The sequence below is a fragment of the Bradyrhizobium sp. Mp27 genome, from assembly GCF_029953005.1.
Classification (GTDB): domain Bacteria; phylum Pseudomonadota; class Alphaproteobacteria; order Rhizobiales; family Xanthobacteraceae; genus Bradyrhizobium; species Bradyrhizobium barranii.
In genome coordinates, this window is the sequence record NZ_JASAUS010000001.1 from 1 (window position 1) to 115,343 (window position 115,343).

The following is a 115,343-nucleotide window of genomic DNA, read 5'->3' on the forward strand; positions in this document are numbered from 1 at the left end:
CGCCTCTTCGTGGAGCTGCGCCCAGACTTGTTGGCTGGACTTCCAGACTACCCGCCGGAAGCTGCGCCGCGAGTAGCGTAGCGTCATCACGAACAGGCGGGGACGACGGTACCGCCCGCTCTTCGGATCAACCGTCGGCGCGCCCTCGCCATAGTCGACCTGAGCTTCCTCGCCGGGGAGGAACTCAAGACGATCAAACTGCTCAGGATCAGCGTGCCGCAACCGGCGCACAAACCGCTTGACACTCTGGTAGCTGGACGGAAAGCCAAATTGATCAACCAGGTCCTGGTAAATCGCCTGCGCGTTCCGCTTCAGCCGGACCTGTTCTTCGATCCACGTCCGATGCGCTTCGCAAGCCGAACGGGCCAGGCTGCTGGTGACCGTCGCTTCCGATGTCCCAAAAGCCGGTGGTCGGGGTGGAGGAATTTGGCCGTCCGCGCTCACCGAGCCGGTGGTCACTTCCCCGGGGGAATTTGCCTCCGCACCGGCCCGCAGCGCCTGATAACGCCGGATCGTCTTGCGATCGACACCCGTCAGCCGGTGAATCTCGCGCTGGCTGGTGTTGCGATCAAGTAATGTAAGTACGGTGCTTTGCAGATGTCGCTTCAAGACGTTCAACTCCCCGGCCCCTTGCTGGCTAAAGGGGTCGAACATAAACGTCCTGCCTGACCGGCTACTGCTGTTCAGCGGCGCTGACGGCGATCATCAGGTGGGGGAGTTTCAAGTGACCATACCCGGGGGATTTTGACCGACCCACGGGGAATGGGAATTGCTTACTCGTCTGTTGTGGCCGCAGGAAACGGAGTGCACCCTTGCAACACCTGATCAGAAGTGCACTGAACAATTTGGTACCGCCGGACCGCCGATACCGCTTTCGCAAAGCGCTTGGCCTGACCGAGACCTGGTCCCGAGTAGTAATGAATCAGGAGGTCAAGAAGTTCATCGAGTCGCTCGATTGCGCTCGGTTGGATGTGCTCGAAATCAGTGGCAAGCGCGAGGATGACTTCAACTTCCACTCTTATCGCGTGGTCGAGTATCCCGAATACGATATTTGCGCGGGCCCGCTCGCCGCGGAGAGCTTCGACCTGGTGATTGCCGAGCAGGTGTTCGAGCACATCAAGCATCCGGACCGAGCTGCAACTCACGTGTTTCAGATGTTGAGACCGGGGGGAACATTTGTAATTACCACGCCGTTTCTGGTGAAAATTCACCCAGCTCCGCTGGATTGCTTTCGTTGGTCTCAAGAAGGGATCCAGATCCTCCTGGAATCTGCGGGATTTTCGGTCTTGACGACGGGCTCCTGGGGCAATCGACAGTGTCTGATGACAGATCTCAAGCACGACATGCGATGGGCCTACTATATCCCGGCCATCCACAGCCTGAAGAATGATCCTCAGTTGCCGATTTCGGTTTGGGCCTTCGCAAGGAAGCCCTCATTGGCCTGATTTTCGCGATCAACCGGTTCGACTGAGGCTGCCAGTTGGCAGGGGGCGACGTCGCCATTTATCCCATTTGTTCAATGCTATCGCGCACTAACGATGGACCATCGCGGTTACCGATTTCGATTTCCGACGGTCGAGCAGCTTCCGCAGCATGCTCCCAGGTGCGCCAGCAAGTATGAAGACATCCCAACTCCTGCTGAGGAGCGCGCTCCGAATGAAATCGGGAGATGTCGAGACGCTCATCTCACGGCTACGTGCGCGCCTGTAATCTCTCGCATTTGCACGTCATCCAGGCCCGCGCTGATCCACAAGTCTCGCAACGCTTCCATTCGAGACGCGGGTTCCGGCTCCAATCACGATCGGGCTCCGAGCGTCGTCTATTCCGCAAGCACGAGCTGTTCATGCAAACCCTCCTTCGATTCCGCGACACTTCAGTCAGCGTCATGCGAATGAATGATGGCGTGTGCGCCGCTCCATCCTACGATCAAGCCGAAGTACAGTGCTCAGCCGCTACGATGTTGCATTTTTGAAATGAATGGACCGAGGAAATTTTTCATGGCCGCAAAGCCGGCTACCGGTCCGACGCGGACAGGGGCCCTTGTTCGTGCAGCGGCGGGTGTCTCCGCCCTTGCACTCACCGGCCAGCTCATGCTCGTAGCGGCCATTCCCATCCTCACCCGGCTCTATTCGCCAGAGGATTTTGGAATCTTCACGATCTATCTCTCAATCGTAAACATCCTCGGCGCGATAGCCGGGCTTCGCTTCAGCACGTCGCTGTATGTGGTTGAAGACAGAGCTCACGCGCTGGTCGCGCTCAAGCTCACACTCGTGGCGGTCTGCTTTACGACCTCTGTTGTGCTTGCCGCGGGATATCTGCTGTCGGACATGGTGCCAGAACGGCTGCAACATCTTACCTACCTCGTACCCATCGGGATGGCTGCGGTCGGCGTGGCCGACGCAATGAACTGCTGGTGCTTGCGTTTCAATCATATGCGTGACTTCGGCATGGGCCGCCTCATCCTGCCGGCGTCGATGGCACTGCTCCAGGTGAGCTTCGGCCTCGCTCGCCTCGGGGACGATGCAATGATCCGAGCCTACATCCTGAGCCAGGCTGTGCTGATCACATTCCTCTGCACCCGGCTCCTGAAATGGGAGGACATCCGCCGCATCGCGCAAGCCTCGTGGGGTTCGGTCGCGGCGACGGCGCGGCGAGAGTACAAATTTCCCCTGTTCGAGCTGCCCTCGGCCCTTGCGGGATTCGCGATCATCAATCTCCCCGCAATCTTCATAGGCTCGCTATTCGGTACCGCATTTGCCGGGCATTTTGGCGTCGCCGCCCGTCTCGTGACCGGTCCGGTCACCCTGATCGCCTTGCCGCTCAGCAATGTCTTCGTCGCCGAGGCCAGCAAAGACTTCAATCGTCATCATCTGCTCGGCACCGCATGCGGCCTGTTGGTCGTTGCGGCCGGCCTGATCGTTCTGCCGGTGCTCGGCCTTGGATTTATCTCTCCCTACGTCGTCGTTCCGCTGCTCGGAGAATCCTGGATACCTACGGGTCAGATCATGGGCGCCCTGGCGCTCATGTGCGCCGCACAGGCCCTGTCGACGCCCATTCAGGAAGTTCCGACTCTTTTTCGCCGTCAGGAACTGCGTCTGCTGGTTGATCTGGTGCGGGCCGTGTTTGTATTTGGCCCGCTTCTCATCGGTGCTCACCTCGGCCTCGACCCGTTGCAGGTGATCTACATGATGGCCGCCGGAGGAGCTACCGGCTACGCCCTCGGAATTATCGTGGCGCTGTTTCTCTTGAATGGGCCTGGCGGCGCGCGGACGTCGGGCGCACCGATCAATGGGCCTGTGTGACCCAGAGGGTCGAAAGAGCACGCCCCGAACTTCGCGTCCGCTCGAGGAGGCGGCACATGGACGACAGACGCGCTGGAGCGAAAATAACCAATTTCCCGGGCGCGACCATGTGCTTCATGCAAATGAATGATGAGAGGATTTTCAACGTCTTCATACTCCAGTTTCGGAGCTCGATCGGTCGGTTGCATGCCAATGAAGCTACGGCCATTGATTGATACAGGCGAGGATTTGGCTTCTCCGCCCTCGAGCATTGTGGCGGCGGCGCCGCCCGTGCTTTTCCTACTGCCCGGCTCACTTGGTTATGGAGCCAGCCTCGCCGCCCTGACAGCCTCAATCCGCGAAATTGCACATGTCGTTCCGATCCGCTACCCGGATCTCGGCAAGATATTGCAGGGTCAGGACAGCGTTTGCGATATGGCTGCTGCTGCCGTGGAGCAGATCAATCGCATCCAGCCGCACGGCCACATCAGACTTCTCGGTCATTCCCTCGGTGGGGCGGTCGCCTTCGAGGTCGCGACGCGAATGTTTGCCGCTGGCCGCTCGGTGAAGTTCTTCGGAATTCTCGATACCAGCCTCATGGGCGAGCGCAGTTCTGCATGGGAGACGGTGACCCGCACGATCCGTCGAATCCGCAATAACCGGGTCACCGCGCCCCGAATGGCCTGCCGGGCCCTCGCCAAGGCAACCGTTGCGATCGGCCATGAAGCTAACCTGGCCCGGATGCTCGATCGCCGCGCGAAGGGGCAGTTCGATCTCACCTCTTTCAGGCTCAAGCAGGAATTGCAGGAAGTCTTGCGCGCGAAAGCCTACTTCCGCTGGTTGGCGGAGCCGAAATCGATGCTGCCGTTCTCCGCCGTTCTGTTCCGATGCCAGCGAAAGAAGATGCCGCAAACTCTGGGATGGGATCGTGCGTTCGCCCAGATCGATGTCGTCCCAAGCGCAGGCACTCACACCGATCTGGTCATGCCGCCTTACCTCGCGATGAACTTGCACCTCGTCCAGAAGGCGCTGTCGCAAACCTACTCACCGGCCGAGTTTCCCCAGAGAGAGGCGGATTGTTCACGTGACCCTGCAAGCAGCCCACAGCCAAACCGAACCCGCGTTCAGTAAAGACGCCCTGGTCCTGGATGCGCCATCAGAGGTCGCGCGCATCGTCGCGTTCTTGCGCGACCGTGTCCTTGGCGTGCTTGGCCGACGCGGAGCCATCGTCGGACTGTCCGGCGGCATCGACAGCTCCGTAGTCGCAGCGCTCTGTGCGCGCGCATTTGGAAACACGAAGGTCCTCGGTCTGCTGATGCCCGAGCGCGATTCGTCGTCCGATTCGCTGAGGCTCGGCCGGGTCGTTGCCACGCAACTGCGCCTCACGACGGTCGTCGAAGACATCGCACCGGCGCTCGAAGCATTGGGCGCGTACCGCCGGCAGCGAGAGGCGATCCAAGCCGTCGTACCCGAGTATGGAATCGACTGGAAGTGCAAGCTGGTGCTCGGCTCGGGCTCGGAGAGCGCCGGCATCAACATCACCCGTCTGACCGTACAGGACCCGGACGGCGAAACCTCCACCGTGCGTCTTCCGCCCGAGGTCTACCTGCAGATCGTTGCCGCGACCAACTACAAGCAACGGGTCCGCAAGATGACCGAGTACTATCACGCGGACCGTCTGAAATATGCCGTCATAGGTACGCCAAACCGGCTCGAGCACGATCAGGGCTTCTTCGTGAAGCAGGGTGACGGGGATGCGGACGTCATGCCGATTGCGCATCTCTACAAGAGCCAGGTCTACCAACTGGCCGAATACCTTGGCATCGACGACGAGATCAGGCGACGGCCGCCGACATCCGACACATTCTCGCTGCCGCAGAGCCAGGAGGAGTTCTATTTCGCTGCCCCTTATCGATTGACAGATGTTTGCATGTACGCGGTCAACCACGGCATTTCCGCCGACAACGTGGCCGAGGCAGTAGGTCTGGCCACAGCGCAGGTGCAGAAGGTCTTCAAGGACATCACTTCCAAGCGTCGGGCGACGCGCTATCTCCACAGCCCGCCTCTACTCGTTGATGCGGTAATCGAGGACTAGACGGCATGTGCGGCATCGCCGGCATCGTGGCGCTGAGTGCGAACGCTCCGAGTCCTTCGCGGAGAGCGCTCTTGCGGATGGTCGGGGCGCTCGCACATCGCGGGCCAGACGAGCGGGGCCTCTACCGGGACCAACGCGCGGGCCTGGCGCACGCCCGGCTCTCGATCATCGACATAGCGGGCGGACAACAGCCGCTCGCCGATCCCGGCGGACCCGCCTGGATCGTGTTCAACGGCGAGATCTTCAACTATGTCGAGCTGCGCGAGCAGCTGATCTCGCTCGGCCATCGCTTCCGCACCCGCAGCGACACGGAGGTCGCGATTCAGGCCTATCGCGTCTGGGGCGAGGCAGCATTCGAACGGATGAACGGGCAATGGGCCCTTGCCATCTGGGACGCCTCCGCCAGCCGCCTCGTCTTGTCCCGTGACCGGACCGGAATCTGTCCGCTCTATATCTGCAACCATCAAGGCCAGCTCTACTTCGCCAGTGAGATCAAGGCCATCTTCGCGGCAAATCCGGCAATCCCTCGAGCATTCGATCCAGCAGGCATCGACCAGACTTTTACCTTCTGGAGCAGCGTGCCGCCGCAAAGCGTGTTTCAGGGGATCACGGAGATTGAACCGGGACACGTCCGCAGTTACGTGCGCGGCGCGGTCCGGGACCGCCCATTCTGGACTCCGTGCTATGCGCCCCGGTCCGACGAGCATCGCATTTCGTCCGCCGGCTGCAGTGACGATGTGATCGATGCCGTGCGTAGCGCACTGGAGGCGGCTACGGCGCTCCGAATGGTCCGGTCCGACGTCCCCGTGGGAAGCTATCTCTCCGGTGGTCTCGACAGTTCGCTTGTTGCGGCATTGGGAAGCCGCTTTGCGGGCAGACGTTTCCAGACGTTTTCCGTGCGATTTTCCGACGCCGAGTATGACGAGACCTCCTATCAGCGCCTAATGGCACGCACGATTGCGAGCGAGCACCACGAGCTCATGGTCTCGCGGCAGGATATCGCCGAGGTATTTCCCAAGGTCATCTATCACACTGAGCGGCCAATTCTGAGGACCGCCCCTGCACCGTTGTTCCTGCTCTCAAAGCTCGTGCGCGAGCGCGGCATCAAGGTCGTTCTGACCGGCGAAGGCGCAGATGAAATGTTCGCCGGCTACGATGTGTTTCGCGAAGGCAAGATCCGCCGTTTCTGGGGCCGCCAGCCGGCTTCGACGCGGCGCGCCGCCCTCCTGAGCCGGCTCTATCCCTACATCTCGCGATCGCCGGTCCACATGCAGGCCATCGCGCTAAAGTTCTTCGGACACGGCATTTCTGCCCCAGATGCGCCCGGCTTCGCTCACTCTCCGCGTTGGCGCAGCACCAGCGCGATCAAGCGCCTGTTCTCCGCAGACATGCGCGCGGCGACTTCGCGAGCCGACCCGGTGACCGAATTGCTCGATCGTCTGCCACCGGATTTTTCCCGCTGGACGCCGCTTGCACAAGATCAGTACCTCGAGACCAAGACGCTCCTGGCCGGATACCTGCTCTCCTCCCAGGGAGACCGGATGCTGATGGCGCACTCGGTCGAGGGACGCTTTCCATTCCTTGACGACGACGTCGTCGAGCTCGCGAACTCCCTTCCGGACGCCTGCAAACTTCGCATCCTCGACGAGAAGCACGTCCTTAAGCGTGTCACGCAGTCGCAGGTTCCACCAGAGATCGTCACACGCAAGAAGCAGCCCTACCGGACCCCCAATGCGCTCTGCTTCGTGGACAGGGATGCCCCCCCTTATGTTGACGAAGCGCTTTCAAGCGCAAGCGTCCGCGCCGCAAACATCTTCGACCCGGTGGCGGTCGAGCGGCTGCGCACCAAGTGCCAAGCTCATGCGCACGCCGGCGATGGCGACCTGTCGAACTTCGACAACATGGCGCTCGTCGGCGTCCTGTCCACTCAGCTCCTGTTCCAGCAGTTCGTCGCGGACCGGCCGGAAGCACCGCACCGCCTCGAGCTCAGCGTGGACGTCGACCGCCAGGACGTACCGGGAGTTTACGCATGATCAACAATCCTGTGCCGCTCCTGCACGATTACCTGATCAACTCGGCCCATCAAAACGGCGCGAAGGTCGCGCTCGTATGCGACGGTCATCGGGTCACCTACGACCAGCTCGAGGCGTGGTCGAATGCGGTCGCGCACCACCTGGTCGAGGCCGGTGTCGAGCGCGGCGACCGTGTGATGATCTTTTCCGACAACACCGTCGATGCAGCCGTCAGTTTCTGGGCCGTCCTCAAGGCCAACGCGATCGTATGCCTTATCAATCCTCTCACGAAGCCCGACAAGCTCGGCTATCTCCTCAATGACTGCCAGCCGACTGCGCTCATTGCGCAAACGCGCCTTTACGCCACGTTCCGCGAACCTGCACGACATTGCCCGTCCTTGCGCCGCGTGATCGTGTCCGGCCCAATCGGCGACGCGGATTTGAACGCACTGCCGCATGCCGTACGATGGAGCACTGTAACGGCCACCGAGCGCGACGTCGCTCCCGCGCGCCGCTGCATCGATATCGATCTCGCCGCCATTGTCTACACCTCGGGCTCGACCGGCGAGCCCAAAGGGGTGATGCTGACGCACCGGAACATGATGACGGCGTGTACGTCGGTGTCGTCGTATCTGGACGTCCGTGACGATGAGGTCATCCTCAACGCTCTGCCACTCGCCTTCGACTACGGCCTGTATCAGATGATTATGGCCGTACGCGCCGGCGCACGCCTTGTTCTCGAGCGCTCGTTTGCTTTCCCCGCCGAGACGCTCCGACGTGTTGCGGAAGAGAGAGTGACGGGTTTTCCCGGCGTTCCGACGATGTTCTCGACTCTGCTGCAGCTTGAATCGTTGAAGAGTTACGATCTATCCAGCATTCGCTACGTGACGAGCACCGGTGCCGCACTGCCGGTCCGGCACCTGGCGCAACTGAGACACACGTTCCCCGGCGCCCGCATCTACTCCATGTACGGTCTTACCGAATGCAAACGCTGCACCTACCTGCCGCCGGAGGATCTCGATCGGAAGCCGTCGAGCGTAGGAATTGCCATCCCAAATACCGAAATGTGGATCGTCGACGAGCGTGATCAACGGGTCGGCGCCGGCATCGCCGGACAGCTGGTGATCCGCGGTGCGACCGTCATGAAGGGCTATTGGCGAAAGCCCGAAGCTACCGCGAAGAAGCTCAAGCCCGGACCGCTTCCCGGCGAGCAGGTGCTTTACACCGGCGACTACTGTCAGATGGACGCCGACGGATATCTGTACTTCGTCAGCCGGAGCGACGAGGTCATCAAATCACGCGGCGAGAAGGTCGCGCCCAAGGAGGTGGAGAGCGCTCTGCTGGACATTCCCGGCATAAGGGAAGCGGCAGTCATCGGCGTTCCCGACGATCTGCTCGGCCACGCGATCAAGGCCTTCGTGGTCATCGACCAAGGCCGGCCGATCGACGCCAAGCAGATCCAGCGAGAGTGTCATAAGCGCCTCGAGAGTTTCATGGTCCCCAAGTACGTCGTTATCATGCCGGAACTTGCGCGCACGGATACGGGCAAGATCAACAAGAGAGAGCTCATCACGGGATAGCTTGTGGACGACCGATCGACGCACCCGCTTTCATATGGAGCACCAACGCAATGACACTGGTCTTGGCACCCGACCGCTGCAAGGAGCAGATCCGCGCCTTTCTGACATCGAATTTCTACATCAGCGACATCGCGGCGCTGAACGACGACGCTTCCCTGCTCGACCAGGGGATCATCGATTCGACCGGAGTGCTCGAGGTGGTCGGGTTCATCGAGACGACCTTCGGCATCGCCGTCGACGACAATGAGATCCTGCCCGAGAATCTCGATTCCATTCGGGGCATGGCACGTTACATCGCCAGCAAGGTTAATTTGGCCGCCGATACCTGACCGACCGGCGCGTTCGGCAAGCAGAGGAAACGAGCTGTCCTGTGACTCGATCGCGGCTTGGCACTCCGGGGCTTCACCCGGCTGCCGAGTGCGGCGTTTTTTCGCCCTCGCGACCCCTTCCGCATGAGCCCCTTCGTCAAGGCGAATCCCGTGCCTTCCGGAGAGGTACACCTCGACTGCACGACTGCGTGGACAACCCACCGGCATTCCTCTGCCGTCCGATTCCAACGCTCTCATGCAAACGAACGAAGACGCAGGCATGGTTTGCTCCTACCTTTTTTCCTGAGAAGCATATCTCGTTTTTTTGAAGCGTATTTTTTTGAGTACATGGAGGTTCAGATGAAAGCGGTAGTTCAGTGCGGCGGCAGAGGAACTCGACTTCGTCCACATACGTCCATTTTGCCAAAACCTCTCATGCCAATCGGCGCCCGTCCCGTCCTCGAGCTCGTTCTCAAATGGTTGAGACGGAACGGGATCGGAGAGGTCTTCGTCACCACCGGTTATCTGGGTCATCTGATCCGCAGCGTCTGCGGTGACGGCAGCCAGTGGAACATGCAGATCACGTATACGCAGGAGCTCGAGCCGCTCGGCACGATCGGTCCGCTGTCATTGCTGCGAGAACAGCTCAACGAGCCCTTCCTGGTCCTCAACGGTGACGTCCTGACAGACCTGAACCTGAACCAGCTGATCCACAATCACCGAAAATCCGACGCCAACATCACCATCGGGACCTCCGTTCGGAGCACGAAGATGGACTTCGGTGTGATTGATGAAATCGATGGACGCGTGACCGGATTTCGCGAGAAGCCGGAGCTGACGAACCTCGTCAGCATGGGAATCTACTGCATGAATCCGGTCGTCCTCGAGCGCATTCCGTCGGGCGTCCCCTTCGGATTCGACGACCTGATGTTCCAGATGCTCGAGGAAGAAGCCCGCGTTAACGTCTTCAAGCACACTGGCCTGTGGCTCGACATTGGCCGGGTCGAGGACTTCCTGAAAGCCCAGGACATTGCGTGGGACGAGCAATCGTCTGCATTCGCAACAGCGGCTGCGTGACGCAGCGTCACCCTTCGCATGGGGAATGAACGGGAAGAGGAACACATGCTGTTGGTATCAGAACCGGCCCTTGGAATTGACGAAAAGGAAGCTCTTGTTGCCGCGATCGATAGCGGCTGGATCACCATGGGGGATCGCGTACGGGAGTTCGAGCAAACGTTTGCACGCATGCACGGCGCCGAGGACTCGATTGCAGTCGGATCATGCACGGCCGCACTTCACCTCATCCTGCATGCGCTCGGCGTCGGCCCCGGCGATGAAGTCCTCGTTCCATCTCTCACGTTCGTTGCCACGGCCAATGCCGTGCTCTACGTCGGAGCGCGGCCCGTGTTCGTCGATGTCCAATCCGGGGCAATTCCCCTGATGTCCGCGGCCGACGCGCTCCGCAAATGCACCTCGCGGACGAAAGCGGTGATCCTCATGCATTTTGGGGGCTACCTCGCTGATCGAGAGGAGTGGCAGGCCTTCGCTCGCAGCAAGGGTCTGCTCCTGATCGAGGACGCCGCGCATGCGCCCGGCGTCAAGGGGGTCGGCACGTTTGGCGATGCAGCCGCATTTTCCTTCTACGGCAACAAGAACATGACGACTGCTGAAGGCGGCGCGATCATAACGCGTCACCGAATCTTAAACGACATGATCAAGCGCGCCAGGTCGCATGGCATGACCACCAACACGCGCCAGCGCCTCGTCAGCCGCAGCCCCGAATACGACGTGACGCTTCTTGGATTCAACTACCGCATGGACGAGTTGCGCGCCGCGGTCGGCCTGGTGCAGCTGCGTAAGTTGGCAGGTTGGAACGACGCCAGGCGGCATCTGTCGCTGCACTATCGGCGGCGGCTCGCCGAGCGTTGCCCTTCGGTCGTGGTGCCATTCAACGCGTCGTGGGTCTCGGCCCACCATCTCATGCCGGTCGTTCTCCCCGCGGCAAGCGCGCGGCAGCCCCTGATCGAACAGCTCAGCAAGCGCGGCGTTCAGACGACCATTCACTATCCCCCGGTGCATCGGTTGACGTTCTACCAGGATCAGTATCCGGGCATCAGCCTACCCAACACTGAGGATTTTTGCGGACGTGAGCTCACCTTGCCGCTCCATCCCGCGATGACTCCCGCCGACGTCGATCACGTGGCAGACAGCCTCGCGGATGGACTTCGGGTAACCTGTCCCGCGGAGGTCGAACAGGCATGAGCGAAACGGTCAATGCGGGATGCGCTGGGCCGGCAGCTCCGGCCGTGCGTTTGCGGCGCGTCATCGATGTCCTCGGTGCCGGGACGGCCATAATCGTCTCGCTGCCGATCCTGTTGGTCATTGCGCTTGCAGTCTGGATCGAAGGCGGGCGACCGATACTGTATTCGCAACTTCGTCTCGGGCTGAACGGGGCGCCGTTCCGCATGTACAAGTTCCGGAAGTTCAGAGCGGATTGCGACGATCGCGGAAGTCCGCTCACGATGGTGAACGACAACCGCATGACGACGATCGGCGGGCTGCTGGCTGCATTCAAGCTGGATGAGCTACCGCAGCTCTGGAACATCCTGCGGGGCGACATGTCTTTCGTCGGCCCGCGACCCGAGACCCTCGTATTTGCCGACTGTTTCAGGAACGGATTCGAAAAGATCCTGGAACACCGGCCAGGCCTCGTCGGGCCGTGCCAGGTTCTCTTCCGGCATGAAAATGAGCTGTTCCCGCCGGACGGCAATGTGGCGGATTTCTATCGGGAGGTTCTGTTTCCCGCGAAGGCGAAGATCGACCTGGCATATTATTCCAATCGAACCGTCACGTCCGATCTCCGGTGGATCGTTCAGGCCGGCTGGATCGCCGTGGGGGAGCCGCTTCTCAACCGCATACGAAGACCCCGACCGAAGAGCCAGAGCGGCATAGCGCCAACTGGCGGATCTGTCGGTGCGAATCTATTTCAAAAGTAGACGGGTGATCAAATGGTGACTGAAAAGCGAACTGTGCTTCTGGTAGGTGGTGCTGGTTACGTGGGCTCAGTGATCACGGGCCATCTCCTGAGAAAGGGTTGGCACGTCCGCTGCCTGGATCAGCTCATCTACAAGAACGAGAGCTGTGCCTGGCCTTATCTGAGCGTTCCGCAATACGAATTCATGCAAGGCGACATTCGCGATCCCCGTTTCGCCAATCAAGCACTGAAGGGTGTGGATGACGTCGTCATCCTCGCCGGGCTCGTTGGCGACCCGATCACGAGCAAGTACCCCGACGAAAGTCACGCCATCAATCGGAATGGCGTCGCGTCCTTCATCGACGCGATGCAACACCATCCGGTCGATCGGCTCATCTTCGTGTCCACCTGCTCGAACTATGGGTTAGTGGAAGAAGACAAGGCCGTCGACGAGAATTACCCGCTCGCGCCACTCTCCCTTTACGCCAAGCACAAGGTGGAGATGGAGCAGAAGATCCTGGGTCTCAAAGGAAAGGCTGGATTCCATCCAACGGTTCTCCGCTTTGCGACGGCCTTTGGTCTTTCCTCGCGAATGCGCTTCGATCTCACGGTGAACGAATTTGTGCGTGAACTGCACCTGGGAAAGGAACTGCTGGTATTCGATCCCAATACCTGGCGTCCCTACTGCCATGTTCGTGATTTTGCCCGCGCGATCGAGGAAGTGCTCCGCGCGCCCACCAGCAAGGTCGCCTTCGAAGTCTTCAATGTGGGCTGCGAGGAAAACAACTTCACCAAGCTGATGGTCGTTGAGGAGATCATGCGGCACATTCCGCGATCGAAAGTGACCTATCAGGAGCGCGGCGCCGATCCCCGGAATTACCGCGTGAATTTCGACAAAATCCGTCGGGTATTGAATTTCACGCCTGAGATCAGCGTTCAGCAAGGGATCAGTGAAATCCTCGCTGCCTTGAGCCAGGGCCTGTTCGACCACGTCGAGGAGCAGAGGCACTTCTTCGGAAACTACGAGATCTTTCTTCCGACCGCTCGCATCCCGGATTTGAAGAGAGCCGGCTGAGGGATTCGATATCGGTGTCCATAATTCGCGAGCGGCGAAGGCTCGGTTGCATCGGGAGTTCGTCCATGAAGTGCAAGAAGCAAGGCAGGCCCTCTTCCACCCTCCTGCTGGGTTCATGCGCAGCGGTTCTGTTTTTCGCGACAAGCGGGCTATCCCTTGCCGCGCCATACAAGCTCGGACCGGGTGATACCATCGAGATTTCGATCGGTGGCCTCCCCGATCAACGCAACCGCACGCAGATCCAGATCGACGGCACCATCCCGCTTCCGGGAGGGGGGACGGTTGAAGTTGCCGGCCTGACCCCGGCGCAGATGCAGAACCGCATCGAGACGCTGCTGCAGGCACGGATACTGCGTCAACGCCTGACCGACGGACGCGACCAGGCATTCGTGGTCAAGCCCGGCGACGTCATGGCGAGCGTCGTGGAATATCGGCCGGTCTATGTTTCCGGCGATGTGCTCACGCCCGGACAGCAGACGTATCGGGCTTCAATGACCGTGCGCCAGGCCGTGGCAGTGGCCGGCGGTTTCAGCCTGTTGCGGTCGCGTGGCATGCAGCCCGGCGCCACAGACCCTGCGGATCTCGTACGGGACTACCAGTCGCTCGCCACCGAATACACCAAGGAATATTTCCATATCGTCCGAACCGGCGCGGAGCTTGATGGCCGCGACACGTTCGACGCCACGCCTCCAAGCGACATTTCGCTGCCCGCGAGCGTGATCGGTTCGGTCGTGCAGGCCGAGAAGGACTCTCTGAAGACCTCGCAAAACGACTACCGCACAGAACAACGCTTTCTGGACGACGCCGTCAAGCAGACGGACGCGCAGTTCGCTACGCTCAAGAAGCAACAGGAAGGTGAAGAGAAGGGCGTGCAGGCGGACGAAGAGGAGCTCGAACGGGTCATGAAGGCGTTCGGCTCCGGCCTGCTGGCAAGTCCTCGTGTCAGCGAAAGCCGGCGCGCCCTGTTGCTGTCCTCGACCCGACGCCTGCAGACGAGCGTCGAACTCATGCGGCTCCAGCGTCAGCGTGAGGACTTCCTGCGGCAGGCGGGACGTGTGACCAGCCAGCGCACGATCAATCTGCTCAGGGAGCAGAAGGACTCGAACGTTCGATTGGCGGACTTGCGCGTGAGAATGCAGGCGCTCAGTCAAAAACTGCAGCCTATCGGCGGCTCGGGTGCGATCCCCGTCAATTCAGGCGAGCTCAATCCCGACGTAGTCGTCGTGCGGCGGCTCGGTCAACAGTGGGACAGGATACCCGCGTCCGTCGACTTCGACGTGGAGCCCGGCGATGTGATCGAAGTCACATTGCGCCCTGCGCCGGCCTTCTCGAACTGAGCACGAACAGAGGTACTCCCTTAAGAGTAAGCAGGGCGCTCCTTCCGGGGTAGCTTCCGCATACCTCCATGGCTGCTCCCGCGAGGCTTAAACCCGCCTTGCTACCCCTTCAACCCGTGTTGCTACCTCTTCGTTGATCACAACCGGGTCGATGCCCGGAAGAGCGGCAACTTTCACCCCCTCCGACGGCTGCGGGGTTACCCCCCATTCAACGTTGCCAGGCTTGGCAGAAGTTGGGATTCTTTGTGGCACGTTCACTCCATCGGGTCAGCGCGGCCGGGGGAATAAAATGTTGAACTTAAGCCAAGCATTGCCAAGGTCTACCATTGCTCTACAGCGTCATTCTTCTGAATCGATATTCAATATTTCCAGTCCCGTTTCATCTGCTCACTCTGACGCCCAGAACCCCAAGCAGGACGGCTTGCGCGGGGTGCTCGCGCGGATCGGCTGCGGACAGGTCTTGCTCAGACGCGGCAAGGTCATCGAACTCAGTCCGGCCGGCCGCGCAATATTGGAACGCGAAGGGCGTGTGGATGCGAGCCACGAAACGCTCTATGGCGCCGTCAAGCAACTGGTCCACCGCGCCGGCGCACAGTTTCCGGCAGGCTCGACTTCCTGGTTGGCAACATCCACCAAGGAAGGATTTACCGCGCTGATCAACCAGGTCGCGAATGCGTGGTCCGACGAGACCATCGCATTGATCCTGCTGGATCTCGACGCGCATCCGGAGCCTTCGCCGCGGACGCTGCAGCGGTTGTTTGGATTCACCGCTGCCGAAACCCAGCTTGCTCTCGAGTTGGCCCGAGGCAACAACCTGATCGACATTGCTCGTTCGCGACGATTGAGTCGAACGACAGTACGCTCCCAGTTGGCTTCCCTGTTTGTCAAAACACAGACACGCCGGCAAGCAGACCTGATCGCGTTGCTGGGCCGCCTCGCCGTCCTGCCCTAGCGTGGACGCGGAATACGGTGTCGCGTTGTCTCGACTGGTCGGACATCGACGTGCTTCGCGGCGCGTTCGGCAAACATGCACTCGCGCCGCGTCGTCTTTTCAGCCCTGTTCGAGCACGTCCGCCAACCGCTCACTTCCGCTGTCATGCGAATGAATGAAGACAGGCCGCGGCCACGTCCTAACCTGATCTTGTCAAACTTTCGCCGGGAAAACCGGGGGCCTCCGCAAAGATTAACATCTTGGCGGAATTGCTCAAAGGGCTGGAAGGAACCAACATGGCGCTGCACTTGCTTTGCGTAGGAGGCGAGGATCACGCTCTGCGTATCCCGTTCCTGGCGGCTCTGCAGAACCGCGGCCTCCGCGTGAGCGCGGCCGGCACTGGTGCAGCATCTGCATTCGCGAAGACCGGAATCCCGTATCATCAATATCAGTTCGACAGATTTGGCGTCGGCTTTGCCGATCGCGCGGCCATGGGTCAACTGGCGCGGCTCGTGAAGAGCGCTCGGCCCGACGTGATCCAGACGTTTGATACCAAGCCCAACCTGTTTGCGCCGCTGGCGCTTCGCGGCTCCGTACCGGTTGTGCGCACAATCAACGGAATGGGATGGGTATTCTCATCGACAGAACTGAGAGCCTTGGCCTTCCGCCCCGTCTATCTGGCGATGCAACGCCTGGCTGCTTGCTGGACCGCGGCGACGGTTTTCCAGAACAAGGCCGACAGCAGCTTCTTTCAACGACACCGCCTGCTCGGAAAGAGCTCATCTGTCATTATCGGAAGCTCGGGGATCGATGTCGGCGCTTTCGAAGCGGCGCAAGCGCGAACGGCCTCGCCTGCCGCGCTACGCGCCGAACTCGGGCTGGGCGACGCCGAGATTGTCCTGACAGTAAGCCGATTAACCGTACAAAAAGGAATCACAACGCTCCTCGAAGCGGCGAGGCTCGTGCATGACGTACGCCCGAACGTCCGCTTTCTGCTCGTCGGTCCGCGCGAAAGCGAGGGCCCATTCGCCGTAGGTCAGGAGCTGATCGAGGCGCACGCACCATATGTGATTGCGACCGGCGCCAGATCGGATATTCCCGCGCTTCTGGGTATCGCCGACCTCTTTGCCTTTCCGACTGAATATCGTGAAGGCATTCCCCGTGTTCTTTTGGAAGCCGGATTGGCTGGCGTGCCAATCGTCGCCTCCCGCATGCCGGGGTGCGATGACGTGGTCCGCGAGGACTGGAACGGCAAACTTGTAGCGCCGCGCGACCCGCGCGCGCTCGCGGCCTCAATTCTCGACCTTCTTCAGGATTCCGCGCGTGCAAAGACGATGGGTCAACGCTCGATCAACGTGGTGCGCAAGGAGTTCGACCTAAACGTCGTCGCCGATCGCTATGCAGAGCTTTACACGCAGCTGCTTTCTCGCAGCCATTCCAATGGCTGGCGGGCTGCGGCGCACAGCATCAGTGAAGTACAATGATCGGAAGTGCCCTTCTTGCGCTTGGCCTCGTGCTTGGCACAGCCTCGCAGCTGCGTCTTCCCGGCGTCCCCCTGGGCATCGGGGAAGCCTGCCTCGTCCTCTGGCTCGGTCTCGCATCCCTGCATCTCTTGGTCGGTTCAAGAATCTGCAACCCCCAAGCCTTGCTCTGGCTCGTTGCATTCTGGGGCTGCTTTGTCTTGATTCAGAGTTTCGGGGGCTTCCTTGCATTGCTGCGCCCGGAGATCGTCGACCCAGAGCTCGTCGTGCACGACATCTTCGCATATCTCCTCGTGGCGGCCCTCACTTGCCTGGTGGCTGCAACGTTGAAACCCGAGGGTACCCTGCGCCAATCGCTGTGGTTCCTGATCGGCTTCTGGATCGTCGCCGTGGCGGTGCAACTTGCATTGGGCTGGGGCTACCTCAGCATCTCGTCGGTCGATCCATGGTATTGGGACCGGTTCCGCGGATGGTCGGAGAATCCAAACCAGCTTGCAATCTATTGTGCGGTTTTGACACCACTCTCGCTTCACATGACTCTGACGGCCAAGCGGTTTGGCCGGATCGTCGCAGTGTTTAGCTGCATCATAACATTCGTCGTCGGTCGGCTGACGAAGAGCGATACCTTTCTTATCTCGATGTCGCTGTCGATACCGCTGCTCATTGCGCTACGCTTGCGAAGCTGGCTGACATCCCCCGAACATCGATGGAGCCTGCGTTTCGCAGCTGCAGCGATCGTCGTTGTGGCCGTAATTCCCCTTTCGCTCTCACTGCTTCCCTACGGGGTGGCAACGGCGAATGATGTCGAGGGGCTGGCCGCCGGCATGATGAAGGATCGTGGCGGTGAGGCAACGAAGGCCACCGCCAATCTGCGGCTAAGTCTTTGGCAAGACGCCCTGCATGCCGGACTGGAGTCCGGCTCGGTTGGCCTTGGGCCCGGGCCGCATCTGGAGAAGCCAACCGGAATCACGGACAAGGGCGTAGCGCTCCCGGTGGAAGCTCACAGCACTCTTCTGGACGTGTTCACCCAAGGCGGACTGCCCGGCGTGATCACCATTGTCAGCCTGCTTGCCGGCACGTTTGCGCTCCTGCTTCGCGCACGGCTCGACGCCTTGGCTGTCCTGATCTTTGCACTCGCCGTCTTCAGCATCAGCCATTTCATTCTGCGGCACCCGACCGTGTGGTTTGCCGTCACGCTGGGCCTCATCCTGGGCTCGGATCGGCGCTCATTGGCGCATGCGCGAGTTGGAAGTTAAGCAATGTGTGGAATTACAGGAATACTTCAGACGCCGCGTGCTTCTCGATCCGCCGACCTGGCTGCGATCGGGCCGATGACGGCTCGCCTGCGCCACCGCGGTCCTGATGCGGACGGGTTCTGGAGCGATCGTGACGCCGGCGTTGCGTTCGGGCATCGCAGGCTGTCGATCATCGATCTCTCCGATGCGGGCCGGCAGCCAATGCTTTCGAGCGACGGCCGCTTCGTCATTACGTTCAACGGCGAGATCTACAACTACAAGCCATTACGACAAGAGCTCGAGTGCGCAGGCAAGCGTTTCATCGGCAATAGCGATACGGAGGTCTTGCTGGGCCTGATCGAGAAATGGGGCCTGGAGAAGGCCCTCCAGCGCTGCAATGGCATGTTCGCAATCGGCTTGTGGGATCGCAGGAACCGCACGCTGCACCTGGCCCGCGATCGAATGGGGAAAAAGCCGCTCTACGTCGCGCGGACGTCGAATGCGGTGGTCTTCGCGTCGGAGTTGAAGGCCATCGCGGCATTCCCCGACTTTCACCAGGAGATCGACCCGGGCGCGGTTGCGGAGTTTCTAACCCGCGGATGGTTGCCGGAAGACCAGTGCATATGGCGAGGCGTCTTCAAGATTCCCCCCGGGGGCGCCCTATCGATCCGTGCCGAGGACCTCTCGGTCTGCCGGGATGCCGCAGCACTACAAGAACGCGCGCGCTCCTGGTGGTCCTTGGCCGATGTCGCGCACACGGGTCGCGCAGCGCTCGCCACTGCAGATGACCAGCAGCTCGTCTCCCAGGCTTGCGACCTGCTCAAGGCCTCGGTCGCCGACCGAATGGTCGCCGACGTTCCGGTCGGGCTGTTCCTGTCGGGCGGAATAGACAGTTCGACCGTCGTGGCCCTGATGCAGGCTCAATCGGCGCGCCCGGTACGGACCTTTACGATCGGATTCGGTGAGCGCGCCTTTGATGAAACGGCTAACGCTGCGGCCGTGGCGCGGCACCTCGGCACCAGCCATACCGAGCTACGTCTCACCTCCGCGGACGCCAGAGCGGTCATCCCCGAACTTCCAACCATCTGGGACGAGCCGTTTGCCGATGAATCGCAGATCCCGACACTGCTTCTATCTCGACTTGCACGGCAGGACGTCACCGTTGCGCTTTCGGGCGACGGGGGTGACGAGTGCTTCGGAGGGTATTCCAGGCACGTACTTTCCGCCCGTTTAGCGCCTCTGCTGAACTCCAATCGATCGATCCGGACCATGGCCGCGGGCGGTGTGGCGCTGCTCGGGCGCGGCATGCGCGAAAGCGTCGTCGAAACACTTCGTCTTCCAGGTTGGTTGCAGCGGATGACACAGGGCGACCGAATCAACCGCCTGGCAGACCTTATTGGCAGCAACGACGTCGGCGAGATGTACCGTCGGTCGACGCGGCTCTCCGAACTGCAGTTGACGCGAACCCAGGCAGGCTCGGAGCCGGACTCGATCCCGCCGCTCAACGATCTGCTGTCTGATTTTATCGTTCGGGATATGCTTGGATATCTCCCGAGCGATATTCTCGTGAAACTCGATCGCGCGAGCATGGCCACGAGCCTGGAGGCTCGCTGCCCGCTTCTGGATCATCGCGTTGTCGAGTTCAGCTGGGCGCTGCCGAACTCGGCGAAGGTGCGTCATGGTCAGGGAAAATGGCTCCTGCGCCAGGTCCTTGGCCGCTACCTGCCGCGCCACCTCTTCGAGCGACCGAAACAGGGCTTTGACGTGCCGATCGGCTCCTGGCTGAAGGGACCTCTTCGTTCGTGGGCGTCGGACCTCCTTTCGGAGTCGCGTCTTCGCAACCAGCATCTCCTGGACGTTTCCCGCGTGCAGGAGTGCTGGCTTCAACATCTTAGCGGTCGCCGCGATTTCTCACGACCGCTGTGGGCTGTCTTGATGCTGCAGTCCTGGCTCGACTCAGCAGTTACCTCCGGGCCTTCGCGAACAGCAGGCGTGATGGAACCGGCGCAATAAAGGAGCAGGCGATGGAAGCGTTCACAAATAAACGGATTCTGCCGGTGACTGTCCTGTCCCAGGGCCGGTCAAACGGCGACGAGTCACCTCCCGATGACGCCATCGCAGCATTCAAGCATGTCTTCGAGAGCATCAGGCGATACAAGCTCTTCATCGTCAAAATGATCGGCGCGGGCGCGCTGCTCGCGGTGCTCGGTAGTATTTTTATGTCGCCCACCTACCTCGCAACGGCACAGCTTGTCGTGAGCGCTCGAAGTGGCGGAGCGGCCGACAATGCCGGTGCACCCGGCAATTCCTCGCCGACTGGCGGTTCGGACGACCCCACGATCGATACGCACGTAACCGTCATGTCATCCGATGCGTATCTGCGGCGGCTCCTGCCGGCACTGAGGATGCTCGACAACCCGGCCAACGAGAACGGTTCGGTGCTCCGCACTGCCTTGTCAAAGATAAAGGGGTTCCTCTCCTTCCGGAAAGACCAACCAAGCGACGGCGCGGCGGTGGCGGCATTGAAAGGGCGCCTGAAGGTCAGCCAAGAGCGCCGATCCAGAGTTATCAGCGTAATTGCCAGCGACCGCAATCCACAACGGGCCGCAGACGTCGCAAACCTGGTCGCCCGATCCTACGCTGACGAGCTTGTCCGGCAAAAGCGGGCTGTGGAGCAGCAGGCTCTGGACGCCATCGCAGCACAATCGGCGAATGTTCAGCGCGAATTGTCAACGGCGAAGGCGGAATGGGACGCCAGTCACTCAGGTCAGACCTCGTCATCACCGGCAGCCGCACAGGCCGCCGCCGCGTTGGAGTGGAAAATCACCACCCTGGCGCAGCAATATGAAACACTGATACGAAAGCGGCAGGATCTCACCACGAAGGGCGTGGTCGCCGAGCCAGACGTGACCGTCATTGCGGACGCCTCGCCACCCGACTTTCCGAGTTCGTTGAACCCGTTCCTCCTTGTTCCACCGATCACGATTATCTTCGCGCTCCTCGCATGTCTCGTCGCGATCATCCTGAAGCACTTCGATCGAAGTCTGCACACCGAGGCGGAAGCTGCAGAGGCATTGGACATCCCGTGCGTCGGGTTGATCCCCTCGATCCCGCCGGAGCTGAGCATCTCGCCGCAGCGCTTCGTAGAGCAATCGGCTGTCTCGCATAACAGGGCCGTTCGCTCAACCGTCGTATCCCTCATGGCCGCCGATCCGGTCTCGCCACAGACGCCGCATGTCATCCTGGTGACATCCAGCTTACACGGTGAAGGCAAGAGCGCGATCGCCTGGAGTTTTGGCTTTTGTGCGGCGCAACTCGGACAGCGCGTTCTGTTCCTGGATTTCTCTCAATTGCCCCGGCGCGTCGGCGGTGAGGCTGCAGATCTGTTCAAGCTGTTGGCGCACGACGGAGCGGCCGCCAAGGCCGTCCAGCACATCCCGGAGCTCGGACTCGACTACATATCGTCAAGATTGTCCGAGGGCAGTCGCCTGGGGCCGTTGGCGGGCCCGAAAGTCGCCTCGCTATTCGAGCACTTCAGGAACACCTACGATCTCGTCGTCATCAACGCACCATCGCTGGATGATGCGCCGGAAGTGCGCCTCCTCGCCTCCTGGGCGGATCATGTTCTACTTGCCGTCCGCGCCGGAAGCACGAGCCGCGACGTCGTGCGAAGCACTTTGACTCGGTTTGCCGGGACGTCGGATCTCGATTCTCGTGTCAAGCTCTGGTGTGTCCTGACGCACGGAGTACCGTCCGAGCTCGCGCCCTCGGATCTGGAGCCGTCATCAACATCGACTTTGATGCATTACTATCGCCGCTTCAAATCAACGGCGGTACGTTGGACAAGCATCGAACCTGCAATCAATGTTTCCGACCACGCTGCATCTGGCCTGAGACCACGGCAGTGATCCCCAGGCGGCTTGGGTTAATCACCCGGGTCTTTCGATATGGCAGCCAGCCGATCGACCAGACGGTGGCTGCGAAACCGGCATCCTTCGTTTGAAGTATGCGTGCCCAGGCCTGATTAAGTACGTTGGGACAGCAAAATGACGGGTACGGTGATGCGGCTTCAGATATCTGGCGATCCGTCGGGTGATCCATGCGACGCCCTTGACGCGCACCTGCCCTCGACCGTTCAGCAAGCTCCAGCGACGCTGAGCTGGCTGAGCCCCGTGGAAGTCCCTCTCGATCTGAACGGTCCGGTCGATCGATCATTCGATCCCCTGGAAGCCGGCTTTGCCTGCGTCCCCGCCATCGAACACCTGATTGCGGTGACGGCGAAGTTCGGCGACAGGGTCGCAATCAGCGACGGCAATCACAGCTTCACGTACGCGCAGCTGTTGTCCCGCGTCTTGACCCTGGCCCAGGCGATCAGCGCGTTGATCCCGGAGCAGGAAGCCGTCGGATGGGTATTGCGCAGCTCGGCCTGGCAGCCGATCGCTATGCTGGCATGCATGGCGGCCGGACGAGTCCTCGTTCCACTCAATCCCCGCGATCCAGTTCAGCGGCTCACGGCTATCGCCGCGGCCGCCCGGATTTCCGTGCTGATCGGGCAAGACGGCGACAACTCCGCCGGGTGGATCCAACAGCACGGCCTGCGCTGGCTCGACGCCGCCGGCGCCAACCCTTCCGCAGCAACTTCAACGCTCCCCCAGGTTTCGGTCGATGCGCCTGCCGTAGTGCTCTATACCTCCGGCAGCACCGGAGCTCCGAAAGGGGTCGTGAACAGCCAACGCAACCTGCTCCAGCGCGTCCAGCAATATGTGGACGCCTGCCACATAGGTGCGGCAGACGTCTTCATGCCTCTGAGCGGCCCCACCACGATCGCCGGTTGCCGGGAGATGCTGTCGGCCTTGTTGACGGGGGCAAAACTGCACATCGTCGACGTCGAGGCGCTCGGATTGCGCGGCGTTCTTCGCCAGATCACCACGCAACAGGTGACGATTACATACATTGTACCCGCCCTGGTGCGTGCACTGATCAACGCAAGCCGGCCGGGCGATCTCGACTCGCTTCGCATGATCCGCATCGGCGGGGAGAAGGTCCTGTGGACCGATATCGCGCTCGTCCGGCGAGCGATACCACCAGGTTGCTTCATCCAGGTCAGCTATCTGTCGACCGAAACCACCGGAACCCAGTGGTTTCTTCCCAAGCAGTGGCGAGAGGACGGCGTCAGCGTTCCTGTTGGCTACCTGCTTCCCGGCATATCGTACGCCGTGGTCGACGAAAGCGGGAAGCCCGTCCCGCACGGTGAAGTCGGCGAACTGGTGATCAAGAGCAGGTACGTCATGCTCGGATACTGGGAAGACGGACGGCTTTCTCCGGCATCGCCCTCCCCGGATAACCCAAAGTCTCGCATCTATCAGACCGGCGACCTCGTCACCGTGGATACGCACGGACTGATGCGGATCGTTGGACGGAAGGGACGCCAGCTCAAGATCAATGGCCAGCGTGTCGAGCCGGCCGAGCTCGAGAGTGCGTTGCGCAAGCTCACCTATGTGAAGGACGCTGTCGCCGTCGTGACGGACGCGAACGAGTTGGTCCTGTTTGCATCGCCGGCCGATCCACAAAATGCGCGCTTCCGGACCGACGTTCGCAACAGCGTCCGGCAGGCTGTTCCTGCGGCTTTGCATCCGACCAGGCTGCACGAGATACCGGAGATGCCGCGCCTTCCAGGAGGTAAGATCGATCACGCCAAGCTGAAACTGCTCGATCTCGAGAGCAAAACGACCTCGCCCGCGCCTGTGCCGACGATGCAAGGAATGGCCGAGGCCAACAGGATCGTGCAGCAGGTGTGGAGCAGCATCCTCGGCGTGCCGGAAGCTGCCGGACGCTGGGATGAGGCCGGCGGCGATTCCCTGAAGCTCCTGCGCTGCGTGATGGATATCGAAGACCTCATCGGCCGGGAAGTCAGCATGGAAGCGTTCACGGTCGATATGAGCGCTGAAGACATGATCCGGGCTATCGCGACGGTGGAACCACCGGTGCGGCAGCGTCTAAACGACCAGATTCTCCCAGGTCTTGTCATACTGCCCGGCTCCATGGGGTATGGCCCGAGCATGGCCGCATTTGGCGCTCAGCTCGGCAAGGTGGCGCGGGTGATTCCGATTCGTTATCCAGATCTGAGCTGGAGCCTCGCGGGACGCGATTCCGTGCAGGAGATGGCCGCGATGGCCGTCGAACAGATCAATGCAGCTCAACCACGCGGCGACGTCCGAATGATCGGCTATTCCCTGGGCGGCGGCGTCGCCTTCGAAGTCGCAAGCCGGCTGATCGAACAAGGTCGTGCAGTCAAATTCCTGGGCATCCTCGACACCAATGTCGGCCCTCGCAGAGCAAATCACCGAGAAGCCTTATCTCGCACGCTACAGCGGATTCGATCCCATCGAGTGACGATCTACCGCATGTTCTGCCGCTCCGTGGCGAAGTTCGCCGCCCGCTTGGGCCAGGAGGTTCGATTCTGCAGGCTCATCGACGCCATTACATGGCCTCGCCTGGCAAACACGCGCTTCATGCTCAGGCTCGAGCTCGAGGAGATTCTCCGGATGCGCGCGTTCGGACGCTGGGTCGAGGATGCCAAGCCTCGTCTAGCCATCAAAGGGACTGTCTTTGCCTGTCATCGGCCTGGCGTGACGCCGCGCCTCGGATGGGACTCCCTGTTTGAAGAACTAGACGTGATTCCGATCGCCGGTGGACATCTTGATCTGGTGGTCGAGCCCCACCTCTCGATCAATCGACCCGTCATCGAGCGCGCGATCGGGGCGTCCTGCTCCTGATCCACAACACAATGCTTTTTGAGGGGGTCGGTCCTGCCCACCACAGGACAGCACGGGGAGATCAGGCGGGTTCGGCTCAAACCTGGCTCGAACCCGCGATCTCGCGCTTGGGAGTGCAGCGTACGATCATCAGGGCCGCAGGTAGCTCCAGCCTTGCTCCTGAAGCTCCATCAGGCGAACGACCCCGGATTTGGTGACCTTCGCTTGCGCGATAAGAGGCACTTCCTTGCCCTCATTCTTGGTCATGTTCTCTCGTGTATTTCCGCAGGCCGAGAACGTAAGCTCGGGCGTTGTTTCGCTCATCATTTTGATGCGCCCCTTCACAGGCGAGGTGTCGTCTCGCAGCATGTGCAGTCCTGGCCCGTATGCGACGACTTCGACTTCGACCTTTTGACTGAGGTCGCCGTAGTGCTGAACGACGTTGCTGACGTTGTTGAGAGCGAGATTCATGACGGCCGGATCGTTGACGTCGACATGGACGACAAGTCGATGCGGCGGCTGCTTCCGAGGTGTCGCAACACCCATCTTGGCATTTGCGTTCCTGGCGGCAGTGCCGGGATTCTTGGTGGAGAGGCTGGATTGCGCAGAACCGCGAGTTTCGATGCCGCTAATGAGGACCAGTCCGACAGCCGCCACGCCGGCAAAAATGGCAAATGATCTGCTCATGACTGTGCTTCCTGCGTGTGTGACGAAGCGTGCACGTCGCAAGCTATTTAAGCGCATCCGTGGGGGCAAGCAGCTTTGGCCAAAGCCCCGCCCGATCTACTTAATTCCCATTGTCGGCGCACTACTCCGTTTTGGCTACCGCAACTGCGACATCGACATCGCGTCGATGAAAGCGCCGTCATAAACGACATGCCATGATCGCTACCAAGCATCATGATCCTACCAAGCAGTTGGGCGTCTCTATGGGGGTACACGGTTTCGATCCGTCGAAAGGAACAGCCGTCGGGCTGCCCACAGCTGCGCGCCGACCCAGGCACCGGCAATTTGCGTTCCGTGGACGCAGATTGTTCGACGTCGCTGACGGCTCGCGCGCGTGCGATAGAGCCGGCCGGCTCATGGCGGTTCTGATCACCTGCCTTCTGCCGGTTCTGACTGGAGCTGCCGATGCCAAATCCCAGGACGATGGCGACCGGGATGCCTCCTACATCACACCGGCGATGCTCGATCCGTGCAGATGCACGCGCGGACCAGAGCAGATCGACGGGATCAAACAAAGGCTGAAGCTCGTCCAACGCGCGGACGAGGCGCGACCCGCCGCGACACAGCCCGCTGGAAGCAGGCCCGCCGCGACCGGATCGCGCGGAGCGAGGACCGCGACCGAGCAGCCCCGCGCGGCTGCCGATGCCCCTACGCAGGACATGACGTCTACGCCGCCCTCGGTGTCAAATGCGGCTCAAGCAGCTTCCGAGACGGAGCGGCTCAACCAGAACCTGTTGCTGGATCAGGAGCGGCAACGAGCGAACAAGCTTGCGCGCGAATTGGCTGCGGCTCGAGTGGAGCTCGACGCGGCGCGGCAGACCCAGACGCACACTGTCCGCGCCATGGAGATTGGTATTCAGCAAACGCAGGCGCTCGAGCAGGAGCGGGAAAAGACCGATAATCTGTCACGTGAGATCTCCTCCCTGAAGACGGAGCTCGACGTCGCAAGGGTTGCGGCTTCAAAGGCCATGCAGGCGCCCGAACCCGAGCCGAAGCAGGAGCGTCCGGTCGACCGACGGAATGGGGCCAAACGCTTTGCCCTCCAGCTTGCCTCGCTTCGCTCGGAGCTCGAGGCTTCGCGCAGCGCAGCATCCGAAGCCACGAAGTCTGCCGCGGCGGAGGCCGCACAAAGGCAGGCTCTCGAGCGCGAACTAAAGCAGGAGCAGGACAAGACAGAAGCCCTGATCAGCGAACTCGGCCCCCTTCGGATCGCGGCTTCCGAGACCGCGAAGGTCGGCGCTGCAGATGTCGATCAAAAGTTGACGCTGACGCGCGAGCTCGAGAAGCAGCGGGGCAGAGCTGAGAGCGCGGACCGCCAGCTGCAGTCCCTTCAGGCTGAACTGCGTGCAGCGCAAACCGCGAGCTCTGAGTTGGCTGCGGCCCGAGCTGCAGACGCCGAGCAAAAACTGGCGCTGAAACGAGAGGTCGAGAAGCAGCGGGACAGAGCTGAGAACGCGGACCGCCAGCTGCAGCCCCTTCAGGCTGAACTCCGTGCAGCGAAAACCGCGAGCTCTGAGTTCGCCGCCGCCCGAGCTGCAGACGCCGAGCAAAAACTGGCACTGAAACGAGAGGTCGAGAAGCAGCGGGACCGAGCTGAAAGCGCGGACCGCCAGCTGCAGCCCCTTCAGGCTGAGCTCCGTACAGCGCAGACCGCGAGCTCTGAGTTGGCTGCGGCCCGAGCTGCAGACGCCGAGCAAAAACTGGCGCTGAACCGGGAGGTCGAGAAGCAGCGGGACAGAGCTGAGAGCGCGGATCGCAAGCTGCAGTCCCTTCAGACTGAACTCCGTGCAGCGCAAACCGCGAGCTCCGAGTTGGCTGCGGCCCGAGCTGCAGACGCCGAGCAAAAACTGGGACTGAAACGAGAGGTGGAACAGCAGCGCGGCCGCGCGGACGCTCTCGCGCGCGAGGCGGCGTCGCTGAAGGATCAACGCGACCCGGCGCGGGCTGAAACGTCGGCGGCTGCACGAGCCGCCGAGGTCGCCGCAAAGGCCGCACCCAAGCGCGAAAAGGAGCAACCGGGCGGCGGCGCGGCAATGCTCCCAACGGTCGCATCCGTCCGGGATCATCTGGCCGCATGGAATGCTTCCACAGTCGTGGCGGCACCCTCGCGTGAGCCCACCGGCCGCGCACCGAGCCAGAGCAGCCTCCAGCCCGCTGCTTCGCCTCCGCGCGCACCGTCAGCCACCGCCCCGATGCCACCGAGCGCGCAGATCGCAAAGGGGGCTGCCCTGCCCGGCGCCGACTCCAAGGCCATGGCTTCGGTGGAGCGACAGGTCGCCGCGAGCGGAACACCACGCCCGCTTGCGAACGAGGAGCGACTGCTCGCGCGCGCCAGCGCATTGTTGCGGCAGTCCGACATCAACGGTGCCCGCGGCTTGCTGGAATACGTCCTTGGACATGGCAGCGCGCAAGCAGCCTTTATGCTGGCCGAAACTTACGATCCTCACATGCTGCAATCTTGGGACGCTCGCGGCGTCGCCGGCGATTCCGCGAAGGCGCGCGAGCTGTATGAACGCGCCCAGGCCGGCGGCATTCGCGATGCAGAAGGACGGATCAAGGGGCTCAAATAGCGGCTGAAGTGAGCCCCGGAAGCCAGACCAGAGAATGGAGAGGCCCCATGTCATTGAGTAAGCTCGCGTTCACGGTCGCATTGGCACTGGTCGGCCTGCAGCTTGCTGCCAACGCCCAATCTCGCTCGCCGCGCGACCCGCCGGCGCCGACCGCGCCACGGAATGTCGATACGGCCGCAAAGGAACGTATCAATGCATGGACGGTGGGGCTCGCCGGAGGACTTATCGAGGGCGCACCGCTTCGGCTCGCCGCAGAGATCGCACGCGTCGCCAACGAGGAGGACAAGCTTCACGTTATTCCGATCGTGACGACCGGTGCGACCGAGAACGTCAATTCGCTGCTCTATCTCAAGGGCGTTGATGCCGCGATCATCAACATGGATGCCCTTGACGAGTACAAGGCGCAGGTTCCGTCGATCGAAAAGCGCATCGTCTATGTTCTCAACCTCTTCCCGGCCGAACTGCACGTCTTCGTGCGTCCCGAGATCAAGTCGCTCGACGACCTCAAGGGAAAGAAGGTCAACTTCAACACCCAGGGTACGGCAGCCGCATATTCTGGTCCGCTGATCTTCAGCCGGCTGGGACTGAATGTCGAAAAGATGTTCATTCCCCACCAGGTCGCATTACAGCAGATGAAGAGCGGCGAAATCGCAGCGGTCGTCTTCATCACATCAAAGCCGGTCGACGCCTTCCTGAAAGGACGTTGGGATGATGGCTTCAAGTTCCTGCCGATCGAATACGACCCCAGATTTGAAGACTATTATCTTCCGTCGTCCCTCGATTCAAAGGACTATCCAAATCTCGTCCCAGCGGGCAAGCGGGTCGCGACCATTGCCGTCCCGACGATTCTTGCCGCCTACAACTGGCAGCCGCAGACCGATCGCTATCGGCGCATGGTGCGCTTTGTTGACCACCTGTTCGGACGGCTCGACCGGCTGCAATCCGCTGGCTTCGATACAAAATGGAAGGACGTGAATCTCCGCGCCAGCGTCCCCACTCTGGCCCGGTTCGGTCCGGCGCAGGAATGGCTCGATCGCTCGCCCAGCGCGACTGTCGGATTATCGCGATGAAGCGAACCGGTACCCTTGCGGCCGTCTTGCTCGCGGGTATCGGTCATCCAAGCTGCGCGCAAGCCGGCGACACGCCGGATCGTTCCAGGGCATGTGCGCAGTTTCAGGGAATGGAGCACATGACATGCGTCGACGAGCAGATTGGGGAAGCACCTGAGCAGTCCTTCCAAGCTCCGCCGCCAAGTCCGAACTGGATCCTGAGTGAGACGACATCACCGGTGGACCACAAGCCGCAGATCTCCGCCCGGACCACCGCGCGAGCCGGCGCGAAGGATGGGCCCTCGTCGCTCGCCATTCATTGTCGCGCCAATCGGACCGAGGTGTTGCTCTCCGCCGCGAATTCCTGGACCAAAACTCCAGGCACCGACATGAGGGTCGTATTCCAGATCAATGATCAACCGCCTGTCGATCAGCGCTGGAGGGTTGCTGATGGCGGACGAAGTCTCGCCTTTCCGGGCGACGCCGTTCGCTTCATCAACTCCATGCCAGGGGTGGGCCGGCTTCTGACGAAAGTGTATGCTGGAACGGCTGCGCCCTACGAGGAAACATTTGAACTGACAGGTCTGGACGCCGTTCGCCGACGATTTGCAAAGGTCTGCACCTGGCCGCCCAGCTGAATGGCCTCAAGTCGGGCTGAACGGCTGACAGGGAAGACGTCACGCGTGAGGTGTGAATGCGATGAGCGAGACGATCAATGTAGCCGAGGCTTACGAGCGAGGACGTACCCAGTTCATGGGAATCGAACTGCAGGTTGCTCCCGGCGCGCTGGTGCCCCGGCCGGAGACGGAGTTGCTTGGCAGGACCGCGGTTGAAGCACTGCGCCGAACACACCTCCCCTCGCCGCGGATCGTCGACATGTGCTGCGGCGCCGGCAATCTTGCATGCGCGATCGCGCTCAATATTCCCGACGCTCGCGTCTGGGCGAGCGATCTGACTGACGGATGTGTCGAGCTTGCGCGACGCAATGCCGCGAGCCAGGGCGCCGCGTCCCGCATCACCGTGCTCCAGGGTGATCTGTTCGAAGCTCTCGCAGGCCTGCAACTCGAGCAAACCATCGATATGATCGTGTGCAACCCACCCTACATCTCGGAAGCCCGGCTCAAAGGCGATCGCGCTTCTCTGCTCACAGACGAGCCGCGCGAGGCGTTCGCCGCCGGGCCCTACGGACTGAGCATCCACATGCGCGTTACCAAAGACGCACCTCGTTACTTGCGGCCGGGAGGACTTTTGTTGTTCGAGGTGGGCCGCGGTCAGGATCGGCAGGTGGCAACCCTGCTCGAACGCAACGACGCTTACGAGAATGTCAGCGTGGTCTTGGACGACGCGGGCGCCGGTCGCGTCGTCATGGCGTACGCGAAGGGATAGCCGGGTTCGAGCACTTGCTCCACAATGATCGTCGGCATTGCAGCGTAGCACCCTGAACCCAGCGGCCCTTGCACGGGGCGGCCAGCGAATCAGCTCTCCCGCATCCCGCGCCGGATCGCGTCCGTGATCGGCTGGGTCAGATAAGCAAGAATTGTACGTTCTCCGGTTGCGATCAGGACGTCGGCCATCATGCCCGGCTTGAGCTTCTCACGGACTTTCTCGGGGAATTGCGTCACCTGCACCGAGACTTTCACCTCGTAATAGGGCTGATGGGTGACATCGTCGCGAGTGGCGTCGGCCGAAATCGAAAGAACCTCGCCGACAGCGATCGGGGTGGAGCGCGCCTTGAACGAAGGAAGCCGCACCTCGGTCGGAAGGCCGAGCTGGACGTGGTTGATATCAAGCGCCGACACCCTTGCGGCCACCACGAGAACATCGTTGTCCGGCACGATCTCCATCAGCACGTCGCCCGCCTTGATCACGGCACCGATCGTGTGAACCTTGAGGTTCACGAGCCGCCCCGATCGCGGTGCGCGCACTTCCATCCGGGCCAGGACATCGACCGCGACGCGCAGCTTCTCACGCGCATCGGCAAGCTGGGCGCGCGTATCGGCGAGCTTGCCGGTCGCTTCCTCCAGCACCTTCTGCCCGACCTGATCGATCTGGAGCCGCGACTCGTCGATGATGCGGCCATAGCGAGCGATATCCGCTTCAAACGCGCCGATCTTGCCCTCGAGTTCGGCTCTAGAGCGCTCCAGCGTGGCGACGCGTGCGAACGCAACGATGCCCTGATCAACGAGCGGCTTGAGCTTGGTGTATTCCTGACTGACACTGTCGAACTGCGCGCGCGCGCCCTTGTTTTGCGCGGTATTCCCCTGGATCTGCCGCTGCGCCTGCGCGATACGTTCCTCGAGGATCGAGATCTCGATCTTTCGCGCAGCGCGACGTTCATCGAAGCGCCGCTTCTGGTCACCCATTGCGCGCATCGCGTTCGGATCGGAAGCCTTCTGGAGCAGCTCGGTCGGAAACGTGATGCTGTCCTTGCCTTCGGCTTCCGCCTGCAGGCGCGCCTCCTCGGCAACCGCCGAGTACACCGCCGAGCGAGCGATCTCTTCCTTGGCCCGCTCCTGGGTCGGATCGAGCCGCAACAGGACCTGACCTTCCGCGACATGAGAATCGCCTGTGACCAACAGGTTCTGGACGATGCCACCCTCGAGATGCTGCACCACCTTACGGTCGCTCTCGACAACGACGGAGCCGGGGGCCACCACGGCACCGTCGATCGATGCGAGGGCGGTCCAGCCGCCAAATACGCCGAAGGTCAGGAAGACGACTAGGAAGCCTCGCCGCGCGGGGGTCTGCCAATCGCCCGACGGATCCTCATCGTTGCCCACCGGCCCTCGGGGCCACAAGATCGGCAGTTTCGTCTTGGCAAGATCGACCAGCGACTTTGCCATGGTCTCCGCCTGCGCAAGAAGTTTGCGCGGAGGTCGCGGCTCCTGCACCGCTTTATCGGTTCTGTTGAACTGCTTCAGAAGCTCAGCCAGTTCGTTGTGAAGAGCGTCCGTTCCCCGCTCCAACATCTTGTCCATTATTGCCTCGTCGCGTGCGCCTGACGCACTTGATTTGAAAGCTGCGCCTGGCGGTGAGCGCCATCGGCACGATGGTTGCCGTCAGCGTGGTGTTGACGATCGGCGCGATGATGTTCAGCGGGTTCGCGCACGTCACGCCGCATCGGCGCAACCGTTTTGCCGAGCAGCGCAGGCAACATCTCCTCGCGCGTGCCGATTTGCCCGAGCCGTCCCTCGTGCATGAACACGATCTTGTCGACCGCGGCGAGCAGGTTCGGGCGGTGATTGATGATCACGATCGTCACCTTGCTCTGCCTCAGCCGCTGGATCGCATCGGCGAGCGCGCGATCGCCGTCGCCGTCGAGATTTGCATTCGGCTCGTCGAGCACAACCAGCACCGGCTTGCCGAACAGCGCGCGGGCGAGCCCGATGCGCTGCCGCTGACCGCCAGAAAGACCTGCGCCATTATCCCCGATCACGGTGTCATAGCCCTTGGGAAGACGCTGGATCATCATGTGCGCCGACGCCAACTGCGCTGCCTCGACGACCGCCTCGTCGGAGGCGTCGTCGCGGAAACGTGCAATGTTGTCACGCACGGTACCGGCGAACAGCTCGACGTCCTGCGGAAGGTAGCCGAGGTTCTGTCCAAGGAAATTGGGATCGAAATGCCTGACGTCGTTGCCGTCGATGCGGACGCAGCCGTGCACCAGCGGCCAGGCGCCGACCAGGGCCCGCGCCAACGACGATTTTCCGGAGCCGGACTGGCCGACCACGGCGACGACTTCGCCAGGGGCCAGCCGGAACGAGACGTCGGCGATGGCCGGCAATTGCGATCCGGGGACGAGCACCGTCGCGGCCTCGACGGAGATTTCGCCGACCAGGGCCGGCAGCCGTGTCGGCTGTCGCTCAGTCGCGCGGTTCGCAAGCGCGCGATCCAGCCGGGCATATGATGTGCGCGCGGCAACCAGCGCCTTCCATTGCGACACTGCAGCCTCGACGGGCGCGAGCGCGCGTCCCATGATCAGCGAAGCCGCGAACAGGACGCCCCCAGAAATCTCTTGCTGGATCGCGAGATAAGCGCCCACTCCCATGATGGCCACCTGAATCGCCATGCGCAGGAATTTGGAGATGGCGAGCAAGGTCCCGCCCCGTTCTCCGGCCGTCGCGCTTTCCAGCAGCGCCTGACCATGAGTTTCCGCCCAGGCACCGCGGACCGCGGGTCCCATTCCAAGCGCGCGGATCGCTTCGGCGTTGCGCAGCGAGGACGTCAACCGGTCCAGCGCATGAAGATTCTTCGACGCGGCTGCATTCAGCGGCGCCTTCGTGACACGCTCGTTGAGGAAGGCGAGCGTTAGAATGATCATCGCGCCGATCAGAGCGACCAGGCCGATCAGCGGATGGAGCAGGAAACACATCGCGAGGAAGATCGGCGTCCACGGCACGTCCATCAGCGACGTGATGACGCCTCCCGACAGCACCTCACGCAAGGTGTCGACATCGCGCAGCAGCTGGACGTGATGCGAGCTGCTCGTGCTCAGTGCCTGTCCGAGCGCGGTCTCGAACGTCTCGCCCGAGACGAACCGGTCGAAGCGCAATCCGGTCTGCACGAGAACCCGGCTGCGAAAATGCTCGAGCGTCGCGTAGCTGATGAAGAGAACGAGCGCGATGAGCGAGAGCAGCAGCAGCGTCATCCCGTTTCGGCTCGTTAGCACCCGATCGTAGATCTGCATGGTGTAGATCGGCGACACGAACACCAGCAGATTGATGAAGATGGATAGTCCGCCGGCCGCGAGCAGGCCGGGACGTATCCGACGGAAGGCATCCGCGAGCGCAGACTGTTTTGCCGAAGCGTGCATGTGCATATCCGGGCCGCCCTTGGCCGGGCGGCGGTAAACGGTTGAAAAATTGCATGCGATCGAGCGTCAAGACGCCCGCATTTCAACATTCCGCCGCGCGCGGAATGGCACCCCGCCTCTCGACCGCCCCAATGGTCGCGAGGAACTCCCCAGAGTGGACATGCGCGCAGCGCACCGCGCGCAAGTCCTTGTTGATGTAGACGACCTACGAGCTTACGAGTGCCACCCGTGATGATCGTTGTTGTGGTGAGACATCCAATCAGCCAGATGCGCTACGAACGAGCCTGTGTCCTGCGTATCCGTCTGCCCAGAATCGGCATCCGAAGTCGTGTTCGACGTCGCATTGTGACCCCGCCACCAGGAATGATCTCCGAATGCGGGTGACGACGTGGCGGCATTGATCCACTGCGAGAAATCGAGCCCACCACCGTGGTGGTTGTGCCCGCCACCGCTGTTGCCGGCCTGCCAGGACGAACCGCCCCACCAGCCGCCGCCGCCGCCGTGGTGATGACCACCCCAGCCGCCAGTATCCGTCGAACCACCGTCTGACGGATCGGTCGTTCCGTCCGAGCCCGACACGGGAGGGGTGCCTCCGGTGCTACCGCCAGCATCGGCAACCGGCGGCGTGGAGCCGTCCGTGCCGGTGCTACCGCCACCGTCCGCAACCGGCGGCGTGTTGCCGCCCGTGCCGGTGCTACCGCCAGCGTCCCCAACCGGCGGCGTGTTGCCGTCCGTGCCGGTGCTACCGCCAGCGTCCACCGGCGGCGGCGTGTCGGTCACCGGATCGGTAACGGGATCGGTAACAGGATCGGTAACAGGCGGAGCGGTCGCGCCCCCCGTGCCATGGCTCGTATTGTGCGCAAGGAACACCTGCTGCAGCTCCGGCGAACTCTCGAGCGCAGTATCGCCTTCCTGCGAACCCCAAGCGTAGGCATAGTCAAAGGCCGGATTGGGAACGAGTTCCGCCCAACGATCGAGCATTGCCTGCTCTTGCTGGGCGGTCGGCATCACGAGTTGGGTGCCGTTTTCGCTGACCCAGTCGCCGCCACCGAATGTCTGGTAGACCGGAACGATGGAGTCGAGCGGAATCCCGGCCTGCTCCGCAGCGGCGACGTACTTGTTGATTGTGTTGACGTCGACGTTCGGACGGTCCTCCCACACCGGATACCAATCGAGACCGAAGTAGTCGATGTGGGTGTTCGCCTGGTTGTAGCTGTTCATGTAGTTCGGATCGTCCGATGATCCCGTGTTCATCAGGACGGTGAACGTCTTGGCCCCCGGATCGTGCTGATGAATCCAGTCGGATTCAGCCTTCAGATCCGCAGGGTCGACTTGCGGTCCCCACTGTCCGGTCAGATCGGGCTCATCCACCAGGTAGAAGCCGAACACTTTCGGATTGTTGAGGAAAGGCGTCACCTGGTCGATGAAGTCCTGAGTCACGCCGTGGTACTGATCGAGCCAGACCAGAGCCTGCACGCCATCGGGCAGTGCATTCACCTGGTCGACATACGAGACGTCGGCAAGATTGAAGCCAGCTTCAGCTGGTGCGAAGTTACCTTGCGAGTCCAGGCCCCCGCCCGCAGCGTAGTGTAATGTTGCCAATGATATTCCCCTGTCTGTGTTGAAAGCCCCCAGTGACCTGTAGGTCTGAGCGCCCGACAACCGATCGTGCGTCCCACCGAGGTGAACGTATGTTTACGTTTGAGGCAGGAATCTCCGTTCCATTGGGCGTAACCAAGGGATTATTGTGCTGAAAGTTTGCACAACAACGCGCCAGCGCTGACCGCCGGATCCGCGGGAAAACTTGTTTTGAAAGACGATTCAACGATATGCGGCCAATCGAGGCCGAGAAGATCAATGTTAGATCTGGCACAACGCCGACGAAATTCTTCAATGCCGGTAGCAGGCAGCAAGCCGGATTGATGTCCGTGGATTACCTCCGATGATGGATGTTCTCACCGAAGCGTTTCCGTTGTTCAGTAAAGGGCGTGGCGCAAATAGAGAGAAAATCCAAGCGGATCAGCGCTCCTGTGAACCGGTATTTTAGCACCAAAGGCGAACTCGTTTGCGGGGGCACTTGCGAATTGCGGAAGTATTAGGCGCTGGGTTGTCTTGCCGCTCTTTAGCACCGTGGCTGGAGAGCACTTTTTGATAGCGCGCGCGAACCGAATTTGTCCCACCTGTTCGCTGTGCCGCGCGCTAGCGACTTTTCGAGTAAAATCAGCTCATTTGCTGCCGAGGACGTCATGTCAGGGTCGGCCCAAACGAACCTCAAGTTTCCGCCGGGTTCACGAATTCAGGTAAAGCCGGCAGCCGGTCCTCGCTTAGCTGGAAAGACCGGGACCGTGGTGGGGGCCGGATACTATCCGAAGAGCCTCCGCGTCATTCTGGACGGATCAAAGGGACCAATTACTCTTCACGTGGACTACGTGGTCATGACCGACACGTGAAGCGGGCGCAGCGTTCACGGCTCACTTGCGGCGAAAAGCGGCTCTTCAACGACGCGTTTCGAGTTACTCCAGAAGTATAGCCGGCCTCGGATCCAGCATTGGGCCGCTCTTTTGACCCATTTCAGCCAATCTTTGTTAGTTGCTCGTTGCTCGTTGCTCGGGGCAGGATCCATCATTCCCGGAGCCTGCAATGTTCAAGCAAGTAATTTTTGCGTGCTGCCTCGTTGTGATCACCTCGCTCAATTCAGATGCACGTCCCTATCGCATACAGCGCGCCTCCGAATGCAACGTCACCATGCCATGCGACTTTTCGAACTACGCGCAAATCTCGAACCAGCAAAGAGAGGTGCGAGACTTATTGCGGATACACCGAACCAAGCAACTCGCCGTCGTCGCCAATACAAATATTGCGGCGTCTGATAGTCCCGTCAGCACTCGGATCGTAGGCGGCCGCCCCGCGGGCTGCCCCTCCTCATTCTGCGGTTGTGCCGCAGCCCTGCGCCTGTTTGGTCGCATCGTTCCGGAATTGAATCTCGCGGCAAACTGGCTGAGATTTCCGCGTACGTCGCCAGCACCAGGAATGGTCGCGGCAAGACGCGGGCACGTTTTCGTCCTCGAGCAGCACATCGGGGGCGACGTTTGGATGGCGTACGACGGCAACTCAGGTGGACACACAACGAGAATACACGCGCGTTCTTTGAGGGGGTACACGGTTGTGAATCCGCGCGCGACGCTGACTTGAATTTAGCCCTTTATCGAATCGGCAACACGGTTGCCATGCACCGGCATGCTTTCACCGGGACAGCGGCAATCTCTCGTCGCTGAGGCGCCGTTTTTCTCTCCGGTCGAAACACGATCTAATGGCTCAACGCAATCATATTGGTTGGTCGGGGAGCTGGTGGCAAATGTGCTGGCGGCGCCGATCGGCGGCCGTCAGCCCGACACCGTCAGGCGACGACAGATCTCGCGCTCTCCCGCTCTCGCATCGCTCCCTCGATAGCCTTCTCAAGGGCAGCCTGATCGAACGGCTTCGACAGGCGGCGCAGATTGGAACGCGCGTCGATGGGAAGCTCCGCATACCCGGTGCTCAGGAGGATGACCGTACCGGGACGCTCCACGACCACGGCTTCAGCCAGCTGCAGGCCGGTCATGACCGGCATCGCATAGTCGGTGACGACGAGTTCGATGGCCTGCGTGCGGCGGAGGAGATCCAGTGCCTCTTCGCCCGAGCGTGCCTCGACCACCGCATGCCCGAGATCCTCCAGCATTGCCGCCGTATTCTCCAGCACGAGAGGGTCGTCGTCGACCAGAAGCACGGAAAGCCGGCGGTCGGCCCGAAGCATGGGTGCCGGAGCCTCCGCGCGCGGTGCTGGCAACGCGGCCTCCTCCTCGGCTACCGGCAGCCAGATCTCGGCCGTCGTGCCCACCCCAAGGCGGCTCTTCAGGACGAGCCTACCGCCGGACTGCTCGGCGAGGCCGTGAACCATCGATAGTCCGAGCCCGGTGCCTTTGCCGATGCCCTTCGTCGTAAAGAACGGCTCCTGAGCGTGCTTGAGCGTTTCCTCGTCCATGCCGCAGCCGGTGTCGCTCACCGAGAGCGCGACGTAGCGGGGAGCTCCAGCTTCGTGCTGCTCGTCCCTGGCGGAGATGGTTATCAAGCCGCCGGCCGGCATCGCATCACGCGCGTTTACGGCGAGATTGAGGATGGCCAGTTCGAGCTGGTTGGCGTCAATCTTTACGTTGGGCAGATCCAGCGGAAAGAGTGTGTCGATACGGACGCCCGCCTCGAATTTCAACAGTGACGCCATGCCCCGCACCAGTGCGGCGATATCGACGACAGCCGGCTTGAGATCCTGTTTGCGAGCGAAGGCGAGCAAGCGCTGGGTTAGCAGCGCGCCCCGCTGCGCGCCTTGCATCGCGTTGTCCACGAGACGCTGTATCTTCGGATCGTCTGTTTGCAGGCGTTTTTTCAGAAGCTCGAGGCTGCCCAGAACGGCGGCGAGCAGGTTGTTAAAATCGTGGGCCACGCCGCCGGTAAGTTGACCGATGGTCTCCATTTTCTGCGACAGCGTCAGCGCTTCGCGTGCCCGATCCAGCGCTTCCTGTGCCCGTCTCCTCTCGCTGATGTCGCGCACGATCTTGGCAAACCCAGTGATCAAGCCGCTTTCGTTCCGTACCGCGACCAGGGTTGCCTCTGCCCAGAAACGGCTGCCATCCCGGCGCACGCGCCAGGCTTCCACCGCTGACTTGCCGTACCGCTCCGCCTCCAGAAGAGCACGTGCTGGCGCCCCGGACGCGCGGTCTTCGTCGGTATGAAGGATCGCGTAGCTGGTCCCTACGATGTCGTCGCCATACCCCATCAGCCGGCGCGCCCCGAGATTCCAGTTTCCCACGGCCCCATTCGGCTCGATCATGAACATGGCGTGATCGGCGATGCCCTCCACCAGGAGCCGAAAGCGTTCTTCACTTCGCCTCAGCGCGCTGGCCTCGCGCTGAGCGCGCTCCGCCGACGCCCGATCGTAGACGGCAGCGGCAATCCCAATGCTCAGGATCAGGATGGTGGCGCCGGCCAGCAGAAATGCCAGCGGCGCCCGCCCCACGAAATGTCCAGCGTGTCCCGCCATGGTGTTCGCAGGCACGAACGAGGCACCTTCCATAGCCGCGTAATGCATGCCGGAGATCGCGAGACCCATGACAAGTCCTGCGAACAGTCGCTGCGTCGCACTTGTCTTGCGAAAGGCGAGCGAGAGCGCCACGACCGAAGCGCACATCGCGATCACGACCGAGAGCACGACCCACCGAGGATCGTACGCGACGGATGCCGCCATTCTCATCGCGCCCATGCCCGTATAGTGCATGCCGGATATGCCAAGCCCCATCGCAAGGCCGGACACCAGGAGCGCCTGCGGGCGTCTTCCGACCACGGCAAAGGCCGCGGCCGCGACAACAATGGGGACGACAAGCGATAGAAAGGTGAGGAATGGATCGTAGGAGATCTCGACCCCCGGCAGCCTGAAAGCCAGCATGCCGACGAAATGCATGGACCAAATGCCGCCGCCCATGGCGGTGGCCGCGGCTGCAAGCCAAGCCGGGCGAGCCCGCCCGGACGCGGCACGCATCCGGGTCGCGAGGTCGAGCGCTGTGTAGGAGGCAAGCGCGGCGATCAGGATCGACAGCGCCACAAGAACGGGATCGTGAGAGGCCGCATGGTGATTCATTTCCACCAGATGGTAATGGAAATCCGGGGCAAATTCACCCTAGGTTGAATAGCGGCGGCGGGATCAGGGCCCGGTTGGCCGCGATCCGTGGCACCCTGTCGGCAAATTCAAGCTGGATCCAGCCGCCGGGGGCTGTTTCCGCCCAGCTTCCCTTGGGGATTGAACCGACCAGGCCTGTGCTGGGTCTGGCTCCATGCACGGACCAAGCAGAGGATCGCGCCCCTCACGCACCGCCCTTCAAACTGGGCAAGCCGGCCGCCTATTGCACCGCGAAGCCAATTGCGCCGCAACATTCAAAATGAGACTGCCCGTCAAGCCGCACGATGCGCCCATACGTGCACTGCATCCGACTTCGGTTAGCCTTCGTTCAACAGCCGGGCACCTTTCGGGAGCCACGGCGCCGCGCCAATTCAGCGAAAAATTTGGCCATAGAGGGAGGAATGCAATGTTGAAATGCAGTGTGGGACTGATCGCGCTAAGCAGCCTTTTCCTTTCAGGCGCGGCAATCGCCCAGGAAAAGATCAAGGTCGGCGTCACGGCAACGCTGGAAGGCACCTACACCGTGCTCGGCGAGGACGGCATGCGCGGTCACCAGACGGCGCTCAATGTGCTCGGTAAGAAGGTCGGCGACAAAGAGCTTGAATTCATCGTCGCTTCGACCGACGCGACACCGGATTCCGCGGTGCGCGCCGTGCGCAAGCTGATCGAGCAGGACAAGGTGCAGATCCTGTTGTCGCCGCTCTCCGGCGACGAGGGCATTGCGGTCAAGAACTTCGCCAAGACGCATCCGGAGCTGACTTTCATCAACGCCGCCTCCGGCGCGCAGGAGACGACCTATGTCGATCCCGCTCCGAACTTCTTCCGCTACAACATGGACGGCGCGCAGTGGCAGGTGGGCCTCGGCAAATACGCCTACGAAACCAAGAAATATCGCAAGATCGCGACCGTCGGCGAGGACTATTCCTTCATCTACACCCAGGTGTTCGGCCTCGTGCTCGAATTCTGCGGCGCCGGCGGCCAGGTCACCAACCGGCAATGGGTGCCGCTCGGCACCAAGGATTTTGCCTCCGTCATCGCGGCGCTGCCCGACGATGTCGATGCGATCTATCTCGGCCTCGGCGGTGCGGATGCCGTCAACTTCCTGAACCAATACCAGCAGGCGGGCGGCAAGGCGCATCTGATGGGCGGCTCCATCATGATCGACCAGACCATCCTGTCCTCGAAAGGCAACGCCAAGAATGCGCTGGTCGGCACCATCGCGGCGAGCGGCCAGGCCGACACCTGGGAGGATCCGGGCTGGCAGAAGTTCGTGAAGGCGTATCAGGACGCGTTTCCACCTAACAAGCGCTTCCCGAGCCCGTCGCTTCTTGCGACCAACTATTACGGCTCGACCATGGCGCTGATCCTCGCACTGCGTGAGGTCAATGGCGATCTTTCCAACAACCAGGCCAAGTACAAGGAGGCGCTGGCCAAGATCGAGATCGATGCACCGAACGGCAAGATCAAGCTTGACGCCAACCGCCAGGCGATCGGCACCAACTTCGTCACCGAGGTCGTCGATGACGGCAAGGGCGCGCTGTTCAGCAAGGTCGTGAAGGTGATCCCGAACGTGAACCAGACGCTCGGTTACGATCCGGCGGTGTTCGCCAAGATCGGACTGCCGAGCCGTACGGTCCCGGAATGTAAGAAGTACTGACGCATTCACCGGCGCTCGTTTCGCATGCTCTCCGGCAACCGGGAGCGATTTGCAGGCGCGATATCTTGCGCTCTTGCAATCTCGCCCCGGTTGTTGAACGCTGATTGAAAAGACAAGAACATTCGGGAGGGAAGGCATGAGCCGGGCGCTTGCCGTCTTTCACGGCCGGTTCGGTCGGGCGACGGTCTATCAGTTGAACCGCCCTTTCAACGTGCACGCACATCGCGAAGGTCATCTGATCTTCCATGTCGGCGGCCTGTCCGCATGCATCGACGTCTGTAACGGGCACTACGACCTTACTGAAAGCTCCATCGTTGCGGTCAATCCCTGGGAGCCTCACAATTTCCTGCCGTCCGATCTCGCCGGTGGCGCGATCTTCTTCGTGCTCTACGTCAATCCGGAGTGGTTCGCGCCCGACGCGCCCGGCGCCGACCGCCTGCGTTTCGGCCGCACCCAGTTCAAGCGCACGGTCGCACTCGACAAGCACATCAGACGAACCGCCGCGCTTGTGTGCGGCGCACCGTCACTCTCCAGCCTCGATGCCGAGCTGCGGCGGCTGATCGACATCTGCTACGACGAAAGTTGGCAGCAGGCCGAGATCGCGCGTGACGCACGCACGGCCGGCGCCGTCACCGACTTCCGCGTGCGCAAGTGCATCAAGCTGATGTCGGCAAGTCCGGGCGCCGAAATGGAGCTCGACACGATCGCGCGCGAATCCGGCCTGTCGCGACCGCATTTCTACCGGTTATTCCGCACCCAGACCGGCGTCACGCCGCATCTCTACCTCAACACCCTGATCATGGAACAGGCGCTGGAAGCCCTTGTCGCCGGCGAAGCACCGATCGCCGACATCGGCTTCGACCTCGGCTTCTCCTCGCAAAGCGGCTTCACACGCTTCTTCACCGCCAATGTCGGGATGGCGCCGACCGATTACCGCCGCGCCGCCAAGGTTTTGCGGGCCTGACCGCGCGCGAAAAGATACTGACGATCAAACGCTCCCCTTGTCCCCTCGCTAAGATGGTCGGAACGCGATCCCGAAAAGAGGATCGCATGTCCGGGAGGACGCACGTCCATGGCGAGGTACGCAGCCTGCGCAGGGCTGTTCGACCAGCGTTCAAAGCATGAGGCAGGGCGAGGTCGAGGCGGCCTGATCGCACCCTCTTTCCGCTTGCGGGGGCGCGAGGCGGGGATGAGGCAGTTGACATGACGCGCTTCGTCGAACGTCATCCGGCCTGGGCCCTGATCGTGATCATCGCGATCGCACTTGCATTGTGGCTGACCTTAGCGGTGTGGCCGCCCGGACTTGAAGAGGCGATCGGCCGCAAGCGGGTCTTCCTGAACGCCGTGTTCAACGGCATCACGCTCGGCGGCCTCTACTTCCTGGTCGCCAGCGGATTCACCCTGATCTTCGGCCTGATGCGCAACGTCAACCTCGCGCACGGCTCGCTGTATTTGTTCGGCGGCTATGTCGGCTACGCCATCAGCGCCTCGACCGGCTCCTGGGTCCTCAGCTTCATCGTCGCCTTCATCCTGACGGCGCTGGTCGGCGTCCTTCTTCAGCTCATCGTCTTCCGCCGCATGGAAGGCCAGGACTTGCGGCAGACTATGGTGACGATCGGGCTCTCGATCGTCTTCGCCGACCTGATGCTTTGGGCTTGCGGCGGTGACTTCTATCAGATCCAGACGCCGAACTGGCTGATCGGCCCGATCGAGCTGCCGCTGATCACTGCGGTGAAATCCTCGGGCGAGCCGGTCTACCTCCGCTATCCGCTGGTCCGGCTGGTGATCTTCGCCGCGTCCGTCGTGATCGGCCTGGCGATGTGGCTCGCGCTCAACCGCACACGCATCGGCATGATCATCCGCGCCGGCGTCGACGATCGCGACATCCTGGCCGCAACCGGAGTGCGGATCCAGCTCGTCTTCGTGCTGGTCTTTGCGCTCGGCGCCGGGCTTGCCGGCATCGCCGGTGTCGTCGGCGGCACCTTCCAGTCACTCTCGCCCGGCGAAGACATCCGCTTCCTGCTTGCCTCGCTCGTCGTCGTCATCGTCGGCGGCATGGGCTCGATCCCCGGTGCCGCGCTCGGCGCGCTGATCATCGGCCTCGCCGAACAGCTCGGTTCGGTCTACATCCCGACCTACGCCATCGTCGTGACCTTCCTGATCATGGTGCTGGTACTGGCAGTCCGGCCGCAAGGCCTGTTGGCGAGGCGCTGAGATGTCGCTCGCCCACGACGCCCGCGTCACCGTTCGTCCCGCCGCAGCGGCGCAACGCCCCACCTTGCGCGGATGGCCGGAGATCAACGATCCTGCAGCCTGGATCGTCGCGGCCATTCTCCTGATCATGCCGCTGATCGCCAACGGCTTCTTCCTGATCGAGATCTTTGCGACCACGCTGATCCTCGGCATCATGGCGCTGAGCCTGATGTTCCTCGCCGGCTACGGCGGCATGGTCAGCCTGATGCAGCTCACCATCGCAGGCTTCTCCGCCTATATGGTCGCGGTGTTCGGCGTCAGCGGCAACGCCAATATCAGCCTGGGTTGGCCGTGGTGGCTCGCGGTCCCGATGGCGCTCGCGCTCGCGACCCTGTTCGGCACGCTTGGCGGCGCGCTGGCGGTGCGCACCGAGGGCATCTACACCATCATGATCACCCTCGCGATCGGCGCGGCTTTCTATTATTTCACCAACCAGAACTGGGCGATCTTCAACGGCCATACCGGCATCAACACTGTTGCAACGCCGCATTTCTGGGGCGTCAACTGGCGCGCCGACATTCCCTTCTACTATATCGTGCTCGCGGTTGCCGCGCTGTGCTACTTCGCCGTCGAATACATCTCCCGCGCACCATTCGGCCTGGCGCTGCAAGGTGTTCGCGACAATCCCCGCCGCATGGCGGCGCTCGGCTTCAACGTCAATGCGCACCGCGTCGCCGCCTACGCCTTCGCGTCCCTTGTCGCGGCGCTGGCCGGCGTGCTTCAGGTCTGGAACTACCGGCAGATCTCGCCGGGATCCGTGAGCGTCGGCGCCTGCATCGATATCCTCATCATCGCCGTCGTCGGCGGCATCACGCGCCCCATCGGTCCGTTCATCGGCGCGCTGATCTTCGTGCTGCTACGTACCTTCGCGCTCGACTTCCTGGTCAAGCTCGGGCTCGACGGCAACCGCTTCCGGCTGCTGATCGGCCTCGGTTTCCTCGCCATCGTCTTCTGGTCCTCGGACGGCGTGATCGGGCTCTGGCAGAGCTGGCGACAGCGCCAGCGATCTGGCGCGGCCCGTTCAAGCGAACGTCACGGCCGAGGATCTGGTCAAGGATCCGGTCATGGATAGCGTCGCGCAACGCCTCTCAGCCGTCGGCGCCGGCGCGGCGCTGGAGCTTCGCGGCGTGACGCGCCTGTTCGGCGCGCTGGCCGCGCTCACCGACGTCACCATTACTGTGCGTCCCGGCGAGCGGCGCGCCGTGCTCGGCTCGAACGGTGCCGGAAAAACCACCCTGTTCAACTGCATCACCGGCGATTTCCCGCCCTCCTCCGGCACCATCCGGTTCTTCGGCGAGGACGTCACCCACTTCCCGCCCTACGAGCGCATCCGCCGCGGCCTGCGCCGGACCTACCAGATCTCCGCGCTCTTTCCCGGTCTCACCGTCCAGGACAACGTCTACCTCGCCTGCCGCGGCGTCTCGCGCGGGCGCTTCTCGTTCCTCCGCCCCGGACAGAACGACGCGCTGATGAGCGCGGCCGATAATCTCGTGCAGGCCGTCCATCTCACAGGCGTGAAGGACCAGCGCGTCGCCGAGCTTGCGCATGGCCAGCAGCGCCAGCTCGAGATCGCACTGGCGCTCGCTGGCGCGCCGCGCTTCGTGTTGTTCGACGAGCCGGCCGCGGGGCTGTCTCCGACCGAGCGTGCCGAGCTGGTAGAGATCCTGACCTCGCTGCCGGCGCATATCGGCTACATCATCATCGAGCACGACATGGACGTGGCGCTACGCGTCGTCGAGAGCGTCACGATGATGCACAACGGGCGCATCTTCAAGGAAGGCCTGCCGCAGGAGATCGAGTCCGATCCCGAGGTGCAGGAGCTTTACCTCGGAGGCGGCCATGAATGAGGTCCGCCGCTCGGCCGCCGCCGCCCTCGAAGTCCGCGGCCTCGACGTCTACTACGGACATTCGCATGCGCTGCAGGGCGTGGACCTGACGCTCGAAGCCGGCGTATTCTCGGTGGTCGGTCGCAACGGCATGGGCAAGACCACGCTGTGCAAGGCGATCATGGGGCTGGTGCCAGTCAGCGGCGGCTCGATCCGCGTCCGCGGCGACGACATCACCCGGCGGCCGCCCGCCCACATAGCCCGGCTTGGCGTCGGCTACGTGCCGCAGGGCCGGCGGCTGTGGCGCTCGCTCAGCGTCGACGAGCATCTGCAGCTTGCCGCGGGCCTGCGGCGCGGGGCGTGGACGGTCGAGCGCATCTACGAGACCTTTCCGCGATTGGCCGAGCGCAAAGATCATGGTGGCGGCCAGCTCTCCGGCGGCGAGCAGCAGATGCTGGCGATCTCCCGCGCGCTGCTCACCAATCCGCAGCTCCTGATCATGGACGAGCCGACCGAGGGGCTTGCGCCCGTCATCGTCGCCCAGGTCGAGGAGATGCTGGTACGGCTTGGCGAGGACGGCGACATGTCCGTGCTCGTGATCGAGCAGAACATCGGTGTGGCCACGGCCGTCTCGCGCAACGTCGCGATCATGGTCAACGGCCGCATCAACCGCATCATCGATTCCGTGCGCCTTGCCGCGGACCGGGAGTTGCAGCAGCGCCTGCTCGGCGTTGGGCTCCACGCCGAGCTCGAGCCCGCCATCGACGTACCGGCTGCAAGCACCGGGGCGAAGGCCGCGCCGCAGCCGTCCCGTCCCGGCGGCCCGATCCGCGTCTACATCTCCAACCCGACGCCGCCCACCCGCTGGTCACAGCCGGTCCCGATCGCCCGCATCGAGGCCGCCGCCCGCACGCTCTCGACACAGGTGGCGCGTCTCGACGAGACCGCCCGGCGCCGGCGCGAGCCGGTCGCGGCGCAAACGCAGGGACCCCCGGTCGTGCTCGTTGTCGGCACGCTCGACACCAAGGGCACGGAGCTTCGCTTCATCCGCGACATCATCGCCGGAAGCGGCCTGCGCACGCGACTGGTCGATGTCTCCACCAGCGGCCGGCACGCAACCAGCGACGTCTCCGCCCAGGAGATCGCCTTGAACCATGGGCGCGGCGGATCGGCGGTGTTCGGACCCGACCGCGGCGCTGCCGTCGCCGCGATGGCCGATGCCTTCGCCAGCTGGCTGCGACGCCAGAGCAATATTGCCGGCGTGATTTCGGCGGGCGGCTCGGGCGCAGCGTCGCTGGTCGCGCCGGGGATGCGGACCCTCCCTGTCGGGGTGCCCAAGCTGATCATCTCCTCCGTCGCCTCCGGCGACGTCGGGCCCTATGTCGGCCCCGCCGACATCACCATGATGCATTCGGTCACCGACGTGCAGGGCCTCAACTCGATCTCGCGTGCCGTGCTCGCCAATGGCGCCAATGCGCTGGCCGGCATGGTCAGGGCGCGCCTCGATCAGCACGCGCGGAACGATCGCGGCGACGGTGGATTGCCGTCGGTCGGCATCACCATGTTCGGCGTCACCACGCCCGCGGTCCAGAAGATCGCGGCCGACCTGCGCGAGGATTTCGAGTGCCTCGTCTTCCACGCCACCGGCGTTGGCGGCCGCTCAATGGAGAAACTCGTCGATTCCGGACAGATCGCCGGCGTCATTGATCTCACCACCACGGAAATCTGCGATCTCCTGATGGGTGGCGTGTTCCCGGCAACCGACGACCGCTTTGGTGCGATCATCCGCAGCCGCCTACCCTATGTCGGCTCGGTGGGCGCGCTCGACATGGTGAATTTCGGCGCCCCGGACACCATTCCGGAGCGCTACCGCGGCCGCAAATTCCACGTCCACAACCCGCAGGTCACCTTGATGCGGACCACGGCGGAGGAAAACGAACGCATGGGCCGCTGGATCGCCGATCGGCTCAACCAAATGGACGGCCCGGTGCGCATCTTCCTGCCCGAGGGCGGCGTCTCCGCGCTCGACGCGCGAGGACAGCCATTCTGGGATCCCGATGCCGATTCGGCGCTGTTCCGTGCGCTGGAGCGGAACGTGCGACAGACCGCCAACCGTCAGCTCATCCGCGTTCCCAAGAACATCAACGATCCCGAGTTCGCCTCCACCATTGTCAGCGCGTTCCGGACCTTGTTCGGCCGCACCGGGGCGCGCCGGAGACTAGCGAGGTGACCGATGGCCCGGTTTGAACGCGTAGAACTGTTGAAACGCTTCCGAGACATGGCAAAGCGCGGCGAGCCCATCATCGGCGGCGGCGCCGGCACCGGCCTGTCGGCCAAGTGCGAGGAAGCCGGTGGCGTCGATCTCATCGTCATCTACAATTCCGGCCGCTATCGCATGGCCGGCCGCGGCTCGCTCGCAGGATTGATGGCTTATGGCGACGCCAACGCCATCGTGCTGGAGATGGCCGGCGAAGTACTGCCCGTCGTGACCAAAACGCCAGTGCTCGCTGGCGTCAATGGCACGGATCCGTTCCGCGACATGGACGTCTTCCTGGACCAGTTGAAGGCGCTCGGTTTCGCAGGCGTGCAGAACTTTCCGACCGTCGGCCTGATCGACGGAGTGTTCCGTGCCAATCTCGAAGAGACCGGCATGTCCTATGCGCTCGAGATCGACATGATCGCCAAGGCGCGCGAGAAGGACCTGCTGACGACGCCCTACGTCTTCACCGAGAAGGAAGCCGCCGCGATGGCGATCGCGGGCGCGGATATCATCGTCTGTCACCTCGGCCTCACGACCGGGGGTACCATCGGCGCGCAGACCGCGCCCAAGCTCAAGGATTGCCCGGCGCGCATCGACACCTGGGCCTCCGCCGCGCTCAGCGTCAATCCGGACATTCTGGTGCTCGCCCATGGCGGACCGATCGCCGATCCGGACGACGCCGATTTCATCATGAAGAACACCCGCTACTGCCACGGCTTTTACGGCGCCTCCTCGATGGAGCGGCTGCCGGTCGAGCGGGCGCTGACGGATCAGGTACGCAAATTCAAGGCGATCGGCGCGCGATAACGCCGGAAGGTCGAGGGAGGGAAATATGTCAGGGACTCTGGTCGGTGAATTGATCCTCTGGCTGATCGTCGCCATCGTGGTGATCGTGGTCGGCGTCTACATCGTGAACTGGCTCTACCATCGCTCGTCCAAGGAGACCTCATTCGTCCGGACCGGCCTGCTTGGCGAGCGTGTCGTGATCAACGGCGGCGCGTTCGTGCTGCCCTTCATCCACGACTACACGCCGGTCAACATGAACGTGCAGCCGATGGGGATCGTGCGCTCCCGGCAGGACGCCGTGATCACCCGGGACCGCATGCGCGTCGACATCGAGGCCGACTTCTATGTCCGCGTTCAGGCGACCCGCGAAGCCGTGTCCATCGCCGCCGCCACGCTCGGCCGCCGCACCATGGAGCCCGAGAAGCTCCACGCCCTCCTCGCCGGCAAATTCATCTCCGCGATCCGTTCGATCGCCTCGGAGATGACCCTGGAGCAGATGCACGAGCAACGCGGCGAGTATGTGGCCCGCGTCAAGGCGAACGCGGCTGAAGCCCTTGCTCAGAACGGACTCGAGCTGGAATCCGTCGCGATCACCGATCTCGACCAGACCGATCTCGAATTCTTCAACCCTTCGAACCGCTTCGACGCCGAAGGTCTGACACGCCTGATGGAGGACATCGAGGCCAAGCGCAAGCTGCGCAACGACATCGAGCAGGATTCGATGATCAAGATCCGCTCCCGCAATCTGGAGGCCGAGCGACAGGCCCTCGAGATCGAGCGCGAAAGCGAGACGGCCCGCCTCGAGCAGGAGCGTGACATCGAGATGCGCCGCGCCCTGCAACGCACCGAGGTCGCGCGTGAGCGGGCCCTGCGCGAGACCGAGGCCGAGCAGGCGCAGATTTCCGCACGGGAGACCATCGAGAAGGCACGCATCGCAAACGACCAGGCGATCGCGGAAGCCCGTATCGCCTCGGAGCGCGAGACACGCCAGCGGGAGATCGAACGCACCCGCACCATCGAGGAGAAGGAACTGCTCGCCCGCGAGGAGGTCGAGAAGACCCGGATCGCCAACCAGCGCTCGATCGACACCAGCCGCATCGCCTCTGAGCGCGAGGTGCGCCAGCGCGAAATCGAGCGGATGCGCACTATCGAGGAAGCCGAGATCGCCGCCCGCGAGGCGATCGAGAAGGCGCGTATCCAGCAGGACCGGGTGGTGACCGACGCCCGTATTGCCAATGAAGAAGAGACACGGCGCCGCGAGATCGAGCGGACCCGCGCCGTCGACGAAGCCGAGATCGCCGCACGCGAAGCTACCGAAAAGGCCCGCATCGCCCAGACCATGATTGTCAATGTCGAGCGCATCGCGTCAGACGAGCGCACCCGCGCGCTTGAGATCCAGCAGGTGCGCACGATCCAGGAAGCCGAGATCGAGGCCCAGCGCGCGGTCGAGGCCGCGCGCATCGCCCGTGAGCGAACGCTTGCCGCCGAGCGCATCGCCGCCGAACAGAACACGCGGCAATTGGAGATCGAGCGGAACCAGGCACTCGACGTCGCGGGAATCACGGCACGCGAGGCGACGGAAGCCACCCGTATCGCCCAGGAGGAACGAGTTCGTTCACTCGAGATCGCCCGCAACCGCGCCGTCGAGGAAGCCGATATCGCCTCCCGCGAAGCGATCGAGGCCGCGCGCATCGCGCAGGAGAAGGCGATCGCGGCCGAGCGGATCCAGGCCGACAGGGAGACCAAGGCGCTGGAGATCGAGCGGACCGCCGCAGTCGAGGCGGCTGACCTCAAGCGGCGCGACGTGATCGAGCGCCAGCGCATCGGCGTCGATCTCGCGCTGGAGTCCGAGCGGATCAATTCGTCCAAGAAGCGCGAAGTGCTCAATATCGAGCAGAAGAAGGCCATCGAGATCGCGGACGAGGACCGCGTCATCGCGCTCTCCACCAAGCGCTCGGAACGCATCGACGCCGACCGCCAGGTCAAGCAGGCCGAGATCGTCGCACGCAAGGATGTCGAGACCACCGACGTCTCACGCGAGCAGGCGCTGGAGGCGGCGCGGATCGAACGGCGCCGCTCGATCGAGCAGCTCGAGGTCGCCCGCGTCCAGTCGCTGCAGGAAGCCGAGATTGCCGCGCGCGAGGAGGTCGAGCGCGCCCGCATTGCCTCCGATCGCGGCCTGGATGAAGCCCGCATCGGCCGTGAACGCGATCTGCGGAAGCTCGAAGTCAATCGCGAGAAGGAGGTCGAGACCGTTCTGATGGAGAAGGCGATCGCGATCCACCTGAAGTCGCTGGAAGAATCCGCCGCCAGGGCCTCGGCCGAGGAAGCGCGGATACATGCGACGGAGGCCACCGAGCGCGTCATCACCGCGCGCGAAAACGAGATCGCCAGGCGTCGCAAGAGCGTGGAAATCGTGATCGCCGAGAAGCAGGCCGAGGAGACCCGAATTGCCGCCGAAGCCGAGCGCGTGCGCGCGGCCGTCGAGGCCGAGGCACAGCGGCTGCTCAACGAGGCCGAGAACGTGCTGACCGACCAGGCTCGCTACTCGCTGTTCCGCAGGAAGCTGCTCGACCGCATCGAAGGCATCGTGCGCGAGAGCGTCAAGCCGATGGAGAAGATCGAGGGCATCCGCATCCTCCAGGTCGACGGCCTCAACGGCAACGGCCATGGCGGCAATGGCGGCCGCAGCGCCACCGACGAGGTGATCGACTCGGCGCTGCGCTACCGCGTCCAGGCGCCGCTCATCGATTCGCTTCTGGCGGATATCGGCGTCGAGGGCGGCAGCCTTGCCAAGATGCCGGGCCTGATCCGCGAGGCCCGCGACATGCAAGGCATCAAGGAGTCCGCCCGCAAGAGCGGCGGTGGAGGCGGAGGCGGCGAGAAGCCGGCCGCGGCTCCCTCGCCCTCCACCGAGGGCGAGCCGTCTGCGGAGCGCAGCCCCCGGAAGAAGAGCTGAGGTCACATCATGGCCCGCGTCTATGTCTCAACCGTCGTCAATGCGCGCAACGATCGCGTCTGGGCGCGGGTGCGCGACTTCAACGGCATGCCGAACTGGCATCCCGCGATCGCGGAAAGCCGCATCGAGGGCGGCGAGCCCTCGGACAAGATCGGCTGTGTCAGGGATTTCCGCCTGCGCAACGGTGACCGCATCCGCGAAAAGCTGCTCGGCCTTTCCGACTACGACATGTTCTGCACCTATTCGATCCTGGAATCCCCCATGGGCGTCGAGAACTACGTCGCGACGTTGCGGCTGACGCCGGTCACCGACGGCGACCAGACCTTCATGGAGTGGACCGCCGAGTTCGACTGCGCACCCGAACGGGAAGCTGAGCTCGTCGGCAATATCGGCGGCGGCGTGTTCCAGGGCGGCTTCGACGCCCTCAAGCGCCAGTTCGGAGGGTGAGCTCCGTGCCGCATATCGTGAAAAGCACGATCCTGGATGCGCCGACCAATGCGGTGTGGGACGTGCTGCGCGATTTCAACGGACACGATCGCTGGCATCCGGCGGTCGCGACCTCCACGATCGAGCGCGCGCACTCCCCTGATAAAATTGGCTGTGTCAGGCGCTTCAAGCTGCAGGACGGATCGGAGCTGCGCGAGCAATTGCTGGCGCTCTCCGATCTCGAGCAGACCTTCAGCTACTGCCTGCTCGATACGCCGGTGCCGATGTTCAACTATGTGGCGCACGTCCGTCTGCTGCCGGTGACCGACGGCGACCGCACCTTCTGGCACTGGGAGTCGCGCTTCAGCACCAGGCCGGAGGACCGCGATCGCATCGTCCACATGGTCGCGGAAGACATCTACCAAGCCGGCTTCGAGGCGATCCGCCGGCACCTGAAGGAGGCGGCATAGCCATGGCCGTGACAGTGAAGACTTTTGCCAGCACCAGCGAGGCGGCCGGCGCGCTGTCGGCAGATCGCGGCGCACGCTATCTCGGCGGCGGCACGCTGGTGATGCGGGCGCTGAACGAGGGTGACGTTTCTGTCTCGACCGTCATCCGCGCCAGCGACCAGGCCCTGACCCGGATCGATGCGTCGGGCCCGCGCGTGACGCTCGGGGCCGGCATCACCTTCGCGAAAATACTCGCCGAGCGCGACCTCGGCTTCCTGCACGCCCCTGCCCGCTCGATCGGCGGACCTGCGGTGCGCAACATGGGCACGGTCGGGGGTAACCTGTTCGCGCCAAGTCCTTATGGCGACTTCGCGGTGGCGCTGCTTGCGCTCGATGCCACTGTCGCCGTGCAGGGCGGCTTTGGCACGCGCGACATTGCCATCGAAGAGTTCTTTCAGTCGCGCGAGCGGCAAGCCGGCATGCTGGTGCTCTCGGTGTCCTGCGCACGGCCGGCGAGCGCGGACGCCTTCCGCTACCACAAGGTCGCCCGTATCAAGCCAAAGGGCGGCTCCGTCATTACGCTCGCAGCCCATCTGCCGATCAGCGGCGGACGGATCGCCGGGGCACGGATCGCGCTGGGCTCGATGGCGCCGACCCAGATTCGGGCACGCGCCGCCGAGCGTGTGCTCGAGGGACGCTCGCTGGATGCCGCGACCATCGCTGCCGCGGCGTCCGCCGTCACCGAGGGCACCTCCCCCTTCGATAATGCGCTCGGCAGCGCCTGGTATCGCCGCGAGATCGCCGGCGTCCATCTGCGCCGTCTCCTCTCGGGTCAGGAATAGCTCGTCATGGCCAAGACCGCCCTGCAATTTCGTCATAACGGCCGCGACGTCGCGATCTTCGTCGATGGCGGCACCAATCTGCTGGTTGCTCTGCGCGAACTGATCGGCGATATGACGCCGAAATTCGGCTGCGGCCAGGGCGGCTGTGGCACCTGCAGTGTGCTGATCGACGGCGAGTTGCACCTGTCATGCCTGACGCTGGCGGAAACCGTCGCCGGCCGATCGGTCGAGACGCTCGACGGCCTCAAGCAGGGCCCGAACCTGCATCCGCTCCAGCGTGCCTTCGCCGACAATTTTGCCGCCCAATGCGGCTATTGCACGCCGGGCATGCTGATGGCCGCAAAGGCGCTGCTCGACCGCAATCCGCAGCCTAGCCGCGCCGAAGTCGTCGAGGCGATCTCCGGCAACATCTGCCGCTGCACCGGCTACGAACCCATCATCGATGCCATCCTCGCCGCTTCGGGCGGCCGGGCCAGCGCCTAAAGGATCTTGTCATGCTGGAACTGCGCAAGGACATTTTCGCCGACGAGCGCGACGACAATCTCAATGAGATCGGCAAGGGCACGCAGCGCCAGGACATGCTCGGCCATGTCACGGGCACGTCGAGCTATTTCAACGACCACAAGCTTCAGGGCATGCTGCATCTAAAGGTGGTCCGCTCGACGCAGGCCCACGCGCGGTTGCGCCATATCGACACCACGGAAGCCGAACGCTCGCCCGGCGTACGTCGGATCATCCGCGGCGCCGACGTGCCGCGCAATCTCAACACGCTTCTCAGCCTCATCAACTTCGGCAAGGACGACGAGCCTACGCTGGCGGCGGACAAGGTCCGCTACAAGGGCGAGCCGGTCGTCGCCATCGTCGCGGACAGCGAGCGCGAGGCGTTCGAGGCAATCGCAAAAGTGCGGATCGACTACGAGCCGCTGCCGGTCGTGCTCGACGTCGAGGACGCGCTCAAGTCCGGGGCGCCCGTCGTCAACGAGACCTATCCGAAGAACGCCTTCATCTATCACGACGTCCATGATCACCAGAAGCTGCGCTTCGGAGATGCCGACGCCGCACTCGCGACCGCAGACCACGTGCTCGAACAGCGCTACCAGATGTCTCCGATCGAACACGCGCCGACCGAAACCAACGGTGCGATCGCGGCCCCTGATACCAACGGCCGCTATGTCGTCTACACCTCGACGCAGGCGCTGTTCTTCTCGGTCGACACCTGCGCCAAGATTTTGGACCTGCCTTCCAACACCTTTCATTTCATCGGCGGCACCGTCGGCGGCGGCTTTGGCGGCAAGGTGGATACGCTGACCGAGCCACTCGCGATCCTGGGCGCGATGCTGACCGGGCGTCCCGTCCGCTATGTGTTCGGGCGTGAGGAGGAGATGCAGTACGGCCCGCCCCGCGGCGCCGAGCGCATCTACATCAAGGACGGCGTGATGCGCGATGGCCGCATCGTCGCGCGCAAGATCCGCGCCTATTTCGACAGCGGCGCCTATACGCGGCTGTCCAGCTACGCCGCCGTGAAATGCGCCGCGCATCTGCCCGGGCCCTACACGATCCCCAATGTCTATGGCGACGTCTATTGTGTCTTCACCAACCGGACGCCTGCGACGGCGATGCGCGGCTTCGGCGTCACCGCGATGGATTTCGCGATCGAGTGCCAGATGGACAAGCTGGCGAACCTCGTCGGCATGGACCCGATGGAATTCCGCATCCTCAACGCCTATCGCGACGGCGACATGAAGGCGCATCGGCGCGAAGCCAAGAACACCGCGCTGATCGAATGCGTCCAGGTCGCCGCCGAGAAGGCGAAATGGCCGATCCGCGAGGAGTTCAAGCGCGCGTCGTCACGCAAGGACGGCGGCGGCAGCCGGGCTGTCATTCCATCGACACCGAGCGATGCGCGCGCACGCCCCGCCGCGCCGGCACAACAGCGCACGACCTATGACCGGCTCCCACCGGCGGTTACCCGCGAACCTCCGCGCGAGCCGCCGCCACCTGCACCGCCGCCACCTCCTCCGCGGCCCGCGGCCCCCTCGCATGGCGCGACCCGCTTCTCCTCCGTTTTCGGCACCAGGAGGCGCTGATGACCCGGCATCGCGGACGCGGCATGGCGTCGATCAACTATCCCATCGGCATGAATCTCGGCGGCGATCCCAGCCAGGCGCTGGTTCATTCCAACCCGAGCGGCAAGTTCACGGTGGCGCTGTCGTCGATCGACCTCGGCCAGGGCATGAAGTCGGTGACGCGGCAGATCTGCGCTGAGACACTGGGCGTTCCCGTCGAGGACGTCTATGTCGACACCGCGGATTCCGACACCGGTCCGCATTGCATGGGCTCCTTCGCCTCGCGCGGCACGCATCGCGTCGGCAATGCCGTAATGGCCGCGGCGCGCGAGGCACGCGGCGTGATGATGGAGGCGGCCGCCGAGGAGCTCGAGGTCAACGCCGCCGATCTCGAAACCGACGGACGCGGCAACATCCACGTCAAGGGTGCGCCGCATCGCTCGATCTCGACCAAGGACGTCGCCATCGCCGCCCAGTTCAAGCAAGGCAAGACCATTTCCGGCCGCGGCATCTTCCTGGTTCCTCTGTCCAACGTCGACCCCGAAACCGGCGAGATGTCGCCGGCGACCTGCTACGCCCATGCCTGTCTCGTCGCCGAGGTCGAGGTCGACGACGAGACCGGTGAAGTCGCGATGGTCCGCATGGACTCCGCCTATGAGCTCGGCCGAGCGCTCAATCCGCGCCTGGTCGAGCAGCAGCTCGTGGGCGGCGCCTGGATGGGCATCAGCCACGCGCTGTACGAGACGACGGAGCCTCACTATCCCGACCCTGTTCACGGCCCCCGTGACTTCGTCGAATACCTGATGCCCGGCCCGGGCGACATTTGCCCGCACGATATCGCCGTGCTGGAGCGCCCCGCGCCAGATGGCCCGTTCGGCGCCAAGGGACCGGGCGAAATGTGCGCCAATCCCGTGCTGCCGGCTGTCGCGAATGCGATCTTCAACGCCGTCGGTGTGCGCATCGACGATCTGCCGATTACGCCGGAAAAGGTGCTGCGAGCGATCAAGACCCAGGGCGGCGCCCGGCCACAGGCGCGACGCTGAGACTGGCCATGGCAGTCCGCAGCAACATCGTTGGCATCGACAACCCCGAAGCGCTGGAGAAGGCGCTTCGGGCAGCCTATTACCTCGCCGATGAAGGGCTCGCGACCGCGGCCTATCTCGGCCTTGCCCTCGGCAAACCGCTCCTGCTCGAAGGCGCCCCCGGCGTCGGCAAGACCGAGGCCGCGAAAGCCATCGCCGCCGTCCTCGGCCGCCGCCTCATCCGCCTGCAATGCTACGAGGGCATCGACGCCTCGGCCGCGCTCTACGAATGGAACTATCCACGCCAGATGCTCGCGATCCGCCAGGCTGGCGACGAGAGCATCGACATCTATGGCGAGACGTTTCTGATCGAGCGGCCGATGCTGGCGACGCTCCGCGCGCCCGACTCCACCGTGCTGCTGATCGATGAAATCGACCGCGCCGACCAGGAGTTCGAGGCGTTCCTGCTCGAATTTCTCTCGGACTTCCAGATTTCGATCCCCGAACGCGGCACGGTGCGGGCGGCCGAACGTCCTGTGGTCGTGCTGACGTCGAACCGGACGCGCGACCTGCACGAAGCCCTGCGCCGCCGCTGTGTCTATCACTGGATCGACTATCCCACCGAAGAGCGGGAGGCGCGGATCGTGATGCTGCGGGCCTCCAGCGTCGCCGAGGCGACAGCGCGGGCCGTCGTCGCGGCCGTCGGAAAACTGCGCCGCGAGCCGCTCAGCAAGGCACCGGGCATCGCGGAGGCCGTCGACTGGGCTGAAGCGGCGACGCTCCTTCACAAGGGCGGTGCGCGCTGGCCCGACGCCTTCAAACGCTCGATCGGCGTGGCGCTGAAGGACGAGGAAGACCTGCACTTCATCTCGCCCCGGCTCGACGTCATGCTCGCGGAGGCAACCGCATGAGCACCGAGCCCGAGCTTCCGCGCGCTGCCCGCATCTTCGTCTCCTTCGTCGCGCTGCTGCGCGCCAACGGCTTTGCCGTCGCGCCCGAGCAGACCACCTCCTATCTCGCCGCGATCGCGCTGCTCGGGCCACGCGACCTCAACGACATCAGGCAATCGGCGCTGGCCACGCTCGCCCCGCCGCCCGAGCGCCGTACGACCTTCGATCGGCTGTTCGACCTGCACTTCCGCGGCAGCGAAGCCATCGAACATGTCGATGACGGCGAGGACGACGAGACTGTCCGGCTCCAGGAAGAGGGCCGCGGCGAACAGGAGCCCCTGTCCTCCGACGAAGCCAACGAATCCGGCCTCGCCGCGACGCGCACCGAGGCGCTGGTGGAGCGCCGCTTCGCCCAGCTCTCCGCCACCGACGCGCTCCGCCGCCTGGCGCGCGACGCCCCCCGGCGCCTGCCGCAGCGGCGCGGCCACCGGCGCATGCGCGCCCGCCGCGGGCCGTTTGCCGACCTACGCCGGACCCTGCGCGACAGCGTGCGGAGCGACGGCGAGATCCTGCGGCTCGGGCACCTGAAGCGGCGCCAGCGCCGACGAAAACTCCTGCTGCTGATCGACGTCTCCGGCTCGATGAAGACTCGCACCGAAGAGAACATGAAGCTAGCGCATACGCTGGTACAGGCCGCGCCCAACGTCGAGGTCTTCACCTTCGGCACGCGGCTGACCCGCGTCACGCGGCCATTACGTCTCAAGCGTCGCGAGCAGGCGCTGAACGCGGCGGCGCACCTCGTCAGCGACTGGGACGGCGGCACCCGCATCGGCGACGCGCTGCAAGCCTTCCTCGCGGTGCCGCGGTTCGGCGGTTACGCGCGAGGCGCGGCCGTCGTCGTCGTGTCGGACGGGCTGGAGCGTGGCGAACCCGACGCGTTGCGCGACGCGGTCGCAAAGCTGTCGCGGCGCGCCTGGCGCGTGAGCTGGCTGACGCCGCTCGCGACGGGCCCGGACTTCCGCCCGCAGACCGAGGCGCTGGTTGCCATCGAGCGCTTTGTCGATGATCTCGTGGATGGCGGTTCAAGCGCGTCGATTGTCGCGCACATTCTGACGTTCGGACGGAGGAGAGCGGCGTGAGCGACATTGTCGACGGCCATCATCACATCTGGCGACAGGCCGACCTGCCCTGGCTGACCGGTCCGATGCAGCCGCGCATCTTTGGACCCTACGAGCCGATCCGTCGCGATTATCCGATCCGGGAATATCTCGACGACCTCAAGGGCACCGGCGTCGCCCGTTCGGTCTATGTTCAGACCAACTGGGCCAACGACCGTTTCGAGGACGAGACCGCCTGGGTGCAGCACACTGCCGACGAGCAAGGCTGGCCGCATGCCATCGTCGCCTACGCCGATTTCGCCGTCGACGACGTGCGCCCGCAGCTCGATCGCCTGAAGCGCTATCCGCTCGTGCGCGGCGTGCGCATGCAGCTGCACTGGCACGACAATCCGCTCTATCGTTTCGCGGCCAAGCCCGACCTCTGCGTCGATCCCACGGTCCGCCGCAACATTGCGCGCCTGGCCGACTACGGCTGGAGCTTTGACCTCCAGGTCTTCACGCCGCAGATGCCGGACGCGGCGCAGCTCGCCGAGTCCTGCCCCAGGGTGACCTTCATCCTCCAGCATGCCGGCATGCTGGAGGACCTCTCGCCGGCGGGCCGGGCCGCCTGGCGCGCCGGGATGGCCCGGCTCGCGACCTGTCCGAACGTGGTCTCAAAACTCTCCGGGCTCGGCACCTTCATCCATCGCAACGATCCCGCGCATATCGCGGCCGTCCTTACCGATACCGTCGCGATTTTCGGCGCGGAGCGCTGCCTGTTCGGCTCCAATTTTCCGATCGAGAAATTATGGACCAGCTATCGGGAGCTCGTCGACGCCTTTCGTGCCGCGGCCGCGAACCTGACGACCCAGCAGCAGGACGCAATTTTCAGGACGACGGCAACGCGCGTCTATCGGCTTTGACAGACAAGAACAGAACAGGGAGGGAAACGAATGGCGCTGGAGATCAAGATCCTGGACTATGGCGATATCGAGCTGGAATCGAGCTTTCTGGTCCTCGGCCGTGACTGCGGCCGCACCCGCCGCGTCCTCACCCTCGGCTTTCTGATCCTCGGCGGCAAATATCCGGTCGTGGTCGATACCGGTTACCGCTCCAACCAGATCATGGAAACGCTGGGGATGCGCGGCCTGCAATACCACGAGCACATGATCGAGAACCAGCTCGCTCGCCACGGCGTGCGCATGGGTGACGTCCGCTTCGTCTGCCATACCCATCTGCACATCGACCACGCCGGCAAGGACGATCTGTTTCCGATGAACACGACCGTCGTCCTCAATCGGAAAGAACTCGAATACTCCGTCTCCGGCTTGATGCATCCGCAGTATCCGGCGCCCGACATCAAGCATCTCATCGACCGGCTGCACACCAAGAGTGCGCTGCGCTTCCTCGACCTCGAGATCACAGGTCCTATCGAGCTGATGCCCGGCGTCTATTGCGATGCGGCCAATGCACATACCGAGGGATCGATGAACGTCATCGTCGAGACTGCCGACGGAATCGCGACGATCTGCGGCGACGTGATCTACGACTTCAACGACCAGATCGTCACGCCATTCAACGAGATCCACGACTGGGAGCCGCGGACGACGGGAAACCACGGCACCAGCAAGCGGGCCGAGAAGGCGTCGATCAAGAAGCTGCTCAGCAATTCGCGCTATCTGCTGCCGGTGCACGACAGGCCGGCCAAGATCGAGGGCGGCATGGTCGTCGGACGCCTGCACGACCAGGTCCCCGGCCCGATCGTGCAGTCGCTGCCCGCGCGGAATTGGTTCCCTGCCTGACGTGAGCTGAGGATATCGACCGATGACGCACGTCACCTTGCGCTCCGAATTCGAGAGCCTGATCGACCCCTATGCGCCGGTCGCGCAGGTCGGAACAGGTTTTGACTTCACGGAAGGGCCGATCTGGCATCCGGTCGATCATTATCTCCTGTTCTCGGACATGCCCGGAGACGTGCGGCGGCGCTGGGATGCGCGGCGCGGCGTCGCGGAGATCAAGCGCCCGTCGAACAAATGCAATGGCATGACCTATGATGCCGAGCTCAATCTGATCGTCTGCGAGCACGCGACCTCGTCGCTGATCCGTGAGCGGCCGGACGGGCGGCGCGAGGTGCTGGCCTCGCACTTCCAGGGACAGGAGCTCAACAGCCCCAACGACGTCTGCGTGCACTCTTCCGGTGCCATCTATTTCTCCGATCCATGGTATGGCCGCATGCCGGTCTATGGCGTCGAGCGGCCGCGCCAGCTCGGCTTCCAGGGCGTCTATCGCGTCATGCCGGGCGGCGAGCCGACGCTCGTGGTGGACCGCAATTTGTTCGACCAGCCGAACGGGCTGTGCTTCTCGCCCGACGAGAAACTGCTCTATGTCAACGACACCGTGCAGGCGCTGATCCGCGTATTCGACGTCAACGGCGACGGCTCGCTGTCGAACGCGCGCGTGTTCGCGAGCGGCATCCGCTCCGAGCTGGAGCCGGGCCTGCCCGACGGCATGAAGTGCGACCAGCATGGCAATGTCTGGGTCACCGCGCCCGGCGGCGTCTGGGTCTATTCACCGCGCGGCGAACTGCTCGGGAAAGTCCGCGTGCCCGAGCTCGTCGCCAATCTTGCCTGGGGTGGCCCGGATTTCCGCACGCTCTATTTGACGTCGACGCATTCGGTCTATGCGATCCCGACCAAGGCCGGGCCGCGCCACGAGCCCTATATGAGCGGCAAACGCGGCAGCGGCGGCCCCGCCTCTGCAGCGCCGATCCTCGCCGACGGCGAGATGCGGCTCGATCCAAGCCGCTGCGCCATGATCATCCAGGATCTTCAGAACGACGTCATCATGGACGGCGGCGCGTTCGCCGAGTCAGGCGCACCGGGTCATGCGAAGCAACAGCATGTGGTCGAGAACGTCCGGCGCCTGGCGGAGACAGCTCGCGCGCGCGGCGTCGCTATCATCCATGTCTGGTTCGTGGTCGAGCCCGGCGCCCCCGGCGTGACGCTGAACGCACCGCTGTTCGAGGGTCTCGTCGACAGCAAGGCGATGGTGCGCGGCAGCTGGGGCGCCGCCCCGGTCTCCGGCCTCGAGCCGCGGCCCGGCGATTTCGTCGTCGAGAAGATGCGGATGAGCGCCTGGGAAGGCACCCGGCTGGAGACGATCCTGAAAGCCACCGGCCGCGACATGATCATCAACACCGGCGCATGGACCAACATGTCGGTCGAGCACACCGCGCGCACCGGCGCCGACAAGGGCTATTTCATGATCGTGCCGGAAGACTGCTGCTCGACCATGAATGCCGACTGGCACTCCGCCTCGATCAACTTTGCCATGCAGAACGTCGCCGTCGTCACCCGGGCGGATGCCGTCATCAGAGCGCTGGGATGAGTGGTGGCAAAGCTTTTGCACCTCTCCTGCTCGCCCCGCGCCGACTCCGAGTCGAGCGCCGGCGCGCGCGTGTTTCTTGACAGGTTTCGGCAGGCCCGTCCGGACTGGGATATCGACGTCGTGGATCTCTGGCGCGAGCGGCTGCCGGAATTCGCAGGTCCCATCGTCGAGGCCAAATATGCGCGCATGAAGGCGCAGCCCTTCAACGACGCGCAACGGGACAGCTTTGCGGAGGCCGAGCGTATGGCGCTCCGCTTTTCACTCGCCGATCGGGTGCTGATCTCGACGCCGATGTGGAACTTCAGCATTCCCTACAAGCTCAAGCAATGGTTCGATGTCATCGTCCAGCCCGGGCTCACCTTTCGGTTCGATCCCTCCCTGGGATATCTCCCGCTGCTGAAGGACCGGCCGACCACAGTGATTCTCGCCAGTGGCAGCGATTTCGCCTCCGGAATGAACCGCGGGCGCATCGACATGGCAACGCCTTACCTGCGGGAGATTTTGCGCTTTATCGGTATCAGCAATGTCCGTTTCGTGCCGATCGGGCCAACCACCGGACCGCAACAACCCATCGAGGCTGCCCGCGAAAGAGCCCATCAGCACCTCGCCGCAATGGCAGCGAACTTCTGAGCACCGTTGAGGCCGCTGCGGCGCTTGGCGACACCTATCGAGGCATGCTGCGCATCACCTGCGAACGCGAATCACGGCAGGTTGTCTCGCAGAAAAATATCGATGCGGATGCGCTCCTGGTCGGGGCTAATCGGCTCACCCGAACAATGCGCGAGCAGAACTCGCGCCGCAGACCGCGCCTCATGACCGGGATCCTGGTTGATGATCGCATCGAGCGTGCCGCGAACCAGGAAACGCCGCGTGTACTGGGTCAGCTCGTGCGTGATCCAGACCACTTCACGCGCGCGACCCGAGGTCTCCAGCGCATTGGCGATGCCGCGGTTCCCGGCGCCGCAGCAGTAGATGCCGCGGAGATCGGCGTGGCGCGCCAGCAGTGCGACCGTAAGCTCCCGGGTGCGCTCGCTGTCGTCGCGGCCTTCGATCACCGGCAGCGCGAGCAGGTTCGGATACTCGCTGGACAGGATCTGGTGGAACCCGAACTGCCGCTCGGTATGATCGCGCAGCGACAACGATCCCGCGATCACGGCAACCTTCCCCTCGCGGCCGGCGAGGAAACGTCCCATCAGCGTTGCCGCAGTTCGCCCCGCGGCCGGGTTGTCGATACCGACATAATGCAGCCGCCGCGAGCTCGGCGCGTCCGACACAAGGGTCACCACGACGACCCCGCGCGCGGCAAGCTCGTCAATCGCGGCGCGCACCCTGGGATGGTCCAGTGCGATGACGGCGACGCCCTGATAGGCCGGCGACAGGTTTTCCAGCGCACCGGCGAGCACATCCGGATCGAACACGTCGACATGAAGGATATCGATGAAGCCGCGGTGGCCGGCGAGCCAGTCCGCCGTGCGTTGGACCTGCTCGGCCAGGTTGGTCATGAAGCTGTTGCTGCCGCTCGGCAGCACGAAGGCGAAGCGGAACGTCTGCCCACGGGCGAGCCGCGCGGCCGCGACGTCGCCCCGATAGCCGAGTTTTGCCACCGCGGCCTCGACACGTGCGACGGTCTTGGCGCGCACGCCCTCGCGCCGGTTGACGACGCGGTCGACGGTTGCGAGCGAAACGCCCGCCGCACGCGCGACGTCCTCCAGCGTGGCGCGAACCGCCGGCTGCGTCGCACCGGCTGTCATTCCCGCGCGGCCCACAGCATGCCGCGGGTCATCAACGTTCGGATCTCCGGTACGTCGAGCTCGTAAGCGCGGTGGCCAAGCGAGGAGTAGAACACCCTGCCCGCGCCGTATCGCTTCTTCCAGACCACAGGCATCACCACGCCGTCGATCCAGGGCGCGTGCTCGCCGGTAAAGGTCGTCGTCGCCAGCACCTCGTTGGCGGGGTCGACATGCATGTAGTACTGCTCGGAACGATGCTCGAAACTCTTCAGCCCCTTCATGATGGGGTCATCCGGCTTCGTCAAGTCGACCTTGTAGTCGATGATGTTGCCGGGATGCGCGACCCACTGCCCGCCGCACAGGAACTGGTAGTCGACGGACTCGCGGAACGCATCGCACATGCCGCCATGATGCCCGGCCAGCCCGACGCCATCGCGCACCGCCGCGCAGAGATTGAGCGCTTCCGCTTTCTCGATCTTCGACATGGTATAGATCGGGATGATCAGCGACAGATCGTGGATCGCGGGATCGGCGAACGCCGCCGTCGTGGTCTCGACCCGGACCTCGAAGCCTTCGGCCTTCAGCCAGCCGCGGATCATCGAGGCGCAGAGATCGGGATCGTGTCCCGGCCAGCCGCCCCATACAATCATTGCCTTGCGCATGGTCATTCCCTCAGTCGATCTGTCCGGTTTCACGTCCGGCCGGCAGCATTGCCGGCCGCCCGACGCAGCTGCCGATCTTGACGCGGCGTCCTTCGTCGGCGGAGGTCTGGAACGCCTCCATCACCTCGAGCACATGGAAAGCGAGCGCGCCGCTGGCGCGATGCGGGCGGTTGTTCAGGATTGCGGAGGCCATGTCGGCGACACCGATGGAACGAAACTCGCCATCGACATGACCGTGGGTCAGCGGCACCGGCTCCCATTCACCGCCAGTCTTCGCGACCTGCACCTCGCCGCCGAACCGGTTCGGGTCCGGCACCAACATGCTGCCCTTGTCGCCATAGATCTCGATCGGCGCGTGCCGGTGCTTCGGTACGTCGAAGCTCATCGCGATCGAGACGACCGCCCCGCTCTCGAATTCGAGCGTGCCGGCGACATGGGTCGAAACCTCGACCGGGATCAGGGTGCCGTTCATCGGCTGGCTGGTGACCAGCCGCTCGGATTTCGGGCGCGCGGTCGAGCCCATCACGCTCGCGACCGGGCCAAGCAGCTGCACGAGATCCGTGATGTAGTACGGCCCCATGTCGAGCATCGGCCCTCCGCCGCGAAGGTAATAGAAGCCCGGCGACGGGTGCCAGCGCTCATGGCCGGGACAGCCGAAGAAGACGCTGCCCGCGACCGGCGTGCCTATCGCGCCGTCGTCGATCAGCTTGCGCGCGGTCTGGTGGCCACCGCCAAGGAACGTATCGGGCGCGCAACCGACGCGAAGGCCTTTCTGCGCGGCGAGATCCATCACCTTGCGGGCTTCCGCGACGTCGATGCCGAGCGGCTTCTCGGAATGAACGTGCTTGCCGGCGTTCAGCACGGCAAGGCTGACGTCGGTGTGGGCGAGCGGCACCGTAAGATTGATGACGATCTCGACATCCTCTCGCTTGAGCAGTTGATCGACCCGCATCGCCGGCAGCCCGAAGGCGGCGCCCTGCCGCTCTGCCGCATCGCTGCGCATATCCGCAAGCGCCTTGATTTCCATGACCGGAAAGCGCTGGGCCGCCTTCAGGTAGGCGGTGCTGATATTGCCGCAGCCGATGATTCCGATGCCGACTTTTCTCATTGTGATCTCCGTAAGGTATCGTTCATCCCTTGACCGCGCCTGCGGTGAGACCGGCGACGATATGCTTCTGCGCCAGAAGAAAAAGAATGATGGTGGGCAGGATGGTCAGCGTGATGAAGGCCAGGATCAGGTGCCATTCGGACGAATACTCGCCCTGATAAACCATGATGCCGAGCGGCCAGGGATAGAGCGCATCGGTGTTGAGCATCACCAGCGGCAACAGATAGGCGTTCCAGCTGTTGACGAAAGTGATGGTCCCGACGGTCGCCAGGATCGGTCGCGACAACGGCAGCGTCACATAGCGGAAGAATTTGATGTAGCTGCAGCCGTCGACCAGCGCGGCCTCGAGCAGTTCATAGGGAATGTCCTTGAAGAAACGCCGCAGCAGCAGCACGCTCATCGCGAGGCTGAAGGCCACCTGCGGCAGTGCCACGCCAAAATAGGTGTCGAGCAGCCCGAGATCGCGCACCTTGATGAACAGCGGCAGCACCGCGGTCGCGGCCGGAAACAGCAGGCCGAGCGTCAGGTAGCTCAGCAGCATCGATGAGCCGTAGAACCTGACATGGGCGAAGGTGAACGCCGCCATCGAGGCGACGATCAGGGTCAGGGTCACCGTGAGCGTCGAGATGATCAGCGAGTTGCGCAAGAGCTGCCAGTAGCGCGCGGAGAGCAGGATGTCGGCATAGTTCTGCCACTCCCAGTGACGTGGCAGGCCGAACGGATTGACGCGCAGTTCGCCGAGCGATTTGAAGCCGCCGAGCAAGGTCGCGAGCAGCGGCACCAGCACGAAGACGGCAACGACGGCGAGGAACACCACCTTGAACAGCACGGTGGGATCGAACGGCGTACGATTGGTCTCGGTGCTACTCATCCCGCATGAACCATCGCTTGTACGTGAAGGCAAAGGTCACGCAGATCGTGAACAGGATGACACCGATCGCGCTGCCATAGCCGACCCGCATGCGGGAGATGCCGTTGTTGTAGAGGAAGCTCACCAGCGTGTTCGAGGAATCCGCAGGCCCCCCGCGCGTCAGCGGCATGACGAGGTCGAACAGCTGCAGCGATCCGACGATGGCGAAGAACACCGAGAGCCGAATCGTCGGATAGAGCAAGGGGATGACCACGTGTCGCAGGGCTTGCGATCGCGTCGCGCCGTCGATGCGCGCGGCTTCGATCAGGCTCTTGTCGAGCCCCTGGAGCGCCGCGATGAACAGCATCATGTGGAAACCGAAGTACTTCCAGACGACGACGATCAGCACGGCCAGCATTGCCGTGTCGGTCGAGGCCAGCAGATGCGGGGGCTCGGCGCCGAAGGTGCGCCAGATCGAGGCGACAAGGCCGTAATCGCCGTCGTAGACGAAGCTGAAGATCAGCCCGGTCGCGATCTCGGCCAGGATATAAGGCATGAAGAACAGCATGCGCAGCGCCACCGCCCCGCGAAAGCGTTCGGCGAGCATCAAGGCCAGCGTGAGCGCAAGCGGCAGCTGGATGGCCAGCGAAACGGCGATGATCAGCCCGTTGTTGCGCAGCGCGAGCCAGAAGGCACGTGTCTCCAGCACGAAACGGTAATTGTCGAAGCCGATCCAGTTGGTCGGCCTGCCGAACCCGTTCCAGTTGAAGGCCGAGTACCAGGCCGCCTCGCCAATCGGCAGCACCACGAACAGCGTGAACAACAGCAGCGCCGGCGGCAGGAACAGGATCAGGACCGTATACCTGCCGTCCCAGCTCGGGCCGCGCTCGGCGACCCGCGGGACCATCTCACCGGCCACGTCCATCGCCGACACGCTCGCGGCCCGCCGTGCCACCGTCAGTTACCCTGCTTCCACGCCGCCTCGATCGCCTTGGCCGCGTCTTGCGGGCTCATGCTGCCGCCGGCGATCTCCGCGGTGACGTCGTTGACGACGCGGCCAACCGAGGGGCCGAGGCTCTGGTCATAGAAGTTCTGGTGGTAGTTCGACTTCGCCAGATTGGCCGCGATCAGCTTCATGAAGGCGTTGTTGAGACCGGCATCCGCGCCCTGCACCACCGGGATGATGAAGTTGCCCGCAGCAAGCCGCGTCTGTACGTCCCTGGAGACGAAGTATTTCAGGAAATCGACCGCCTCTTTCGGCGAGCCCTTCGTGATCAGCCAGCCGGTGATGCCGCCGAGCGTATCGGTTGGCGCGCCCTTGCCGCCGGCCACGATCGGGAAGTCGAACCAGCAGATCTTGTCTTCGCTCAATCCGACCTTGTCGGCGGCAAGCGCGCGCTGCAAATGATAGACCGTGCTGATCGCGAGCGTCATCGCCGCCTTGCCATCGCCGAAATAACCGACCGCCTGCGGATTCTTGAAGCCGAGGAAACCGTTCTGGAACGGCTGCAGATCGACGAGTTGCTTGAACAGCTCGCCGGATCTCCGGAAGGTCTCCCCGGCGAAGCCGCCGTCCTCGCCGCGCAGCGCCGCATCGAACGCCGGCTTGCCGCCGATGCGCACTGCAAGATGCGTCCAATAGAAGTGCAAGGGCCATTTGTCGGCCCCGCCGACCACGATCGGGGTCACGCCGGCGGCTTTCAACGTTTTCACCGCGGCAAGCAGGTCGTCCCAGCTCTTGATCCCTGCAGGATCGACCTTTGCCCTGGCCATCAGCTCCTTGTTGCAGAGGAAGCCAACCTGCGACAGCGCGGTTGGAAGACCGTAAACGCGGCCGTTGGCCGTGAAGGCGGCGAGCGCTGCCGGCGTGAGGCTGTCGCTGTACCCCTTCACCTGATCGGTGATGTCGTCGAGGACACCAGCCTCGATCTGCGTCTTCAGGACGCCGCCGGCCCAGCTGTAGATGATGTTCGGCCGGTCCTTGGATTGCAGGATGGTCGGCAGCTTGGCCTTGTAGGCCTCGTTCTCGAGGAACTGCATCTCGACCTTGATGCCGGGATGCGACGCCTCATAGGCGCGCGCAACCTCCTCCCAGATCTTCACCTGGGCCGGATTGGCTTCGATGTGCAACCACTTGACGGTCGTATCGGCCGCGGCGGAGTTGGCCCAAAGCAGGCATGCGGCGGCGGCGAGTCCCAGCTTCCCGAGCAGTCTCATCACATTCCTCCCAACCGGCTCTTATTCTTTGGCTGCAATCCTGCCTTCGATTTTTGAGGTACGCAACTAAAATTCTGATCTATGCACCTCACGCGGGGAATGGCTAAGGTTGGCGGGACAACTGGGCGGCGCCTCGCACCGCCCGCAATGCAACTTGAGAGGTGCCCATGGCCGCCGTTTATTCCGACCTCGCCGGCAAGGTCGTTCTCGTCACCGGTGGCGCATCGGGGATTGGGGCTGCGATCGTGCGGCGCTTCGCGCAGCAGAAATCCAATGTGGTATTCTTCGACATCAAGGCCGACGAGGGCCAACGCCTCGCACGCGAGCTGTCGGATCAGGGTCTGGCTGCGCATTTCCAGCGCGTCGACCTGACTGACATCGCCGCGTTGCGCGCCGGCGTCGCCGAGGCGCGCAAAGCACACGGCGCGATCAATATCCTCGTCAACAATGCCGCGCATGACGAACGGCACAACACCGAGGAGATGACGCCGGAATACTGGGACGACCGCATCGCGGTGAACCTGAAGCACCAGTTCTTCGCCGCGCAAGCCGTGCTACCGGACATGAAGGCGGCGAACGCCGGCGCCATCATCAATTTCGGCTCGGTGTCGTGGATGGCCGGACAAGGCGGCATGGCCGCGTACACGGCCAGCAAGTCGGGCGTGGTCGGTCTGACGCGCTCCCTCGCGCGCGATTACGGTCCCTACAACATCCGCGTGAACGCGATCGCGCCGGGCTGGATCATGACCGAGCGCCAGCTCGAGAAATGGATGACGCCGGCGGGCGAGATCGAACTGCAGCAGCGACAGTGCCTGAAGCGCCGGCTGGTACCGGACGAGATCGCGAAATTCACCCTGTTCCTCGCGTCCGACGAGGCCTCCGCCTGCACCGCTCAGCACTACGTCGTGGATGGCGGCTGGGTGTGAGATGCTTTGAGGGTCGTGGGCGGGACCAGAGCTCGAACCTGGGCCCCGCTGACTAAGAGTCAGCGGGTGGCTCCGTCCAGCACGCTATATCGCACCGATCGCGACAGTTTCAGCCGTGTTGCTGCGTGGCGTTCGGACGTGCGTTGGTGACGGCCTCGCGTATCATTCCGGCAACCAGCTTCGGCGCGGTGATCGGCGATGCATGATCGACTTTCTCGGAGCGAACCTGCGCACCCATCCGTCGAGCCAGGAATAGCTGTGTCGCCGGATTGATCATTCGATCCTCCTCGGCGACCAGGTACCACGACGGCTTTGCCTTCCATGCCGCTTTCGGAGCCTTTTCCTGGATTGCCGCGACGGCAATGGGACGCTGGATCGCAGCCAGGAGCGCAGCCTGCTCAGGTCGGGCATGCTGGCACCAGGCCGCGCCAAACCGGTCGTTCGGCATCCAGAGGAAACCATGACTGTCGGGGATGAGTTTCGGCGCCTCCGGCGACGGCTTGTCACGATAGAATACTTCCGCGACTGTTTCGCCTTCGTCGGGAGAGAGAGCCGAAATGAAGACCAGCGACCGCACTCTGTCCTGCGCGACCGCACCAATGACGGCGCCGGCATAGGCATGCGCGACAAGGACAACCGGCCCGTCTGTCCGCTCCAGCGCGCGTTCAAGCGCCGCAACATCATCTGATAACGATGTGAGCGGAATCGGCGCGGCCATCGTCTTCAGTCCCTCGGACTGCAGCAGCGTAATGACGTGCGCCCAGCTTGAACCGTCGGCCCAGGCGCCGTGGACGAGCATGACGGTGGCATCCGTCCCCGCTGCTTCCGATCTTCTGGTGACGTCGCGGGCGACCTTCTTGCTCGCTCGAGCATCTGCAACCGCTGGCGCGATCACGCTAAATTGTGCTGCCGCAACTGTCGTTGCCGCAGCACCAACGAGACGCCGGCGATCGTGGTTGATTTCGTCGGACATGGCTCCTCCATTGCTCTGGCGGCTTGCGTTGACGCACCTCCGCTTACCCTGACCTCCCGCTATTCGGCGACGCGACCACATTGGTTACAGGCGGAGGATCATTCCAGCGATCACTCCCCGACTGCCCCATCGCGCCAGCCGGATGACAGAAATCATCAGCACGAACGGTTCAGTGACGCTAATCCTGCGAAAGCGTGCTTCCACGGAGGTGCTAACATGTCTCACCGCGTCGTCATTGAGGGGGCGTTTGCCAGGAGCGTCGCGCGAACCTCGAAGGACCTCAGGGATGACAGAAAAGACAAAGATCGAGCGCCGCACTTTCGTCCAGGTGACGACCGCTGCATCGAGCGCCGCTCTATCACTGGCGCTTCTACCGCGACGCGCGGCCGGCCAATCCCCAGACAACTCCACCTCGAACGCTTCCGATCTCTTCGAGACAAAAGAGATCAAGACCGACGACAACACCATTTTCATCAGGCGCTACGGGAGCGGATCGCCACTGCTCATGGTCCATGGATTTCCGCGAACCAGCCTGATGTGGCGTCATGTGGCGCCACATCTCGCCGGCGATCGCACGGTCATCTGCGTCGATCTTCGTGGATATGGCCGCAGCGGCGTTCCCGCATCCACGGAGGATCACTATCCCTATACAAAGCGGACGATGGCGAATGAGCTTGTCGCCGTGATGGATAAGCTCGGCTTTTCCAAATTCGATCTGGTTGGACACGATCGCGGCGGTCGCGTTTCCTACCGCCTTGCGCTTGATCACCCGGAGAAAGTGCAGCGTCTCGCAGTGTTTGACGTGCTGCCGATCTCGGAAGCCTGGGGCCACGCCGACGCAAAGTTCGCCATGACCTACTGGCCATGGAGTCTACTCTCGCAGAAGGCACCGCTTCCTGAAAAATACCTGATCGGTGCGCCGGACGCGGTATTCGACAATCCCTTCGGCCAAGGCTCATTCGGCCCCGAAGTGAAGGCGGAATACATCGAAACCTACCGCGATCCGGCTCGGGTGCATGCGATCTGCGAAGAGTACCGCGCGGCCGCAACCCTGGATATCGAGCATGACAAGGCGGACCAGAAGGAAGGCCGGCGCATTAAGTGCCCGATGCTGCACCTGTGGGCTTCCGGCGGCCCGCTCGATACATTCTACGAGCAGAATGGCGGCGCATTGGGAATTTGGAAGAAGTGGGCCGACAACGTACAAGGTCGGGCCGTCAAGGGCGGTCACTTCTTTCCTGAGGAAAACCCGACCGACACAACGGAGCTTCTAACCAAATTCCTGTCGGCTTGAACGGCGGCTTCACCCCCGCGGCGATGTCGCCCTCGCCAATGAGGACGAATGTTCATCGCGGTGAAACTGGTCTTTGAGCCGACGCCCGCGCAGATTTCGACGAGGCTGGCCATAGCCAGGCGATGGCCGGCGAACGAACCATGCTCGCCGGCCCAGCCTTGTTCAGCCGATCTCCCGCCGGACCTTGGCCGCCGCATCGCACATCGCCTTCAGTTTTCCGAACGCGGTTGCGCGCGGCATGTACTTCATGCCGCAATCGGGCGCCGGGACCAGACGGTCCGGCGAGACGTATTTCAGGCCGTCGCGGATACGGGCGGCCACGGTGTCGACGCTCTCGATCGCGGGATCAGCGAGGTCGAGCACGCCGAGCATGATCTTCTTCGACGACAGGTCTCTGAGCACGCCGAGGTCGAGCTTCGGTTGCGCGGCCTCGATCGAGATCTGGTCGGCAATGGTGTCGTCGAGCTCGGCGAGGAAAGAATAGCCGGCCGGCTTGTTCGAGCCCGGCACGACCGCGGCATAGCCGAAGCAGAGATGCACGACGGTCGGCACCGTGATGCCCTTCAGCGCCCGGTTGATTGCCTTGACGGCGTAGCGCTTGGCAAGCTCCGGATTGTTGCGCACCCAGGGCTCGTCGAGCTGGATCACGTCCGCGCCTGCCTTCTGCAGATCCAGCGCCTCGGCATTGACGGCCTCCGCAAGGGCCATCGCGAGCTCCTCCTCATCCTTGTAGAACTCGTTCTTGGCCTGCTGGCTCATGGTGAACGGGCCCGGCAACGTGATCTTGGCGGCGCGATCGGTGTTCTTGCGCAGGAACTGCATGTCATGCAGCTCGACCGGTCCCTTGCGCTTCACGGGACCCACGACGCGCGGCACCGGGGTCTGGGTGTTGCCGGTGCGCGCCACGATCATCGCGGGATTGTCCCCGTCGATGCCGTCGAGCGCAGTGGCGAAGCGGTTGGAGTAGCTCTCGCGGCGGATTTCGCCATCGGTCACGATGTCGATGCCGGCGCGCTCCATGTCGCGGATCGCGACGATGGTCGCATCGTCCTGCGCCTCCTCCAGATGCTCGGCCGGCAACCGCCACATGTCGTGCAGGCGCGTGCGCGGCACCACCTTCGACAGCATGGCGCGATTCACCAGCCATTCCGGCTGCGGATAGCTGCCGACCACCGTGGTCGGCAGGAGATGCGTTGGCATGGGCATGGGATTCTCCTTCTTATTGTTATAGAGCGCGGCTCTCAGGCCGCGCGCGTTGCCGTGGCCGATCCCTCGTCCTTGACGGGATTGCGCAGGATGCCGATGCCGGAGATTTCGATCTCCACGACGTCGCCACCCTTCATCCACAGCGGCGGCGTGCGATAGGCGCCGACGCCGCCGGTCGTTCCGGTGACGATGACATCGCCGGGCGCAAGCTCGGTGAACGTCGAGCAGTAAGCAATCAAGGCCTGCACGTCGAAAACGAGATCTGAGATCGGGGCCTTCTGCACCTCGACACCGTTGAGCCGGGTGATCAGCGTCTGCTTGGTCACGTCGGTCAATTCGTCGGTCGTCACCATCCAGGGCCCGAAGCCGCCGGTGCCGGCAAAGTTCTTGCCCGGCGCGAATTGCGAGGTGTGGCGCTGCCAGTCGCGGATGCTGCCGTCATTGTAGCAGGCATAGCCGGCGACATGGCTGAGCGCAGCCTCGCGCGAGATGCGGCGACCGGCCTTGCCGATGATAACGGCCATCTCGCCCTCATAGTCGAAACGCTCCGATTCCAGCGGCCGGATCATCGGCTGGCCATGGCCGACCTGGCTGTTGGCGAAGCGGGTGAAGATCATCGGATGCGCCGGCGTCGGATGGCCGCTCTCAGCCAGATGCGTGGCGTAGTTGACGCCGATGCAGAAGATCTTGTCGGGATCGGGTACTGTCGGCAGCAGGGCGACATCCTGCAGCGCGTAGTCGGGCTTCTCGCCGGCGAGTTTCTTGAGCTCGTCGAGCGATCCCTTCGCAAGCAGCGCCTTCAGCGTCGGATAGGCCTTCAGGCGCTTGCCGGCATCGATGACGCCCTTGTCGGTGACGACGCCATAGCTCGCGGTGCCGGCGATCGTGAAGCTTGCAACTTTCATCAGTCAAACACTCTCTTCGATGGAGGAAACATAGTCGTTGATCGGAAGCGCGATCTCGCCGTTGCGGATCGGAACGCATTGCGGCGGGAAATCCTGGCGGAAGCGGGCGCCGGCCGCCTCGGCAGCGCCAAGGAAACGTTCGAGATGGTCCATGGCGCCGGTCGGGAGATCGTGCAGCACCATCAGCGTCCAAGGCTGCCGGTTGCACTGGTCGAGTGCGCGCTCGGCCCAGCCGTCGGGGTCGTCCCAGTCGCGCGGAATCGCATTCCAGAGCACGCAGCTGTGCCTGTTTCGGGCGAGATAGTCCACGACAGAGGGTTTCAACAACCGCGCATCCAGATTGCCGCCGCCACCGAACGGCCGGAACCAGCGCTGCGGATGCGTGAGATCGGAGATCGCTTTTTGAGTTCGGCCGATTTCACTCTCTGCCGTCCCGCGATCCGCCTGCTCGCCGAGCGGAATGGTGTGCGTAAACGTGTGATTGCCGATCCAGTGCCCCTCCCCGTGCGCACGCACCGCAAGGCCGCGCCGCACGGGGTCAGCGAGCTTCTCGCCGATGACGAAGAAGGTGGTCTTGATGCCGCGCTCGGCGAGAATGTCGAGCACACGCGGCGTCACCTCCGTATCGGGGCCGTTGTCGAATGTCAGGGTCAAATCGTACACGCTGGTACCTCAGGTCGCCGGCTGCATCGCGCCCGACGCGATGTCGTCGTTGGCCTGGCCGGCCCGCGTGCCGGTCTGCCAGATCGCCGCCTTGCGCTCGATCCAGCGGATCGCGGCGTTGAAGGCAATGGCGAGGAACAGCACGAGCAGCACGCCCGCGAACACGTGCGGACTATCGAGAATCGTGCGGTAGCGCGAGATCAGATAGCCGATGCCGGCCGACGAGATCAGCATCTCTGAGACGACGACGCCGACAATGACCAGCGCGCCGCCGACACGCAGGCCCGACAGCACCGTCGGAATCGCCGCCGGGATGATGACGCGAACCAGCCGCTGGCTCAGCCTCGCGCCCATGCTGCGCGCGGCGAGCAGGAGCTGCGGGTCGATGGTCTGAATGCCGGCGGCGGTGGCGAGCATTGTCGGCAGGAAGCCATAGATCGAGGCGAACGCGATCTTCGATTCCGAACCGATGCCGAGCCATACCGTGAAGACGGGATAGAGGATCACGAGCGGCACCGCATACAGGCTCGATACCATCGGCATGATCAGGACGCGCGGACGCGGCAGGCTGCCGACGATCGCGCCGAGCAGGATGCCGCCGCCGCAGGCGAATGCCATGGAGACCACGACCTCGTAGAGCGTCACCGCGAGCGCATGACCGTATTCGGCAGCATCGGTCCATCCGGCGATCAGCGTCGACGACAGCGACGGCAGGAACAGCTCGGGAATGAGCCCGGTGCGCGGCAGCAGCTCCCACAGCGCAATCAGCCCGATCACGATCAGATATCGCAATGTTTTGGCGCTCATATCCGCCTCACGCCGATTTGCGGATGTGCCGCCAGATGCGGTCGCGCAGCGCACCAAAGGCGTCGCCGCTCAACATCTCGTAGGTGCGGGGCCGCGGCAGCTGGACCTGGAGATGGTCGACGATGCGGCCGGGCCGCGCCGACATCACGATCACCTCGTCGGCGAGATAGACGGCTTCGGTGAGGCTGTGCGTGACGAAGACGACTGTCTTGCCGGTCGCCGCCCATATCCGCAGCAGCTCGTCGCCCATGGTCATGCGCGTCTGCTCGTCGAGGGCAGCGAACGGCTCGTCCATCAGCAGCACCGGCGGATCCTGCACCAGCCCGCGCGCGATCGAGACACGCTGCTTCATGCCGCCGGAGAGTTCGTGCGGATGACGCCTGCCGAAGCCATCGAGGCCGACCAGCTTCAGCGCGTCCTGCGCCTTGGCGCGGCGCTCGGCCTTGGGCACACCCCGCAGCGCCAGCGGAAACTCGACATTGTCCTCCGCCGTCAGCCACGGGAACAAGCTCGCTTCCTGGAACACCACGCCGACCCTGTCGGGGTCGGGCTGAAGAATCGGCGCGCCGCTGATGGTGATCGTGCCGGAGGTCTGCTGGCGCAGGCCCGCCATCATCATCAGAAGGGTCGACTTGCCGCAACCGCTCGGCCCCACCAGCACGACGAAACGGCCTGGCTTGACCTCTAGCGAGACATCCTCCAGCGCAATGACGTCCTGCGACCGGGTCTTGAAGACCTGGCCGACATTCTTCACCTCGATCGCGCCGGCCCGCGCGGCGGGCTTCAACGGGGTCACGTTCGCCAATGGCTGCATCGCGTTTCCACCCATCTGACAAGTTCGTTGAAGGTCATGGCGATCGCGGCCACCATCACGACACCGGCGAGGAGCTGCTTCATCTGGAAGTTCTCGCCCCAGGTCGCGATCTGGTGACCGATGCCGTCACGCGAGGCGTACATCTCGGCCAAAATCACGCCGGTGAGGTTGAAGATCATGGAGATCCGCAACGCCTCCAGCAGCACCGGCAGCATGCTCGGCAGATAGACCCGGAACGCCGTCTGCCATGGCGTTGCGCCATAGGAGCGCGCCACCGTCAAGTGCTCGACCTTGACCGACTCCACCGCCGTGGTGGTCGACATAATCACGATAAAGATCGTCGAGAAGAAGCCGAAGCCGACCTTCTGGGCGAAGCCGACGCCGAACACCAGGATGAACATCGGCAGGAAGATCGACTTCGGGATGCTGAAGGCGAAGAACAAAAGCGGCTTGGCCACGTCCGCGAAGTAGCGGTTCTCCGCGACCAGGAAGCCGATCACCGCACCGAAGGGCACGGCCAGCGCGAATGCGGCCAGCACCTCGGTCGCAGTCACCACCAGATCCTTCTGCACCGCCGCGCGCTGCAGGAGATCGCCGAGTGTCACAAAGGTGTCGGACGCCGACGGCAGCAGTCGCGGATTGACGATGCCGGTGCGCGACAGCACCTCCCACAGTGCCAGGACCGCGATGATGATCGCGATCCGCGCAAGGTTTATGACGAACGTGCTTTGCATCGTGACTACTTGGTCGGAACCGGCTTGAACTTGGCCGAGATCACGTCCTCGACCGGAACGATGTCCTTGAGCCCGCCGAGCTTGGCGAGATCGAGCGAGAGCTGCACGGCCGCATTGACGTTGGCCGCGCCCATGTCGCCGCTTGTCTCGAGCTTCATGATGGTGTTGTCGTATTCGAGGCCCGCGATCTCCGGCGGCATTTCATAGAGCTCGGCGATCAGCTTGACCGTGACGTCGCGGTTGGCCCGCATGAACGCGACCGCGCCGTAGAGGGCGTTCACCGCCTTCTGCACCATCTGGGGCTTGGCCTCGGCGAATTTGTCGAGCACGATCCAGCCCGCGGTGAGGTTCGGCGGAACCGCGGTCGCGTAATCGAGGATGGTCTTGGCCTCGCCGGACTTCGAGATCTGGAAGCTCAGTGGCGAATAGACCACGGCCGCCTCGACATTGCCGGCCAGCAGGTTCGGCACCAAGCCACCGCCGCCGACGGGAACGCGCGTAAAATCGATCTTCTTGTCCTGGATGGTCCACAGCGCGAGCAGGTCGGAGCCGGAGCCGGCCGCGGTGATCGCCACCTTCTTGCCGTTGAGGTCCTTGACGTCGAGCGTCGACTTGGTCGGGACCATCAACTGCCAGCCGAAATTGCCCATCGCGGCATTGGCCACGATCCGTGACATCACGCCCTTTTTGCGTCCGGCGGAGACCAGCGACGGCGGATCGAGAATGATGTCGGCCGCGCCCGCAGCCATGCCTTCGAACGTCTCCGCGCCGCTGCGGTAGATCGTGAGCTCGGCCTGGATGCCCTCCTTCTCGAACAGTTTCTGCCGCACCGCCGTCTCGGCGATCGTCGTCGGCCAATAGGTTTTCGTGGGCAGGCCGACGCGGATGGTGTCGGCGGCGCTCGCAGGCCCCGCCAGAATTGCGGCGGCGATCAGCGACATCAGCGCGTGATTGATCTTCATTATTGGCTTCCTCCCGGTCTCTGTTTTTTGTGTGCCGGATTTTTCCGGATCGTCAGGTCGTACGGCTCACCTCCGCAATGCGAGAGGCGGCGAGCTCGACGAATTCTTTGGTGGTGCCGAAGTGCTTTGACAAGGCGCGAACTGCCGCATCCGCATCGCGCCGGATCACGGCGGCGACGATCGCCTTGTGTTCGGCTTCGACGTTGCGTGGCTTGCCACCGACCTCGCGCCGGATCGAGAGGCGGCGATATCGCTCGCTCTGCTCATGCAGCACATCGCGGAAGCCGAGCAGCCATGGCGAGCCGCACGCGTTGACCAACGCACGATGGAAGATGCGGTGACGGACCACCCACTCCTCGTAGTGCACGGTCGGATCGTCGGGATAGCGATGGGGAACGGCCTTCAAATCCGCCCAGGCGGATTTCACCGATGCGAGCCAAGCCTCATCGCCCCGCTCGATCGAGCGACGGAGCGCAAGCCCCTCGATGTCGATCCGGGTCTGCGTCACGTCGGCAAGATCGGCGAGCGACACCGGGCTCACGCGAAAGCCACGCTGGTCCGACGCCTGCACGAGCCCGTCCGCGACAAGTCGCGACAGCGCCTCGCGCACGGCGGCGAGGCTCACGGAAAACTGTTTGGCGAGCCCCGCGATATGCAGCTTCTGGCCCGGAGGCAGCCGCGTCGCCAGGATGTCGGCGCGCAGACGTTCATGCAGCGCCGACGTCAGGCTGCGCGGACCATCCCCGGGGCTTCCGGACAACTGGAACTGAAGCGGACCCATGGCCGGATGATTGCAAGGCGGCGGCCGCGGGTCAACAGAAAATCGAAAATCGATTTTTTCTAGCTTAGGTTACGCCGCGCCTTGCCTAACGTCCCGGGAATGCACGGCCCTGGACGGCGCCACGTCGAGACGAACAGCGACGCCCTCAAAATCCGGGCTTGGCGCCGGGTAGAGCTTCATGACGAGCGGATCATGGCCGGGAACGATGTGGTCCGCGTCCGGCGCTGCGGCTCGCAGCTTGTCAAAGCCCACCAGCATGTCACCGACATGAAATGCCGTCGTGAACGGACGCTCGCTCGTCATGTTCTCGTAGAAATGACTGACGTCGGAGGCGAGCACGACCGGGCCGCGGCGCGTGTTGACGCGGACGAACTGAAGACCGGCGGAGTGCCCGCCGGCCGCGTGGACCGTCAGTCCGGGCGCGATCTCGGCGTCGCCGTCGTAGAACAGCACCCGTCGGGCATAGTTCAGCCGCACGATCCCGCAGACGTCCTCGACCTCGAAGGAATGCGACAGCCTCGGATACTGCATATAGCGCCCGGTGGCGTATGCGAGCTCGCGCTCCTGGAGATGAAACCGCGCATTGGGAAACCGGTCGAAATTGCCGGCGTGATCGTAGTGCAGATGCGTGAGGATCACATCCTTGACGTCGGCCACGTCGATATCGAACGCGGCAAGCGTCTCCACCGGGCAGCGCAGGAATGTTCGCCTGCGCTGCTTTGCGATTTCGGCGTTGAACCCGGTGTCGATGACGAAAGTGCGGCCGCCTCCCCTCGCCAGCCACATGAAATAGTCCATCGGCATCGGCCCGTCATGCGGGTCTCCGCCGATGAAGTGCTCGCTCCGCTGGGCATCCCGCGTTGCATAGCGGATGGCGAAGAGCTCGTATTCCGGGTCAGCCATGGAGCTTCCAATCAAACGGGCTCAGGACCCCGCGTCGACCTCGTTGAAGGCCTCGCGCGCGTTGCGGAAGGCGTCGATACCGGCGGGCACGCCGCAATAGACCGCGACCTGGAGCAGGATCTCCTTGATCTCCTCCTTGGTCAGCCCGTTCTTCAGGGCGCCCTTGACGTGCAGCTTCAATTCGTGCGGGCGGTTCAGTGCGCCCAGCATCGCCAGGTTGACGATCGAGCGCGTGCGGCGGTCGACGCCGGGCCGCGTCCACAGCGCGCCCCAGCAGAATTCGGTCGACCACTCCGCCATCGTGCGCGTGAACTCGTCGGCACCGGCGATCGACTTGTTGACGTAGTCTTCACCGAGCACCTCTTTACGAACTTTGAGGCCCTTTTCGAACAGTTCGGTCTTGCTCATGATCGTCCCTTTCCGGTCTTGAGAGATTCTAGTTGGAAATTGTTTGGCGCGACGCCGATGGTGGCCGCAGTGATTGCAGCAGCGCGGCGACGTCGTCCGCCGCGTCGAGCCGCCAGACTGCATCGATGACGCGGTCTGCATCCCAATCGCTTCGACCGGTCCTCACGCCTTCGCGCAGCTTCTCTTCAATCTCGCGGTCTGAAAGTGGCGCAGCCTGGCTGCCGCGCGGCGACGTCACGGTCTCTGTGAGAATTTCACCAGACGACAGGCGCAAGCTGACGCGCGCAGCGCCATCGGGCATCTGAGCATCCAGCTCCGCCCTCACCTTCTGCCGCAGCCGCGCGATATCGGGCCGGACCACGGTCTCCTGCGCGAACTCGGCCACACCGGCCGCGCCGAGCAGCAGTCCGCAAGCCGCGCAATGATGGATGCTGACGCGCGCATCGCGCTCGTTGTTCACGGGGCGATCACCGCGCGCGAGTAGCAGTGCCGAGCCCTGCACTGTCACCGACTCGACCTGCTCAACGCTTCGGCCAATTCGTTCGCGCAACAGCAGGCAGGCGTCGATGACCGAATGGAACACGATGCCGGCGGGATAGGGCTTGTAGGTGTTCTTCGCGATCTCCCAGGTCTTGCCGAGGCCATCGAGCATGTGGGCGAGATCCGGCTCATCCCCCATGGTACGCGCCCAGCCGAGCGGACCTTCGATGGCGCGGGGCGCAGCCTCATAGCCCTGCTGCGCGAGTAGCGCGGCGAACAACCCGTTACGTGCGGCATTGCCCACGCTGACATTCTTGGCGGCGCTTGGCAGATTCTCGACATTGCCGGCCGACTGGCTCGCCGCAAGTCCGATCGCATTCGCAATCCCTTCCGCCGGCAGCCCCAATAGCTTCGCGCACGCCGCCGCAGCGCCAAAAATCCCGCAGGTCGAAGTGATGTGCCAGCCGCGGGCATAATGACGCGGCGAGACTGCATTGCCGATGCGGCACTCCACATCCACGCCAAGGATGAACGCGGTCAGCACCTCGCGCCCCGTCAGCTTGCGCGTCTCTGCCAGCGCCAATATCGGCGCGGCGACCGGCGCGGCCGGATGGATGATCGTTTCAGGGTGCGTGTCGTCGAAGTCGAGCAGATTCGCCGAGATGGCATTGAGAAACGACGCGCACAGCGCGTCCATGGACTGCGAATGGCCGATGATTGTCGATGTCGCGGCGCCGCTGAACGGCGACAGCGTGCGCATCGCGGCCGTGACCACCGGATCGCGTGCGGAGCCAAGCGCGGTCGCAAAGAAATTGAGGATCGATCGCTTCGCCTCAGGGCTCTGCGCCTCCACGTCCGCCCACGACGAGGACGCGACGAAATCGGCGAGCGTCTTGCTCACACTCGGAATTGAAGCTTGCGGCACGCGGGGCGTCTTCCTCGTTTTCCCGGACCATATGACGATCCGCGGCAAACTGTCGACCCCAAATGTTATGCTTGACAGCTTGTCTGACAATCATAACAATCCGGCTCGTTGGCGCGGGATCCCGCTGCCACGACGACGGCGGCCGAGAAGGCCGGCCGGCGAAAGCGTTTGACCAACGAGATCAAGAAGGCGCGCCCGTCACGGGATCGCGCAACAGGGAGTAGACGATGGCGGGAGAGATTCTCGGCGTAATCGGCACGGGCCGCATGGGCGGCCCCATGGCGGGACGATTGATCGACGCGGGCTACTCGCTCGTCATATATGACACGCAGACTGAAGCGACCCAGCCCCTGGTCAAGCGCGGCGCCCAGCTCGGCAAATCGCCGGCCGACGTCGCCTCGCGCGCCGACATCGTGCTCGCCAGCTTGCCGACGCCCGACATCGTCAAGGCGGTCACGCTCGGACAAGATGGCATCAGCAGCGGCAGCCGCGCAAAGATCGTCATTGATCTCTCGACCTCGGGTCCCGGCGCCGCGAAGATCGTCGCGGAAGGCCTGAAGGCCAAAGGCATGACGCTAGTCGATGCGCCCGTGAGCGGCGGCATCAAGGGCGCCGTCAACGGCACACTGGCCGTGATGGTGTCCTGCCCGCAGACGACCTACGAGACCGTGCAGCCGATCCTGAAGAATTTCGGCAAGCTGTTCTACACCGGCGACAAGCCCGGCGTGGCGCAGACGGCCAAGCTCGCCAACAATCTGATGGCGGCGGCAGCGCTGGTGATCACGTCCGAAGCCGTCGCGATGGGCGTCAAGGGCGGCGTCAACGCCAAGGTGCTGATCGACATCATCAACGCCAGCAGCGGCCGCAACAGTGCGTCCGAAGACAAATTCCCCCGCGCGGTGCTGCCGGGCACGTTCGATTTCGGCTTCGCCACCGGCCTCTCCTACAAGGACGTCCGTCTCTGCGTCGACGAGGCCGAGGCGATGGGCGTGCCGATGGTCTGCGGCGCGGTGGTGCGGCAGATGCTCGCGATCACCAACGCCAAATACGGCGCGTCATCAGACTTCACCTCGATCGCCAAGGTGCTCGAGGAGTGGGCCGGGGTCGAGATGCGCGGCTGATCACGCAAGCCTTCAGGGAGAGCGATTGCGATGACGATCGGCCCGACCGGATCAGGTAAAGTTTCGCCCGCGCGCCAGATGGCGCGGAGCGTGCTTGCGCTTGATCTTGGAGATTTCGGGCCGGAGGTCATCGTCAAGGCAAAGCTCTGCCTGCTGGACTTCTTGTCCTGCGCCTTCGAGGCGGGCCAGCATCCCTGGAGCCGTCAGGCGGTTGCGATCGCGCAGGCCGGCGGCGACGCAACGATCATCGGCACCTCGCAAACCTCATCAGCGGCCGACGCCGCCTTTGCCAATGCGGTGATGGGGCACGGCCTCGTCCGCGAGGACATGCATGCGGCCAGCATCGCGCACCACGGCGTCGTGATCTGGCCGACGCTGCTCGCGCTGTCGGAGCAGACGCCGCTGCACGGAGCCAGACTGCTCTCGGCCGCCATCATCGGCTATGAGACCGGCGCCCGGATCGGCCGCGCGCTACTGACGTCCGACCTCGCACGCCTCTATCGCCCGACGGGGCTGGTCGCACCTCCGGGCGCGGCGCTCGCGGGAAGCTTTGCGCTCGGCCTGTCCGAGGACCAGGCAACCAGCGCCATCGCGATCGCGGCCAATACATCCAGCGGGCTGAACGAGTGGCCGCATGCCGGCGGCTCCGACATGTATTTTCATCCGGGCTTTGCGGCCAGCAACGCGATCAAGGCGATCGGTCTTGCCGCGGCCGGCGCGTTCGGCTCGGAAACCATACTGGAGGGCGAAGCCGGTCTGTTCGCCGCCTATCGCCGCCAGGCCGCGCCCGACAGCATCACGCTCTTCCCGGATGGCGAGAGCGAGATCATGGCCGTCTACAACAAGCCGGTCCCGGCCTGCAATTTCGCGCAGACCGCGGCCCAAGCAGCGCTTCGCGTCTCGCACGAGCTCGCCAGCACTGAGGAGATCGACCGCGTCATCATTCGCGCACCCGATGCCGCCGTTCGCTATCCCGGCTGCGACTCCATGGGGCCCTATCGCAACGCGCTTCAGGCTAAGATGAGCATTCCCTTCAGCGTCGCTGCGACGCTGGTGCGGGGCGAGATCGAGGAAGAGAACTACTCCGAACTCGATGATGCCGACATCATCCGCCTGGTCGCGGTCACCGATCTCAGGGCAGATCCCGGCTTCACCGCCGCCTTCCCCGGCAAGCAGGGCGCGGAGGTGACCGTGCATCTCCGCAGCGGCAGGACGATCCGGCACGCTTTGCCCGACGTCATCGCCGCAACGCCTTCAGATATTCGTGCGCGCTTCCGCGCCGCCGCAACCAGCGTCCTCGGCGAGGACCGCGCACACCGGCTCGAGCAACTCATCGACGGCTGCGAGCAGCTCGGCAATGCCGGCGACATCGCAGCGCTGTGTCGTCTGGATGCGCAGGAACGAGTTTTGCGATCGGCATCATAAGAAATGCCAAACAATACGGGGGAAACATGGTCGACCGGGAGACCAGCCTAGCAGCGCCGACGGCGCACAATCGCCAGTCAGCCGGCGCTCGCGCCGCGCGGAGGCGAGGCTGATGGAAGGCTTCTTTCAAGCGCTCGCTGCGGGCCTTTTGATCGGCGCCGTCTACGGCCTGATGTGCGTCGGGCTCGGCCTGATCTTCGGCGTCATGCGCGTCATCAACTTCGCCCATGGCGATTTCATGATGCTCGGCATGTATGCCGCCTTCTATCTCTTCACCGCCGCCGGCATCCAGGCGCTTTTCGGCAACACGGTGGGGCCGTTCGTCGCCATCCTGCTGGCTGGCCCCGTGCTCGCCGTGTTCGGCTATTTCGTCCATCTGGCCCTGATCTCGCGCGTCTCGGGCACGCGCACCGCCTCGCTGGAAGGCGAAGGCCATTACGCCCAGCTCATCCTCACGCTCGGCATCGCGCTGATCCTGCAGAACGGCGGCCTGATCGTGTTCGGATCGGTGCTGGCCTCGATCCGTACGCCGCTGTCGAGCTCGGCCTGGGAGTTCGTCCCCTTCTTCGACATCAGCATCTTCCTCAACAAGGCGCGCAGCATCGACGCGATCGTTTCGCTGGCGATCATGATTCTGCTTTCGCTGCTGATCACGCGGACCCGGATCGGCAAGTCGCTGCGTGCCGCCGCCGACAATCCGACCGCAGCGACCTATATGGGCATCGACGTCGACCGCGCGCATCGCACCGCCTTCGCGCTCGGCTGCGGCATCACCGCGATTGCCGGCGGCCTGCTCGCGACCAACTATCCGTTCCACCCCTTCGTCGGCCTCGAATACGTGATCGTCATGTATGCCGGCGTCGTGCTCGGCGGCATGGGCAGCATCATCGGCGCCTTCTGGGGCGGCATGACGATCGGTCTCGTGCAGCAGATGTCCACGCTGATCCTGCCGACGCAATTGCAGAATGCCGCGATCTTCGCCGTCTTCCTCCTCATCATCTTCTTCCGTCCGCAAGGTTTCTTCGGGCGCATGGTCGAGAGGACGTGACCATGCTCCGGATGCGTTCACTGCTGCCTCCCCTGCTCTTCACGCTCGCTTACGCCGGGATCTCACTCGGCGTCACCAACTCCTACTACCAGCTCATCCTGACGCTGGTGCCGGTGTGGGCGGTGTTCGGCCTGTCCTGGAACCTGCTCAGCGGCTACACCGGGCTGATCTCGTTCGGCCACGCCGCCTTCTTCGGCATCGGCGCCTATGCGACCGCGCTCGGGCAGATCTATTTTGACATCTCCCCCTGGCTGCTGATCCCGGTCGCCGCCATGCTCGGCGGCATCGCCGGGCTGCTGATCGGATTTCCGACCTTCCGCCTACAGGGCCACTACTTTGCACTCGCGATGCTCGCCTACCCGCTCGCCATTCTCTACGTGTTCGAGTGGCTCGGCTTCCAGGAGGTCACGCTTCCGATCAAGCGCGACGCGCCGATCGCCTATATGCAGTTCTCCGATCCCCACATCTACACGCTGCTGGGGCTTGCGATCATGCTTGCCACCATCGTGCTGACGCAGGTGATCGAGCGATCGCGCTTCGGCATGGCGCTGCTCGCGATCAAGCAGAACGAGGCTGCGGCAGAAGCCGCCGGAATCAACACGCTGGCCTGGAAGCTGCGCGCGATCACGCTGAGCGGCGCAATCGCCGCGGCTATCGGCGGGTTCTATGTGCAGGTGCTGCTGGTCGTGACCCCGCAATCGGTGTTCGGCATGCTGGTATCGGCGCAGGCGCTCACGGTCGCGATGTTCGGCGGCGTCGGCACGGTCTGGGGGCCGGTCATCGGCTCCGTGATCCTGATCCCACTCGCCGAGATCCTGCACGCCGAGGCCGGTGCACGCATCCCCGGCATTCAGGGCGTCATCTTCGGCCTTGCTATCGTCTGCGTCATCTTGCTCGCGCCGGAAGGCCTGTTCTGGAAACTGCGCGATCTCCTGCGCAAGCGAAATGCATCCAAGGCCACGGCGAGCGTGACTCCGGAAACGGCCGTCGCCAACGTCACGGCGCTGAAGCCCGCCGCGCGGCAGCGTGCGGCCACCGGCGAGGTGATGCTCGAGGTTCGCAACCTCTCGCGTTCCTTTGGCGGACTCAAAGCCGTTCAGGACGTCAGCTTCAAGCTGCACAAGAACGAGATCCTCGGCATCATCGGCCCGAACGGCGCCGGCAAGACCACGCTGTTCAACCTCCTCAACGGTTTCCTGAAGCCGAGCCAGGGCGAGGTGCTGATCGACGGCCGCAACATGTCCGGCCAGCGGCCGCACGTGATCTGCGAGGCCGGCATCGGACGCACCTTCCAGGTGATGCGGCCATTCCTGCGCATGTCGATCCTCGACAATGTCGTGGTGGGAGCCTATGTGCGCGCCCGGTCCGATGCGGAGGCACGCAAGCTTGCCGCCGACGCGGTCGCTCGCGTCGGGCTCTCCGCCGTAGCCAACCGTGTCGCCGGCGAACTCTCGACCAAGGAGCTGCGGCTGATGGAGCTCGCCCGCGCGATCGCCGGCCAGCCCCGCATCCTGCTGCTCGATGAGACGCTCGCGGGCCTCGGCCACGGCGAAGCGGACGAGGTCGTCGCCGTGATCCAGCAGCTCGCACGCGACGGCATGACCATCGCCATCATCGAGCACACCATGCAGGCGATGGTCCGCCTGGTCGACAGATTCCTCGTGCTCGACCACGGCGCCGTCATCACCGAGGGCCTGCCGGAAGTGGTGACGCGCGACAACCGCGTGATCGAGGCCTATCTCGGCAAGAAGTGGGTGGGCCATGCTGCGAATTGAGGGATTGAGCGCGGGCTATTCGGCCAAACCCGTCCTGAACGACGTGTCGATCAATGTCGGCGCGGGCCAGTTCGTCGCGATCGTCGGGCCTAACGGCGCCGGCAAGACGACGCTGTTCAAGACGATCTCCGGCATCGTGAAGCCGAGCGGCGGGGGAATTACGTTCGACGGCGTCGACCTCCTTGCCGTGCCGCCGCCGCAGCGCGCCCATCTCGGCATCGCCCATGTCCCCGAGGGCCGCCAGGTGTTCCCGTCGCTGACGGTGATGGAGAACCTCGAAATGGGCGCGATGACCGAAAGCGGCCGGCGCGACTGGCAAACCAACATCGAGCGCATCTTCGAATGGCTGCCGGTGCTGAAGGAGCGCCGCAACCAGTTCGCCGGCACGATGTCCGGCGGCCAGCAGCAGATGCTCGCGATCGGCCGGGGCCTCGCCTCCTCGCCGAAGCTGCTGATGCTGGACGAGCCCTCGATGGGTCTCGCGCCGTCGACGGCGGACTTCATCTTCGAGCGGCTGATCGATATCCGGCGTCAATCCGGGCTAACCATGCTGCTGGTCGAGCAGCGCGTGGCGGAGGCGCTGGAATCCGCCGACCACGGCTATGTCCTGGAGGCGGGACACGTCGTGCTCGAAGGCAACAACGACACGCTGCGCGCCGATGATCGCGTGCGCAAAGCCTACCTCGGCATGTGACGAACAAAAAACAAAGAGCAGGGAGACAACAAATGAACAAGACATCGAAGGGCAGGATATCAAAAGGACTGACGCGCCGGACCGTGCTGTCGGGCGCCGCAGCCGTCGGCCTCGCTGGCGTGGCACGTGCGCAGGCGCCGGCCGAGGTCAAGGTCGGACTAATCGTCCCTCTGTCGGGTATCTACACCCGCCCCGGCCAGGTGATGAAAATGGGCGCCGAGATGGGCATCGAGCACATCAACGCGCAAGGAGGCATCAAGGCGCTCGGCGGCGCCAAGCTGAAGCTGGTGGTGATCGACTGCGGCGACACCACCGAGAAGGCCAAGAACGCGGCGCAGCGCATGGTGGCGCAGGAGCCCGATCTCGTCGCCGCCACCGGCTCTTATCTCTCGTCCTTCACCCTCGCCGTCACCGAGGTGACCGAGCGCGCCGAACTTCCGGTGTTGACGCTGTCCTATTCGGACCTGCTGACCGACCGCGGCTTCAAATACATCTTCCAGACCGCCGCGACCGCGAGCCGCCAGTCCGAGCTCGGCCTGCCGACGCTGATGAAGCTCGCCGAGAACGCGTCGGGCAAGAAGCCGAAGACCGTGGCGATGCTGATGGACAACACCGCGACATCCGTCGCCACCGCCAAGGCACTCAAGGAAAAGCTGCTCGCACAGGAAGGCCTCCAGCTCGTTGTCGAGGAAGTCTGGACACCGCCGCTGTCGGATGCCACCCCGCTGATCCAGAAGGTCCGCTCGGCCAAGCCCGATTTGCTCCTGTTCATGCCGAATGCAGTGTCGGACGCCAAGCTCGGGCTGGAGAAGATCAGTGAGTTCGGTCTCGGCCAGGGCAAGATCCCGACGGTGTCCTTCAGCATCACCATCGCCGAGCCCGACATGCTGCAGAGCGTGAGCCCGGAAACCGTGCAGGGCATCATGACCATCGTCGCCAACTGGGGCTCGAAGGGTCACGAGGCCCTGATCGCCGAGCTCAAGGCCAAATACAAGGAACCCTGGATGACGCAGAACGTCATCTCGACCTACGGCGACATGTGGCTGATGAAGGAAGCGCTGGAGAAGGCCGGCAAGGCCGACCGCAATTCGGTCGCACAGGCGTTCCGCATCATGGATGCCGGCCCGTCGAAATACTATCCGGGCGGCCAGCTCAAATTCGACGAGAAGGGCCGCCGCCTCGGCGCCGGCGTCGTCATCGTCCAATGGCAATCGGGCGTGCCTGTCACCGTCTATCCGCCCGAACTCGCGCAGGCGCAGCCGTTCTGGCCGAAGAAATCATAAAGCGTCGCGAGATTTTTCAGGGAGGAGAATTGTCATGACTGCAAAGAGCAAAATCACGATCTCGCGGCGAACATTGCTTGCCGGTGCCTCCGGCACGCTGATCGCATCCCGCGCCTGGGCACAGCAACCTTCCGAGGTGAAGGTCGGCCTGCTGGTTCCGATCTCCGGCCTCTACGCGCGACCGGGAACGGTGATGCGTGAGGGCGCCGAGATGGCGGTCGACCACATCAACGCGCAAGGCGGCATCAAGGCGCTCGGCGGCGCCAAGCTGAAGCTGGTCGTGCTCGATTCCGGCGACACCACGGAAAAGGCCAAGAACGCCGCCCAGCGCATGGTCGCGCAGGAGACCGATCTGGTCGCGGCCAGCGGCGCATACCTGTCCTCGTTCACCCTCGCGGTGACCGAAGTCACCGAGCGCGCCAACCTGCCCGTCCTCACCCTCTCCTATTCCGACCTGATCACCGACCGCGGCTTCAAATACGTGTTCCAGACCGCGGCCACCGCAGGTTCGCAGGCACGGCAGGCGTTGCCCCAGATCATCAAGCTGGCGGAGACGGCCTCAGGCAAGCGGCCGAAGACGGTCGCGATCCTGACCGACAACACGGGGGCCTCGATCGCCTCCGCAAAGGCGATGCGCGAGGGCCTGCTGGCGGACAACCAGTTGCAGTTGATCGTCGACGAGACGTTCACGCCGCCGCTGGCTGATGCGACGTCGCTGGTGCAGAAAATCCGTTCGGCGAAACCCGATCTGCTGTTCTTCCTGCCGACGGTGATCTCGGACGCGAAGCTGCTGCTCGAGAAAATGAACGAGTTCGGCCTCGGCCAGGGCAAGATTCCGACCATCTCGTTCGGCATCGCGATCGCCGAGCCCGACATGCTGCAAACCGTCAGCCCCGAACTGCTCCAGGGCGTGCTGACCTGCGTCGCAAGCTGGGGCGCCAAGGGCCACGAGGCGCTGATCGCGGAATTGAAGACCCGCTACAAGGAGCCGTGGATGACGCAGAACGCGATCTCCACCTATGGCGACATGTGGGTGATCAAGGACGCGCTCGAGAAGGCCGGCAAGGCCGACCGCGTCGCCGTCGGCGAGGCGCTGCGCACCATGGATGCCGGCCCCTCGAAATACTATCCGCTGGGCGAGATCAAGTTCGACGAGAAGGGCCGCCGCGTCGGCGCCGGCATGACCATCGTGCAGTGGCAGTCCGGCGTGCCGGTGACGGTGTTCCCGCCCCAGCTCGCGCTGGCGCAGCCGTTCTGGCCCAAAAACTGACCTGAGAACTGACAACGCCCGAACGAGAAACGGAGAACAACATGGACAAGGCGACTTACGAACGCGGCCTCGAAATCCGCAAGAGCGTGCTCGGCAACGAGTTCGTCGACAAGGCGATCGCATCCGCGGACGAGTTCAACCGTCCGATGCAGGACCTCACCACGGAGTATTGCTGGGGTTATGTCTGGGGCCGCGACGGCCTGACGCGCAAGACGCGCAGCTTCCTCAATCTGGCGATGCTCTGTGCGCTCAACCGCCCGCACGAGCTGAAGACGCATGTCCGGGGCGCGCTCGCCAACGGCGCCACCAAGGAGGAGATCCGCGAGGTGTTCATGCAGGTCGCGATCTATTGCGGCGTGCCGGCCGGCGTGGATGCGTTCCGGAACGCGAAGGAAGTCTTCGCCGAGCTCGACAAGAAATAGCGGAGCGTGACGACGATGAAGGGCAAATGGGCACTCGTGACCGGCGCGACCGCAGGCCTTGGCCTCGCCGTCGCCGAAGGCCTTGCCGGCGCGGGCGCCAATATCGCCCTTCATGATCTCGTGGCGCCGAAGCAGGCCGCGGATGACCTCCGCGCCCGCTTCGGCGTCGAGGTCGTCTCGGCCGGCGCCGATCTCGCCCAGCGCGAGGCGATTGAGGCCATGATGGCAGATCTGCTCGCCCGCGGCGGTGCCATCGATATCCTCGTCAACAACGCCGTGGTCAGGCATTTCTCCGCGATCGAGCAGTTTCCGCCCGATCGCTGGGAGCAGGCGCTGGCCGTCAACCTGTCGGCGCCGTTCCATTTGATCCGCCTGGCGCTGCCGGCGATGAAGCAGCGTGGCTGGGGGCGGATCATCAACATGGGCTCGATCTATTCGAGCCGCGCGGTCGAGGACCGCATCGACTACGTCACCACCAAGACTGCGATCTTGGGCATGACCCGCGCGGTGGCGATCGAGACGGCGCGGAGCGGCATCACCTGCAACACGCTCTGCCCGGGCACGCTCCCAACGCCCGCGATCCTGAACAAGATCGCAACGATCGCGTCGAACAGCGGCCGTCCGGTCGACGACGTGACCAAGGAATATCTCGGCGAGCGCCAGCCGACGCAGCGTTTCGTCGAAATGAATGCGGTCGCCGCCATGGTCGTCTTTCTCTGTGGGCCCGCGGCAAACGATATCACCGGCGCCAGCCTGCCGATCGACGGCGGCTGGTCGGTCGCATGAAAGCATTAGGAGTGTTGCGATGACTGAACAATCGGGCCAGAGCGTCGTGCTGACGGGCGCCGCCGGCGGCATGGGACGCGCCATCACTAAGGCCTTGCTGGAAAGCGGCCGCCGCGTCGTGCTGGTCGATCGCGACGCCAAGGCGCTTGAGGAACTCGCGTCCACGGCGGGCAACGCGGTGTTTCCGATCCAGCTCGACATTAGCGATGGGCAGGCCGTGGATCGCCTGCCGGATGCCATTCCCGCGCAGTTCAAACCGGTCGAGGTCCTCATCAACAACGCCGGGCACGATATCGGCGGGCGGACGCGGTTCGATGCCGGCTCCGCCGACGACTGGTCCAACATCATCCAGACCAATCTGATCGGCCTGATGCGCGTCACCCGCGCGATCCTGCCCGGCATGGTCCAGCGCAACAACGGCCACGTCGTCAACATCAGCTCCATCAACGCCGTCCGCATCGTCCCCGATATGGCCGCCTACAGCACCAGCAAGGCGGGCGTGCACATGTTCACCGAGACGCTGCGCGGCGAGCTGGCGGAAACGGCGATCCGGGTCACCGAACTCCAGCCGGGCCTGACCCGGACCAACATCATCCTGACCCGCTACCGCGGCGACAGGCAGAAGGAAAAGGACTATTTCGACCAGTTCAGGATGGCGCTCGAGCCTGCCGATATTGCCCGTTCGATCGTCTTCGCCCTGGACCAGCCCGCGCACGTTCAAATTGCCGAAATGATGATTCTGCCTGTAAACCGGTACTGACTTTTCCCAACCAGGGTCCGGACATGGAAAGACGTAGCGAATTGCAGTCGACACTCCGCATCGAGGACGTCCCGACCGTCCGGGCGATGGTCGCGCAAAAGCTGCGCGAGGCGATCATGTCCGGAACACTCAAACCGGGCCAGCGCCTGGTCGAGCGCGAGCTCTGCGAGATGATGGGCGTCAGCCGGCCCTCGATCCGTGAAGCGCTGCGGGCCCTCGAAGCCGACGGCCTCGTCAACATCGTCCCGCACCGCGGCCCCGTGGTCTCCACGATCAGCCTCGAAGAAGCCCGGCAGCTCTACGCGGCGCGCGCGGTGCTCGAAGGTTTCGCCGGCCGCGAATGCGCCAGGCTCCACGATCCGGAAGTGGCTCGACGGATCGGGGAAGCCCTGGCACGGCTGAAGGCGGCCGCAGCCAAGCAGGACCTCGTCGGGAGCCTCGAAGCCAAGACCGACTTCTACGCCGCGCTGATCGGCGGCTGCCGCAACGCCTTCATCGAGCGCATGCTCAAGCCGCTGCACGACCGGATCCAACTGTTGCGGATCACGTCGATGTCGCAGCCGAAACGGATCAACAAGAGCCTGCGCGAGGTCACCGCGATCTGGCGCGCGATCCAGAACGGCGATCCGGATCTCGCCGAGCGCTGCTGCGTCGATCACATCAATGCGGCTGCGGTGGCCGCGCTCGACATGATTGAACGAAACGCCGCCAAGGAGGCGACGCCCTCCGACGACTAGAAAAACAAGAATTCAGGGAGTGTTCGATGTTGTCTCTGGTACGATCGCTGATCCTGTGTCTCCTGCTCTTGCCCTGTGGCGCGGCAATCGCAGACGACTACCCCACCCGCCCGGTCACGATGATCGTGCCGTTCTCCGCCGGCGGCCCCGGCGACGTCATCGCGCGAATTCTCGGCAACGCCATGAGCGCGACGCTGAAGCAGTCCATCGTCATCGAGAATGTCGTCGGTGCCGGCGGCACACTCGGCACCAACCGCGTCGCCAAGGCCGCGCCTGATGGCTACACGCTGCTCCTGATGCATGTCGGCCAGGCCACTGCGCCCGCGCTTTACGCAAAACTGCCGTTCGATCCCGTCGGCGACTTCGCCATGATCGGGCTCGTCACGGACGTACCGATGATCCTGGTGGCCCGGCCGAATTTCCCGGCCAAGGATCTCGGGGAGATGATCGCGCGCATCCGCAGCGAGGGCGACAAGATGACTTTCGGCAATGTCGGCCTCGGCTCAGCCTCGCAGCTCTGCGGCCTGATGTTCATGAGCACCACCGATACGAAGCTCTCGCAAATCTACTACAAGGGCGGCGGGCCCGCGCTGAACGACGTCATCGCCGGCCATATCGACGTCTATTGCGATCCCGCGACGGGACCGACGCCCTATATCCAGTCGAATACGATCAAGGGCTACGCGATCACGAGCAAGACGCGCGTCGCGACACTGCCCGGCGTGCCGACCTCGGCCGAGGCCGGCGTTCCCGAATTCGATGTGACGACCTGGTATGGCCTTTACGCGCCGCGCGGCACGCCGAAGCCCGTGATCGACCAGCTCGTCGGTGCTCTCCAGACGGCGCTCAAAGACCCTGCTTTGATCAGCCGCTTTGCTGAGCTCAGCATGGCTCCGGTTGAGGCCGAGCGCGCGACGCCGGCTGCGCTCGAAGCCTTCCTGAAGGCGGAAATCGCCAAATGGGGGCGGATCATCAAGGCAGCCGGAATCGAGCCGCAGTAGGTCCCGCCTGCTTCACTCGTCCAGAAGCTCCAGGAACTCCTCGATCCGGCCGAACGGGTCCGCGTGCCCGCGGGCGGCGCAGACGACGCGATCGCCGTCGCGCTGGAGCGATCGCGCTCTGGATTTCCGCAGCCTCCCGGGGAGGAAAGTCGCGGCGACGGCCTCGGGTCCGACATCGAGCCTGACGATGCCACGCCGCTTGCAATCGATCCGGAGCCTGGCGGCCGCAAAGAAATCGCGCGCCTCCGGCGGCAGCCTGCCGAAACGGCGCGAGGTCTCCTCCTCCAGGTCTTCCAGATCGTCGTCGCTCCGGCATCTGGCGGCGCGACCATAGATCTCGAGCCGCATTGCTTCCGACTGCACATAACCTTCAGGCAACATGTCGCCGACAGGCAGATTGAGATCCGGCACCCACAGAAAGGCGCCCGAGTCGTTCACTCTTTCCGAGGCGAGCTTCAAGAGATGACTGTAGAGCACCGGCCCGAACACCTGCACGTGCCCGGACTGCTGTTCGGAAAACAGATCGCCGGCGCCCCTGAGGTCCAGGTCGCGCTCGCTGATGGCAAAGCCGGCGCCGGGCTTGCTGAACTCCTCGAGGACGGCCAAACGCTTCTCGGACTGTTCCGAGGTCGACTCCGTCAGCAGATAGGCGAAGGCGCGCGTTCCGCCGCGTCCCACCCGCCCCCTGAGCTGATGGAGCTGTGCGAGGCCGAACTTTTCGGGCCAGCACACCACGATGGTATTCGCGCGCGGGATATCGAGACCGCTTTCCACGATGTTGGTCGCCAGGAGGACGTCCGCCTCGCCATCGACGAAACTCATCATGCGGTCGTCGAGGTCGTCGACGGGCATCTTGCCATGAAGGCAGACAATGCGGAGGTCGGGCGCCAGTGATTGCACGCGCGCCAGCATCGGCTCCAGATCCTGGATGCGCGGGCAGATTAGAAAACTCTGTCCATGCCGCCGCCGCTCGCGAAGCAATGCTCCGGCAATGGCCGCATCCGAAAGCGGAGCGATCTTGGTCACGATCGGAAGCCGATGAACCGGCGGCGTTGCGATCACGCTGAGATCCCGGAAGCCCGCAAGACCAGCAGCGAGCGTGCGCGGGATGGGCGTCGCGCTCATCCAGAGCGTATGGGCATTCTTTGCCAACCCAGAAAGCTTCGCCTTCTCCGCCGCTCCGAAGTGCTGCTCTTCGTCGATGATGACGAGGCCAAGATCGGCGAACTTCACATCCTTTGCAGAGAGCGCCTGCGTGCCGACAACGACTTTCAGCCTGCCGCTTCGCAGGCCCTCCTTGATCCCCCGCGTCTCCGGGCCGGAGGTCGCTCGCGACAGGCTTCCGACGTCGATACCGAGAGGGCCGAAGCGCTTGCGGAAGGTTTCGACATGCTGCCGCGCCAGGACCGTAGTCGGCACCGCGATCGCCACCTGTTTCCCGGACAGCGCCACGGCGGCTGCCGCGCGCAACGCGACCTCGGTCTTCCCAAACCCGACGTCGCCGCACACCACCCTGTCCATGGGATGACCTGCCGCGAGATCATCGAGCACGTCCTGAATGGCCTTCGCCTGATCGACGGTCGGGAAATACGGAAAACGCGCAACGAACCTTTCATAGAGCGGCCCGGGCGCGACCAGTTTCGGCGCGCGGCGGCGGTGCCGCTGGCTGATGTGCTTTGCGAGCGCCTTGGCGGCGACCTGAATCTCCGCCTCGGCCTCGGTCCGCCGCGCCCACCATGTGCTCCCGTCCGCCTTGTCCCGCGCCAGCTTGCCGGGCTCGGCGGCATACGGCCAGATCAAGGCAAGATCGGCCGGCGGCACGAGAACGGCGTTGTCTCCAGCGAACGCAAGCCTGACCATCTCGCGCCGCGATCCCGTCCCCATGGCGAGGGTCTGCAAGCCGTCGAGCAGAGCAAGTCCGCGCTGCAAATGGACCACCGCCGCGCCGCGCTCCGGAACGTCGGGATGGTCGAACGCGGCCGTCCAGGCCCGCGCCATCGGCTGCGGATGATGGGCTCTGCTGCCGAGCACGTCGGACGCGGTGACGATGACGAGAGGCTTGCGGCCGGCCCCGACGAAGCCGGCATCGAAATCGGCCAGGAACGCCGTTTCGCGATCCCGTCCCTCCGTCGCCTCGCTCCAATCGGCGCAGCGCTCCGCCTTGATGCCGCTCATCCGCTCCATCGCGCGAAGGTCATCCTCGACGGCTGCGACGAACAGCACACGCGACCCGGCGCGTTGCATATCGTCAATAAATGCGCGGAGGATCTTTCTTGGCGAAGAGGCCTTCGAGAAATCGGGCGTCGGCGTGAAGGCCGATTTTTGCGGAAGCACGCTGATGCGCTTCTTCATCCGCTTCCAATCCGCCCGTCCGAGATACTCGCGCTCCGCATCCCTGCGGCCAGCGGCCTCCTCGATGGTGCCCAGCCAGATATCGGCATGGCCTGGTACGCCGGCATCCACGATCCACCGCGCGCGAGCGCAATAATCCGGCAGCGTCGCCCGCTGTCCGCGCTTGCCTCCGAGCGCAATCTGTTCGGACATCGGATCGATCAGCAACTCCCTGGTCTCGTAGACGACCTCATGCTCGACCGGATCGACGGCAACGATCTTACGGATAACGCCGTCGGAATGTTCGATCCTGAAAGGACCAAGTCCGCCCGCGGGAAACACCTCGAACGTCTTGCCGTGGAACAGGACGCCGCCCGGATATTCCGCCTCTTCGTCGAGATCGTAGCCGAGCGCTTCCAGACGGCGTTCCAGCTCGGCTTCCGAATAGGCCGCGCCCACTTTCAGGCTGAGGCTGGTCTTTGACCAGCTCGCCGGCAGTGGCAGCCGCTCCATGATGGCCTCTGCGGTCGATACGAGGAAGACCGGCTTCCTTGCCTTGGCAAGGCGCCGCAACACCGAGCTCCGCCTGCCCGCGATCTCGCGCGACGGCTCCAGACCATCGAATGGCAGATTGTTCAGCCGCGGGAACACCAGCACGTCGACCGAAGGGTCGAGCGCGTGGATCACGCCGCCCAGCCGCTCCGCCCTGTTCTCATTGTCGCAGAGGAAGACGAGGCCGTCGCGGCCGGACTTCTCCCATTGGTCGCGCAGATGCAGCGCCAGCATGCCGAGCGGCGATGTGGACGAGACCGCAGAACGCGACGAGCCCTTGCTCTCTGTGCTCTTCGAACCCTTGCTCTTTGAACCCTTGCTCTTCGAGCTCTTGGTCTTCGGGCTGTCGCCTTTCGAGCTTTTGGCCTTGGTCTTTTTCGCGCCGGTCGCGGCCCGGGCTTTTTTGGTGGACGCCAATGTGTATCCAACTTTGTTTCAGAAATAGAGTCGCGCGCCGACGAGCCCTGCCGTAGAGCTCGGTCGACAACGCGGACTGGGCCTAAGCGCCCAAGCACGTCATTACAATTTCACGATTGCGTTGGAAAGCACGGATGCAAGCTCGGACGACCGGCTTGCACGCCAAAATAAGGCCTATTGCAGGACCTTCGGCAGCACCACGACCACGTCGACGCTCTGCCCGAGGATTTGCGTCGCGACCACGGCGAGGTGATGCGAGAATTCGTCTTCGATCTCGGACGCGCAGTCCTCGTCCCTCGCGATGGCGAACAGCAGATTGCCGTCGACCTCGTCGAATCGGATACCGGCAAAAAGACGATCAAACACCTCGGCGCCAGCGATGGATGCGATTCGCGCCTGGATGGCCTGATCTTCGACGAGTGACAGCTTCATCATAGCGGGAACATGGGGGCGCACCTCCCAAATGCAAGAGCGGAAGCGTGCTGGCGCAGCCCGCCGGGCGAACTATATTAGTCGTGCCGTCCCGCCTGACCACCGTCCGCCCTTGAGGAAACTCTTGATTCTCTTCCTGCTGCTGGTCTTCGTGCCGATAGGACTGTCGGCCGGACGCTATTATCTGTTCGGCGATGGCAGGACCAATTGGCAGACGGCGGATCGCTCGAGCGCCGGCTTGCTGCCGCCGGCATCCGCCAATCCGGACGCGCTGATCCGGGTCTTTGCCGCGCGCACGGTGCGGTGGCGCAGCATTTTCGCCGTCCACAGCTGGATCGTCGTCAAGGAGAAAGGTGCCAGCACCTACAGCCGATACGACTACACGGCGTGGGGCGACCCGATCCGGAGCAACGGATTTGCACCCGACGGCCGCTGGTTCGGCGCCATGCCCGAAACCGTCGTGGCGGTCGACGGCGCGCGGGCCGAAGCGCTGATCCCAAAGATCCGCCACGTCGTCGAGACCTACAAGTTCCGCGCCTACGGCGATTACAGCGCCTGGCCCGGACCGAATTCCAACACCTTCGTACAGGCGGCGCTGGACGCCGTTCCCGAGCTTCGTGCCGTCCTTCCACCCACCGCGGTCGGCAAGGACTATCCGTACAGCGGACGCTGGGCCGGCATCACCCCTTCCCGCACCGGCGCCTACGCCTCGCTGTCGGGTTACCTCGGCATGACGGTCGGCTGGGTCGAAGGGTTCGAGATCAATTTCTTCGGCGCGGTGCTGGGCATCGACATCCGGCGGCCGGCGCTCAAGCTCCCCGGCATCGGCCGCCTGGGCGTCGCCGCCAGCCTGTAGAGCGCCTGCCGGCGCCTCGCCAAACAAAAAACTGAAAAACAACCCATGCACAGTAGAACCGCCCCTGGCCGGTTGGTCGCGGTGGCGCGGCTTAAGTCGAGATGAGGCTTGGGTGAATTGCGTTGCGCGCGCAGAACGAGAGGCATCTCTCCTGCAACGCAGGTTGAGCTGCTCGACGAGACCGATTTCTTCAGACGCCGGTCATTTGACTCGTCGGGCAAAACACTGGCAAAATTGCATCGTGGCAATCAGGCCAAGGATGCGCTCGACCAGGCCGACCATGGGTCCAGCAAGCCTCCTTGAATCCTAGCCCCCAAGCGCCGGAATATTTTCGCGAAAGATGATCTCGCTGCGCGGCGCCTCGATGCCGTGCATGGCGCTGCGGCCGGCGCGCAGATTGTCGAAGATGCCGACACAGCTCATCATCGTGTTGAGCTGATTTTGAGTGATGACGGCATCCATCGTCCCATCGAGCAGAAAGCTGCGCGTATCCGAGGTCAGACCATGGCCAATGAAGACCACGTCGCGCGCCCGGTTCATTTCCTTCAGGGCGCGCGCGACACCATCGGCGGCACCGCCGATGTTGTAGATTCCGGCAAGGTCCGGATGCTGGCCCAGCAGCATGCGCGTCTGGCGATAGTTGCGGTCGGCGTCATCGTGGCCTTCGCGCAGGCCCACGACCTTGATCGCCGGGAACAGTTCTTCGAAGACGTGAAGAAAGCCCATTTCGCGTTCTTCGTGCGCGCGGTAGCTGCGGCTGCCCGCGATCATCGCGACCTTGGCTGGACGCTCGCCCAGAAAGCGCGCGATCAGATAGCCGGCGGTGCGTCCGATCGAGCGATTGTCCAGTCCGATATAGGCCGCGCGGCGCGCATTCAGGATATCCGAGATCAGCGTCACCGTCGGCACGCCGTGCTCCGCTAATCGGTCGACGGCTTCCCGCACGACGGGATGCTCGAGCGCCATGAAAGCGATGCCGTCGGCCTTGTCGCGGGCCCGCCAGAGCTGGCGTGCCAGCAGGTCGGGATTGAAGCTCTTGATGGTGTCGACCTGACAATGGACGTTGAAGGGCGCGAGCCGGCCGTCGGAATGCGCGATCAGCTGTCCGAGCGTGGACAGGAAGCGGTTGGTGCCGGCCGGCAGCAGGAACAGCAGCCGCATCGGCTTGGGCCGCATCGCCGCGAGGAGGTTCTCGGCCGGCATGTAGTCGAGCTCGGACGCAGCAGTGAGCACCCGCTGCTGCGTAATCGCCCGCACACCGGGCCGGCGATTGAGCACGCGGTCAACCGTCGCCGTGGAGACGCCGGCCCGGCGCGCCACGTCAACAATGCGGCTCAGCGAAGGAGCCACCGGTTTATTCATTCCGAGGCCCAACCGTCAAATACATCAAAAACCATCATCTTTATCGTTTGACATGCTAGCTCTAAGTCGCAATTTTCGCATCAACATTGTCGCAGAAACATCAAATAACATCAAATCGCTGTTGGAGGAGAAGCCCATGTCCCTGACCCGTCGGCGCGCCCTGCAAGCCCTGTCCGCCCTCCCCGCCGCGGGCCTGATCGGCGGTCTCTCGCGCCCGGCCCGGGCGGCCGAGTTCTCGCTGAAGTACGGCAACAACCTGCCGCTGACGCACCCCCTCAACATCCGCGCCCAGGAAGCCGCCGACCGCGTCGCCAAGGAGAGCAATGGCCGGGTCGAGATCGTGATCTTCCCGAACAACCAGCTCGGCGGCGACACCGACATGCTCGCCCAGGTGCGCAGCGGCGCGCTGAACTTCTTCACGCCCTCCGCGCTCGTGGTCGCGACCCTGGTGCCGATCGCCGCGATCAATGCGGTCGGCTTTGCCTTTGCCGATTACGATCAGGTCTGGAAAGCGATGGACGGCGGGCTTGGCGCGCATATCCGCGCCGCCATGGCCAAGGTCGGCCTCCATACCTTCGAGAAGATGTGGGACAACGGCTTCCGCCAGATCACCAGCGGCGCCAAGCCGATCGAGAGCGCCAAGGACATGGACGGCCTCAAGATCCGCGTGCCCGTGTCTCCGCTCAGCATCTCCATGTTCAAGGCGCTGTCGTCCTCGCCGACCAGCCTGCAATTCAGCGAGGTCTATTCGTCGCTGCAGACACGCATTGTCGACGCGCAGGAAAACCCACTGCCGATCATCCAGGTGGCGAAGCTCTACGAGGTGCAGAAGTACTGCGCGATCAGCAACCACATCTGGGACGGCTTCTGGTTCATCGCCAACGCCCGCGCCTTCAACGCCCTTCCCGCCGATCTCAGGACCATCGTCAGCAACGCCATCAACGATGCCGGCTTGAAGCAGCGCGAGGACATCAAGACGTTCAATGCGACCGTGCAGGCCGATCTCCAGCGCAATGGAATGAAATTCACCACGCCCTCACCGGACTCGTTCCGCGCAAAATTGCGCGACTCCGGCTTCTACGGCGAATGGAAGAGCCGCTTCGGCGACGAAGCCTGGACGCTGCTCGAAGGCGCCGTCGGCAAGCTGGCCTGAGCGCGATGACGATCGCAGAGCATCAGATGACGGACTATCTGGCGGCGGCCGCGCACCCTGCTTCCGCTGCGGGCACGCGCAAGCTTGCGAGCGCCTTGGGCGCCGTCGACCGCTGGCTCGGTGCGGTGGTCGAGACCGCCGCGGCGGCTGTCGTGCTGGTCGAGATCGGCATCATGCTCGCCGGCGTCATCATGCGATACGTCTTCCACAGCCCGCTGATCTGGTCGGACGAACTGGCCTCGATCCTGTTTCTCTGGCTCTCGATGCTGGGCGCGGTGATCGCGCTGCGCCGGGGCGAGCACATGCGCATGACAGGGCTCGTCAGCCATGTCGGCCCGGGCGCGCGCGCCTTTCTCGACACGATCGCGGCGGTGGCGCCGCTAGCCCTGCTGGCGCTGATCCTGCATCCCGCCTTCGATTATGCGAGCGAGGAACAGGTCATCGTCACCCCGGCGCTGGAGATCAGCAATGCCTGGCGCGCAGCCGCAATTCCCGTCGGGATGACCCTGATGGCCGTCGTCGCCGCGATCCGGCTCGCAACGCATCACCGCCCCGCGTTGATCGTCGCAGCCCTCATCACCACCGCCGTCCTGATCGCCGCATTCTGGCTTGCCGGACCGCTGCTCGCCCCGCTCGGACGCTACAACCTCATCATTTTCTTCGTCGGCGTGGTCGCGGCCAACGTGTTCGCCGGCGTGCCGATCGCCTTCTCCTTTGCGCTCGCGACCTTCGGCTATCTGGCGCTGACAACCAGCGTCCCGATGATGGTGATGGTCGGCCGTCTCGATGAAGGCATGTCGCACCTGATCCTGCTCGCGGTGCCGCTGTTCATTTTCCTCGGCGCGCTGATCGAGATGACCGGCATGGCGCGGGCCATGATCCAGTTCCTGGCAAGCCTGCTCGGACATGTCAGGGGCGGACTGTCCTACGTGCTGATCGGGGCCATGTATCTGGTCTCCGGCATCTCCGGCTCGAAGATCGCCGACATGGCCGCGATCGCACCGGTGCTGCTGCCGGAAATGCAGCGGCGCGGCGCCAAGCCCGGCGATCTCGTCGCGCTGCTGTCGGCCACCGGCGCGCAGACCGAGACCATTCCGCCGAGCATCGTGCTGATCACCATCGGCTCGGTGACCGGTGTCTCGATCGCGGCGCTGTTCACGGGCGGGCTGCTGCCGGCCCTGGTCGTGGGCACGGCGCTCTGCGTGGTGGTGTGGCGGCGCTACCGGAACGAGGACCTGAGCCATGTGCGGCGTGCCTCGAAGCGCGAGATCGCAAAGCTCACAATGATCGCTCTGCCCGCCATCCTGCTGCCCTTCGTGATCCGCACTGCCGTGGTCGAAGGTGTTGCCACTGCCACGGAGGTCTCGACCATAGGCATCGCCTACGCTGTGCTGACGGGCCTTGTGGTCTACCGCCAGTTTCCCTGGCGGCGGCTGAAATCCATGCTGGTCGAGACGGCCTCGCTGACGGGCGCGATCATCTTCATCATCGGCTGCGCCACGGCGATGGCCTGGGGACTGACGCAATCCGGCTTCTCGCAACAGCTGGCGAAGGCGATGGCTGCGATCCCCGGCGGCGCCTACGGCTTCCTCGCGATCTCGATTGTGGCCTTCGTCGTGCTCGGCAGCGTGCTCGAAGGCATTCCGGCCATCGTGCTGTTCGGTCCATTGCTGTTTCCGATTGCCAAGCAGGCCGGCGTGCACGAAGTGCACTATGCGATGGTCGTGATCCTCGCGATGGGCATCGGCCTGTTCGCGCCGCCGTTCGGCGTCGGCTATTACGGCGCCTGCGCGATCAGCAAGATATCGCCGGACGAAGGCCTCAAGCACATCTGGGGCTATGTCGCGGCACTCTTCATCGGCCTCGCCATCGTCGCGGCCGTGCCGTGGCTGTCGATCGGCTTCCTCAAATTCTGAAGATCATGGGAATCATGCAATGAGCCGTTTTTTTGGTGAGATCCGGCAAGCCGGCTACGTCGTTGACGACATCGAGAAGGCCATGGATTATTGGAGCCGCGAGCTCGGCATCGGGCCGTGGTTCTATAATCCGCGGGTTCCAATCGTGAACTATCACTATCGCGGCAAGGCCTATGAGCCGCACAATTCGGTGGCGCTGGCCAATTCCGGTCCGCTGCAGATGGAGCTGATCCAGATCCGCAACGATGCGCCGTCGATGTATGCCGACTTCCTGAAAGCCGGACATAAGGGTCTGCAGCACGTCGCCTACTGGACCGAAGACTACGACGCCGATCTCTCCCGTCTCGAAGCCGAGGGTTTCAAGCCGGTCATGAGCGGCGAAGTCGGCGCGCGCGGTCGCTTCGTCTATTTCGACACGGAGTATCATCCGGGAACGGTGATCGAACTGTCTGAGGTCTCGGGACCCAAGGGCAAGATGTTCGACCTCATCCGCGCAGCGGCCAAAGGCTGGGACGGGCGCGACCCCGTGCGGCCGTTCCCCGATCTTACCAAGCTCTAGATTGTCTGCGCTCCCGTGACGCAAAATCCCGTTCGCATCGAAGCCGACTATCTGATCGAAACGCCTGAAGATCCGCGTCTTGCCGCGGAAACCATGGCGGGCGAGCAGTCGAGCGGCACGTTCGTTGCGGTGCCCGGTGAAACGCCGGAGCTGAAAGCACGTGCGGCCGCCCGGGTCGAGAGCATCGAGTTGCTTGATGCAATCACCTCGCCGTCGCTCCCCGTCGCCCGCCCGATCAACCCCGACGGCCCCTGGAATCGCGCGCGCGTGACGTTGTCATGGCCGCTCGACAATATCGGCGCGTCACTGCCCAATCTGGTCACGGCGATCGCCGGCAATCTGTGGGAGTTGCGCCAGCTGACCGGCCTGCGCCTGCTCGACCTGCGCCTGCCGCTCGCGTTTGCCGCCGCCTATCCCGGACCGAAGTTCGGCGTCGCCGGCACCCGCGAGCTGACCGGCGTCAGCGGCCGTCCTCTGATCGGCACCATCATCAAGCCGAGCATTGGGCTCAGCCCCACCGAGACAGCCAATCTCGTCGCCACGCTGTGCGCGGCCGGCATCGACTTCATCAAGGACGACGAGCTGCAATCGGACGGCGCCTATTGTCCGTTCGACGCGCGTGTGCGCGCCGTGATGCGCGTCGTCAACGACCACGCTGACCGAACCGGCAAGAAGGTCATGATCGCCTTCAACCTCACCGGTGAGATCGACCAGATGCGCCGCCGGCATGATCTGGTGCTCAGCGAAGGCGGTACCTGCGTGATGGCGAGCATCAACTCGGTCGGGCTCACAGGCATGGTCGAGCTCGGCCGCCACACGCAGCTTCCCGTTCATGCGCATCGCAACGGCTGGGGCGCGCTGAACCGTCATCCGGCACTCGGCTGGGATTATACGGCGTGGCACAAGATCTGGCGGCTGGCCGGCGCCGACCACATGCACGTCAACGGGATCGGCAACAAGTTCAGCGAGACCGATGACAGCGTGGTCACATCCGCAAAGGCGGCGCTGACGCCGATGTTCGCGCACAAGCCGTGCATCGCGATGCCCGTGTTCTCCTCGGGCCAGACGTCGGCGCAGGCTGCACCGACCTGGCGCGCACTTGGCTCTACGGATCTGATCTTCGCAGCAGGCGGCGGCATTCTCGCCCATCCCGATGGACCGGCCGCCGGCGTTGCCGATTTGCGCGCAGCATGGGACGCCGCTATGGCGAGTCCGCAGCCGTGAGCGCCGCGTCCGCCTTGCCCGACGGTCCACTCGTCGCCTTCTATGGCGACGATTACACTGGCTCGTCCGCGGCGATGGAGGCCCTCACCTTCGCGGGCCTGCCGACAATCCTGTTCCTGGAGCCTCCGACACCCGAACGTCTCGCTTCTGTCGGGCAGTACCGCGGCATCGGCATCGCCGGCACGGCGCGCGCGAAGGATCCGGCCTGGATGGAGCAAAACCTTCCGCCGGCTTTCGCGGTGCTCGCGGGTATCGGCGCGCCGATCGCACACTACAAGGTGTGCTCGACCTTCGACTCCTCGCCGCAGATCGGCTCGATCGGGCGTGCGATCGATCTCGCGGTGCCGCAGCTCGGCGGCGCCTGGCATCCGCTCCTCGTGGGATCGCCGGCGATGGGGCGCTATCAGATGTTCGGCCACCTGTTCGCGGCCGTGAATGGCATCGGCCATCGTCTCGACCGGCACCCGACCATGTCGCGTCATCCGGTGACACCGATGGACGAGTCCGATCTCGGCCGGCATCTTGCAAAACAGACGGCGCGATCGATCGGACTGATCGACTTCGTCACCATGGCCAATGGCGGCGCGGATCTGGCGCTGATGCGCGCGAGGGGCGCCGGCACCGAGATCATCTCACTCGACGTGCTCGACCAGGCATCGCTGATCGAAGCCGGCCGCCTGATCTGGGAATATCGCGGCGAGCGCCTCTTTGTCGCCGGCTCGCAAGGTGTCGAGCAGGCCCTGGTCGCCTATTGGCGGTCGGCGGGCCTGATTCCCGACAGCAAGCCCGATCTGCGCCTTGCCGGCGTCGAGCGCATCGCGTGCGTCTCCGGCTCCTGCTCACCCGTCACCGCCGCGCAGATCGCCCATGCCGCAGACAACGGCTTCGACGTCGAGCGGCTCGATGCGGCGCGCGCCGTCGACGCGGCCGAATGGACCAGGGAGATCGGCCGCGCTGCCGAACGTGCGCTCGCAGCACTCGCGTCGGGGCGCGATGCGCTCCTGATCACCGCAAGCGGCCCCGACGATCCCGCCATCGGCGCGCTCAACGCGGCCATCAAGGCGAGCGGCGCGACGGCGAGCACAGTGAACGAGCGTATCGGTGCAGGCCTCGGCCAGGTGCTGGACTCCATTCTGGAAACCGCGCGGCTCCCGCGCGCCGTGGTCGCCGGCGGCGACACGTCCGGCCATGCGCTGCAGGCGATGGGCATCTATGCGCTGACCGCGATCGCCCCTCTCGCGGAAGGCGCGCCACTCAACCGCGCATCATCGGATCGCGCGCATTCGAGCATCGAGATCGCGCTCAAGGGCGGACAGGTCGGCGGGATCGATCTGTTCTGCCGGGCCAGAGACGGCGGTTAGCCGTCACCGCTAGGCGATGGTGATCCGGCCGATATTGGCTTTGAACTGCGGCCTCAACGGGCCGGCGGGATCAGGGCGCGCAGGATGTCGGGCTTCCACGCCTGACGGGCGCTGTCAAAGGCCGCGAAATCATGGTCGAACTGCCAATAGGCCCATGCCCAGCCACGTCTGTCGGCGCTTCGCGCCACGAACGACAGGTATTTCTGGCGACTCTCGGATGGAGCCCGTTCGTAGACCCCGAACTCGCCGAGATAAACCGGGCGTTTCTCTCTCTCCGACCACCGGCTGACCTTCTCGAAATCAGCGGCCGCCTTGGCTTCGTCGTCCGGACTGCCCCAATCCAGCGGCCCGATGCGCGCGAACGTCTCGGACCATGGCGCACCCTGATGCGTGAAGCGTATCGGCGCGTAATAATGAAAGGTGACGATGAGATTCCTGTCGCCGCCGGGGAGAGCCAGATCGTCGATGGGAATCTCGTCTGTGTTGAGAACGGCAGCGATGACGCGCCGCTCGGAGTTGGTGCGGCGGATGATGCCGATACAATCGTTGAGGAGCGAATTCCAGGAGGCGGACGTCATCTGTCCCCCCGGCTCGTTCAAGACCTCGAAGACGAGCCCGGGATATCTTCCGGCATAGCGCTCCGCGATCTGCCGCCAGAATGCTCTGAGCTTCTCGCCGCATTCGGATACATCACGCTGACAGACATGCGTGTCGTGTTCGTCGAGGATGGGAATGAGTTTCCTGGCGAGGATTTCCTCGATGACGGCATCAAGCCTTCTCAGCACGGCCTCATCCAGCACATTCCCGCGATCCATGAACTTGAAGCCGAAGAAATTGATCCTGACGTGCGAGAATCCGGCCTTTCTGATCGCCGTCAAATTGTCCAGACGGAATGGCGCGTTCTGACCGCCCTCCCAGATTCCGTCGTAACCGAGAATGTTGATCCCGCGTCCCAACCTTGCTGCATCACGAGGCACGACCTGCCCGGCGCCATGGGCGTCGGAGCAGAGCGATGCGAAGACGAAAGCTGCTGCGGCAAGATTGAAGCGTCTCGACCAGCGAGCGCGGGGGGCGGTCATCCTGCTTCCATTCCGTAAGGGTTAGAAATCGGTCTCAGGCACCGGCCTGCACGTTGCCAGGAGGAACGCCACGAGGAGCACCGATGTGAACATGGTCGAACGAAGGAACGTCGTCTCGGTGAAATTGGTCTGAAAGCTGAGGGCGACAAATCCGATGATGAGGGCACAGTGCGCCCGGTGGATCGATCGCGCGGAAATCAAATAGAGCACCTTGTTCGAGAACAGAAGAACACTCGCGGCGAAAAGCACGTAGCCCAGAAACCCCGTTTCCATCAGAATCGCGATATAGCCGCTATGATAGTTGTCGAGCACCCAGCCGTGGTTCTGCTCGAAATAATCGTAGATCGACGGGATCGTCCAGAAGCCGTTGATTCCGAAGCCGAGCAGCGGCGCATCGTCGAAATGGCTTATCGCGTAGTGCCAGATGAAGGTCCGTTCGGTAAAATTGACGGTCGCATCGCCAATGTGGATGGCGTCGTATCCCGTCGCGTAAAAATAGACGATCAGGAGGCCGGCCAGAATGCACATGATGAACGGCAGGATCGCATAGAGCCTCATGCAGCCGACCGACCACATCGACGTCACGAGCAGTGCACAAGCCGCCAGGGCGACAGCACCGGCGCCGCGCGATTCCGACGCGAGGACGCAGGTCGACGCCAGCAGGAACGCGACGAGGAACGCCAGCCACCCCTGCCCCGTCATCTTCCGGTAGCAGGAGAAAAACATCAGATATGCGCCGACAAAGCCCAACGTCTGCTTCGATTCATAGACGCCCTGCCATTGACCATTGTGCATCCAGCTATGGTCTATCCCGATATCGGGCACGGCGAGCGCGCAAAGCGCCGATGCAGCGACCAATATGAAGAGCCCGGAGGATGTCGCCCTCACGACATCGTCGATATCGATCCGCGTGATCATGCAGAACGCGCCAAACGTCGTCATTGCGAGAGCGGCGCTCTTCATGATGGCTGCGGCATTCAGGGTGGTCCACAACACCGAGACGACCGCCAACGCGTAGAATGCGAGGAGCGCGATCAGATCGGGGTTGAACGCCAGTTGCAGACGCGGGCGCACGAACGCGCTTGCGTAGATCAGGACGCTCCACATCAACAGAGCGACCGCCTGTTGCAGATAAGTCAGTCCCGCCGGCAATATCGCCGTATTGAATGTCCCCATCGACGCGACGACATTGATGGTGATCGATACGCAGATGACGAACCTGGCGATCTTCTCGACGCCGGCACTGCGCGTCTTCCAGATCGCGCTCGTGAGTGCCTCTGAGTCTCTCTCGGTCTGCAGGATGGCCATGAGGTGACTTTCCCTTAAGCTTGGTTAATTATCCACTACTGCGGGTTGATCTCCTGAGCCCCGGCACCACGAAATCTCGACACTTCGGGGGATCGATAACGATACGGCCCCTGCTCGATGCGTTAATGCAAATCGCACCCCGCTGGTGCCTCGGCCGTCACGACCCTGCTATACAAGCGCGGGATCCGGCTCGATCGACTTCTCCGGGTTATCTGGTTTCCGTGGTCACGCATGAATAAGCCCAGCAATACATTCGATATCGCCATCGAGCAGGCGTTCGACTTCCTGTCTCCGGAATACGCGGCGCTGTTCGGCAGCTCTGCCGCGACCGCGTTTCAGCATCCGCTCTGGCTGGACAGCCTCTACGCCAGGCTCGCATCCCATGCAGGCGCGACGCCGCTGGTCGTCGTGGTCCGCCGCCGTACGACGGGCGCGCTGGCGATGGTGCTGCCCCTGCTCCGGATCCGCCGCGGCCCGATCCGCACCATCGAATTCGCCGATCTGCGCGTATCCGACTATCTGGCGCCGGTCTGCAGTCCCGAGGTGTTTGCCAGCCTGCTGGAGGACGAAGCGGCCTGCGCGGAGATCAGGCGCCTCGTCCGCCCGTTCGACTTGCTCCGCATGACCAAGCTGCCCGACGGACGGCTTCCGATCGAAAGCCTCCTCGGCGCGCCACGCCGGGTCTCGATGGAGACGAACGCCTACGCGACCGTTCTCGTCGCCCCGTTCGAGCAATGGCGCGCCAGCGCGCTGGATCGCTCCTATCAGAAGGAGCTCGCCAAGAAATATCGCCAGCTCCAGAAGAAGGGAGCATTGAGCTTCTCGTGCTGCGACGACAGCGCCTCGATCTCCGAGGCGATGGACGCGATGAAGCAATATCGCGGCCCGCGCTTTCAGGCCCAGGACGATGGCGATCTGCTCCAGCGCCCTGAATATTACAGCTTCTATTCCGACGTGGCGGCCCGTGGTCTCGGCTCGTTCGTCCGCCTCTACGCCATGAAGATGGACGGCGGCGTGATAGCCGCAGTGCTCGGACTGTGCCATCGCGGCAGCTTCCTCGTCATCATGAGCGCCTTCGATATCGACGGGTACAAGAGCCAATCCCTGGGCTCTCTGATGTTCGAGCAAGTGGCGAGGGACTGCATCGAGCGCGGCAATCAGATGCTCGACTTCACGATTGGCGACGAGCCGTACAAGAAATTGTTCGGCGGCCAGCCTTCGCCGATGTGGATGGTCACGCAGGCCGGCAGCACCGCGGGCGCCATCAGCCTGTTCGCGCTGAAGCAGGCGCCCTGGCTCAAGCTGGCGGCCAAGCGGCTGTCGGATTTCAGGCTCCTGCCGGCCCGCACGCCAACGCCCACGCGCTAACCGAAGCGCAAGCGAGCGAACGCAGAACTCAGGCGCGGAGCGCGCCGCGGACGCGTCCGAGCCAGCCCGGATGCATCTGATCGACACGATGCGTGAGACTGCGCCGCAGGAAGTGCAAGCGCCGCCGCACATCCCATTCGATATCGTTGCGGGACGTCAGGGCCTGACGGAAGCGCGCCATTTTCAGCGACCGCTGGTCTGCCGCGAGCTTGTCGGGATCGGAATAGAACTGCGAGATCTTCTCCGTGCCCATGCCGGCGCTTGCGAGCCAACGCGGCGCGTACTCCGTGCAAAGGCGATCGACGTCCACCAGGAGGCGGGCGACGCCCGTGCCGGCGGCGGGACAATTGGTCTGGAACGCATCGCCGATGAGGACGATTCCGGGCTGAAGGTGTCCTTCCACCACGGTCAGATCCATCACCCAGTTCTGCACCTTGTCGGTCACGTGGAAATCGCCGAGATAAGGCCGCAGTCCCGGCAGCAGCCGCAGGACGGTCGCTTCCGGTTCGCGGCGCAGCTCGCGCATGATCGGATCGGTCGGGTCGCGGAACATGAACAGATTGGCCCGCATGCCTGATGGCACCGGGAACAGGCTGAGATAGTCGATGCCGTCAGCGGTGCGCTCGCCGTAACAGGTCAGCGCCTCGAAATCGAATGGCGTGCCATCGCGGCGCGCGATCGTGAAGCCGAACGATACCGAATGGCGCTCGGCCAGCACGCGCCGCTTGATGCCGAGCTTGTAGCCGAGAGCTCCCGCCATGCCTGTGGCGAGCACGACGAGCCGCGCGTCCAGGCGTCGTCCCGACGCAAGCTCGATATGCTGGACATCATTGCTGGGGCTGATTGCGGTGACTTCGTCGACGATCAGATTGGACGGATCAGGCAGCTGGCCGCGCGCCATGGCAACGAGGCCGGCATAGGAAAACCCGTAAGCCTGGCCGACGCTGACATCGACGACCTTGCCTTCCCGGATATTGAGCACCCGGTCATACCGGCAGGCGATGTTCTCGAGCGCATGGAGGAAACCCAGCTTGCGGAACATCTCGAGCTGCTGGCCACCGAGCTTCTCGACCCGGAATTCGTCCGGATGCACCGCGCGCTTGTCGACGAGTGCGACGCGATGCCCCGCCCGCGCAAGCACGGACGCGGCGAGCGATCCCGCAAGGCCGCCACCGACGATCGCGATGTCTGCGACGATCGCCGAAGTCGCAGCTGCAGCGCTCGGCTCGGTCACGGGTCTATCCGTCGTCATGGTTTTGGGGCTCCACGGTTAACGGTGGTTCCATGTGCAATTCCCTCGCCTGATGTCGTATCGCAGAGCCAAACGCGATCATTTCCGGCGATTGAGGTTAACGGGTCGCCGGACACATCCGTCCCGGCACGCGCCTTGCTCAGAACGACCTCGAAATGCTGCTGTCTCGTCAGACCAAGCGTCCGAATTCGTTCCAGAGAGGCCATTCCAATGCTCGAACAGCCGCAAGCCGGCCGGCTTCGCCCCGCATCTTGCACCGGCACGACATCGCGCCGCTTTTCGAGCGAGCCGGTGCCTGCTCAATCTGGCACATCACGGACGCGGCTGTTCCGCCGTGAAGCAGCGGCGCACGACCTTCGTCGACGACAGACGGCGGGACCTGAAGACCGCGCATTAACACTCGCATTTTTCCGGCATGCTAGGCTCTCGCCGTCCTTGCAACGCCCATCTTCGGGGAACGCTCCACATCTTCGATGATCGATTCCATTGTTCAATTTCTGCGGCGTGACGTCACGCGCGGTGTCGTCGGGACCATCCTCCTGAAGGTTGGCAGCGGCGCGCTCGCGTTTGCGTTGTTCTCGCTGGCCGCGCGAACGATGACACCCGACGGATTCGGTATCTTTGCGACCTGGCTTTCGGTTGCCCAGATCGCCGCAGTCGTAGGACTGGTCGGTCAGGAAGCATTGCTGGTGCGATTCCTGAACGAGTATGAGGTCGGCGACAGGCCCGACCTCACCAAGGGGCTTCTGCTCTCCAGCTTCAGGATTTCCGCCATCGCGATGCTGATCGCGATCGCCGCAGTTGCGTTGGTTGCGCATTTCAGAGGGGATTTGTGGCTGCTGATCCTCGCCGTCTCCGCCTACACCGCCGTGAGTGCCGGATTGATGCTCGGCAGCCAGATCGCGCGCTCGTTGGTCAGCATTATCATGGGCGAAGGCAACCGCGAGTTCTTCTGGCGGGTTTTCGTCGTGCTGTTTCTGCTCGCCATGCTGTTCGGGCATCGGCAGCTCGATCCCGCCGAGCTGATCGCCGCAATGACGATTGCGATGTCGGCGGGCCTCGTCGCACAGATCATTGCGATTGTACGGGTGCTGCCGGATTTGCGCGCGACAACAGCGAGTTCCGAAGCAACGCGCTGGCGATCGAGCGCGCTGCATTTCTGGCTTGCGTCCATCCTTGAAGTCGCGAACCAGTATTTCGACGTCATTCTGGTCTACTGGATGCTGGATCCGGCGACCGCCGGCATCTACTTCGCGGCGTCACGCCTCGCCAACATCTTCGCCATGCTTTCCGCCGCGCTGTACTCGTTCGGCGCGCGCCGGCTTCCTTCGCTGTACTTCAGCAAAAATCACCAGGAGTTCGAGCGGACGCTACAGCTCATGGCGGAAGTGACCGCGCTTTGCGTGGTCGCCGGGCTCGCCCTGATCTGGATCGGCGGCCCCTATCTTCTCAACCTGTTCGGGCCTCATTTCACCGCGCAGCACTCGGTGCTGATCGTGCTCGCGATCGGAACGGCCATCCAGGCCGCGGGCGGTCCGTCGGCGGCGATCCTGCAGTTGACCGGCCATGAACGCATCTACGTCCCCGTCGTCGCCGCAAATGTCGCATTGAGACTGGCCGGATTCCTCGTCCTGATCCCCTGGCTCGGCGTGCTCGGCGCGGCGATAGCGGCCACCGTATCGCTGGCGCTCACGACCATCGCGCTCAATATCTTGTGCCGCCGGCGAACCGGGGTCGATCCTTCGGTTCTCGTGTTGTTGCGCTTCTCGGCGTGGCGGCGCGGCCGCTATGCGGTTGGCGGCGCCGACTCCGCCGAATAGGCGTCAACCGTACGATCGGCCTGGTTGATCCGCGACGGCGCGCGCAGGTCCCGTTGGTTAACGCGCTCGCTGCGCACCATCCGGGAATCGGCAGAATTCCCGCGAGAACGCGGCAATCGGCGGCTCGCGCATTAACTCCGTTTGTTGCTAGTCGGTGTCTGCCCGATGCCTGCATGATAGGTACGGGGTTAAGAAGGTGAAGATTTCGTTTCTTTAGCGGTCGGGATCCGTGCTCCATTACCAGCCGAACAAGGAATTGGGCGAGACGACCGCGACAGAACTCGCGCGGCTGAACGGCAGCGAACGAAAGCTGCACGTCCTTCTCGTACAGACCCAGGCCGAGAACGCGGGCGCGCAGGAGATCTCCAGGCTTCTCGGCGCCGGCCTCTCCGCGCGCGGCCATCGCGTCTCCAACGTGTTTTTCTTCCGCAAATCGGATTCGTTCGACGAGCCGCCCGAGACGTTCTATTGCGCATCGCGCCGGCCGGGCAATCCGGTTGCGCTACTGCGGATGCTATGGACGCTTGGCGGTCATATCAGAGCGACGCGGCCCGACGCCGTCTTGACCTTCCAGCATTTCGGCAACGTCATCGGCGCGGGCGTGACGCGCCTCGTCAGCCGCGCTCCTGTCGTCGCCAATCAGGTTTCATCCGCACTGTCGATGAGCTGGCCGATCCGCACGGCCGACATCGTCATGGGCAGCGTCGGCTTCTTCGATCGCATCACGCTGAACTCAAAGGACATGGAGCGCGAGTATTCGCGCTACCCGCAGGCCTACCGGTCGCGCATGGTGCATGTCCCGCACGGCTTCGAGGACAAGGCGCTCATCCTGCCGAAGGGCGCCGCACGACAGAAATTCAACCTGCCGCCGGACCGCGTCCTGCTCGGCTGCGCGGCGAGGCTGCATCCGCGCAAGCGGCTCGATGCGGCTATACGGCTCCTGCCGGACGAGCCGTCATGGCACCTTGCACTCGCCGGCCAGGGCGCCGACGAGGCGAGACTGCGACAGCTCGCGGACGAGCTGAAGGTCTCGGACCGATTGCATCTGCTCGGCGAAATCGCGCCACGCCAGATCGCGGATTTTCTCGCCTGTCTCGACATATTCGTGTTTCCGACGCAGGCCGAGACCTTTGGCCTCGCCGCCGTCGAGGCCGCCAACGCCGGCGTTCCTTCGGTCGTCACCGATCTTCCCGTGCTGCGCGAGGTGCTGTCCTTCGAAGGAAAGCCCACGGCCCTCTTTGTCGATGCTTCAGATCAAGCGAAGCTGTCGGCTGCCGTCTCCCGACTTCTGACCGACCAAGCACTGAGCGATGAACTGCAAGAGAACGCCAAAGGCCTGAGGTTGCGCTATTCGGTCGATGCGATGGTTGAGGAATACGTTCAAATCCTCAACCGGGTCGTCTGAGCCGATGCGTTGGAATAGGTTGGCTCGACATGATCATCGAGTTTCGCTGCGAACGTGACCATGCGCGGCGGTGGATGCACCGCCAGACGCTGTCGATCGACGGCCGGGACGTTCCGGTTCAAATCGCGTGGACCGCAACGGCGGAGCCACGGCCCGCGGGGCTCAACGCCCTGTTCGAGCTCGAGCGCGTGGTGCTGCACAAGGGCAGGCCCAGCGGCGCCGACGGGCTGAAGATCAATCCGGAACGGACGCAGGCCCGCGCCGGCACGGCCGACGTGATCGTCGATTTCACGAGCGCCGTGCGCGATCCGGACTGTTCGGCCCGGCTGTATCTCCGCCCGCTGTTCAACGGAACTGCAGGTGAAAACGCGGCACTCGCGGCGATTCTCGCCGGCGACCTGCCCGTCATCGAGATCGTCAACGAGGTCGACGGCGCGGTGCTCGATCGCGGCCATCCCTCCGCAGAGATCGCGGCCGGTTTGAGCGGTGGGCTCGAAACGGTCATGGCGCGAACCCTGACCATGGTGGCGGCCATCCTGTCAGGACGGCCGCGTATCGTGCCGCAGCTGGCGCGCCCTGCACGAAGCGGCAACGGCAAGCGGCCGGCAGCCTATGTTGCGCGCAGCCTTGCCGTGTCGATCGCCAAGGAGATCTATCGCCTCTGCTGCTATGCCCCGCATTGGCATGTCGGATGGCGTTTCAATGACGGCGCCGGCGTCTGGCAGCATGGGGATCTCTCCGGGCCCAAATGGAACGTTCTGGGCGATCCCGGAAACCACTTCTACGCCGATCCCTTCCCGATCACATGGAAGGGACGCACATTCGTCTTCTTCGAGGACCTCGATCACCGGGTCGGAAAAGGCATCATTTCGGCGATCGAGTTCGGCGATGCCGGCCCGGTCGGTGAGGTCGTGCCGGTGCTGGAAGAGACCTGGCACCTCTCTTATCCGTTCCTGATCGAGAACGATGGCGAGCTCTGGATGATCCCGGAGAGCTCGCTCAACGGCGACGTTGCGCTCTACAAATGCGTCCGGTTTCCTGACAAATGGGAGCGGCATGCGACGCTGCTGTCAGGCCTTGAACTCGCCGATGCCACGATCACGCAGCACAATGGGCTCAACTATCTGTTCGGGGCCTGGCGCGACGGCGCCGGCGGCTATTCGGATTCGCTGGCGATCTACTACGCCGAGCACCTGCTCGGCCCCTGGTTACCCCATACCAGCAACCCGGTCCTGATCGATCGCGCAACGACGCGACCGGCCGGGAATTTCGTCACCATCGATGGAAAATTGTGGCGGCCGGTGCAGGATTGCGCCGACGGATATGGCGCAGCGCTCGCGTTGGCGGAAGTCGTCGAGTTGTCGCCGACGACGTTCAAGCAGGTCGTTCGCCACTCTCTCAGACCCGGACCGGCATGGCCCGGCAGAAA

The 115,343-nt window shown here is 63.6% G+C and carries 96 protein-coding genes and 1 pseudogene (1 of these 97 running past the window's edge); 67 read left to right on the forward strand and 30 right to left on the reverse strand.

Annotated elements, in window-relative coordinates:
• A pseudogene (locus QJT78_RS00005) lies at positions 1 to 654 on the reverse strand (IS21 family transposase); the annotation flags it as partial.
• A gap of 158 nt (positions 655 to 812) precedes the next feature.
• Here QJT78_RS00005 and QJT78_RS00010 point away from each other — a divergent pair.
• From QJT78_RS00010 to QJT78_RS00100, 19 genes are all read left to right on the forward strand, one after another.
• A complete protein-coding gene (locus QJT78_RS00010; RefSeq protein WP_028147259.1) occupies positions 813 to 1,445 on the forward strand; it encodes a methyltransferase domain-containing protein in 633 nt (210 codons plus the stop codon).
• 552 nt (positions 1,446 to 1,997) lie between these two features.
• Positions 1,998 to 3,302 carry a lipopolysaccharide biosynthesis protein gene (locus QJT78_RS00015; protein WP_028147258.1) on the forward strand — a complete coding sequence of 435 codons (1,305 nt, stop codon included), beginning with the start codon at positions 1,998 to 2,000 and terminating at the stop codon, positions 3,300 to 3,302.
• Positions 3,303 to 3,358: 56 nt separating this feature from the next.
• Positions 3,359 to 3,517: a hypothetical protein gene (locus tag QJT78_RS00020; protein ID WP_240537533.1), complete on the forward strand. Its 159-nt coding sequence runs from the start codon at positions 3,359 to 3,361 to the stop codon at positions 3,515 to 3,517.
• On the forward strand, positions 3,510 to 4,412 hold the full coding sequence (locus QJT78_RS00025) for a thioesterase domain-containing protein (protein WP_244433360.1): 903 nt from the start codon (positions 3,510 to 3,512) through the stop codon (positions 4,410 to 4,412). The genes QJT78_RS00020 and QJT78_RS00025 overlap by 8 nt, the downstream gene beginning before the upstream one ends.
• Positions 4,366 to 5,376, forward strand: a complete 1,011-nt coding sequence (nadE, locus tag QJT78_RS00030; RefSeq protein ID WP_049807509.1) for an NAD(+) synthase — start codon at positions 4,366 to 4,368, stop codon at positions 5,374 to 5,376. Before QJT78_RS00025 ends, nadE begins: the two co-directional genes overlap by 47 nt.
• A gap of 5 nt (positions 5,377 to 5,381) precedes the next feature.
• Entirely contained in the window at positions 5,382 to 7,409 is a 2,028-nt protein-coding gene (gene asnB / locus QJT78_RS00035; protein ID WP_028147255.1) for an asparagine synthase (glutamine-hydrolyzing), read from the forward strand.
• Complete coding sequence (locus QJT78_RS00040; RefSeq protein ID WP_028147254.1) at positions 7,406 to 8,968, forward strand: AMP-binding protein; 1,563 nt, start codon at positions 7,406 to 7,408, stop codon at positions 8,966 to 8,968. The genes asnB (QJT78_RS00035) and QJT78_RS00040 overlap by 4 nt, the downstream gene beginning before the upstream one ends.
• Positions 8,969 to 9,018: 50 nt before the next feature.
• On the forward strand, positions 9,019 to 9,297 hold the full coding sequence (locus QJT78_RS00045; protein WP_014496395.1) for an acyl carrier protein: 279 nt from the start codon (positions 9,019 to 9,021) through the stop codon (positions 9,295 to 9,297).
• A 327-nt stretch (positions 9,298 to 9,624) separates the two neighbouring features.
• The gene (locus QJT78_RS00050; protein WP_225894981.1) at positions 9,625 to 10,353 is read left to right on the forward strand and encodes a sugar phosphate nucleotidyltransferase; all 729 of its coding nucleotides are present in this window, start codon (positions 9,625 to 9,627) and stop codon (positions 10,351 to 10,353) included.
• 126 nt (positions 10,354 to 10,479) lie between these two features.
• Complete coding sequence (locus QJT78_RS00055; RefSeq protein ID WP_240537534.1) at positions 10,480 to 11,538, forward strand: DegT/DnrJ/EryC1/StrS family aminotransferase; 1,059 nt, start codon at positions 10,480 to 10,482, stop codon at positions 11,536 to 11,538.
• The gene (locus tag QJT78_RS00060) at positions 11,535 to 12,272 is read left to right on the forward strand and encodes a sugar transferase (protein WP_038942598.1); all 738 of its coding nucleotides are present in this window, start codon (positions 11,535 to 11,537) and stop codon (positions 12,270 to 12,272) included. The genes QJT78_RS00055 and QJT78_RS00060 overlap by 4 nt, the downstream gene beginning before the upstream one ends.
• 12 nt (positions 12,273 to 12,284) lie before the next feature.
• Positions 12,285 to 13,325 carry an NAD(P)-dependent oxidoreductase gene (locus QJT78_RS00065; protein ID WP_028147250.1) on the forward strand — a complete coding sequence of 347 codons (1,041 nt, stop codon included), beginning with the start codon at positions 12,285 to 12,287 and terminating at the stop codon, positions 13,323 to 13,325.
• A gap of 65 nt (positions 13,326 to 13,390) precedes the next feature.
• Entirely contained in the window at positions 13,391 to 14,662 is a 1,272-nt protein-coding gene (locus tag QJT78_RS00070; protein WP_049807508.1) for a polysaccharide biosynthesis/export family protein, read from the forward strand.
• Positions 14,663 to 14,951: 289 nt separating this feature from the next.
• On the forward strand, positions 14,952 to 15,614 hold the full coding sequence (locus QJT78_RS00075; RefSeq protein WP_155257705.1) for a helix-turn-helix transcriptional regulator: 663 nt from the start codon (positions 14,952 to 14,954) through the stop codon (positions 15,612 to 15,614).
• Between the two features lie 239 nt (positions 15,615 to 15,853).
• Positions 15,854 to 17,077, forward strand: coding sequence for a glycosyltransferase (locus tag QJT78_RS00080; RefSeq protein WP_240537531.1), 1,224 nt, complete (start codon positions 15,854 to 15,856; stop codon positions 17,075 to 17,077).
• Positions 17,074 to 18,330, forward strand: a complete 1,257-nt coding sequence (locus tag QJT78_RS00085; protein ID WP_028147247.1) for an O-antigen ligase family protein — start codon at positions 17,074 to 17,076, stop codon at positions 18,328 to 18,330. Before QJT78_RS00080 ends, QJT78_RS00085 begins: the two co-directional genes overlap by 4 nt.
• A 3-nt stretch (positions 18,331 to 18,333) precedes the next feature.
• Entirely contained in the window at positions 18,334 to 20,322 is a 1,989-nt protein-coding gene (asnB, locus tag QJT78_RS00090) for an asparagine synthase (glutamine-hydrolyzing) (protein ID WP_028147246.1), read from the forward strand.
• An 11-nt stretch (positions 20,323 to 20,333) separates the two neighbouring features.
• A complete protein-coding gene (locus QJT78_RS00095) occupies positions 20,334 to 22,217 on the forward strand; it encodes a hypothetical protein (protein ID WP_028147245.1) in 1,884 nt (627 codons plus the stop codon).
• A gap of 138 nt (positions 22,218 to 22,355) precedes the next feature.
• On the forward strand, positions 22,356 to 25,085 hold the full coding sequence (locus QJT78_RS00100) for a non-ribosomal peptide synthetase (RefSeq protein WP_038942592.1): 2,730 nt from the start codon (positions 22,356 to 22,358) through the stop codon (positions 25,083 to 25,085).
• Positions 25,086 to 25,214: 129 nt separating this feature from the next.
• On the opposite strand, the gene QJT78_RS00105 is transcribed toward QJT78_RS00100, so the two are convergent.
• Positions 25,215 to 25,751 (reverse strand): DsrE family protein, encoded by a 537-nt coding sequence (locus QJT78_RS00105; RefSeq protein ID WP_028147243.1) that lies wholly within the window; start codon positions 25,749 to 25,751, stop codon positions 25,215 to 25,217.
• Positions 25,752 to 25,945: 194 nt separating this feature from the next.
• Between QJT78_RS00105 and QJT78_RS00110 the strand changes: the two genes are divergently transcribed.
• From QJT78_RS00110 to QJT78_RS00125, 4 genes are all read left to right on the forward strand, one after another.
• The gene (locus QJT78_RS00110) at positions 25,946 to 28,360 is read left to right on the forward strand and encodes a hypothetical protein (RefSeq protein ID WP_157790103.1); all 2,415 of its coding nucleotides are present in this window, start codon (positions 25,946 to 25,948) and stop codon (positions 28,358 to 28,360) included.
• Positions 28,361 to 28,407: 47 nt separating this feature from the next.
• Complete coding sequence (locus QJT78_RS00115) at positions 28,408 to 29,430, forward strand: TAXI family TRAP transporter solute-binding subunit (RefSeq protein ID WP_028147241.1); 1,023 nt, start codon at positions 28,408 to 28,410, stop codon at positions 29,428 to 29,430.
• A gap of 368 nt (positions 29,431 to 29,798) precedes the next feature.
• The gene (locus QJT78_RS00120; protein WP_281460162.1) at positions 29,799 to 30,047 is read left to right on the forward strand and encodes a hypothetical protein; all 249 of its coding nucleotides are present in this window, start codon (positions 29,799 to 29,801) and stop codon (positions 30,045 to 30,047) included.
• A 61-nt stretch (positions 30,048 to 30,108) separates the two neighbouring features.
• Positions 30,109 to 30,795 carry a HemK/PrmC family methyltransferase gene (locus tag QJT78_RS00125; RefSeq protein WP_038942589.1) on the forward strand — a complete coding sequence of 229 codons (687 nt, stop codon included), beginning with the start codon at positions 30,109 to 30,111 and terminating at the stop codon, positions 30,793 to 30,795.
• Positions 30,796 to 30,884: 89 nt separating this feature from the next.
• On the opposite strand, the gene QJT78_RS00130 is transcribed toward QJT78_RS00125, so the two are convergent.
• The 4 genes from QJT78_RS00130 to QJT78_RS00150 form a co-directional block, all read right to left on the reverse strand.
• Complete coding sequence (locus QJT78_RS00130; protein ID WP_240537530.1) at positions 30,885 to 32,387, reverse strand: HlyD family type I secretion periplasmic adaptor subunit; 1,503 nt, start codon at positions 32,385 to 32,387, stop codon at positions 30,885 to 30,887.
• Positions 32,387 to 34,228: a type I secretion system permease/ATPase gene (locus QJT78_RS00135; protein ID WP_028147237.1), complete on the reverse strand. Its 1,842-nt coding sequence runs from the start codon at positions 34,226 to 34,228 to the stop codon at positions 32,387 to 32,389. The genes QJT78_RS00130 and QJT78_RS00135 overlap by 1 nt, the downstream gene beginning before the upstream one ends.
• 207 nt (positions 34,229 to 34,435) lie before the next feature.
• Complete coding sequence (locus tag QJT78_RS00140; protein ID WP_193375918.1) at positions 34,436 to 35,824, reverse strand: calcium-binding protein; 1,389 nt, start codon at positions 35,822 to 35,824, stop codon at positions 34,436 to 34,438.
• A gap of 1,795 nt (positions 35,825 to 37,619) precedes the next feature.
• Positions 37,620 to 39,890, reverse strand: a complete 2,271-nt coding sequence (locus QJT78_RS00150; RefSeq protein WP_038941739.1) for an MHYT domain-containing protein — start codon at positions 39,888 to 39,890, stop codon at positions 37,620 to 37,622.
• Between the two features lie 445 nt (positions 39,891 to 40,335).
• Between QJT78_RS00150 and QJT78_RS00155 the strand changes: the two genes are divergently transcribed.
• From QJT78_RS00155 to QJT78_RS00250, 20 genes are all read left to right on the forward strand, one after another.
• Positions 40,336 to 41,586 (forward strand): ABC transporter substrate-binding protein, encoded by a 1,251-nt coding sequence (locus tag QJT78_RS00155; RefSeq protein WP_014496418.1) that lies wholly within the window; start codon positions 40,336 to 40,338, stop codon positions 41,584 to 41,586.
• Between the two features lie 136 nt (positions 41,587 to 41,722).
• Positions 41,723 to 42,550 (forward strand): AraC family transcriptional regulator, encoded by an 828-nt coding sequence (locus tag QJT78_RS00160; protein ID WP_028147235.1) that lies wholly within the window; start codon positions 41,723 to 41,725, stop codon positions 42,548 to 42,550.
• 239 nt (positions 42,551 to 42,789) lie between these two features.
• Positions 42,790 to 43,800: a branched-chain amino acid ABC transporter permease gene (locus tag QJT78_RS00165; RefSeq protein WP_028147234.1), complete on the forward strand. Its 1,011-nt coding sequence runs from the start codon at positions 42,790 to 42,792 to the stop codon at positions 43,798 to 43,800.
• Between the two features lies 1 nt (position 43,801).
• On the forward strand, positions 43,802 to 44,911 hold the full coding sequence (locus QJT78_RS00170) for a branched-chain amino acid ABC transporter permease (RefSeq protein WP_028147233.1): 1,110 nt from the start codon (positions 43,802 to 43,804) through the stop codon (positions 44,909 to 44,911).
• The gene (locus tag QJT78_RS00175; protein ID WP_028147232.1) at positions 44,904 to 45,686 is read left to right on the forward strand and encodes an ABC transporter ATP-binding protein; all 783 of its coding nucleotides are present in this window, start codon (positions 44,904 to 44,906) and stop codon (positions 45,684 to 45,686) included. The genes QJT78_RS00170 and QJT78_RS00175 overlap by 8 nt, the downstream gene beginning before the upstream one ends.
• Positions 45,679 to 47,895, forward strand: a complete 2,217-nt coding sequence (locus tag QJT78_RS00180; RefSeq protein WP_028147231.1) for an ABC transporter permease — start codon at positions 45,679 to 45,681, stop codon at positions 47,893 to 47,895. Before QJT78_RS00175 ends, QJT78_RS00180 begins: the two co-directional genes overlap by 8 nt.
• A gap of 3 nt (positions 47,896 to 47,898) precedes the next feature.
• The gene (locus QJT78_RS00185; protein ID WP_028147230.1) at positions 47,899 to 48,732 is read left to right on the forward strand and encodes a phosphoenolpyruvate hydrolase family protein; all 834 of its coding nucleotides are present in this window, start codon (positions 47,899 to 47,901) and stop codon (positions 48,730 to 48,732) included.
• Between the two features lie 25 nt (positions 48,733 to 48,757).
• Positions 48,758 to 51,670 carry a flotillin family protein gene (locus QJT78_RS00190; protein ID WP_028147229.1) on the forward strand — a complete coding sequence of 971 codons (2,913 nt, stop codon included), beginning with the start codon at positions 48,758 to 48,760 and terminating at the stop codon, positions 51,668 to 51,670.
• A 9-nt stretch (positions 51,671 to 51,679) separates the two neighbouring features.
• Positions 51,680 to 52,117: an SRPBCC family protein gene (locus QJT78_RS00195; protein ID WP_014496426.1), complete on the forward strand. Its 438-nt coding sequence runs from the start codon at positions 51,680 to 51,682 to the stop codon at positions 52,115 to 52,117.
• Positions 52,118 to 52,122: 5 nt separating this feature from the next.
• Entirely contained in the window at positions 52,123 to 52,566 is a 444-nt protein-coding gene (locus QJT78_RS00200) for an SRPBCC family protein (RefSeq protein ID WP_028147228.1), read from the forward strand.
• Positions 52,567 to 52,568: 2 nt separating this feature from the next.
• A complete protein-coding gene (locus QJT78_RS00205) occupies positions 52,569 to 53,387 on the forward strand; it encodes an FAD binding domain-containing protein (RefSeq protein WP_028147227.1) in 819 nt (272 codons plus the stop codon).
• Positions 53,388 to 53,393: 6 nt separating this feature from the next.
• Positions 53,394 to 53,870 carry a (2Fe-2S)-binding protein gene (locus QJT78_RS00210; protein WP_038941740.1) on the forward strand — a complete coding sequence of 159 codons (477 nt, stop codon included), beginning with the start codon at positions 53,394 to 53,396 and terminating at the stop codon, positions 53,868 to 53,870.
• An 11-nt stretch (positions 53,871 to 53,881) separates the two neighbouring features.
• Entirely contained in the window at positions 53,882 to 55,474 is a 1,593-nt protein-coding gene (locus tag QJT78_RS00215) for a molybdopterin cofactor-binding domain-containing protein (RefSeq protein ID WP_028147225.1), read from the forward strand.
• The gene (locus QJT78_RS00220; protein ID WP_014496431.1) at positions 55,474 to 56,496 is read left to right on the forward strand and encodes a molybdopterin cofactor-binding domain-containing protein; all 1,023 of its coding nucleotides are present in this window, start codon (positions 55,474 to 55,476) and stop codon (positions 56,494 to 56,496) included. Before QJT78_RS00215 ends, QJT78_RS00220 begins: the two co-directional genes overlap by 1 nt.
• Before the next feature lie 8 nt (positions 56,497 to 56,504).
• A complete protein-coding gene (locus tag QJT78_RS00225; RefSeq protein WP_028147224.1) occupies positions 56,505 to 57,386 on the forward strand; it encodes a MoxR family ATPase in 882 nt (293 codons plus the stop codon).
• Positions 57,383 to 58,504 (forward strand): VWA domain-containing protein, encoded by a 1,122-nt coding sequence (locus QJT78_RS00230; RefSeq protein ID WP_028147223.1) that lies wholly within the window; start codon positions 57,383 to 57,385, stop codon positions 58,502 to 58,504. Before QJT78_RS00225 ends, QJT78_RS00230 begins: the two co-directional genes overlap by 4 nt.
• Positions 58,501 to 59,385 carry an amidohydrolase family protein gene (locus QJT78_RS00235; RefSeq protein ID WP_028147222.1) on the forward strand — a complete coding sequence of 295 codons (885 nt, stop codon included), beginning with the start codon at positions 58,501 to 58,503 and terminating at the stop codon, positions 59,383 to 59,385. The genes QJT78_RS00230 and QJT78_RS00235 overlap by 4 nt, the downstream gene beginning before the upstream one ends.
• Positions 59,386 to 59,415: 30 nt before the next feature.
• The gene (locus tag QJT78_RS00240) at positions 59,416 to 60,264 is read left to right on the forward strand and encodes an N-acyl homoserine lactonase family protein (protein WP_028147221.1); all 849 of its coding nucleotides are present in this window, start codon (positions 59,416 to 59,418) and stop codon (positions 60,262 to 60,264) included.
• Between the two features lie 22 nt (positions 60,265 to 60,286).
• Entirely contained in the window at positions 60,287 to 61,849 is a 1,563-nt protein-coding gene (locus tag QJT78_RS00245) for an isochorismatase family protein (RefSeq protein ID WP_028147220.1), read from the forward strand.
• A 3-nt stretch (positions 61,850 to 61,852) separates the two neighbouring features.
• Positions 61,853 to 62,479, forward strand: a complete 627-nt coding sequence (locus QJT78_RS00250) for an NAD(P)H-dependent oxidoreductase (protein ID WP_281460163.1) — start codon at positions 61,853 to 61,855, stop codon at positions 62,477 to 62,479.
• Between the two features lie 71 nt (positions 62,480 to 62,550).
• On the opposite strand, the gene QJT78_RS00255 is transcribed toward QJT78_RS00250, so the two are convergent.
• From QJT78_RS00255 to QJT78_RS00280, 6 genes are read right to left on the reverse strand one after another with little or no spacing between them, the layout of a single operon-like run.
• Complete coding sequence (locus QJT78_RS00255; RefSeq protein WP_028147218.1) at positions 62,551 to 63,600, reverse strand: LacI family DNA-binding transcriptional regulator; 1,050 nt, start codon at positions 63,598 to 63,600, stop codon at positions 62,551 to 62,553.
• Positions 63,597 to 64,241: a ThuA domain-containing protein gene (locus QJT78_RS00260; RefSeq protein WP_028147217.1), complete on the reverse strand. Its 645-nt coding sequence runs from the start codon at positions 64,239 to 64,241 to the stop codon at positions 63,597 to 63,599. The genes QJT78_RS00255 and QJT78_RS00260 overlap by 4 nt, the downstream gene beginning before the upstream one ends.
• Positions 64,242 to 64,251: 10 nt before the next feature.
• Positions 64,252 to 65,349, reverse strand: a complete 1,098-nt coding sequence (locus tag QJT78_RS00265) for a Gfo/Idh/MocA family oxidoreductase (protein WP_028147216.1) — start codon at positions 65,347 to 65,349, stop codon at positions 64,252 to 64,254.
• A gap of 22 nt (positions 65,350 to 65,371) precedes the next feature.
• Positions 65,372 to 66,220: a carbohydrate ABC transporter permease gene (locus QJT78_RS00270; protein ID WP_028147215.1), complete on the reverse strand. Its 849-nt coding sequence runs from the start codon at positions 66,218 to 66,220 to the stop codon at positions 65,372 to 65,374.
• The gene (locus QJT78_RS00275) at positions 66,213 to 67,154 is read right to left on the reverse strand and encodes a sugar ABC transporter permease (protein ID WP_281460164.1); all 942 of its coding nucleotides are present in this window, start codon (positions 67,152 to 67,154) and stop codon (positions 66,213 to 66,215) included. Before QJT78_RS00275 ends, QJT78_RS00270 begins: the two co-directional genes overlap by 8 nt.
• 2 nt (positions 67,155 to 67,156) lie before the next feature.
• Complete coding sequence (locus QJT78_RS00280; protein WP_038952547.1) at positions 67,157 to 68,416, reverse strand: extracellular solute-binding protein; 1,260 nt, start codon at positions 68,414 to 68,416, stop codon at positions 67,157 to 67,159.
• Between the two features lie 167 nt (positions 68,417 to 68,583).
• On the opposite strand from QJT78_RS00280, the gene QJT78_RS00285 reads away from it, so the two are divergent.
• Positions 68,584 to 69,342 carry an SDR family NAD(P)-dependent oxidoreductase gene (locus QJT78_RS00285; RefSeq protein ID WP_028147213.1) on the forward strand — a complete coding sequence of 253 codons (759 nt, stop codon included), beginning with the start codon at positions 68,584 to 68,586 and terminating at the stop codon, positions 69,340 to 69,342.
• A 109-nt stretch (positions 69,343 to 69,451) separates the two neighbouring features.
• Here the strand turns inward: QJT78_RS00285 and QJT78_RS00290 are convergent, their stop codons facing one another.
• The gene (locus QJT78_RS00290; protein WP_080586457.1) at positions 69,452 to 70,315 is read right to left on the reverse strand and encodes an alpha/beta hydrolase; all 864 of its coding nucleotides are present in this window, start codon (positions 70,313 to 70,315) and stop codon (positions 69,452 to 69,454) included.
• 286 nt (positions 70,316 to 70,601) lie between these two features.
• On the opposite strand from QJT78_RS00290, the gene QJT78_RS00295 reads away from it, so the two are divergent.
• Positions 70,602 to 71,609 carry an alpha/beta hydrolase gene (locus QJT78_RS00295; protein ID WP_038941746.1) on the forward strand — a complete coding sequence of 336 codons (1,008 nt, stop codon included), beginning with the start codon at positions 70,602 to 70,604 and terminating at the stop codon, positions 71,607 to 71,609.
• Between the two features lie 162 nt (positions 71,610 to 71,771).
• Here the strand turns inward: QJT78_RS00295 and QJT78_RS00300 are convergent, their stop codons facing one another.
• The 11 genes from QJT78_RS00300 to QJT78_RS00350 all read right to left on the reverse strand — a co-directional run bounded on the left by QJT78_RS00300 (position 71,772) and on the right by QJT78_RS00350 (position 81,197).
• A complete protein-coding gene (locus tag QJT78_RS00300; protein WP_202801329.1) occupies positions 71,772 to 72,815 on the reverse strand; it encodes a cobalamin-independent methionine synthase II family protein in 1,044 nt (347 codons plus the stop codon).
• Between the two features lie 35 nt (positions 72,816 to 72,850).
• On the reverse strand, positions 72,851 to 73,720 hold the full coding sequence (locus QJT78_RS00305) for a fumarylacetoacetate hydrolase family protein (protein WP_028147209.1): 870 nt from the start codon (positions 73,718 to 73,720) through the stop codon (positions 72,851 to 72,853).
• A gap of 3 nt (positions 73,721 to 73,723) precedes the next feature.
• Positions 73,724 to 74,383, reverse strand: a complete 660-nt coding sequence (locus tag QJT78_RS00310) for a polysaccharide deacetylase family protein (protein ID WP_028147208.1) — start codon at positions 74,381 to 74,383, stop codon at positions 73,724 to 73,726.
• Between the two features lie 9 nt (positions 74,384 to 74,392).
• The gene (locus QJT78_RS00315; protein WP_038941747.1) at positions 74,393 to 75,190 is read right to left on the reverse strand and encodes an ABC transporter permease; all 798 of its coding nucleotides are present in this window, start codon (positions 75,188 to 75,190) and stop codon (positions 74,393 to 74,395) included.
• Between the two features lie 7 nt (positions 75,191 to 75,197).
• Positions 75,198 to 76,004, reverse strand: coding sequence for an ABC transporter ATP-binding protein (locus QJT78_RS00320; protein ID WP_049807373.1), 807 nt, complete (start codon positions 76,002 to 76,004; stop codon positions 75,198 to 75,200).
• Positions 75,983 to 76,738, reverse strand: coding sequence for an ABC transporter permease (locus QJT78_RS00325; protein WP_028147205.1), 756 nt, complete (start codon positions 76,736 to 76,738; stop codon positions 75,983 to 75,985). The genes QJT78_RS00320 and QJT78_RS00325 overlap by 22 nt, the downstream gene beginning before the upstream one ends.
• A 5-nt stretch (positions 76,739 to 76,743) precedes the next feature.
• Positions 76,744 to 77,700: an ABC transporter substrate-binding protein gene (locus QJT78_RS00330; protein WP_028147204.1), complete on the reverse strand. Its 957-nt coding sequence runs from the start codon at positions 77,698 to 77,700 to the stop codon at positions 76,744 to 76,746.
• Positions 77,701 to 77,752: 52 nt separating this feature from the next.
• The gene (locus QJT78_RS00335; protein WP_028147203.1) at positions 77,753 to 78,481 is read right to left on the reverse strand and encodes a GntR family transcriptional regulator; all 729 of its coding nucleotides are present in this window, start codon (positions 78,479 to 78,481) and stop codon (positions 77,753 to 77,755) included.
• A 69-nt stretch (positions 78,482 to 78,550) separates the two neighbouring features.
• A complete protein-coding gene (locus tag QJT78_RS00340) occupies positions 78,551 to 79,384 on the reverse strand; it encodes an N-acyl homoserine lactonase family protein (RefSeq protein ID WP_038941748.1) in 834 nt (277 codons plus the stop codon).
• Between the two features lie 21 nt (positions 79,385 to 79,405).
• The gene (locus tag QJT78_RS00345) at positions 79,406 to 79,792 is read right to left on the reverse strand and encodes a carboxymuconolactone decarboxylase family protein (RefSeq protein ID WP_027575101.1); all 387 of its coding nucleotides are present in this window, start codon (positions 79,790 to 79,792) and stop codon (positions 79,406 to 79,408) included.
• Between the two features lie 28 nt (positions 79,793 to 79,820).
• Positions 79,821 to 81,197 (reverse strand): MmgE/PrpD family protein, encoded by a 1,377-nt coding sequence (locus tag QJT78_RS00350; protein WP_028147202.1) that lies wholly within the window; start codon positions 81,195 to 81,197, stop codon positions 79,821 to 79,823.
• Between the two features lie 227 nt (positions 81,198 to 81,424).
• Here QJT78_RS00350 and QJT78_RS00355 point away from each other — a divergent pair, with 227 nt between their 5' ends.
• The 12 genes from QJT78_RS00355 (at position 81,425) to QJT78_RS00410 (ending at position 93,519) form a co-directional block, all read left to right on the forward strand.
• Positions 81,425 to 82,318: an NAD(P)-dependent oxidoreductase gene (locus QJT78_RS00355; protein ID WP_028147201.1), complete on the forward strand. Its 894-nt coding sequence runs from the start codon at positions 81,425 to 81,427 to the stop codon at positions 82,316 to 82,318.
• A 30-nt stretch (positions 82,319 to 82,348) separates the two neighbouring features.
• The gene (locus QJT78_RS00360; protein ID WP_038941749.1) at positions 82,349 to 83,743 is read left to right on the forward strand and encodes an MmgE/PrpD family protein; all 1,395 of its coding nucleotides are present in this window, start codon (positions 82,349 to 82,351) and stop codon (positions 83,741 to 83,743) included.
• A 112-nt stretch (positions 83,744 to 83,855) separates the two neighbouring features.
• Positions 83,856 to 84,791 carry a branched-chain amino acid ABC transporter permease gene (locus QJT78_RS00365; RefSeq protein ID WP_028147199.1) on the forward strand — a complete coding sequence of 312 codons (936 nt, stop codon included), beginning with the start codon at positions 83,856 to 83,858 and terminating at the stop codon, positions 84,789 to 84,791.
• A gap of 2 nt (positions 84,792 to 84,793) precedes the next feature.
• Positions 84,794 to 86,566: a branched-chain amino acid ABC transporter ATP-binding protein/permease gene (locus QJT78_RS00370; protein ID WP_028147198.1), complete on the forward strand. Its 1,773-nt coding sequence runs from the start codon at positions 84,794 to 84,796 to the stop codon at positions 86,564 to 86,566.
• Positions 86,553 to 87,260 carry an ABC transporter ATP-binding protein gene (locus QJT78_RS00375; RefSeq protein WP_028147197.1) on the forward strand — a complete coding sequence of 236 codons (708 nt, stop codon included), beginning with the start codon at positions 86,553 to 86,555 and terminating at the stop codon, positions 87,258 to 87,260. The genes QJT78_RS00370 and QJT78_RS00375 overlap by 14 nt, the downstream gene beginning before the upstream one ends.
• A 32-nt stretch (positions 87,261 to 87,292) precedes the next feature.
• Positions 87,293 to 88,543, forward strand: coding sequence for an ABC transporter substrate-binding protein (locus QJT78_RS00380; protein WP_028147196.1), 1,251 nt, complete (start codon positions 87,293 to 87,295; stop codon positions 88,541 to 88,543).
• Positions 88,544 to 88,577: 34 nt separating this feature from the next.
• On the forward strand, positions 88,578 to 89,813 hold the full coding sequence (locus tag QJT78_RS00385; protein ID WP_028147195.1) for an ABC transporter substrate-binding protein: 1,236 nt from the start codon (positions 88,578 to 88,580) through the stop codon (positions 89,811 to 89,813).
• Between the two features lie 41 nt (positions 89,814 to 89,854).
• Positions 89,855 to 90,235 carry a carboxymuconolactone decarboxylase family protein gene (locus QJT78_RS00390; protein WP_028147194.1) on the forward strand — a complete coding sequence of 127 codons (381 nt, stop codon included), beginning with the start codon at positions 89,855 to 89,857 and terminating at the stop codon, positions 90,233 to 90,235.
• Positions 90,236 to 90,250: 15 nt separating this feature from the next.
• Positions 90,251 to 91,021: an SDR family oxidoreductase gene (locus tag QJT78_RS00395; RefSeq protein ID WP_028147193.1), complete on the forward strand. Its 771-nt coding sequence runs from the start codon at positions 90,251 to 90,253 to the stop codon at positions 91,019 to 91,021.
• A gap of 46 nt (positions 91,022 to 91,067) precedes the next feature.
• On the forward strand, positions 91,068 to 91,781 hold the full coding sequence (locus QJT78_RS00400; protein WP_240537454.1) for an SDR family oxidoreductase: 714 nt from the start codon (positions 91,068 to 91,070) through the stop codon (positions 91,779 to 91,781).
• A gap of 23 nt (positions 91,782 to 91,804) precedes the next feature.
• Positions 91,805 to 92,518: a GntR family transcriptional regulator gene (locus tag QJT78_RS00405; protein ID WP_014496470.1), complete on the forward strand. Its 714-nt coding sequence runs from the start codon at positions 91,805 to 91,807 to the stop codon at positions 92,516 to 92,518.
• 26 nt (positions 92,519 to 92,544) lie between these two features.
• Positions 92,545 to 93,519, forward strand: coding sequence for a tripartite tricarboxylate transporter substrate-binding protein (locus QJT78_RS00410; RefSeq protein ID WP_038941751.1), 975 nt, complete (start codon positions 92,545 to 92,547; stop codon positions 93,517 to 93,519).
• A 12-nt stretch (positions 93,520 to 93,531) separates the two neighbouring features.
• On the opposite strand, the gene QJT78_RS00415 is transcribed toward QJT78_RS00410, so the two are convergent.
• Together QJT78_RS00415 and QJT78_RS00420 are read right to left on the reverse strand one after the other, a co-directional pair.
• Positions 93,532 to 96,636 carry a DEAD/DEAH box helicase gene (locus tag QJT78_RS00415; protein WP_028147190.1) on the reverse strand — a complete coding sequence of 1,035 codons (3,105 nt, stop codon included), beginning with the start codon at positions 96,634 to 96,636 and terminating at the stop codon, positions 93,532 to 93,534.
• A gap of 357 nt (positions 96,637 to 96,993) precedes the next feature.
• The gene (locus tag QJT78_RS00420; protein WP_049807374.1) at positions 96,994 to 97,254 is read right to left on the reverse strand and encodes a hypothetical protein; all 261 of its coding nucleotides are present in this window, start codon (positions 97,252 to 97,254) and stop codon (positions 96,994 to 96,996) included.
• A gap of 121 nt (positions 97,255 to 97,375) precedes the next feature.
• Here QJT78_RS00420 and QJT78_RS00425 point away from each other — a divergent pair, with 121 nt between their 5' ends.
• The gene (locus tag QJT78_RS00425) at positions 97,376 to 98,107 is read left to right on the forward strand and encodes a DUF3750 domain-containing protein (protein WP_028147187.1); all 732 of its coding nucleotides are present in this window, start codon (positions 97,376 to 97,378) and stop codon (positions 98,105 to 98,107) included.
• Positions 98,108 to 98,413: 306 nt separating this feature from the next.
• Here QJT78_RS00425 and QJT78_RS00430 read toward each other — a convergent pair whose 3' ends face one another.
• Positions 98,414 to 99,469 (reverse strand): LacI family DNA-binding transcriptional regulator, encoded by a 1,056-nt coding sequence (locus QJT78_RS00430; RefSeq protein ID WP_028147186.1) that lies wholly within the window; start codon positions 99,467 to 99,469, stop codon positions 98,414 to 98,416.
• A gap of 136 nt (positions 99,470 to 99,605) precedes the next feature.
• Here QJT78_RS00430 and QJT78_RS00435 point away from each other — a divergent pair, with 136 nt between their 5' ends.
• Genes QJT78_RS00435 through QJT78_RS00455 form a run of 5 tightly spaced genes read left to right on the forward strand, consistent with a single transcriptional unit; the run spans position 99,606 to position 105,682 of the window.
• Positions 99,606 to 100,622: a TRAP transporter substrate-binding protein gene (locus QJT78_RS00435; protein ID WP_028147185.1), complete on the forward strand. Its 1,017-nt coding sequence runs from the start codon at positions 99,606 to 99,608 to the stop codon at positions 100,620 to 100,622.
• Between the two features lie 26 nt (positions 100,623 to 100,648).
• The gene (locus tag QJT78_RS00440) at positions 100,649 to 102,538 is read left to right on the forward strand and encodes a TRAP transporter large permease subunit (RefSeq protein ID WP_085965384.1); all 1,890 of its coding nucleotides are present in this window, start codon (positions 100,649 to 100,651) and stop codon (positions 102,536 to 102,538) included.
• Positions 102,539 to 102,557: 19 nt separating this feature from the next.
• Entirely contained in the window at positions 102,558 to 103,097 is a 540-nt protein-coding gene (locus tag QJT78_RS00445) for a VOC family protein (protein ID WP_014496479.1), read from the forward strand.
• 15 nt (positions 103,098 to 103,112) lie between these two features.
• The gene (locus QJT78_RS00450; protein WP_049807375.1) at positions 103,113 to 104,321 is read left to right on the forward strand and encodes a ribulose-bisphosphate carboxylase large subunit family protein; all 1,209 of its coding nucleotides are present in this window, start codon (positions 103,113 to 103,115) and stop codon (positions 104,319 to 104,321) included.
• Positions 104,318 to 105,682, forward strand: coding sequence for a four-carbon acid sugar kinase family protein (locus QJT78_RS00455; RefSeq protein WP_028147183.1), 1,365 nt, complete (start codon positions 104,318 to 104,320; stop codon positions 105,680 to 105,682). Before QJT78_RS00450 ends, QJT78_RS00455 begins: the two co-directional genes overlap by 4 nt.
• Before the next feature lie 53 nt (positions 105,683 to 105,735).
• Here QJT78_RS00455 and QJT78_RS00460 read toward each other — a convergent pair whose 3' ends face one another.
• Together QJT78_RS00460 and QJT78_RS00465 are read right to left on the reverse strand one after the other, a co-directional pair.
• Positions 105,736 to 106,761: a cellulase family glycosylhydrolase gene (locus QJT78_RS00460; RefSeq protein ID WP_028147182.1), complete on the reverse strand. Its 1,026-nt coding sequence runs from the start codon at positions 106,759 to 106,761 to the stop codon at positions 105,736 to 105,738.
• A gap of 21 nt (positions 106,762 to 106,782) precedes the next feature.
• Positions 106,783 to 108,069: an O-antigen ligase family protein gene (locus QJT78_RS00465; RefSeq protein WP_028147181.1), complete on the reverse strand. Its 1,287-nt coding sequence runs from the start codon at positions 108,067 to 108,069 to the stop codon at positions 106,783 to 106,785.
• Between the two features lie 231 nt (positions 108,070 to 108,300).
• Between QJT78_RS00465 and QJT78_RS00470 the strand changes: the two genes are divergently transcribed.
• A complete protein-coding gene (locus tag QJT78_RS00470) occupies positions 108,301 to 109,437 on the forward strand; it encodes a GNAT family N-acetyltransferase (protein ID WP_038952539.1) in 1,137 nt (378 codons plus the stop codon).
• Between the two features lie 28 nt (positions 109,438 to 109,465).
• Here the strand turns inward: QJT78_RS00470 and QJT78_RS00475 are convergent, their stop codons facing one another.
• Complete coding sequence (locus QJT78_RS00475; protein WP_028147179.1) at positions 109,466 to 110,689, reverse strand: NAD(P)/FAD-dependent oxidoreductase; 1,224 nt, start codon at positions 110,687 to 110,689, stop codon at positions 109,466 to 109,468.
• 473 nt (positions 110,690 to 111,162) lie between these two features.
• Between QJT78_RS00475 and QJT78_RS00480 the strand changes: the two genes are divergently transcribed.
• The 3 genes from QJT78_RS00480 to QJT78_RS00490 all read left to right on the forward strand — a co-directional run.
• Positions 111,163 to 112,509 carry a polysaccharide biosynthesis C-terminal domain-containing protein gene (locus QJT78_RS00480; protein WP_028147178.1) on the forward strand — a complete coding sequence of 449 codons (1,347 nt, stop codon included), beginning with the start codon at positions 111,163 to 111,165 and terminating at the stop codon, positions 112,507 to 112,509.
• Positions 112,510 to 112,738: 229 nt separating this feature from the next.
• Positions 112,739 to 113,914: a glycosyltransferase family 4 protein gene (locus tag QJT78_RS00485; protein ID WP_038941758.1), complete on the forward strand. Its 1,176-nt coding sequence runs from the start codon at positions 112,739 to 112,741 to the stop codon at positions 113,912 to 113,914.
• Positions 113,915 to 113,943: 29 nt separating this feature from the next.
• Positions 113,944 to 115,343: the 5' portion of a hypothetical protein gene (locus tag QJT78_RS00490; protein ID WP_038941759.1), read on the forward strand. 136 nt of this gene lie beyond the right edge of the window; 1,400 of the gene's 1,536 nt are visible here — the first part of the coding sequence; it begins with the start codon at positions 113,944 to 113,946; the stop codon falls past the right edge of the window.

Bases quoted from the DNA above. Each gene is read 5' to 3' on its own strand.
- QJT78_RS00015 (WP_028147258.1), top strand. From the start codon at position 1,998: ATGGCCGCAAAGCCGGCTACCGGTCCGACGCGGACAGGGGCCCTTGTT.
- QJT78_RS00020 (WP_240537533.1), top strand. From the start codon at position 3,359: ATGGACGACAGACGCGCTGGAGCGAAAATAACCAATTTCCCGGGCGCG.
- asnB (WP_028147255.1), top strand. From the start codon at position 5,382: ATGTGCGGCATCGCCGGCATCGTGGCGCTGAGTGCGAACGCTCCGAGT.
- QJT78_RS00040 (WP_028147254.1), top strand. From the start codon at position 7,406: ATGATCAACAATCCTGTGCCGCTCCTGCACGATTACCTGATCAACTCG.
- QJT78_RS00045 (WP_014496395.1), top strand. From the start codon at position 9,019: ATGACACTGGTCTTGGCACCCGACCGCTGCAAGGAGCAGATCCGCGCC.
- QJT78_RS00050 (WP_225894981.1), top strand. From the start codon at position 9,625: ATGGAGGTTCAGATGAAAGCGGTAGTTCAGTGCGGCGGCAGAGGAACT.
- QJT78_RS00055 (WP_240537534.1), top strand. From the start codon at position 10,480: ATGGGGGATCGCGTACGGGAGTTCGAGCAAACGTTTGCACGCATGCAC.
- QJT78_RS00060 (WP_038942598.1), top strand. From the start codon at position 11,535: ATGAGCGAAACGGTCAATGCGGGATGCGCTGGGCCGGCAGCTCCGGCC.
- QJT78_RS00065 (WP_028147250.1), top strand. From the start codon at position 12,285: ATGGTGACTGAAAAGCGAACTGTGCTTCTGGTAGGTGGTGCTGGTTAC.
- QJT78_RS00070 (WP_049807508.1), top strand. From the start codon at position 13,391: ATGAAGTGCAAGAAGCAAGGCAGGCCCTCTTCCACCCTCCTGCTGGGT.
- QJT78_RS00075 (WP_155257705.1), top strand. From the start codon at position 14,952: ATGTTGAACTTAAGCCAAGCATTGCCAAGGTCTACCATTGCTCTACAG.
- QJT78_RS00085 (WP_028147247.1), top strand. From the start codon at position 17,074: ATGATCGGAAGTGCCCTTCTTGCGCTTGGCCTCGTGCTTGGCACAGCC.
- asnB (WP_028147246.1), top strand. From the start codon at position 18,334: ATGTGTGGAATTACAGGAATACTTCAGACGCCGCGTGCTTCTCGATCC.
- QJT78_RS00095 (WP_028147245.1), top strand. From the start codon at position 20,334: ATGGAAGCGTTCACAAATAAACGGATTCTGCCGGTGACTGTCCTGTCC.
- QJT78_RS00100 (WP_038942592.1), top strand. From the start codon at position 22,356: ATGACGGGTACGGTGATGCGGCTTCAGATATCTGGCGATCCGTCGGGT.
- QJT78_RS00105 (WP_028147243.1), bottom strand. From the start codon at position 25,751: ATGAGCAGATCATTTGCCATTTTTGCCGGCGTGGCGGCTGTCGGACTG.
- QJT78_RS00110 (WP_157790103.1), top strand. From the start codon at position 25,946: ATGATCGCTACCAAGCATCATGATCCTACCAAGCAGTTGGGCGTCTCT.
- QJT78_RS00115 (WP_028147241.1), top strand. From the start codon at position 28,408: ATGTCATTGAGTAAGCTCGCGTTCACGGTCGCATTGGCACTGGTCGGC.
- QJT78_RS00120 (WP_281460162.1), top strand. From the start codon at position 29,799: ATGAGGGTCGTATTCCAGATCAATGATCAACCGCCTGTCGATCAGCGC.
- QJT78_RS00125 (WP_038942589.1), top strand. From the start codon at position 30,109: ATGAGCGAGACGATCAATGTAGCCGAGGCTTACGAGCGAGGACGTACC.
- QJT78_RS00130 (WP_240537530.1), bottom strand. From the start codon at position 32,387: ATGGACAAGATGTTGGAGCGGGGAACGGACGCTCTTCACAACGAACTG.
- QJT78_RS00135 (WP_028147237.1), bottom strand. From the start codon at position 34,228: ATGCACATGCACGCTTCGGCAAAACAGTCTGCGCTCGCGGATGCCTTC.
- QJT78_RS00150 (WP_038941739.1), bottom strand. From the start codon at position 39,890: ATGAATCACCATGCGGCCTCTCACGATCCCGTTCTTGTGGCGCTGTCG.
- QJT78_RS00155 (WP_014496418.1), top strand. From the start codon at position 40,336: ATGTTGAAATGCAGTGTGGGACTGATCGCGCTAAGCAGCCTTTTCCTT.
- QJT78_RS00160 (WP_028147235.1), top strand. From the start codon at position 41,723: ATGAGCCGGGCGCTTGCCGTCTTTCACGGCCGGTTCGGTCGGGCGACG.
- QJT78_RS00165 (WP_028147234.1), top strand. From the start codon at position 42,790: ATGACGCGCTTCGTCGAACGTCATCCGGCCTGGGCCCTGATCGTGATC.
- QJT78_RS00170 (WP_028147233.1), top strand. From the start codon at position 43,802: ATGTCGCTCGCCCACGACGCCCGCGTCACCGTTCGTCCCGCCGCAGCG.
- QJT78_RS00175 (WP_028147232.1), top strand. From the start codon at position 44,904: ATGGATAGCGTCGCGCAACGCCTCTCAGCCGTCGGCGCCGGCGCGGCG.
- QJT78_RS00180 (WP_028147231.1), top strand. From the start codon at position 45,679: ATGAATGAGGTCCGCCGCTCGGCCGCCGCCGCCCTCGAAGTCCGCGGC.
- QJT78_RS00185 (WP_028147230.1), top strand. From the start codon at position 47,899: ATGGCCCGGTTTGAACGCGTAGAACTGTTGAAACGCTTCCGAGACATG.
- QJT78_RS00190 (WP_028147229.1), top strand. From the start codon at position 48,758: ATGTCAGGGACTCTGGTCGGTGAATTGATCCTCTGGCTGATCGTCGCC.
- QJT78_RS00195 (WP_014496426.1), top strand. From the start codon at position 51,680: ATGGCCCGCGTCTATGTCTCAACCGTCGTCAATGCGCGCAACGATCGC.
- QJT78_RS00205 (WP_028147227.1), top strand. From the start codon at position 52,569: ATGGCCGTGACAGTGAAGACTTTTGCCAGCACCAGCGAGGCGGCCGGC.
- QJT78_RS00210 (WP_038941740.1), top strand. From the start codon at position 53,394: ATGGCCAAGACCGCCCTGCAATTTCGTCATAACGGCCGCGACGTCGCG.
- QJT78_RS00215 (WP_028147225.1), top strand. From the start codon at position 53,882: ATGCTGGAACTGCGCAAGGACATTTTCGCCGACGAGCGCGACGACAAT.
- QJT78_RS00220 (WP_014496431.1), top strand. From the start codon at position 55,474: ATGACCCGGCATCGCGGACGCGGCATGGCGTCGATCAACTATCCCATC.
- QJT78_RS00225 (WP_028147224.1), top strand. From the start codon at position 56,505: ATGGCAGTCCGCAGCAACATCGTTGGCATCGACAACCCCGAAGCGCTG.
- QJT78_RS00230 (WP_028147223.1), top strand. From the start codon at position 57,383: ATGAGCACCGAGCCCGAGCTTCCGCGCGCTGCCCGCATCTTCGTCTCC.
- QJT78_RS00240 (WP_028147221.1), top strand. From the start codon at position 59,416: ATGGCGCTGGAGATCAAGATCCTGGACTATGGCGATATCGAGCTGGAA.
- QJT78_RS00245 (WP_028147220.1), top strand. From the start codon at position 60,287: ATGACGCACGTCACCTTGCGCTCCGAATTCGAGAGCCTGATCGACCCC.
- QJT78_RS00255 (WP_028147218.1), bottom strand. From the start codon at position 63,600: ATGACAGCCGGTGCGACGCAGCCGGCGGTTCGCGCCACGCTGGAGGAC.
- QJT78_RS00260 (WP_028147217.1), bottom strand. From the start codon at position 64,241: ATGCGCAAGGCAATGATTGTATGGGGCGGCTGGCCGGGACACGATCCC.
- QJT78_RS00265 (WP_028147216.1), bottom strand. From the start codon at position 65,349: ATGAGAAAAGTCGGCATCGGAATCATCGGCTGCGGCAATATCAGCACC.
- QJT78_RS00270 (WP_028147215.1), bottom strand. From the start codon at position 66,220: ATGAGTAGCACCGAGACCAATCGTACGCCGTTCGATCCCACCGTGCTG.
- QJT78_RS00280 (WP_038952547.1), bottom strand. From the start codon at position 68,416: ATGAGACTGCTCGGGAAGCTGGGACTCGCCGCCGCCGCATGCCTGCTT.
- QJT78_RS00285 (WP_028147213.1), top strand. From the start codon at position 68,584: ATGGCCGCCGTTTATTCCGACCTCGCCGGCAAGGTCGTTCTCGTCACC.
- QJT78_RS00290 (WP_080586457.1), bottom strand. From the start codon at position 70,315: ATGTCCGACGAAATCAACCACGATCGCCGGCGTCTCGTTGGTGCTGCG.
- QJT78_RS00295 (WP_038941746.1), top strand. From the start codon at position 70,602: ATGACAGAAAAGACAAAGATCGAGCGCCGCACTTTCGTCCAGGTGACG.
- QJT78_RS00300 (WP_202801329.1), bottom strand. From the start codon at position 72,815: ATGCCCATGCCAACGCATCTCCTGCCGACCACGGTGGTCGGCAGCTAT.
- QJT78_RS00305 (WP_028147209.1), bottom strand. From the start codon at position 73,720: ATGAAAGTTGCAAGCTTCACGATCGCCGGCACCGCGAGCTATGGCGTC.
- QJT78_RS00315 (WP_038941747.1), bottom strand. From the start codon at position 75,190: ATGAGCGCCAAAACATTGCGATATCTGATCGTGATCGGGCTGATTGCG.
- QJT78_RS00320 (WP_049807373.1), bottom strand. From the start codon at position 76,004: ATGCAGCCATTGGCGAACGTGACCCCGTTGAAGCCCGCCGCGCGGGCC.
- QJT78_RS00325 (WP_028147205.1), bottom strand. From the start codon at position 76,738: ATGCAAAGCACGTTCGTCATAAACCTTGCGCGGATCGCGATCATCATC.
- QJT78_RS00330 (WP_028147204.1), bottom strand. From the start codon at position 77,700: ATGAAGATCAATCACGCGCTGATGTCGCTGATCGCCGCCGCAATTCTG.
- QJT78_RS00335 (WP_028147203.1), bottom strand. From the start codon at position 78,481: ATGGGTCCGCTTCAGTTCCAGTTGTCCGGAAGCCCCGGGGATGGTCCG.
- QJT78_RS00340 (WP_038941748.1), bottom strand. From the start codon at position 79,384: ATGGCTGACCCGGAATACGAGCTCTTCGCCATCCGCTATGCAACGCGG.
- QJT78_RS00345 (WP_027575101.1), bottom strand. From the start codon at position 79,792: ATGAGCAAGACCGAACTGTTCGAAAAGGGCCTCAAAGTTCGTAAAGAG.
- QJT78_RS00355 (WP_028147201.1), top strand. From the start codon at position 81,425: ATGGCGGGAGAGATTCTCGGCGTAATCGGCACGGGCCGCATGGGCGGC.
- QJT78_RS00360 (WP_038941749.1), top strand. From the start codon at position 82,349: ATGACGATCGGCCCGACCGGATCAGGTAAAGTTTCGCCCGCGCGCCAG.
- QJT78_RS00365 (WP_028147199.1), top strand. From the start codon at position 83,856: ATGGAAGGCTTCTTTCAAGCGCTCGCTGCGGGCCTTTTGATCGGCGCC.
- QJT78_RS00370 (WP_028147198.1), top strand. From the start codon at position 84,794: ATGCTCCGGATGCGTTCACTGCTGCCTCCCCTGCTCTTCACGCTCGCT.
- QJT78_RS00375 (WP_028147197.1), top strand. From the start codon at position 86,553: ATGCTGCGAATTGAGGGATTGAGCGCGGGCTATTCGGCCAAACCCGTC.
- QJT78_RS00380 (WP_028147196.1), top strand. From the start codon at position 87,293: ATGAACAAGACATCGAAGGGCAGGATATCAAAAGGACTGACGCGCCGG.
- QJT78_RS00385 (WP_028147195.1), top strand. From the start codon at position 88,578: ATGACTGCAAAGAGCAAAATCACGATCTCGCGGCGAACATTGCTTGCC.
- QJT78_RS00390 (WP_028147194.1), top strand. From the start codon at position 89,855: ATGGACAAGGCGACTTACGAACGCGGCCTCGAAATCCGCAAGAGCGTG.
- QJT78_RS00395 (WP_028147193.1), top strand. From the start codon at position 90,251: ATGAAGGGCAAATGGGCACTCGTGACCGGCGCGACCGCAGGCCTTGGC.
- QJT78_RS00405 (WP_014496470.1), top strand. From the start codon at position 91,805: ATGGAAAGACGTAGCGAATTGCAGTCGACACTCCGCATCGAGGACGTC.
- QJT78_RS00410 (WP_038941751.1), top strand. From the start codon at position 92,545: ATGTTGTCTCTGGTACGATCGCTGATCCTGTGTCTCCTGCTCTTGCCC.
- QJT78_RS00415 (WP_028147190.1), bottom strand. From the start codon at position 96,636: ATGCTGGCGCTGCATCTGCGCGACCAATGGGAGAAGTCCGGCCGCGAC.
- QJT78_RS00420 (WP_049807374.1), bottom strand. From the start codon at position 97,254: ATGATGAAGCTGTCACTCGTCGAAGATCAGGCCATCCAGGCGCGAATC.
- QJT78_RS00430 (WP_028147186.1), bottom strand. From the start codon at position 99,469: ATGAATAAACCGGTGGCTCCTTCGCTGAGCCGCATTGTTGACGTGGCG.
- QJT78_RS00435 (WP_028147185.1), top strand. From the start codon at position 99,606: ATGTCCCTGACCCGTCGGCGCGCCCTGCAAGCCCTGTCCGCCCTCCCC.
- QJT78_RS00440 (WP_085965384.1), top strand. From the start codon at position 100,649: ATGACGGACTATCTGGCGGCGGCCGCGCACCCTGCTTCCGCTGCGGGC.
- QJT78_RS00445 (WP_014496479.1), top strand. From the start codon at position 102,558: ATGAGCCGTTTTTTTGGTGAGATCCGGCAAGCCGGCTACGTCGTTGAC.
- QJT78_RS00460 (WP_028147182.1), bottom strand. From the start codon at position 106,761: ATGACCGCCCCCCGCGCTCGCTGGTCGAGACGCTTCAATCTTGCCGCA.
- QJT78_RS00465 (WP_028147181.1), bottom strand. From the start codon at position 108,069: ATGGCCATCCTGCAGACCGAGAGAGACTCAGAGGCACTCACGAGCGCG.
- QJT78_RS00470 (WP_038952539.1), top strand. From the start codon at position 108,301: ATGAATAAGCCCAGCAATACATTCGATATCGCCATCGAGCAGGCGTTC.
- QJT78_RS00475 (WP_028147179.1), bottom strand. From the start codon at position 110,689: ATGACGACGGATAGACCCGTGACCGAGCCGAGCGCTGCAGCTGCGACT.
- QJT78_RS00480 (WP_028147178.1), top strand. From the start codon at position 111,163: ATGATCGATTCCATTGTTCAATTTCTGCGGCGTGACGTCACGCGCGGT.